Annotated in this window: 102 protein-coding genes and 1 tRNA gene (2 of these 103 only partly in view); 43 read left to right on the top strand and 60 right to left on the bottom strand. The window is 35.6% G+C overall.

The window, feature by feature from the left end; all coding sequences use genetic code 11:
- The 5 genes from UH1x_RS06185 to UH1x_RS06165 form a co-directional block, all read right to left on the bottom strand.
- Positions 1-13, bottom strand: the start of a protein-coding gene (locus tag UH1x_RS06185) for a glycosyltransferase family 2 protein (protein ID WP_482625782.1). The gene continues 677 nt to the left of window position 1, outside the view; 13 of the gene's 690 nt are visible here — the first part of the coding sequence; the start codon lies at positions 11-13; its stop codon lies off the left edge, out of view.
- Positions 13-504: a toxin-antitoxin system YwqK family antitoxin gene (locus UH1x_RS06180; RefSeq protein WP_036156846.1), complete on the bottom strand. Its 492-nt coding sequence runs from the start codon at positions 502-504 to the stop codon at positions 13-15. Before UH1x_RS06180 ends, UH1x_RS06185 begins: the two co-directional genes overlap by 1 nt.
- A gap of 55 nt (positions 505-559) precedes the next feature.
- Entirely contained in the window at positions 560-2,965 is a 2,406-nt protein-coding gene (locus UH1x_RS06175; protein ID WP_482625781.1) for an alpha-L-rhamnosidase-related protein, read from the bottom strand.
- A 153-nt stretch (positions 2,966-3,118) separates the two neighbouring features.
- Positions 3,119-4,702 (bottom strand): 4Fe-4S binding protein, encoded by a 1,584-nt coding sequence (locus UH1x_RS06170; protein WP_482625780.1) that lies wholly within the window; start codon positions 4,700-4,702, stop codon positions 3,119-3,121.
- A 28-nt stretch (positions 4,703-4,730) separates the two neighbouring features.
- Positions 4,731-6,077, bottom strand: coding sequence for an NAD(P)/FAD-dependent oxidoreductase (locus tag UH1x_RS06165; RefSeq protein WP_482625779.1), 1,347 nt, complete (start codon positions 6,075-6,077; stop codon positions 4,731-4,733).
- Positions 6,078-6,352: 275 nt separating this feature from the next.
- Here UH1x_RS06165 and UH1x_RS06160 point away from each other — a divergent pair, with 275 nt between their 5' ends.
- From UH1x_RS06160 to UH1x_RS06145, 4 genes are all read left to right on the top strand, one after another.
- On the top strand, positions 6,353-7,072 hold the full coding sequence (locus UH1x_RS06160; protein ID WP_482625778.1) for a DUF547 domain-containing protein: 720 nt from the start codon (positions 6,353-6,355) through the stop codon (positions 7,070-7,072).
- A gap of 27 nt (positions 7,073-7,099) precedes the next feature.
- A complete protein-coding gene (locus tag UH1x_RS06155; RefSeq protein WP_036156842.1) occupies positions 7,100-7,975 on the top strand; it encodes a hypothetical protein in 876 nt (291 codons plus the stop codon).
- Positions 7,976-8,144: 169 nt separating this feature from the next.
- On the top strand, positions 8,145-9,410 hold the full coding sequence (locus UH1x_RS06150; RefSeq protein ID WP_482625777.1) for a BamA/TamA family outer membrane protein: 1,266 nt from the start codon (positions 8,145-8,147) through the stop codon (positions 9,408-9,410).
- 99 nt (positions 9,411-9,509) lie between these two features.
- Positions 9,510-10,511, top strand: a complete 1,002-nt coding sequence (locus tag UH1x_RS06145) for an N-acetylmuramoyl-L-alanine amidase family protein (RefSeq protein WP_482625776.1) — start codon at positions 9,510-9,512, stop codon at positions 10,509-10,511.
- A gap of 1 nt (position 10,512) precedes the next feature.
- Here the strand turns inward: UH1x_RS06145 and UH1x_RS06140 are convergent, their stop codons facing one another.
- Genes UH1x_RS06140 through UH1x_RS06125 form a run of 4 tightly spaced genes read right to left on the bottom strand, consistent with a single transcriptional unit; the run spans position 10,513 to position 13,288 of the window.
- On the bottom strand, positions 10,513-11,217 hold the full coding sequence (locus UH1x_RS06140) for a TIGR04283 family arsenosugar biosynthesis glycosyltransferase (RefSeq protein ID WP_482625775.1): 705 nt from the start codon (positions 11,215-11,217) through the stop codon (positions 10,513-10,515).
- Positions 11,218-11,261: 44 nt separating this feature from the next.
- The gene (locus tag UH1x_RS06135; RefSeq protein ID WP_036156837.1) at positions 11,262-12,077 is read right to left on the bottom strand and encodes a purine-nucleoside phosphorylase; all 816 of its coding nucleotides are present in this window, start codon (positions 12,075-12,077) and stop codon (positions 11,262-11,264) included.
- Positions 12,074-12,745 carry a TIGR04282 family arsenosugar biosynthesis glycosyltransferase gene (locus tag UH1x_RS06130; RefSeq protein ID WP_482626493.1) on the bottom strand — a complete coding sequence of 224 codons (672 nt, stop codon included), beginning with the start codon at positions 12,743-12,745 and terminating at the stop codon, positions 12,074-12,076. The genes UH1x_RS06135 and UH1x_RS06130 overlap by 4 nt, the downstream gene beginning before the upstream one ends.
- 36 nt (positions 12,746-12,781) lie before the next feature.
- Positions 12,782-13,288 carry a rhodanese-like domain-containing protein gene (locus UH1x_RS06125; protein WP_482625774.1) on the bottom strand — a complete coding sequence of 169 codons (507 nt, stop codon included), beginning with the start codon at positions 13,286-13,288 and terminating at the stop codon, positions 12,782-12,784.
- 85 nt (positions 13,289-13,373) lie between these two features.
- Here UH1x_RS06125 and UH1x_RS06120 point away from each other — a divergent pair, with 85 nt between their 5' ends.
- A complete protein-coding gene (locus UH1x_RS06120; protein ID WP_482625773.1) occupies positions 13,374-14,927 on the top strand; it encodes a glycoside hydrolase family 32 protein in 1,554 nt (517 codons plus the stop codon).
- A 337-nt stretch (positions 14,928-15,264) separates the two neighbouring features.
- On the opposite strand, the gene UH1x_RS06115 is transcribed toward UH1x_RS06120, so the two are convergent.
- A tRNA-Phe gene (locus tag UH1x_RS06115) sits at positions 15,265-15,337 on the bottom strand.
- Between the two features lie 101 nt (positions 15,338-15,438).
- On the opposite strand from UH1x_RS06115, the gene UH1x_RS06110 reads away from it, so the two are divergent.
- The 7 genes from UH1x_RS06110 to UH1x_RS06080 all read left to right on the top strand — a co-directional run bounded on the left by UH1x_RS06110 (position 15,439) and on the right by UH1x_RS06080 (position 23,197).
- Positions 15,439-16,167, top strand: a complete 729-nt coding sequence (locus UH1x_RS06110) for a type III pantothenate kinase (protein ID WP_482625772.1) — start codon at positions 15,439-15,441, stop codon at positions 16,165-16,167.
- Positions 16,168-17,454: a BamG family beta-barrel-assembly machinery protein gene (gene bamG / locus UH1x_RS06105; RefSeq protein WP_482625771.1), complete on the top strand. Its 1,287-nt coding sequence runs from the start codon at positions 16,168-16,170 to the stop codon at positions 17,452-17,454. It abuts the gene before it with no gap.
- Between the two features lie 39 nt (positions 17,455-17,493).
- Positions 17,494-18,867 carry a tetratricopeptide repeat protein gene (locus tag UH1x_RS06100; RefSeq protein ID WP_482625770.1) on the top strand — a complete coding sequence of 458 codons (1,374 nt, stop codon included), beginning with the start codon at positions 17,494-17,496 and terminating at the stop codon, positions 18,865-18,867.
- A gap of 5 nt (positions 18,868-18,872) precedes the next feature.
- A complete protein-coding gene (gene lptC, locus UH1x_RS06095; protein WP_482625769.1) occupies positions 18,873-19,484 on the top strand; it encodes an LPS export ABC transporter periplasmic protein LptC in 612 nt (203 codons plus the stop codon).
- The gene (locus tag UH1x_RS06090; RefSeq protein ID WP_482625768.1) at positions 19,477-19,683 is read left to right on the top strand and encodes a hypothetical protein; all 207 of its coding nucleotides are present in this window, start codon (positions 19,477-19,479) and stop codon (positions 19,681-19,683) included. Before lptC ends, UH1x_RS06090 begins: the two co-directional genes overlap by 8 nt.
- A gap of 59 nt (positions 19,684-19,742) precedes the next feature.
- Positions 19,743-20,969, top strand: a complete 1,227-nt coding sequence (locus UH1x_RS06085; RefSeq protein ID WP_482626492.1) for a hemolysin family protein — start codon at positions 19,743-19,745, stop codon at positions 20,967-20,969.
- 110 nt (positions 20,970-21,079) lie between these two features.
- Positions 21,080-23,197: a peptidylprolyl isomerase gene (locus UH1x_RS06080; protein WP_482625767.1), complete on the top strand. Its 2,118-nt coding sequence runs from the start codon at positions 21,080-21,082 to the stop codon at positions 23,195-23,197.
- Between the two features lie 54 nt (positions 23,198-23,251).
- Here UH1x_RS06080 and UH1x_RS06075 read toward each other — a convergent pair whose 3' ends face one another.
- The gene (locus tag UH1x_RS06075; protein ID WP_482625766.1) at positions 23,252-24,163 is read right to left on the bottom strand and encodes a GYDIA family GHMP kinase; all 912 of its coding nucleotides are present in this window, start codon (positions 24,161-24,163) and stop codon (positions 23,252-23,254) included.
- Positions 24,164-24,174: 11 nt separating this feature from the next.
- Complete coding sequence (locus tag UH1x_RS06070) at positions 24,175-25,491, bottom strand: hydroxymethylglutaryl-CoA reductase, degradative (RefSeq protein WP_482625765.1); 1,317 nt, start codon at positions 25,489-25,491, stop codon at positions 24,175-24,177.
- A gap of 211 nt (positions 25,492-25,702) precedes the next feature.
- Here UH1x_RS06070 and UH1x_RS06065 point away from each other — a divergent pair, with 211 nt between their 5' ends.
- Both UH1x_RS06065 and UH1x_RS06060 read left to right on the top strand, forming a co-directional pair.
- Positions 25,703-27,868 carry a S9 family peptidase gene (locus UH1x_RS06065; RefSeq protein ID WP_482625764.1) on the top strand — a complete coding sequence of 722 codons (2,166 nt, stop codon included), beginning with the start codon at positions 25,703-25,705 and terminating at the stop codon, positions 27,866-27,868.
- A 16-nt stretch (positions 27,869-27,884) separates the two neighbouring features.
- A complete protein-coding gene (locus UH1x_RS06060; protein ID WP_482625763.1) occupies positions 27,885-29,417 on the top strand; it encodes a peptide MFS transporter in 1,533 nt (510 codons plus the stop codon).
- 7 nt (positions 29,418-29,424) lie between these two features.
- Here UH1x_RS06060 and UH1x_RS06055 read toward each other — a convergent pair whose 3' ends face one another.
- From UH1x_RS06055 to surE, 5 genes are all read right to left on the bottom strand, one after another.
- Positions 29,425-31,437, bottom strand: a complete 2,013-nt coding sequence (locus UH1x_RS06055) for a ComEC/Rec2 family competence protein (RefSeq protein WP_482625762.1) — start codon at positions 31,435-31,437, stop codon at positions 29,425-29,427.
- 1 nt (position 31,438) lies between these two features.
- Complete coding sequence (locus tag UH1x_RS06050) at positions 31,439-31,999, bottom strand: C40 family peptidase (RefSeq protein ID WP_482625761.1); 561 nt, start codon at positions 31,997-31,999, stop codon at positions 31,439-31,441.
- Positions 32,000-32,067: 68 nt separating this feature from the next.
- Positions 32,068-33,189, bottom strand: a complete 1,122-nt coding sequence (lpxB, locus tag UH1x_RS06045) for a lipid-A-disaccharide synthase (RefSeq protein ID WP_482625760.1) — start codon at positions 33,187-33,189, stop codon at positions 32,068-32,070.
- Between the two features lies 1 nt (position 33,190).
- Positions 33,191-33,475: a hypothetical protein gene (locus UH1x_RS06040; RefSeq protein ID WP_036156812.1), complete on the bottom strand. Its 285-nt coding sequence runs from the start codon at positions 33,473-33,475 to the stop codon at positions 33,191-33,193.
- Between the two features lie 46 nt (positions 33,476-33,521).
- A complete protein-coding gene (surE, locus tag UH1x_RS06035; RefSeq protein ID WP_339726804.1) occupies positions 33,522-34,295 on the bottom strand; it encodes a 5'/3'-nucleotidase SurE in 774 nt (257 codons plus the stop codon).
- Positions 34,296-34,486: 191 nt separating this feature from the next.
- On the opposite strand from surE, the gene UH1x_RS06030 reads away from it, so the two are divergent.
- The gene (locus tag UH1x_RS06030; RefSeq protein ID WP_482625759.1) at positions 34,487-36,625 is read left to right on the top strand and encodes a carboxy terminal-processing peptidase; all 2,139 of its coding nucleotides are present in this window, start codon (positions 34,487-34,489) and stop codon (positions 36,623-36,625) included.
- A 69-nt stretch (positions 36,626-36,694) separates the two neighbouring features.
- Here UH1x_RS06030 and UH1x_RS06025 read toward each other — a convergent pair whose 3' ends face one another.
- From UH1x_RS06025 to msrB, 3 genes are all read right to left on the bottom strand, one after another.
- Positions 36,695-37,102 (bottom strand): DoxX family protein, encoded by a 408-nt coding sequence (locus UH1x_RS06025; protein ID WP_482625758.1) that lies wholly within the window; start codon positions 37,100-37,102, stop codon positions 36,695-36,697.
- A 129-nt stretch (positions 37,103-37,231) separates the two neighbouring features.
- Complete coding sequence (msrA, locus tag UH1x_RS06020) at positions 37,232-37,774, bottom strand: peptide-methionine (S)-S-oxide reductase MsrA (RefSeq protein WP_482625757.1); 543 nt, start codon at positions 37,772-37,774, stop codon at positions 37,232-37,234.
- Complete coding sequence (msrB, locus tag UH1x_RS06015; RefSeq protein WP_482626491.1) at positions 37,767-38,225, bottom strand: peptide-methionine (R)-S-oxide reductase MsrB; 459 nt, start codon at positions 38,223-38,225, stop codon at positions 37,767-37,769. Before msrB ends, msrA begins: the two co-directional genes overlap by 8 nt.
- A gap of 89 nt (positions 38,226-38,314) precedes the next feature.
- On the opposite strand from msrB, the gene UH1x_RS06010 reads away from it, so the two are divergent.
- Complete coding sequence (locus UH1x_RS06010; protein ID WP_482625756.1) at positions 38,315-39,127, top strand: DNA/RNA non-specific endonuclease; 813 nt, start codon at positions 38,315-38,317, stop codon at positions 39,125-39,127.
- On the opposite strand, the gene rodA is transcribed toward UH1x_RS06010, so the two are convergent.
- From rodA to UH1x_RS05970, 8 genes are all read right to left on the bottom strand, one after another.
- A complete protein-coding gene (gene rodA / locus UH1x_RS06005) occupies positions 39,124-40,413 on the bottom strand; it encodes a rod shape-determining protein RodA (protein WP_482625755.1) in 1,290 nt (429 codons plus the stop codon). The two genes, UH1x_RS06010 and rodA, sit on opposite strands and share 4 nt — an antisense overlap.
- The gene (mrdA, locus tag UH1x_RS06000; RefSeq protein WP_405412741.1) at positions 40,397-42,265 is read right to left on the bottom strand and encodes a penicillin-binding protein 2; all 1,869 of its coding nucleotides are present in this window, start codon (positions 42,263-42,265) and stop codon (positions 40,397-40,399) included. Before mrdA ends, rodA begins: the two co-directional genes overlap by 17 nt.
- Positions 42,262-42,771: a rod shape-determining protein MreD gene (mreD, locus tag UH1x_RS05995; RefSeq protein ID WP_036156798.1), complete on the bottom strand. Its 510-nt coding sequence runs from the start codon at positions 42,769-42,771 to the stop codon at positions 42,262-42,264. The genes mrdA and mreD overlap by 4 nt, the downstream gene beginning before the upstream one ends.
- Complete coding sequence (gene mreC / locus UH1x_RS05990; protein ID WP_482625754.1) at positions 42,764-43,585, bottom strand: rod shape-determining protein MreC; 822 nt, start codon at positions 43,583-43,585, stop codon at positions 42,764-42,766. The genes mreD and mreC overlap by 8 nt, the downstream gene beginning before the upstream one ends.
- Positions 43,586-43,753: 168 nt before the next feature.
- Positions 43,754-44,782 (bottom strand): rod shape-determining protein, encoded by a 1,029-nt coding sequence (locus UH1x_RS05985; RefSeq protein ID WP_027066022.1) that lies wholly within the window; start codon positions 44,780-44,782, stop codon positions 43,754-43,756.
- A gap of 56 nt (positions 44,783-44,838) precedes the next feature.
- On the bottom strand, positions 44,839-46,371 hold the full coding sequence (purH, locus tag UH1x_RS05980; RefSeq protein ID WP_482625753.1) for a bifunctional phosphoribosylaminoimidazolecarboxamide formyltransferase/IMP cyclohydrolase: 1,533 nt from the start codon (positions 46,369-46,371) through the stop codon (positions 44,839-44,841).
- 92 nt (positions 46,372-46,463) lie between these two features.
- The gene (locus UH1x_RS05975) at positions 46,464-46,913 is read right to left on the bottom strand and encodes a GAF domain-containing protein (protein WP_482625752.1); all 450 of its coding nucleotides are present in this window, start codon (positions 46,911-46,913) and stop codon (positions 46,464-46,466) included.
- A 112-nt stretch (positions 46,914-47,025) separates the two neighbouring features.
- Positions 47,026-48,126, bottom strand: coding sequence for a hypothetical protein (locus UH1x_RS05970; RefSeq protein WP_482625751.1), 1,101 nt, complete (start codon positions 48,124-48,126; stop codon positions 47,026-47,028).
- 189 nt (positions 48,127-48,315) lie between these two features.
- Between UH1x_RS05970 and UH1x_RS05965 the strand changes: the two genes are divergently transcribed.
- From UH1x_RS05965 to UH1x_RS05950, 4 genes are all read left to right on the top strand, one after another.
- Complete coding sequence (locus tag UH1x_RS05965) at positions 48,316-48,729, top strand: HYC_CC_PP family protein (protein WP_482625750.1); 414 nt, start codon at positions 48,316-48,318, stop codon at positions 48,727-48,729.
- A 206-nt stretch (positions 48,730-48,935) separates the two neighbouring features.
- A complete protein-coding gene (locus UH1x_RS05960; protein WP_482625749.1) occupies positions 48,936-51,428 on the top strand; it encodes a heavy metal translocating P-type ATPase in 2,493 nt (830 codons plus the stop codon).
- A 21-nt stretch (positions 51,429-51,449) separates the two neighbouring features.
- Positions 51,450-53,711, top strand: a complete 2,262-nt coding sequence (locus UH1x_RS05955) for a TonB-dependent receptor (RefSeq protein WP_482625748.1) — start codon at positions 51,450-51,452, stop codon at positions 53,709-53,711.
- A gap of 21 nt (positions 53,712-53,732) precedes the next feature.
- Complete coding sequence (locus UH1x_RS05950) at positions 53,733-54,098, top strand: heavy-metal-associated domain-containing protein (protein WP_482625747.1); 366 nt, start codon at positions 53,733-53,735, stop codon at positions 54,096-54,098.
- A gap of 418 nt (positions 54,099-54,516) precedes the next feature.
- Here the strand turns inward: UH1x_RS05950 and groL are convergent, their stop codons facing one another.
- The 7 genes from groL to miaB form a co-directional block, all read right to left on the bottom strand.
- Complete coding sequence (gene groL, locus UH1x_RS05945) at positions 54,517-56,151, bottom strand: chaperonin GroEL (RefSeq protein ID WP_482625746.1); 1,635 nt, start codon at positions 56,149-56,151, stop codon at positions 54,517-54,519.
- Positions 56,152-56,269: 118 nt separating this feature from the next.
- Positions 56,270-56,548: a co-chaperone GroES gene (locus UH1x_RS05940; RefSeq protein ID WP_036156781.1), complete on the bottom strand. Its 279-nt coding sequence runs from the start codon at positions 56,546-56,548 to the stop codon at positions 56,270-56,272.
- A 143-nt stretch (positions 56,549-56,691) separates the two neighbouring features.
- Positions 56,692-57,051, bottom strand: coding sequence for a preprotein translocase subunit SecG (gene secG, locus UH1x_RS05935; protein WP_396633280.1), 360 nt, complete (start codon positions 57,049-57,051; stop codon positions 56,692-56,694).
- 6 nt (positions 57,052-57,057) lie between these two features.
- Positions 57,058-58,194: a hypothetical protein gene (locus tag UH1x_RS05930; protein ID WP_482625745.1), complete on the bottom strand. Its 1,137-nt coding sequence runs from the start codon at positions 58,192-58,194 to the stop codon at positions 57,058-57,060.
- Between the two features lie 4 nt (positions 58,195-58,198).
- Positions 58,199-58,720: an LptE family protein gene (locus tag UH1x_RS05925; RefSeq protein ID WP_482625744.1), complete on the bottom strand. Its 522-nt coding sequence runs from the start codon at positions 58,718-58,720 to the stop codon at positions 58,199-58,201.
- A 21-nt stretch (positions 58,721-58,741) separates the two neighbouring features.
- Entirely contained in the window at positions 58,742-60,028 is a 1,287-nt protein-coding gene (locus UH1x_RS05920) for a sigma-54 interaction domain-containing protein (RefSeq protein WP_482625743.1), read from the bottom strand.
- A gap of 21 nt (positions 60,029-60,049) precedes the next feature.
- Positions 60,050-61,495 (bottom strand): tRNA (N6-isopentenyl adenosine(37)-C2)-methylthiotransferase MiaB, encoded by a 1,446-nt coding sequence (gene miaB / locus UH1x_RS05915; RefSeq protein WP_482626490.1) that lies wholly within the window; start codon positions 61,493-61,495, stop codon positions 60,050-60,052.
- 150 nt (positions 61,496-61,645) lie between these two features.
- Here miaB and UH1x_RS05910 point away from each other — a divergent pair, with 150 nt between their 5' ends.
- The 9 genes from UH1x_RS05910 (at position 61,646) to UH1x_RS05870 (ending at position 73,589) form a co-directional block, all read left to right on the top strand.
- A complete protein-coding gene (locus UH1x_RS05910; protein ID WP_482625742.1) occupies positions 61,646-62,392 on the top strand; it encodes a hypothetical protein in 747 nt (248 codons plus the stop codon).
- Positions 62,393-62,447: 55 nt separating this feature from the next.
- Positions 62,448-63,713, top strand: coding sequence for an LVIVD repeat-containing protein (locus tag UH1x_RS05905; protein ID WP_482625741.1), 1,266 nt, complete (start codon positions 62,448-62,450; stop codon positions 63,711-63,713).
- Between the two features lie 212 nt (positions 63,714-63,925).
- Positions 63,926-66,430 carry a type I DNA topoisomerase gene (gene topA, locus UH1x_RS05900; RefSeq protein ID WP_482625740.1) on the top strand — a complete coding sequence of 835 codons (2,505 nt, stop codon included), beginning with the start codon at positions 63,926-63,928 and terminating at the stop codon, positions 66,428-66,430.
- 60 nt (positions 66,431-66,490) lie between these two features.
- Entirely contained in the window at positions 66,491-67,648 is a 1,158-nt protein-coding gene (locus tag UH1x_RS05895; RefSeq protein ID WP_482625739.1) for a formimidoylglutamase, read from the top strand.
- Between the two features lie 121 nt (positions 67,649-67,769).
- Positions 67,770-69,134 (top strand): T9SS ring complex lipoprotein PorK/GldK, encoded by a 1,365-nt coding sequence (porK, locus tag UH1x_RS05890; protein ID WP_482625738.1) that lies wholly within the window; start codon positions 67,770-67,772, stop codon positions 69,132-69,134.
- 86 nt (positions 69,135-69,220) lie between these two features.
- A complete protein-coding gene (porL, locus tag UH1x_RS05885; RefSeq protein WP_036156763.1) occupies positions 69,221-69,877 on the top strand; it encodes a type IX secretion system motor protein PorL/GldL in 657 nt (218 codons plus the stop codon).
- Between the two features lie 55 nt (positions 69,878-69,932).
- The gene (porM, locus tag UH1x_RS05880; RefSeq protein WP_482625737.1) at positions 69,933-71,492 is read left to right on the top strand and encodes a type IX secretion system motor protein PorM/GldM; all 1,560 of its coding nucleotides are present in this window, start codon (positions 69,933-69,935) and stop codon (positions 71,490-71,492) included.
- A gap of 64 nt (positions 71,493-71,556) precedes the next feature.
- A complete protein-coding gene (gene porN / locus UH1x_RS05875) occupies positions 71,557-72,444 on the top strand; it encodes a type IX secretion system ring subunit PorN/GldN (RefSeq protein ID WP_482625736.1) in 888 nt (295 codons plus the stop codon).
- A gap of 101 nt (positions 72,445-72,545) precedes the next feature.
- A complete protein-coding gene (locus tag UH1x_RS05870) occupies positions 72,546-73,589 on the top strand; it encodes an NAD(P)/FAD-dependent oxidoreductase (RefSeq protein ID WP_482625735.1) in 1,044 nt (347 codons plus the stop codon).
- On the opposite strand, the gene UH1x_RS05865 is transcribed toward UH1x_RS05870, so the two are convergent.
- A complete protein-coding gene (locus UH1x_RS05865) occupies positions 73,576-73,974 on the bottom strand; it encodes a DUF983 domain-containing protein (RefSeq protein ID WP_482625734.1) in 399 nt (132 codons plus the stop codon). The genes UH1x_RS05870 and UH1x_RS05865 overlap by 14 nt on opposite strands.
- A gap of 136 nt (positions 73,975-74,110) precedes the next feature.
- Here UH1x_RS05865 and UH1x_RS05860 point away from each other — a divergent pair, with 136 nt between their 5' ends.
- The 8 genes from UH1x_RS05860 (at position 74,111) to UH1x_RS05825 (ending at position 85,298) form a co-directional block, all read left to right on the top strand.
- The gene (locus UH1x_RS05860) at positions 74,111-76,021 is read left to right on the top strand and encodes an ABC-F family ATP-binding cassette domain-containing protein (RefSeq protein WP_482625733.1); all 1,911 of its coding nucleotides are present in this window, start codon (positions 74,111-74,113) and stop codon (positions 76,019-76,021) included.
- Positions 76,022-76,182: 161 nt separating this feature from the next.
- Positions 76,183-77,058 (top strand): leucine-rich repeat domain-containing protein, encoded by an 876-nt coding sequence (locus tag UH1x_RS05855; RefSeq protein ID WP_482625732.1) that lies wholly within the window; start codon positions 76,183-76,185, stop codon positions 77,056-77,058.
- 210 nt (positions 77,059-77,268) lie between these two features.
- Positions 77,269-78,153 carry a leucine-rich repeat domain-containing protein gene (locus tag UH1x_RS05850; protein ID WP_482625731.1) on the top strand — a complete coding sequence of 295 codons (885 nt, stop codon included), beginning with the start codon at positions 77,269-77,271 and terminating at the stop codon, positions 78,151-78,153.
- A gap of 429 nt (positions 78,154-78,582) precedes the next feature.
- On the top strand, positions 78,583-79,713 hold the full coding sequence (locus UH1x_RS05845; RefSeq protein WP_482625730.1) for an efflux RND transporter periplasmic adaptor subunit: 1,131 nt from the start codon (positions 78,583-78,585) through the stop codon (positions 79,711-79,713).
- Positions 79,713-83,000, top strand: coding sequence for an efflux RND transporter permease subunit (locus UH1x_RS05840; RefSeq protein ID WP_482625729.1), 3,288 nt, complete (start codon positions 79,713-79,715; stop codon positions 82,998-83,000). Before UH1x_RS05845 ends, UH1x_RS05840 begins: the two co-directional genes overlap by 1 nt.
- Positions 83,000-84,385, top strand: coding sequence for a TolC family protein (locus UH1x_RS05835; protein ID WP_482625728.1), 1,386 nt, complete (start codon positions 83,000-83,002; stop codon positions 84,383-84,385). The genes UH1x_RS05840 and UH1x_RS05835 overlap by 1 nt, the downstream gene beginning before the upstream one ends.
- Positions 84,386-84,437: 52 nt before the next feature.
- A complete protein-coding gene (locus UH1x_RS05830) occupies positions 84,438-85,106 on the top strand; it encodes a hypothetical protein (protein WP_482625727.1) in 669 nt (222 codons plus the stop codon).
- Positions 85,107-85,115: 9 nt separating this feature from the next.
- Positions 85,116-85,298, top strand: coding sequence for a CPXCG motif-containing cysteine-rich protein (locus tag UH1x_RS05825; protein WP_036156737.1), 183 nt, complete (start codon positions 85,116-85,118; stop codon positions 85,296-85,298).
- Here the strand turns inward: UH1x_RS05825 and UH1x_RS05820 are convergent, their stop codons facing one another.
- Positions 85,299-85,979, bottom strand: a complete 681-nt coding sequence (locus UH1x_RS05820) for a head GIN domain-containing protein (RefSeq protein WP_482625726.1) — start codon at positions 85,977-85,979, stop codon at positions 85,299-85,301.
- A gap of 485 nt (positions 85,980-86,464) precedes the next feature.
- Between UH1x_RS05820 and UH1x_RS05815 the strand changes: the two genes are divergently transcribed.
- The 4 genes from UH1x_RS05815 (at position 86,465) to UH1x_RS05800 (ending at position 91,325) form a co-directional block, all read left to right on the top strand.
- Positions 86,465-88,780, top strand: a complete 2,316-nt coding sequence (locus UH1x_RS05815) for a glycoside hydrolase family 113 (RefSeq protein WP_482625725.1) — start codon at positions 86,465-86,467, stop codon at positions 88,778-88,780.
- A gap of 248 nt (positions 88,781-89,028) precedes the next feature.
- The gene (locus UH1x_RS05810; RefSeq protein ID WP_482625724.1) at positions 89,029-89,412 is read left to right on the top strand and encodes a hypothetical protein; all 384 of its coding nucleotides are present in this window, start codon (positions 89,029-89,031) and stop codon (positions 89,410-89,412) included.
- Positions 89,413-89,532: 120 nt separating this feature from the next.
- A complete protein-coding gene (locus tag UH1x_RS05805) occupies positions 89,533-90,567 on the top strand; it encodes a sensor histidine kinase (RefSeq protein ID WP_482625723.1) in 1,035 nt (344 codons plus the stop codon).
- On the top strand, positions 90,564-91,325 hold the full coding sequence (locus UH1x_RS05800; RefSeq protein WP_482625722.1) for a LytR/AlgR family response regulator transcription factor: 762 nt from the start codon (positions 90,564-90,566) through the stop codon (positions 91,323-91,325). The genes UH1x_RS05805 and UH1x_RS05800 overlap by 4 nt, the downstream gene beginning before the upstream one ends.
- An 11-nt stretch (positions 91,326-91,336) precedes the next feature.
- Here UH1x_RS05800 and UH1x_RS05795 read toward each other — a convergent pair whose 3' ends face one another.
- From UH1x_RS05795 to UH1x_RS05785, 3 genes are all read right to left on the bottom strand, one after another.
- Positions 91,337-91,855 carry a hypothetical protein gene (locus UH1x_RS05795; protein WP_482625721.1) on the bottom strand — a complete coding sequence of 173 codons (519 nt, stop codon included), beginning with the start codon at positions 91,853-91,855 and terminating at the stop codon, positions 91,337-91,339.
- Between the two features lie 4 nt (positions 91,856-91,859).
- Positions 91,860-92,360 (bottom strand): hypothetical protein, encoded by a 501-nt coding sequence (locus tag UH1x_RS05790; RefSeq protein WP_482625720.1) that lies wholly within the window; start codon positions 92,358-92,360, stop codon positions 91,860-91,862.
- 493 nt (positions 92,361-92,853) lie between these two features.
- Positions 92,854-94,092, bottom strand: coding sequence for a DUF2130 domain-containing protein (locus UH1x_RS05785; protein ID WP_036156723.1), 1,239 nt, complete (start codon positions 94,090-94,092; stop codon positions 92,854-92,856).
- 175 nt (positions 94,093-94,267) lie between these two features.
- On the opposite strand from UH1x_RS05785, the gene UH1x_RS05780 reads away from it, so the two are divergent.
- Positions 94,268-94,402, top strand: coding sequence for a hypothetical protein (locus tag UH1x_RS05780; RefSeq protein ID WP_262493322.1), 135 nt, complete (start codon positions 94,268-94,270; stop codon positions 94,400-94,402).
- Between the two features lie 14 nt (positions 94,403-94,416).
- On the opposite strand, the gene UH1x_RS05775 is transcribed toward UH1x_RS05780, so the two are convergent.
- The 20 genes from UH1x_RS05775 to UH1x_RS05680 all read right to left on the bottom strand — a co-directional run bounded on the left by UH1x_RS05775 (position 94,417) and on the right by UH1x_RS05680 (position 113,868).
- Positions 94,417-94,953 (bottom strand): DinB family protein, encoded by a 537-nt coding sequence (locus tag UH1x_RS05775; protein WP_482625719.1) that lies wholly within the window; start codon positions 94,951-94,953, stop codon positions 94,417-94,419.
- A 29-nt stretch (positions 94,954-94,982) separates the two neighbouring features.
- A complete protein-coding gene (locus UH1x_RS05770; protein WP_482625718.1) occupies positions 94,983-95,489 on the bottom strand; it encodes a hypothetical protein in 507 nt (168 codons plus the stop codon).
- Between the two features lie 141 nt (positions 95,490-95,630).
- Positions 95,631-96,872, bottom strand: coding sequence for an alginate lyase family protein (locus tag UH1x_RS05765; protein WP_482625717.1), 1,242 nt, complete (start codon positions 96,870-96,872; stop codon positions 95,631-95,633).
- Positions 96,873-96,999: 127 nt separating this feature from the next.
- A complete protein-coding gene (locus UH1x_RS05760) occupies positions 97,000-97,695 on the bottom strand; it encodes a class I SAM-dependent methyltransferase (RefSeq protein ID WP_482625716.1) in 696 nt (231 codons plus the stop codon).
- A complete protein-coding gene (locus UH1x_RS05755; protein ID WP_482625715.1) occupies positions 97,696-98,283 on the bottom strand; it encodes a hypothetical protein in 588 nt (195 codons plus the stop codon).
- A gap of 173 nt (positions 98,284-98,456) precedes the next feature.
- Positions 98,457-99,302: a hypothetical protein gene (locus UH1x_RS05750; protein WP_482625714.1), complete on the bottom strand. Its 846-nt coding sequence runs from the start codon at positions 99,300-99,302 to the stop codon at positions 98,457-98,459.
- A gap of 682 nt (positions 99,303-99,984) precedes the next feature.
- Positions 99,985-100,683: a hypothetical protein gene (locus tag UH1x_RS05745; RefSeq protein WP_482625713.1), complete on the bottom strand. Its 699-nt coding sequence runs from the start codon at positions 100,681-100,683 to the stop codon at positions 99,985-99,987.
- A 451-nt stretch (positions 100,684-101,134) separates the two neighbouring features.
- Positions 101,135-101,359 (bottom strand): hypothetical protein, encoded by a 225-nt coding sequence (locus tag UH1x_RS05740; protein ID WP_482625712.1) that lies wholly within the window; start codon positions 101,357-101,359, stop codon positions 101,135-101,137.
- A 529-nt stretch (positions 101,360-101,888) separates the two neighbouring features.
- A complete protein-coding gene (locus UH1x_RS05735; protein ID WP_482625711.1) occupies positions 101,889-102,272 on the bottom strand; it encodes an endonuclease domain-containing protein in 384 nt (127 codons plus the stop codon).
- A gap of 183 nt (positions 102,273-102,455) precedes the next feature.
- Positions 102,456-104,216 (bottom strand): serine hydrolase, encoded by a 1,761-nt coding sequence (locus tag UH1x_RS05730; RefSeq protein WP_482625710.1) that lies wholly within the window; start codon positions 104,214-104,216, stop codon positions 102,456-102,458.
- A 139-nt stretch (positions 104,217-104,355) separates the two neighbouring features.
- Positions 104,356-105,630: a metal-dependent hydrolase family protein gene (locus UH1x_RS05725; protein WP_482625709.1), complete on the bottom strand. Its 1,275-nt coding sequence runs from the start codon at positions 105,628-105,630 to the stop codon at positions 104,356-104,358.
- Positions 105,631-106,491: 861 nt separating this feature from the next.
- A complete protein-coding gene (locus UH1x_RS05720; protein WP_036156706.1) occupies positions 106,492-107,004 on the bottom strand; it encodes a membrane protein in 513 nt (170 codons plus the stop codon).
- 165 nt (positions 107,005-107,169) lie between these two features.
- Complete coding sequence (locus UH1x_RS05715) at positions 107,170-108,045, bottom strand: sugar phosphate isomerase/epimerase family protein (RefSeq protein WP_482625708.1); 876 nt, start codon at positions 108,043-108,045, stop codon at positions 107,170-107,172.
- Positions 108,046-108,077: 32 nt separating this feature from the next.
- Positions 108,078-108,776 carry an NUDIX hydrolase gene (locus UH1x_RS05710; RefSeq protein ID WP_482625707.1) on the bottom strand — a complete coding sequence of 233 codons (699 nt, stop codon included), beginning with the start codon at positions 108,774-108,776 and terminating at the stop codon, positions 108,078-108,080.
- Positions 108,777-108,950: 174 nt separating this feature from the next.
- Positions 108,951-109,802 carry a putative beta-lysine N-acetyltransferase gene (gene ablB / locus UH1x_RS05705; protein WP_482625706.1) on the bottom strand — a complete coding sequence of 284 codons (852 nt, stop codon included), beginning with the start codon at positions 109,800-109,802 and terminating at the stop codon, positions 108,951-108,953.
- Positions 109,803-109,835: 33 nt separating this feature from the next.
- The gene (locus tag UH1x_RS05700; protein WP_482625705.1) at positions 109,836-111,035 is read right to left on the bottom strand and encodes a glutamate-5-semialdehyde dehydrogenase; all 1,200 of its coding nucleotides are present in this window, start codon (positions 111,033-111,035) and stop codon (positions 109,836-109,838) included.
- Positions 111,035-111,823 (bottom strand): glutamate 5-kinase, encoded by a 789-nt coding sequence (gene proB / locus UH1x_RS05695; protein ID WP_482625704.1) that lies wholly within the window; start codon positions 111,821-111,823, stop codon positions 111,035-111,037. The genes UH1x_RS05700 and proB overlap by 1 nt, the downstream gene beginning before the upstream one ends.
- Complete coding sequence (proC, locus tag UH1x_RS05690; protein ID WP_482625703.1) at positions 111,816-112,631, bottom strand: pyrroline-5-carboxylate reductase; 816 nt, start codon at positions 112,629-112,631, stop codon at positions 111,816-111,818. The genes proB and proC overlap by 8 nt, the downstream gene beginning before the upstream one ends.
- A 44-nt stretch (positions 112,632-112,675) precedes the next feature.
- A complete protein-coding gene (locus UH1x_RS05685) occupies positions 112,676-112,867 on the bottom strand; it encodes a hypothetical protein (protein WP_482625702.1) in 192 nt (63 codons plus the stop codon).
- Between the two features lie 140 nt (positions 112,868-113,007).
- On the bottom strand, positions 113,008-113,868 hold the full coding sequence (locus UH1x_RS05680; protein ID WP_482625701.1) for a sigma-70 family RNA polymerase sigma factor: 861 nt from the start codon (positions 113,866-113,868) through the stop codon (positions 113,008-113,010).
- A gap of 368 nt (positions 113,869-114,236) precedes the next feature.
- Between UH1x_RS05680 and UH1x_RS05675 the strand changes: the two genes are divergently transcribed.
- Positions 114,237-115,343, top strand: partial view of a PAS domain-containing sensor histidine kinase gene (locus UH1x_RS05675; protein WP_482625700.1) — the 5' portion only. 546 nt of this gene lie beyond the right edge of the window; the window shows 1,107 of its 1,653 coding nt (coding positions 1-1,107); it begins with the start codon at positions 114,237-114,239; its stop codon lies off the right edge, out of view.

The following is a 115,343-nucleotide window of genomic DNA, read 5'->3' as shown; positions in this document are numbered from 1 at the left end:
TAATGTCTGTCATTATTTTAAATCTGATAAACTATTTTCACTGGTAAAGGCACGAAAAGAGGTCCATTCCTTAATTTTTTCACCTTTACTGTATTTCTCTGCGGATATTAATTTTGTGTCCTTGTATTTTAAGCAATACCCGTCTTTTATTCCTTTTGTTAACTGGCACTTGTGGTTAATGCGACCTTTTTTGTCGTAAAAAAGCCACCAGCCAATTTCTTTATTATCGGCAAACTTGCCTTCTTTTATTCTAATACGGTCTTCACTATAAAAAAACCAATACTTTTCTCTTTTGCCATAAGCATAAAAACCTTGTTCAGATTTATGACCGTTAGGGTGGTAGAAAGTCCAATAATCAGTTTTTGTACTATAGCGAATCCAACCTTCACTTTCTAAGGTGCCGTCTTCATAATAGGTACGTTCATAGCGTTTGTCTTCAGGATTGGTAAAAGCTAACAATCCTAAACAAATAAGAGCGGGTAAAAAAAGTTTAAATAGCTTCATTTTTTTAAAATATTAGATTAAAATATAGGTGCTTACCATACCGAAGATTACACCGTTACTTTCTACTTTTTATGGTATAGGTATTTTTTCCTTTTTTAAGAGGAATTACAGTTCCTTGCCAATTTAAGTTGCCTTTCATGGTATCTGGAATTGTTATTTCGGCGGATAATTTATGCTTATTTCTCTTTAGTTCAAATGCAATAGTTCCTTTTGATGTAGGCAGCAAGCCTGCTATTTCATTTAGTTTCCCAAATGCAGGGGCAATTTCCATTTCTTCAAAATCATTTTGTACCGATCGGATGCCTGCCAGATAATTAAAATAAAAATATGCGGGCGAGGCACTCCACGGGTGCACTTCTGATCTTGTTGGTTTCTCAACACTTTCAAATCGTTCTAATGTTGTGGTCATGTTGTCGTTGATCATTTGCTCCCAAGGTTTTTGGGCAACATCAAATAATTCTGGCGCACCTACTTTTTTAATCGCTTCAAAAAGATAGAAGCGGTAGTAGTATGTGGCTTGTAACAAATCTTCTTCGTTTAGAATTTTGTCTAAAAGTGCTCTTTGTTCAGTTTCTGGAATAGCATCTGTCAATATCGCCATGATATTGGTATGCTGATCATAAATAGTTTTGTCAGGGCGCTCCGCAAATAGATTTCTTTCTTGATCATAACAAAGCTCATAAACAGATGTAATGATTTCTTGAGCTCTGTTCTTGTATTTCATTGATGTTTGTTCGTCTCCGATCTCAGTGAATAGGCGAGAGGCATTTTGTAGCGCATGTACATAATGTAAACTGACCACTGCAGAATTGAGTCCGTCATTTTTGGTAGCGGTACCACTACCATTATTAGGTCCGGTATACCAATCTACAAAATAGCGATATGGCGTTTTGTTGACCAAGTTAATGTCGTTCATGTTTTTTTCGAATCCGGCAAGGGTATTTACAATACCATCTTTATAGGTTTCAATAAATGCTTTGTCGTTAGAGGTGTTATAGTAATCTGTAATCATATCTACCCAAACCAAAGAGTAAGTAGGGTAAATAAATGTAGAGCGAAGCGGGTAGGCACCTAAAATATTACCGTCAGAATCTCTGCTGTGGTCAAATTGGCGAATTGCATTTTTGGTATGTGCTGCATTACCGCTTAAAGCTTGCCAGATTAAACCTTGTATTTTAGTATCGCCTACGTACTGCATAGTTTCATAATAGGCATCACTTAAAAAATAATCTTGGGTACAGATATCAATGGTGCGCTTAGAGATATCAAAAATATCATTGTACATGTCATTGTCTGTAGTGAACTTGGCAATAGATGGTATAGTAGTTCTTGATCTATGGTTTACAAATTTTTCAAGAACAAGCTCCTGATCTTTGGTTTCAATTTCAAACTCAATAAAACGGAAGGTGCGCATCCAATTCGGTATAAATTTTTGGGCATCTTCTCCGTTAGAGATTATTTCGTCATAATAACCTAAAAGTTTTTTGTTGTCCAAGTCGTTACGGTCCCCTTTTTCATTGTTTGCACCAAAAAGATTCTCGGCATATTTAATTGCGATAACTGCAGATTTTCCTTTGCTGAATATCAGTTCTGGAAACCCGTTAGTAACGTATTGCTGATCTAGTAAAAAAGTTGTAGTGGTATTAGGTGCTAGCGTTAAAGTGCCTAAAACCGGAAACTCTGTTTCCAGAGGTTTTGAAGAACGGACAATACTTGCAATTCTTTCCTCATCCCAAGAAAGTAAAGGTAAATTACGAGGTTCTAGTAAATAAGCAATAGAGCCGCCCATACTACTGGCGTTTTCAAAAAACGCTACTTTTTTCCAATCGGTATCATCAAAATTTAGGGTTTCCCAATGTGTTGGGTAGTTGTTCATGTCAACCTTATCAGTAGGATTGTTGGCATAGAATCCGCCTACAATAGCCTTTTCTGCATCACCTCTCCAAACGACTTCGTTAGCTTTATAAGATTGATCAATGGTGCTTAGCCATGTATCATTAAAACCGGTAGTATTAATGATTTTGGCATTATCTGTAACACCGTTTATCATTACACTAGTGAATATAGACTGCATGCCCAAAAACCTTCTTTTCCCAAAATTAATGACCTTAACGGCGATAACGTTCTCACCCGTATTCAGGTAATCTTTTAAGTTTAAGGTTTCATATTTATAATGCTGAATATCGCTTAATTGAGGTCCGTGGGTAATAAACTCACCGTTTACATAAAGAAAGTAGTGGTTGTCTGCAGAAATATTGATGATAAAATCTGCCTTTGCATCAGCAACATTAAATATATTACGAAACAAAATCGCTGTGTCTTCACCACCTTTTGTATCTGGGTGACTAACCCAACTGGCACTGATGTTTTCTTTGCCATAAACAACCTCAGGGTAATTAAGTTCTGTCTGAGATTGTGTAGATAGTGATAGTAAAAAAAGTAAGTAAAAAAAGCGATTCATGTACTGTCTAAGTTGTTGTTAATAGGTTGTAAAGATCATGAAAGATTGGTGAATACCAGTCTTTCATGATCTTTTTCCTGTTATAAAGTATAAGTGAACAAGATTAAAATTAGCACCGCGCTTAAAAGCACGGCGTTATTTTAAGAATAATATCTATTTATTATTCACTAAATCCATTAAATCAACATCATTACCTAATAAGACATCTTTAGAATTGATACGCCCTTTTTCAGGTCCGTTTTCTAATTTTAGAACTCCCCTTGGGCATACAGCGGAACAAATACCACAGCCTACACAACTAGAACGTACAATGTTTTCTCCTTTTTGGGCATATGCACGTACATCAATACCCATTTCACAATAAGTAGAACAGTTACCACAAGAAATACATTGACCACCATTGGTCGTAATTCTAAATTTAGAGAACAAACGTTGTTGAAAACCTAACATGGCAGCCATTGGGCAACCAAATCTACACCACACACGGTTTCCTAAAATAGGATAAAAACCTGTTCCTATAACTCCAGAGAAGATACTACCTATTAAAAAGCTATAAGTAGTACGTAGCGTTTCCGCTTTGAATATGAATATATTTCCAGAACCACTAAAAAAGTGCATTCCAATTAATACGGCAATAATAGTAAAGTACCCAATTGCTCCATATTTGGCATCTTTAGCAAGTTCTTCTCTTTTGTAAATCATTACCCAAGAAAAAATAGCGGTTAAAATAACAGCTACACCAGAAATGAACATGGTTTTTGTAAGCCAATATTTGCTAGTGTCATTACCTAAATAAGAATAAATGACAGCTATGGTCATTAGGGTTACGAATACCACAACACTGTGTACTACCCAACGCTCAACCTTCCAGGCAAATTTAGATTTATCACTTAATTGACGAAAAGAATCACCAGCAGTTTCAGCCAATCCACCACAACCACAAACCCATGAGCAATACCAACGCTTACCATATTTGTAGGTTAAAAAAGGAGAGATGACAAAAATAGATATGATACCAAAAAACAGCATGGTCATACCTACACTACCAGAATCTATAAATCCATTAATACGATAGCGTTCAAAGTTGTAATAGTTTAAAGGCCACATATTTTTTAAATCGTAATATGGCAAATCACCATTTAAACGCGCCATGATTTCAGGAATGAAAAATGCGAATGCAGTCTGAAAGAACATAACACTAACCGTCCTCAATTGCTCATATTTATTATGACGATACTTCCAAATAAATTTAGCACCGAAAGCCAAAATAGCAACGGTATACATGGTGCCGTAAACAAACCATTGGCTGGCAGGATTTCCGCTGAGACCTTTACTTAAAGGGTCAAATAAGGCAATTAAACCCGTATTATCACCATCTTTTACTAGACCAAGATATTGCGGATAAAAATAGAGTACAATGTAAAAACCTGTTAAGGCAATACCGGCCATCCAGGCAAGTACACCACGGCTAGATATAGATTTAAACCATACGCCGTCATTCTTAATCCCTTTATGCTTGTTTGCATATGCAGCCTGTGAAAACCAAATGATACCAGCAAATATGGCAACAATAGAAATGGTAAGCCAAAGTGCCGTGTTACCAAGATTTAAGTTGAATAATTGTAGAATGAGAATTCCCAAACCGATCATTCCTGTGACTACTGCCAATTTTTGGCCTGTATTTAATGCTTTAGGCGGTTCTCCCGCAAGAGACATACTTCTGTCAAAATTACCCATAGTAGGTGTTGTTTGTTTTGTTATTTAGTTAGGCGATACTGAAAATACGTTTCCAGCTTTTTTTCTTAGGGCTGATGTTCTTATTGAAATCAGCATTGTATTTGGCGATAATTTCATCCTCATAAAGTTTAAAAAACTCTGGGTCGAAATTGGCATCCTTTAAATAGGTCATTACGTGGTCAATGTCCTTGTTTTCTGTTAACCATTGGTCAAAAATTTCATGTCGCATTCGAATACCAAAGGTGTTCAAACCTAAAAATTGATGGCTGTCTTTATCAAATGCTACGGTTATACATATCTTTTCAGTAGCATGGCGCCAGTGAAAATGATGTTCATTATCTTTTTTGCTACGTTCACTAAAGACCCATCCGTAAGTTTGGTATTCTACATCTAAAAATTTAGCGGAGTTGAACCAATGACCAGGGTTGTATTGTCTTGGTTTGCCACATATAGTTTGTGCTAGAGCCTCGCCCATCATTCGCCCGGTATACCAAACCGCTTCTATTGGTCTTCTGCTGCCTATACCTTCGTGCTGCTCTGCACAGTCGCCTATTGCGTATACATCTTTTACGTTGGTCTCTAAAAAACGATTAACCTTAACCCCTCTGCCTAATTCAATGCCAGAATCTTTTAGGAAATCTATATTTGGAGCAACGCCGGCAGTTAAGCCAACTACATTACATTCAATGGTTTCACCTTTATCTGTTACTACAGCTTTTGCTCGCCCGTTGTCATCAGAAATTATTTTCTCAAGATTGGTGTCAAGTTGCAAATCTATATGGTGTTCTAGAATATGCTCATTGATCATGGCAGATTCGCCTGCAGGTAATACGCCGTTCCAAAAGCTATTTTCTCGAACCAAAAAAGTGACAGGTATTTGGCGAGAGCGTAGCATCTCGGCCATTTCAATACCTATTAATCCACCACCAACAATAACCGCACGATTACATACTTTGTTATTAGGGGCGTTCTTCTCAAGCATTTCTAGATCTTGTTTTGAATAGAGGCCTTGTACACCTTTTAAATCTTGTCCTGGCCAGCCAAACTTATTAGGCTTAGAACCTGTTGCAATAATTAGTTTGTCATAAGAAATAGATGAACCACCTTTTAGAAGGAGCTTTTTAGTATCGGTTTCTACTTTTTCTACAAACCCGTTAACGAGGTCGATTCTGTTTTTCTTCCAAAACCAGTTTTCGTAAGGTTGTGTATGTTCAAATTTCATGTGACCCATGTAAACATACATTAATGCGGTACGGGAGAAGAAATAGTCACTTTCTGCGGAAATAATGGTGATTCTTTTGTCTGATAGCTTACGTATGTGTCTAGCTAAAGTGACTCCGGATATGCCATTACCAATAATTACAATATGATCCATAAAATGCTTTTGTTGATGGTTGTGTCGGTATTAAAGGTAAGAACTTAACAGCTACCTTTTTATTTAGAAAGATTATAAACTTGTTATAACTCTGTGATACTTTTTATCGTAGTTTGCGTTTTAATCTTATTAAAACGGATTTGTAACATACAGTAAATCAGTGTTTAATTCGTTTGAAAATTCTAAAGAAAAAAAATTATTTTTTTTGAGAAGTGTATGTTTTTGTAAATGGTCACGACCTAAACAATCTCAAAAGTGATATTAAATTTAAAATTATGATGAATAGAATTGTTATACAGACTTTGTTTTTCCTTTTAATGGTTACCAGTGTTTCTGCACAAGATGTAGCTACCTTTTTTAGCAAGAGTGATAGTTTTTTTAAGGAGTACGTTGTTGATGGTAAAGTAAAGTACGCAGCTGTTAAAAGTAACCCAGAAGCTTTAAAAGAGGCATTGAATTCTGCTAAGGGTATATCGGTTTCAAAATCAAATGCTGCAACATATCAAGCTTTTTGGATCAATGCATATAACCTTCTGGTTATAGACGGTATCGTTAATAATTATCCGTTAAAATCACCTTTAGACGTAGCTGGATTTTTTGATAAAACAAAACATGAAATAGCAGGTAAGTCTGTAACCTTAAACGGTATTGAGAATGATCTCTTAAGAGCGCAGTTTCCTGCAGAAGCAAGATTTCATTTTGTATTGGTATGCGCAGGCTTAGGATGCCCGCCAATTATAAACACGGCTTACAAGCCTAACACAATAGATGGTCAATTGCAGAAGCAAACCGTTTTGGCTTTGAACAATCCTAATTTTATAAAAGTAAATAAGAATAAAGTACAGATTTCTCAATTATTTGAGTGGTACAAAGGAGACTTTGAACAAAAAGGAAGTACTGTAGATTTTATCAATACCTATAGAAAAGAACAATTACCAGAAAATGCGAAGGTTTCTTACTATCCTTACGACTGGTCTTTGAACGAAATTAAATAATCAACTAAGAATTTTAAAAACCTAAAAATGAAAATTTTAACTAGAAATTTATTTCTTGCAGTGGCTCTTTGTGCTTTTTTTACAGGCTACGGGCAAGATAGTTTGCAACAGAAAAGTAATATACAGCAATATACACCGTCAAAATTGATAGGTAAGGGGCAGTATGATTTAAAGTGGTTCAATAATTTATATACACAAACTGAAAGTACCTTTTCAGAAGGTACGGAGCCTAGACAAACTTTTTTTACATCAACATTAGAGGCATACACTGGGGTTGGAACAAATAAAAGGTGGAATGTTGGCGCTATTTTAGAGTTTAGATCAAATGTTATTGGTGATAGAAGTGCCTTGGATGTATTTAAATTTGACGGAGAAAACAATACGGCTAGATCCGGACTTACCTCAATAGCGCCATCAGTGAAATTTGTGCCTATTGCTTCTGTTAGTAATTTTTCAATTCAAAGTTCATTCTTTATCCCTTTGGTAGATAATGAAACGGAAAACGGTGTTTTTTTAGATCAAAAAGGATACATCTGGCAAAATAGATTCTTTTACGATTACACCTTTCCAGGAGATAAATGGCAACTTTTTAGTGAAATCAATTCAGAGTTAAGTTTTGGAGATAAGGAAGAGAGTTTTGCCAATAATAGTTTGAACCTAACGCCAGGTATTTTTCTTAGCTACTTCCCGTCAAGCAAGTTTACCGTTTTGGCATTGGCACAACATTCTCAACGGTTAGATTTGGGTAATGATTTTGCACAAGATTTTACAGCATTGGGTGGTGGTGCAAAGTATCAACTTACAAGTGCCCTAAATTTAGAGTTATTGTACACAAACTTTGTTCGTGGCAGTAATACAGGGCTAGGACAAACTTTTAATTTAGGATTAAGAGGAATTTTTTAAAAAATAGTTTGAGTGTTCTTAAAAGAGCCTTTTGTTGAAAAACAAATAGGCTCTTTTTTGATGTTTATAGGTATGCTTTTGAACTATAATTGATTACACCCATATTTTGTTCTATATTGGAAACCTTAGAGCAAAATTCATATTGGTCAGGATATGAGTACTTAAAAGAATGAATACAAAAACGCTACCATTTCTATTTATAATACTTGTCAGTTTCATAATGAAAGGGCAAGATGTTACAGTGGCGGAATTACAGTTTTCTGGAACAAAACGCACCAAGGTATCATTCATTGAAAATCTTGTGGATTTAGAGAAAGGTATGGTCTTGGATTCTGTTCTTATGAATAGAGATATGCTTCGTTTAAAAAGATTGCCCTCTATATCTCATGCATATTATAAGGTAAGTGTATTGCAAAATGAAACTTGCAAGGTTGAATATGTCATTGAAGAAAATTTCACTTTAATTCCGTTTGCAAATCTTTTCAGCTCGTCCAATGACAATTTTGCATTTAGGGTGGGACTACAAGAGTTTAATTCTTTTGGTCGTAATATTACGTTAGGAGCTTTTTATCAGTATGATAATTATAGCTCTTTTGGGGTGAGCGTAAGAGCACCTTATCTCTTTTCAAATAAGCTTGGTCTAGCTATTAATTATAACGATTTTACCACATTAGAACCTGTCTTTTTCCAAGATGATACAGCAGATTATAAGTATAGCAACACGGGCTTCGAGCTTTTAGGGCTGTATGAATTCAATTTCAAAAATAGAATGGAGTTGGGCTTTAGTTTTTTTACTGAAGATTATGCATACGTTGAAGGTGCAACCGGTGCAGGTGTGCCATTGAATTTAAATGTAGATAAGCATTTGTTCAAGTTCATATATGATTATAATAGTTTGGATTATTTCTACCACTATCTCGAAGGATTTAGAAGTCAGCTGAATTTTCAATATGTTGGCAGTACAAATACAAGTTTGCCAGAATTTTTAATCGGTTTTAATGATTTCACCTATTTTAAGAGAGTAGGCGATAGGGGTAATTGGGCAAATAGATTGCGTTTAGGTTTAGCCAGTAATGTTGATAGTCCGTTTGCACCGTTTACCGTAGATAATAATTTAAATATTAGAGGTGTTGGTAATACAATAGATAGGGGAACGGGAATGATTGTTTTGAACACGGAATATCGTCAGACCTTTATTGATAAAAACAAATTTGTATTGCAGGGAAATATATTCGTTGATGGAGGTACATGGCGTAACCCTGCAGGCGGATTTGATGACTTATGGAAAAGTGAAAATATAAGAATCTACCCAGGTGTAGGTCTGCGTTTTATGCATAAGCGAATTTTCAATGCTATTTTTAGAATAGATTACGGCTACGGAATCACAAAAGACGGAGACAACGGTATTGTCTTTGGTATTGGTCAATATTTTTAGCAATCTTTGTACTGAATTTAAGGGTGTTAATTGTTTTCTGGCATAGACCTTGTATTTAGTGATAGGATGAAATACAGCAATCTTACAGGTATAATATGTATGTTTTTAAGTGTTTTTTGCTTCGGGCAAGATTCACTGAAGACCGTTACGGCAGAACCTGGTGACGGAATTTTATCGCTGATAAGAAAGCAAGGGGTAGACCCGTACGAAGTATTCGATGAGTTTGTGACATTGAATATGGAAAACTTAAGAGATAGTGTTCATTTAATAGCAGGCAGAACTTATGTAATGCCAGATGTAAAATTAGATACGGTAGCTATTGTTGACTCATTGCAAATTCAGGCAAAAGAAGCAAAAGAGATAGAGAGTGCTTCTTATGCTATTTTCGGAGAAAAATACAAAACCGTAATTGAAAAAAGTGAGCGTTTAAAAGGTAATGTTTACTACTTGGTAAGCGGTCATGGAGGTCCTGATCCCGGTGCAATGGGCATGTATGCTGGCAAGGCAATAGCAGAAGATGAATATGCTTATGATATTACGCTGCGATTGGCAAAAGAATTAATGGCTCATGGTGCTGAGGTATACATCATCATACAAGATGAAAACGATGGCATTAGAGATGAACGAGTTTTAGAAATTGATCATGATGAAGTAGCGTATCCAGATAAAACAATTCCTTTAAATCAGTTGGCGCGGTTAAAACAACGTGTAGATATTATCAATGATTTATATAAAGATAACAGAGGTAAATACCAACGCTTGATCGTTACCCATGTAGATAGTAGAAGCGAAAATCAAAATATAGATGTTTTCTTTTATCACCATGAGAAAAGCAAGAACGGAGAAAAACTAGCAGAAAGTATTCATAAAACGTTTGGAGCCAAGTACAAGAAATATCAGCCTAATAGAACGTACTCAGGTACTTTTGAAGATAGAACTTCGCTGTATTTGGTAAAGAAAACGCACCCAGCAATGGCATATATTGAGATTGGGAATATTAGGAATAAAAAAGATCAGGTCAGGATCTTAGATCCAGATAATCGCCAAGCACTTGCTAAATGGATCAGTGAAGGAGTGTTGTTAGATTTTGAAGGGGAATAGATTAGGCAGCTATATATTTTAAGTAATATTGATGAAGTTCTATTGGGTTAGCGCCTAAATAATATTTTAAATGAATCATACCAAAGTGATATTGTAATTTAACCATGCCTCGTTCTTCATAACGTCGTGCGGAAGTGGTTACGGCAGAAGAAATAATCGTAAAAGGTTTTAGTTTGTAAACTCTTCTAATGAATTCATTGTCTTCGTAAATAACATAACTTTCATTGAAACCCTTAAGTTGTTGAAATAGTTTACTGGTGATGAAAAGCGACTGGTCACCGCCACGACAAATTTGATGATTAATGCGTGTGCACCAACTAAAGAATTTTAAGAAAGGGCTATTACTATTAAAACGCATTTGAAAACAACCTACCTCAAAACCTTGGTCGATTTCGTTTAAAATAGCGCTGTCGAAATCTTTTGGAGGTAGCGTATCTACATGTATAAAATAAAGAATGTCGCCAGTTGCATTTGCAGCGCCAAGGTTCATTTGTGTAGCACGTCCTTTATTACTTTTAATTACCGTTGCTCCATATTTTTGGGCATTGGTTACGGTAAGGTCGGTACTACCACCATCAACCACAAGTATTTCTTTAATTCGGTCAGTGCCCGATTTGTTGGAAATGGCAAAAAGTACATCTTTAATGTACTTTTCTTCATTTAATACCGGAATGATAATACTTATGGTTGGCTGGTGAGTACTCATAATAAAGTATTTGCTTTCTTATGGTAGTCAAATACCAATAAACCTTACAATTGCTTGATTAATTCTTGAAATAACTTCACCATTTTAGGTTCGGTCTTTTCTGCAATAGAAATAATTTCAGCGATATCAACTGGTTTTAGATTGTCTGGGTCGCATTCATCAGTTAAAACAGAAACCGCAACAATGGGTAGCGATAAATGATTGGCAACGATAACTTCTGGTACAGTACTCATACCAACGGCATCCGCACCAATTAATTTAATCATTCTGTATTCTGCCCTGGTTTCTAGTTGAGGTCCAACAACAGAAGCGTATACACCGCTCTTCAATGATATATTTAGGTCTTTGGCAATAGTGGTTAATTTGTTACGCATATCTAAGTCATAAGGCTCTGACATATCTGCAAAACGTTCTCCAAATTCACTAACACCCTTAAATGCCAATGGCGAACCACCTTGTAGATTAATGTGGTCTTCTATCAACATCATGTCACCTTTTTTAAAGTCAAGGTTTACCGCACCAGCTGCGTTAGATATGAAAAGTTTTGAAATGCCCAACATGTGCATAACACGAATTGGGTAGGTAATATCTAAAAAGTCATAACCTTCATACAGGTGAAAACGACCTTGCATGACCACTACTTTCTTTCCAGAAATGGTTCCATAAACCAATTTGCCTGTGTGGAATTCCACGGTTGCCAATGGAAAAAACGGAATGTGATTGTAGTGCGCCTCAATAGGGTCTTCTACACTATCAACTAGTTTTCCTAAACCTGTGCCTAGAACAATACCAATTTCTGGATTGTCAAAACCTTTATTTTTAAGGTATGCTACAGATTCTAAAAGTTCATCTTTCATCATAAATTTATATGTTTTAAAAAGGGTTTAAAGGCATCAATATCCTTTATGTCCTCGTAATAATCTACATCGTTTTTAGATTCTAAAAGTTCGGTGCTTTCATGTTCTAAATCAGCTAAAGTATCTTTTAGAACCGTTTCAGTGCCCCAAGTTTTATTTTTAAAAAGTTCAGGCATAAATTTTTTCATACCCAATAAATAATATCCGCCATCATCAGCCGGACCTACTACAAAATCATTTTTCTCCAGAGCTTTAAAAGCATTTTCTAGATTTTCTTGAGATAAATCAAGCATATCGCTGCCAATAATAATGATCTTTTGATAATCGTTTTGGAACCCTTCTTGAAAAGCATTTGCCATACGATCACCCAAGTCGTCACCTATTTGAATTTTTTTATCAAATTTCTGATTGTCCCAAATATCATTTTCCCAAATTTCTTCAGAATAATACACCTGTTTTTCTGCGTATAGGTTCTTGGTGATGGATACGGTGTGGTTTAATAAGAATTTATATATATCTAATGCAGCCTGATCACCGATGGTAGCGGCTAAACGCCTTTTACCTTTGCCCAATTCTGGGTTTCTAGTGAAAATAAGCAAAAGGTTATTTGAGTTTGCGAGAGTGAAATCTATAATTTTCTCGTCTTTCTCTGTTTTATTGTTCAGTAATATTCCCAATGTAATTTTTTGTTTTTCCTAACTCCTTTATTAATAAACCTTTATACCTTCGTGTAAAAGTTTGCCCCAATGCTTGCTAAAAGCATGAACGCTATCGGTAGCTATTTCTTGGTCGTTAAAAACTTCGCCTCCTTTATTTTTCCAATCAAAAATACCACCATATAAATTGAGAATATTGGTATAGCCTAATTCTTTTAATTGTTCGCCTATATCTTCAGAGCGTACTCCTATAGAGCAGTAAACGATTATGGGTTGATCCTTATCTGTAATGGTTTCAAGCACTACTTGTTCGTTAAATTTTTTATAACCTACCCATAGGGCATTTTCTAGATGGCTAACCTCAAACTCTTCTTTTTCCCTTGTATCCAAAAACGCGATAGAATCGGTCGTAGGCATATGATCAAAATAAACATAAGGTATCGTTCCCTTATTCCAAGATTTTAGAGCCTTGGAAATTTTGTCTTGACTTATCCCTTTTTGCGATAAAGAAAGGAAGGTAAATACACAGAGTAATAATTTATAATTTAGTATTTTCATTATTACAAAGGTACTATAAATACGATTTAAGAAGTGCCGGTATAAAAGTGAATTTATGGTTAAAACTATGCAAAATAATGGCTTAGTGGCATTTATTATAATATGTGTTCTATTTAATTTTAGTTGTAAGCAACATGTAAAACAAGAAGTTGTTACGGAAGATGAGGAGCCTACGGGATATTATATAGAACCATATAGGTCTCAGTATCATTTTTCGCCAGAGAAAAACTGGATGAACGATCCTAACGGATTAGTGTACAAGGATAGCCTGTATCATTTGTTCTATCAATATTATCCTGATAGTACGGTTTGGGGACCTATGCATTGGGGGCATGCGGTAAGTGAAGATATGGTAAAGTGGAAACATAAACCAGTAGCACTTTATCCTGATGAAAACGGATACATATTTTCTGGTAGTGCGGTGGTGGATCATAATAACACTTCAGATTTTGGTACGGTTGATAATCCTGCAATGGTTGCCATATTTACCTATCATAACTCAGTAGCGGAAAAAGCCGGTACCAATGATTATGAAACGCAAGGCATTGCCTATAGTTTAGATAATGGTGAAAGCTGGACCAAGTATGAGGGAAATCCGGTTATAGAAAATCCGGGTAATAAAGATTTTAGAGATCCTAAGGTGTTTTGGAATAAAATAACCGAAAGCTGGACCATGCTTTTGGTTGCAGGAGATCATTTGCAAATCTGGAATTCTCCAAATTTAAAAGAGTGGGAAAAAGTTAGTGAGTTTGGTAAGGAACAAGGAGCACATGGCGGAGTTTGGGAATGCCCAGATATGTTTCCGCTAAAAATAGATGGTACTGATGAAGTTAAATGGGTACTACTGATAAGTGTTAACCCGGGTGCGCCAAACGGAGGTAGTGGAACGCAATATTTTATAGGGGATTTTGATGGTGCAACTTTCACTACCGATCAAGTAAAGCACAAATGGGTAGATTTGGGAAGAGATAATTATGCAGGGGTGACCTATAACGATGTTCCTAATGACCAGCGTGTGTTTATGGGTTGGATGAGTAATTGGGACTATGCAACGGATACGCCTACAGAAAAATGGCGTAGTGCCATGACGGTGCCAAGGTTGTTGAGCTTGCGTAAGGTAGGAGATGAGGTGTCGTTGTTTAATTATCCTTTAAAAAGTTTTGAGAAGCACGTTGCACTAGCATATCCTGAAAGTGTGATAGAGATTCTGCCTACACGTAAAAGAATTCTTCCGCTTAAATATGGAAATCAAAGTAAAATTCAGTTTACGTTATCCGTGCCAAATGCGCAAATGTATTTCAGGAATAAAAATGGGGATAGTTTAAGTATAGCTATTGATAGAGATAAAAAGATAGTGACCCTAGATCGAAGGAAATCAGGGAAAGTGGACTTTAGTGAAAAATTTGCTCCTGGTGTTCAACAAATGAAAATTCCCAATATTCCCAATGGTCCTATTGAGGTGGTTATGCTTTTAGATCATTCTTCGTTAGAGCTATTCATCAATGAGGGTCAGTATGTGATGACCAATCAAATTTTTCCCAATGAGTTTTTTAGGGCTTTGACCATTGTGAATAATTCAAAAGAGAAATTAAAAATAGAAGATTTTACCGAGCATAAGGTAGAACGGGTTTGGGATTAAAACGGAGCGTTCGTTGATCCTTTTTTAGCTAGCGATGTCTATGCTATTTAAATTCTGCCGTCTTTAAAGCAATAGTTTACAATGTTGATTTTTTCTAAGAAGGTGTATTCAAACGTTTACCAGTGTTGTTTCTTTGGTAATAGGTTGTTCTAATGTTTTAGATAAAACTACAGGTATTCTTGACTATCATTGACCGTAGAAGGTCAAAATTCAATTTAGATTTATAGTAGAATAATGAGTTGCAAGTATGCTGCTTAAAAGGTCCTATGTATTTTTGTAGTGCAACAGGTAGGTGTATAAAACAAAAAAATCCTTACCGTTAAGTAAGGATCTATTGTGGTGCCTCCAGGAATCGAACCAGGGACACATGGATTTTCAGTCCATTGCTCTACCAACTGAGCTAAGGCACCATGCTTGCTGTAAGCGGGTGCAAATATAATTTCAATTTTATGATTTCCAAACTAAATCGTAAAAAAAGAAAAATGTTTTTTTAATTTTTAATCTTTGTAACATGAATTTAATAATTGATGCGGGTAATACAAACGTTAAGTTAGCAATCTTTAGAAAGTCGGAAATAATTCATTTAGAGACTGTTGTTGTCGATTTGTTTGTTGAAGCGGTAAAAAAAATATTCAAAGAATTTCCGAAAATTGAATTTTCCATTGTTTCCAGTGTTGGATCACTTTCAAAGGAACAAATGAAGGTTGTGGCCGTTTTTTGTGACTTACATGAGCTTTCAAACACCTCAAAAGTGCCATTTAAGAACTCATATGCCTCACCTCAGACATTAGGTGTTGATCGTTTAGCCTTGGCAACGGCGGCTTATTATTTTAATCCACATCATAATAATTTAATAATTGATGCTGGTAGTTGTGTTACCTATGATATGTTAAATGATTTTGATGAATACCTGGGCGGAGCTATTTCACCAGGAGTACAAATGCGCTATAAAGCCATGCATGAACAGACGGCGAAGTTGCCGTTACTCGAGAAAAAAGAGTTATTGGACTACATAGGTAATACTACTGAAAACTGTCTTCATAGTGGAGTTGTAAATGGAATAACGCTTGAAATAGACGGTGTCATTGATCTTTTCAAAGCTAGATTTGAAAATTTAACAGTTATTTTAACCGGTGGGGACACACAATTTTTGTCTAAACGATTAAAAAATACCATATTTGCGGATTCCAAATTTCTCCTGAAAGGGCTTAATTATTTGCTGGAATACAACAAGCACTAAATGATCAGAAAAATTGTAATTGCAATTGTATACATTACCACTGTTGGTATGTACGCTCAAGATGGTACTGTTTCTCCCTATTCTTTTTTCGGAATAGGTGATTTAAGGAATGAAAGTACGGTAGAAAATCAAATGATGGGGGGTATTGGCGTCTATGCCGATAGTGTTCATATCAATTTAAAAAACCCTGCCGCTTTTGGGAAATTAGGGCTTGAGGTAATGGACCGTGAAGGTTTGGTTACCTATACTGCAGGTGTCTCCAATAAACAATACACACTTAAAAGTTTTACGGAAGAAGAGCAAAGCTCTATAACCAGTTTGGACTACTTGGCATTAGGTTTTAGTGTTGGTAAGGGTCTAGGTATGGGTTTTGGTATTATGCCATATTCATCTGTAGGGTATAATCTAGTGGATGAAAGAACTGTTTCTGGAAATTCTTTGACCAATGTCTATTCTGGTGAAGGTGGTTTAACGCGGGCTTTTTATTCTGTAGGATATGAAGTGTTGAAAGATTTAAGCATAGGTGCAACTGTGAATTTCAATTTTGGTACACTGGAGAGCGAAAGATTACAACAAATAGAAGATGTCCAATTTGGTACTTTCGATAGAAGAAGTTCAAGAGTAAATGGTTTCGATTTTAACTACGCCTTAAATTATTCTCCTATTATTAAGGGTAGAAATAGGCTTCACACATCAATAAGAGTAAATACGCAAGGTAATCTAGTGTCTACAAATGATAGGCAATTGGGTTCTTTTTCTGTATCCACAGGTGGTAATATAGAAGAGTTGGAAGTGGATTTGGTTTCCCAGAATTTGAAAAATACGGAATTAAAAATACCTACAACAACTACATTGGGTATTGGTTATGGAGAGGATTATAAATGGTTTATAGGTGCTGAATATAGTTTTCAGGAGATGAGTTCTTTTGAAAATGTATTCTTAGGTGCAGATAATATAGCGTATGAAGACGCAAGTTCTTTTGCTTTAGGTGCTTTTATTACCCCAGAGCATGGTTCTTTTACAAGTTACTTTAAACGAGTTACTTACCGAGCTGGTTTACGTTTGGATAAGACCGGTATGTTAGTGAATGACGTTGATATAAATAACTTTGGCATAACTTTTGGATTAGGCTTGCCACTGGGACGAAGTTTCTCAAATCTTAACTTAGGTTTTGAATTTGGTAAAAGAGGAACTACAAGAGCTAATTTGATAGAAGAGAGCTATTTTAAATTTAATGTAGGTCTATCGTTAAACGATCGTTGGTTCCAGAAAAGAAAAATCAATTAATAAAAATTTAGTACATTAACCATTTTAAAAAGAGAAAACATGAAATCGAAACTTTACTTCACGGCAATAATGTTCCTAGGGATGATGGGAGTGAGCAATGCGCAGGCGCAAAACCCTGAATGTATGACTAACTTGTCCATTTTTTCTGAGCATTCAAAAGTTAAAAATTATGATGCGGCCTATGAGCCATGGAAAATGGTTTATGAAACTTGTCCACAGTTAAATAACGCTATCTATGTATATGGTGAACGTATACTTAAAGATAAGATGAAAAAGGCTACTGGTGCCGACAAGGAAAAATTTGCTAATGATCTTATGGGTCTTTACGACAATAAGTTAAAGTATTTTGCATCTAAAACTAGTCAAGGTGAAACCGATGTTGATAAGGCAATGGTGATGTACGATAATAAAATGGCAGATGATGCTAAAATGTACAGCATGTTAAATGATGCATTTACTAAGGATAAAGAAAACTTCACAAATCCTAAGGCATTATATATCTATTTCTCTAGTTTGGTTGATGAGCATAAAGCAGGTAGAAAAGATTTGCAAGAAGTTTTTGATGTATACGATGCGGTTACTGAAAAAATAGAAGTTGAAAACGAAAAAATTACAGGAAAAATAGCAAAGTTATTACCTAAAGAAGAAGCTGGCACATTAACTTCAAAAGAAAAGTCTCGTTTAAAGGCTTACAACTCTTACTCTGGAGCTTATGGTAAAATTGCTGGTAGTATTGATTCTAAATTAGGTCCTTTAGCAGACTGTAGTAACCTTATTCCTTTATACGAAAAGAGTTTTGAAGAGAAAAAAGGTGATGTTGTTTGGGTGAAAAGAGCGGTAGGTCTTATGTTCAACAAAGAATGTACGGATGATCCTTTATTCCAAAAATTATTTGAAGCGCAGTTAGCTTTAGACCCATCTGCAGATGCTTATGTATATGGTGGTACTTTGAAAATGAAAAATGGGGATAGCTCAGGTGCACTTGCAGATTTTGATAAAGCATTGTCTTTAGAAACAAATAACGAGAAGAAATCTAAGATTGCTTACAAAGTAGCAGTTATTAATAAAAGAAAAGGTAGTAAGTCTACTGCTCGTAAATATGCTCAGAAAGCTATTGATGCTAACCCATCTAACGGTCGTGCATATTTATTGATCGCTAATTTATATGCAACAAGTGCAAACAGTTGTGGTACGTCTGCTTTCGAGAAAAGAGCTATCTATTGGAAAGCTGCGGATATGGCAAGAAAAGCAGGTAGAGTAGATCCATCATTAAGTGGTTCTTCAAGTCAAGCTGCAAACAGCTATAGTTCAAAAGCACCATCTAAAGAGATGATCTTTAGTTCAGGTATGGCTGGTAAAACTGTTACTTTCAACTGTTGGGTTGGTGGTAGCGTGAAAGTACCTTCTTTATAGAAAAAATGATACAGATTAAAAATTTTAAAGGCATTGCCGTGGTTTATACCATGGCAATGCTTTTTTTATCTTGTCAAGATGAATACAAGAGAGTTGGGGAAGAGGCGCCAAAAAAGGTTTATCCTAGAAGTGTAGCAGAGAATTTTGTGGCTACCTACACGGAATCCCCAGAAAAATTAGGCTCAGAAGATGAGGGTTCTTCTAAAGTTCTAGCAATACTCTCGGGTCCTGTTAGAAATGATTTTGAGCAGTTGTCTTTTCCGTATCAAACATTTCCAGAAGGTCTTTTGGTGGAGATTTTCAACGAAAAAAATGAAAAAACAATTATAGAGGCAGACTACGGAGTGTTGTATTCTAAGACTTCTATCGTAGATTTGCGTGGTAATGTACTTATAAAGAGTGATGATGGTAAGAAATTAGCAACATCTCAATTGTATTACGACCGTGGTAACGAATGGGCATTTACGCAAGAGAAGTTCACATTTACCAATCCTGATGATGGAACGGTAATGGATGGTGAAGGAATGGATATTCAAAAAGACCTTAAATTTTTAAATGCACATAAGACCTACGGACTTATGTTGATTAAAGAAGATAAAGAACAAGAGAATGATTAATATTTTAAGGTATACAGAATACTTATACGTAATAGTAGCTGGATTTTCAATTTTCAGAATATTTACAGATTGGAATACGGATAGAACTACGGCTTATTTCTTCGTGTTCTTTGCCATAGTATCTATAGGTATGTTCTTGTTTAGAAGAAACTACAGAAAAAAATTCGAACAACGTAAACGGGATAATCAAAATAAATAGTGGGTACAGCCGGTATTATCATTATACTTTCCTTGATTTTTTCAGCATTTTTCTCAGGAATGGAAATTGCCTTTATTTCTGCGAACAAAATCCATATTGAAATAGAGAAAAAACAAGAAGGCTTTTTGGCAATGGTATTGACCAGGTTGACCAAAAAACCATCAAAATTTATTGCCACCATGCTTATTGGTAACAATATAGCCTTGGTTATTTATGGTCTTTTCATGGGCGAAGTGCTTATGAATTGGTTTACTGGTATTGCGCCTAACAATACTTTTTTGAAGTTGTTGATCACAGATTTTAGTCTGTTGACCCAAACATTGATTTCTACTTTTGTTATTCTAATAACAGCAGAATTTTTACCTAAAGTACTCTTTCAAATTTATGCGAATAACCTATTGAAGTTATTGGCAATCCCTGCTTTTTTATTCTACATTTTATTTTCGTTTATATCCGATTTTATTATTTGGATTTCTGATTTCATATTAAAATATGTGTTTGGAACATCTGGAGATGAAGTTCAGTTGGCATTCAGTAAATTGGAATTGGGTGATTATATAACAGAGCAGATGGAAACTATTGAAGAAGAGGATGAGGTAGATACCGAGATTCAAATTTTTCAGAATGCATTGGAGTTTGCTGCTGTAAAAGCACGTGAAGTTATGGTGCCCAGAACAGAGATTGTGGCTGTCGAAATGCATGAGACCCCTAAAAATTTGGCAAAATTATTTACCGAGACAGGTTATTCTAAAATATTAGTATATAATGATACTGTAGATGATGTCATAGGTTATGTGCATTCTTATGAACTGTTCAAAAAACCAAAAACGATTAAAAGTATCTTATTACCTGTAGAGTTTGTGCCAGAAACAATGCTTATTCAGGATATGCTTAATGTACTGATTAAAAAACGTAAAAGTATTGCGGTAGTTTTAGATGAATATGGTGGTACATCTGGTTTGGTAACGGTAGAAGATATTGTGGAAGAGCTTTTCGGCGAAATAGAAGATGAGCACGATAGTACAGATTTAAGGGAAGAAGTGGTGGATGAACGTCACTTTTTATTTTCTGCAAGATTAGAAGTAGATGATATTAATGAAAATCACAAATTAAATCTTCCGGTGTCGGATGAATATGAGACCTTAGGCGGTCTTTTAGTGCATACCTTAGGGGAGATTCCAGATAAAGAAGTAGAGCTTACCATAGACTCTTATAAGTTTACCGTGCTAGAAGTTTCCAATACCAAAATAGATTTGATTTCAATAGAAGTTTTGGAAGAGGAATAACAGTGCATCAATCAATAAATTAGGAGTCTTTTTAGTTTTTATTATTTCAATTAAAAATGGTAGTTTTGCCTCCCAATAACCACAAACGATTATTTTAAACGTTAATTAGAATGGCAGTATTAGAAAATATTAGGAAACGTACAACAGTGTTGATCTTGATTATAGGTTTGGCACTTTTTGCATTTGTTATTTCTGGGGTTTTTACCAGTAGCAATTTTGGAGGAGAAAAAGTAGGCTCGTCAGTAGCTGAAATTAATGGAGAAGATATTTCTATTGATGAATTCAGACAAGAAGTTGAAGTAGCTTCTAACAGAGTTGGTCCAACGACATCATCAATGCAAGTGGTAAACCAAGTTTGGGAGAACAAGGTAAGAAAGACCATCTTAGGGGAGCAGTTTGAAGATTTGGGTATTGGTATAGAGCAAGATCAGATTGTTGATTTTCTAAGAACTACCGGTTATGCACAGAATCCTCAGTTTCAAGATCAAAATGGTCAGTTTGATGCAAACATGTTCAGACAAACCGTTGCGGATTGGAAAGTGAACAACCCTGCACAATATGATGCTTGGTTGCAAACAGAAGATGAAATCGTTCAATTGGCAAAAGAGCAAACATATTTTAATATGGTTAAGGCCGGTGTTGGTGCTACATTGAAAGAAGGTGAGCTAGATTATAAATTGGCGAACGAAAAAATGGATATTAAGTATGTAAGAGTACCTTACACTTCTATTCCAGATAGTACAATCAACGTTACTAAAAGTGAAATTGCTGATTATGTAAGCAAGCACAAAGATGAATACAAGCAGGATCCTGCAAGAGATTTGCAGTATGTGTATTTTCAAGAGAAGCCATCAGAGGCGGATCAAACAGCAATTAAAGATGAGATCACTAAACTTTTAGATGATACTATTGAGTACAATTCTCAAACAGATCGTAATGATACTATTAGAGGATTTAGAAATACAACAGATGTTGCTGCATTCTTAGACAGATATTCAGATACTAAATTTGATACAATATACAAGGCGAAGAAAAACTTGCCTTCTAGTGTTGCAGATACCTTAATGAGTTTAAACGTAGGTCAAATCTACGGTCCTTATAAAGATGGAGATTCATACAAGCTTTCTAAAATGATTGCAAGAAAGCCAAACGGTTCTGTAAAAGCGAGTCATATTTTATTGGCTTACACAGGTGCTACAAGAGCTAACCCAGCTGTAACTAGAACAAAAGAAGAAGCAGAAGCTAAAGCAAAAGAATTATTGAGAGAAGCAAGAAAGTCTGGTGTTGTATTTGCTGAATTGGCAAGAGATAACTCAGACGGACCATCTGCACCAAATGGTGGGGATTTAGGATATTTCCAAAGAGGAGTTATGGTGCCTAAATTCAATGATTTTGCATTTAACAATAATGAAGGTTCAATTGGCTTGGTTGAAACTGATTTCGGTTTTCATGTAATTAAAATTGATGACAAAGAAGATGTGGTTCAAATAGCAACTGTATCTAGGGAAATCGTTCCTTCAGAAGAAACAATCAATACATTGTTTACCAATGCTACCAAATTTGAAATGGAAACTACCGAAGACGAAAGTGCCTTTTCTACTATAGCAAAGAAAGATGAATACGTTGTTCGTCCAGTAAATAAGATAAAGGCCTTAGATGAAAATCTTCCAGGGTTAACAAATCAGAGAAATATTGTACAGTGGGCATTCAATGCTGATACTGAAGTTGGTGATGTAAAGAGATTTAATATCAACAACGGTTATGCTGTTGTTCAGTTAACAGGTAGTTATGCGGAAGGTGTAATGAGTGCTGAAGATGCTTCTATACTTGTTCTACCTATAATAAGAAAAGAACGTAAGGCGGCTCAAATCATCGCTGCTAATAAAGGTAAGGATATGAGCGCTATTGCATCTGATAATAGTGTAAGTATTTCTAATGCTTCTGCGCTTACTGTTAAATCACCAACAATTCCTGGTGCAGGTAGTGAGCCGGTAGTAGTAGGTACTGCTTATGGTATGTCTGCTGGAGCAACTTCAGGGTTGATACAAGGAAACACCGGTGTTTTCAAAATTGAGATCATTAAGAAGACGGAAGCTCCTAAATTGGATAACTATAGTGTATATGCCAATGCTTTGAAAACCGGTGCGGCTAGTCGTGCTAACATTGAAGTTTATAATGCGTTGAAAGACGGTTCTGAAATTGAAGATAAAAGAGCTACGTTCTACTAGTAGTAATTTTAAGATTTATATAAAAAAAAGAGCATCCAATTGGATGCTCTTTTTTTATAGTATCATTTTTGAGTAGGGGAGAATAGTATGGTATCCTTTTTTCTTGAAGTAAGACATATCTTTTTCCGTTCCAGTAACTAAAACAAAGTCCCCGCCCCAAGCTCCTAAACTTTTAATAGTTCTAGGGTAATCAGTGAAAAGCGAATCTTTGATAGTAGGAATTTGAAGTGTTTTTGATAAAATAGCCTCGTGCTCGTTCAATAAATCCTCAAACTCGGTTATGTCGGTACACTTTTGAATGTTTTCGGTTATAGCGTCTACCTTAGTTATAAAAGCTTTTTTATCAAAATCTAAACTTCTATAGCTATTAATGGCATCTCTACTGTTCTTTTTCTGGTTTAGATAAACAAAGAACAGCTCGTCTTTAAAAGATGGGTTAAAATGAACTTCATCAACTATTGGCTCAAAATTATTTCTTTGATAGGTAATAGCAGAGTTATGCGTTGCGCATGCAATATCATATCCGCTACCACCAAAAGTGGACTCTAGTAATTGATACGGATTAACGCCTGCCCAAGTTGACATATTGGCTATTAAGGTAGAAGAGGTGCCCAATCCCCAAACCATAGGAAAGGTTACTTTTGTTTCGATAATACTGTTTTCAGTAATCTTGGATAAGAATTCAGGATTAAGCTTGTTGGTTTCGGTCAATATTTGCTTCAATCGATCGGATGTAGCTTGGTCAGTGGTTGTAACGGTTTTAAAATCTAATTTAGAAAATTCGGCATAAAACCACGTATCGTCATTTTCATCAACGCCAAACCAGTGAATTGTCTCCGTATTCTTATTTCTAAGTTTTAAGGACTGTCCAAATTTCGTTGGTAATGCTAATCCTTTTGCACCATCAAGAATGGCATATTCTCCTGTCAATAGTAATTTTCCATTGCTGTAAAATTCCTTCGTCATAGCTTAAAGATTTACTTTCTAATAATACTTAATTGACTTTCCACAGCGTGGTGGCTAACCGGGTTGGTTTTAAAATGTTTCACCAAGGTGGCTTTTTCATTTTCGTTGGCTCCAAGTTGGTTTAAGATATTTAACAGGTGCATTTTCATGTGCCCTTTTTGAATTCCTGTAGTAACCAAAGAGCTTATTGCGGCAAAATTCTGGGCTAATCCCGCAACGGCAACTATTTGCATGAGTTCTTTGGCCGATGGTCGCTGCAACATTTCTAAATTTAGCTTCACAAGAGGATGTAAATTCGTAAGTCCGCCAACGGTTCCTAGTGCTAAAGGCAGCTCTATCCAAAATTTAAAAATTCCGTCTTCAATTTTCGCATGGGTTAAGCTTCTATATTGCCCGTCTTTACAAGCATATGCATGTACACCAGCTTCAACGGCTCTAAAGTCGTTTCCCGTAGCCAGTACTACCGCGTCAATACCGTTCATGATGCCTTTGTTGTGCGTCACCGCACGATACGGTTCCACTTGAGCAATTTTGATGGCTTGTATTATTTTTTCTGCAGTGTGTTGTGGAGTCAATTCTGCCGATAGATTTAAATCTTCTACCGGGCAACTTACTTCTGCGCGAACGGTACAGTTGGGAACATAGTTAGAAAGTATGCTCATTACTATTTCTACATCTTTTTCTTGTGTAGAAAATGCATTAAACTGGGCGGCTTCTTTTTTTAAGGTTGTTGCAAATTGCTCCAAACAACTGTTGATGAAATTAGCGCCCATGGCATCCTTAGTTTCAAAAGTAGCGTGCAATTGAAAATAGTGGTCCAGCTCATCGGTTTTATTCTTTAGAACGATGTCTGTAATGCCACCACCCCTTTTTTCCATGCTAGTAGTCAAAGATGCACTTTCTGCTAGTAAAAGAGGTTTTAAGTACGTAAAAAACGAGTCTAGTTTTTTAGTGTCTCCTTTAAATATGAAATGAACCTGACCTACTTTTTCAGTGCCTAATATTTCTGCTTTGAATCCGCCTCGTTTTAACCAGAATTTAGCAGCTTTACTTGCTGCTGCAATTACAGAACTCTCTTCTATGGCCATAGGTATGGCGTATAGCGTATCGTTGATTAAAAAATTGGGTGCAATGCCTTGTGGTACGTATAAGTTTGTGATGGTGTTTTCAATAAACTCATCATGCAATTGCTGAACACTTGTATCTTGGTTCCAATATGTTTGCAGAATTTTCTTTGATTGGGCTGCGTTTTGCGTGAAATTCTCTGTAACCCAGTCTATTTTTTCCTCTTTCGTTAGTTTGGAAAAACCACTTATCGGTTTGGTCATTTAGGTATAACTTTCTACTAATATTCAATGTTGTGTACATGTGAAGATCATGAAAAATGCAGCACATTGTAACAGCGGTAAAGATACACATATTGGCAATAATCTTTTTTAAATGGTCAAAGCGTTAAAAGCACTTTCTTTTTTACTCTAAAGCGTGTTTTTTTGAGGAAATTGTGGTAAACTTGAGAGATTTAACAAAATTCACTTATATATGCGAAAAACACACTTAATTGCGTTGATTTTACTTTCATTCAGCGTATTTACTTGGGCACAGGACAAACAAATACAAGTTTCAGATATTTATCAAGGAGCTTTTAGAACAGAAGGGATGGATGCCCTTAGGTCCATGAAGAACGGCACCCAGTACACGGTTCTTAATACAAACAGATTCAGCCAAATTACTACGGTTGACAAATACGATTATAAAACATTAGAAAAAGTAGCTACCGTAGTTTCATCTGCAGATTTAGCTGACATTACTTCCTTCTCTTCATATGACTTTAGTTCAGATGAAAAACAGATGCTATTGTCTACGGAAGTAGAGCCAATATTCAGAAGATCGAAACTTGGTATATATTATGTCTACGATATTGCTACAAAAGAGGTAGTGAAAGTTAGTGATGACAAAATTCAAGAACCATTATTATCCCCAGATGGTAGTAAAGTTGCGTATGTGAAAAGTAACAACATTTATATTTTTGATCTTTCTACGGGTAAAACTAAACAGGTTACTGAAGATGGAGTAAATAATAAAATAATCAATGGTGTTACCGATTGGGTGTATGAAGAAGAGTTTGCATTTGTTCGTGCTTTTGAATGGAATGCAGATGGTTCTAAAATAGCTTTTTTACGTTTTGATGAAGCCAATGTTCCAGAATTTTCCATGGACGTATACGGCACAGGGTTGTATCAACAGCCACACGTATTTAAATATCCAAAAGCAGGTGAAAATAATTCTATAGTTACATTGCATTTATTAGACGTTGCAAGTGGGTCAATTACTTCGGTTGATTTGAAAGATGCTTATTACGTACCAAGAATTAAATGGAAAAACCATAAAGATTATTTAAGTGTTCAGACCCTAAACAGACATCAAGATCAATTAACAATGTATACGGTCAATGCTAAAAAGGGCGAAGTTTCTGTATTATTGGTAGAAAAGGATGACGCTTATGTAGACGTTACCGATAATTTGACTTTTTTAGAAGATGATAGCTTTATCTGGACAAGTGAAAAAGATGGCTATAATCATATCTACTTATATGGGGAGGACGGTAGTTTAATGAACCAAATTACTAAAGGAGATTGGGAAGTGACCAAGTACTATGGTTACGACCAAAACGAAGATAAAATATACTACCAGTCTACAGAAAACGGTTCTATTAACCGTGGCGTTTACAATATTAGTAGTGGAGGTGATGATAAAAAAGGTTTGGCAGTAAGTAAAGGAACGAACAACGCTTCTTTTAGCACAGATTTCACCTATTTTATTAATACGTTTTCAAGTGCAGATACTCCGCCGGTATACACGTTGCATCAAGCCATTAGCGGTAAGAAAGTAAAAGATATAAAAGACAATAGTCAATTATTGAAGAGGTTAGAAGGTTATGCTGTTAGCCCTAAAGAATTCTCTACTATTTCTATAAATGGCAATGATCTTAATATGTACATGATCAAGCCAAAAGATTTTGACCCTTCAAAAAAATATCCGTTGTTTATGTATCAGTACAGTGGTCCTGGCTCACAAAATGTGAGCAACAGCTGGATGGGTGCTAACGACTATTGGCATCAAGGTTTAGTAGCTGAAGGCTATATTGTTGCTTGTGTAGATGGTAGAGGAACCGGATTTAAAGGAAGGGATTTCAAGAAAGTTACACAGAAAGAATTAGGTAAATATGAGGTAGAGGACCAAATAGCCGCTGCTAAAAAAATAAGTGAATTACCATATATAGATGCAGATAGAACAGGTATTTGGGGTTGGAGCTATGGAGGCTTTATGTCTACAAACTGTATTTTAAAAGGTAACGATACATTTGAAATGGCCATTGCGGTTGCTCCGGTAACTTCATGGGCTTTTTATGATACTATCTATACGGAACGTTACATGCAAACGCCGCAAGAAAACCCAAGTGGTTATGATGACAACTCGCCATTCAATTATCCGCAGTTATTAGAAGGAGATTATTTGTTGATACATGGTACAGGTGATGATAATGTACATGTACAGAATTCCATGAGAATGATTGAAGCTTTAATTCAAGCGAACAAGCAATTTGATTGGGGAATCTACCCAGATAAAAATCACGGAATTTATGGTGGAAATACAAGAATTCACCTTTTTAACAAAATGACCAATTTCATAAAAGAAAAACTTTAATCAAACTAACATCTATATGACTGAAAGTACTGAATTTTCAGACCAAAAACAGGTTTTTGGACACCCGCAGGGTTTATTTTATTTATTCTTTGCAGAGTTGTGGGAGCGTTTTAGCTTCTACGGTATGCGAGCGTTGCTGACGCTTTATATGATTGACGTAATCTTCAAAGCCTTGGCAGAAAGAGATTATGCCACGGCAGCTGTATACTCCTCTTACGGATCATTAGTTTATGCCTCTACAGTTATCGGAGGTAAATTATCGGATAAGATTTTAGGAATGCGTAATTCCATTTTCTTAGGTGGTATTTTAATGTCTATAGGGCATTTTGTTCTTGCTATTGAAAACAACATGGCCTTCTTTTTGGCCCTATCATTGATTATTGTGGGTAACGGTTTTTTTAAGCCAAATATTTCCACGTTCGTGGGTACCTTATATGAGAAAGGTGATCCTAAAAAAGATTCCGGATTTACCATTTTTTATATGGGTATTAATATTGGTGGTTGGGTAGCTCCTTTGTTGTGTGGATGGCTAGCGGCTACTTATGGATGGCACTATGGCTTTGGCTTAGCAGGTATTGGTATGTTAACCGGTTTGATCGTATTCTGGAGAGGTATTCAAACTAATGTTTTTGGAGATAGGGGATTACCACCTAATGAGCATGTATTGGAGAAAAAAGTACTTGGTGTAAAACAAGGTATTCTTGTGCCTGTACTTGCTGTATTGGCAGCGCCATTAATAGCATTGTTATTATCATCTTATAAAGCTATTGCTACAGATGGGTTGTTCGCAGATCAAAATATCGTTAATGTGATTTTTACAGGTATTGGTATTGCGGTATTGGCATATTTGGCATATGAGATGTTCAAGGCAAATGTTAAGGAGAGAAAAGAACTATTCGTAGCTGTTTTGCTAACTTTTTTCATGACTATATTCTGGGGTTTCCATGAGTTATCCGGTAGCGTTATTACACTGTTTGCAGCTAGAAATATTGACTTGGATGGTATTATGTCTGCGGCACAAACCAATTCACTGAACTCCATGTTCATTATAATATTGGCTATTCCTATCTCAATGATGTGGACGTGGTTGAGCAAGAAAAATTGGAATCCTAGAACTCCGTATAAATTTGGTTTGGGATTACTTTTTGCCGGTGTCAGTTTTTACGTTTTAGCATTAAGTGGTGGTAGCGCCAACGAAAGCGGTTTTGTTCCTTTTACATATCTTTTGTTAATGTATTTCCTATTGTCGGTTGGTGAGTTGTTTATGTCTCCTGTCGGTCTTTCTAAAATGACAGATTTGGCACCAGCTAGATTAATCGCCTTTATAATGGGGGTTTGGTTTTTATCATCTGCATTTGCATTTCAGATAGTTGGTTTTATTGGTAAACAATTAGCTATTGAAAGTACGGATGGCGATGTTAACGGTTTTGCAACTTTAACGGTTTATACAGATGGTTTTATGCTGATTGCAAAATATGCTTTAGGTGCAGGTGCTATTGTTCTTTTAGCATCACCGTTAATTAAAAAGTTAATGGGTAAAGTGCATTAGTATAAAGTCACTCAAAATAATAAGCTCCCTTTTCACCAGTATAGTGAAAAGGGATTTTATTTTTTATGCAGGTAGCTTCCCAGCGTTCAATGTAGCTTTTGTAGTTACTGCCATCTGCAATAATTTCCTTGGGTTGAATACTGTCAATTAGCCTGTCTAAATTGATTTTTGGTGATTGTGTCAATAAGATTTTATGGGATGATGACTTCGGATAAATTCCTGTGCTATCTATGATCAGTACCGATCTATCTTTGAAAGTATAGCTATTTTTTAAGGAATCATAACGAATAGATTTTATACGTTCTGCAGTGATATAATCTGAAATAAGATAATCAGGTGTATTGTCAGGATTTGTTAGGATAGTTAGGTTATTTCCGCTCTTGTTCAAAATAAGGCTCTTTCTCGTTTGATGCATCACTAATACTTCCAACTTGTTATGAGCTTCATATTCTTGAAAGATGGTATAACCTTGAAAACATAGAATACTTAGTAAAAAGAAAACTATTCGTTTGTAATTGAATTTGGTAAAAAGTTCTACGCCCATTATCAGGACAAATACACTTAACAAAAGCTGAATAAAGTCAAAAGAAATAGCACTGAAAATAAAATTTTCTTGTTTTGCTACCCAAGCAATAATGCTGTTCATTGAACTGATGATTTCATTATAAAACCATACTAATTGAGTAGGGAGCCAATTTAATAGCGAGAGTGCAATCACTAAAATACCCGTACCTAGAATTAATCCTAAAGCGGGCACAATTATTAAATTTGAAATAAAGAACAGTCCTGGAAACTGATGAAAATAAAATAAGCTGATTGGCAGAACACCTAATTGTGCGGCGATACTAACACATAGCAATTGCCAAAAATATCGTACAACCTTATTCTTAGGAAACCATAGTTCTTTAAGTAAGGGGAAAATCCAAAGTATGGCAAAAACCGCAGCATAGCTCATCTGAAACCCCACTTGGAACAATAAATTCGGATTGATGAATAACAGAATAAATAATATGGAAAGCGCAAGTATATTGAAGGTGTTGCTGGGTCTGTTTAAATACAATGCATAAGCTACAAAGGTAAACATGGTAGTTGCGCGAATGATACTGGCAGACAAACCTGCAATAAAGGCAAAACCCCATAAAAAGAGAACCGATAGAACTAGAATTAAGGTTCGCCCATTAGAGATGGTTTTTAGCGGACTCAATAAAAACTGAATAACTAAAAGTAGAATACCAATGTGTAAACCGGATACTGCTAAAATATGTACGGCACCCGCTTTCTGATAATTAGTGTATGTTTCTTCTGATATATCTGAACGCTGACCAAGTAATAGCGCTTTTATAACTCCCAATTCATCTGCTCCGAAATTCTCTTTATCAAGTTTTTCAATGATATGATTTCGTGCCCTTGCGGCGATTCCGAAAAGAGTAGTTTGTGAATTTTTAATTTTTACAAGTGGATCATGTTCTATTCGTATACTATGATACACACCTAGATTTTCTAGATATTTTTTATAATCAAATTGATGCGGAATTAATGCATGCGAAATAGCTTTAGCTTTAGTATAGGTGATAAATTTATCATCTATAGCTAAATTTAAACTTGCTGAATCTTTGGGTATGGTGAGAAGTATAGTACCACTTACTTGTTCATTGCCTATACTTTTTACTGTGGCAAAATAGCGGGTAGAAAACTGATTAGGTTTTAGAACCTCTTTAATTTTTAGCGTCCATAATTCGTTATTGCTACTTTGATGCTTACTGAAGTGATTAGTATTGTTTATGGGTTGTGCGGCAGTGTAACTGTAGGTGCCTAACGATATAAATGTAAGTGCGGCAATGGCTCCGAATAAAACCGATTTTGTATTTTTTTCAAAAAAGAAAATTGCGGCAAGTATTAGAAATAGAAATACTGTGAAGAGAAGCGTATGTAATAAGTTAAAGGGGAAATAATAACCTATTAAAATGCCAACAATGAGTAAAAGCGTTAATCTGATAGGAATAAACGCTAAGAGCTTCATGCTATAATATTCTTGTAGCTTTTACGAATGCTTGGTTCCAGAATCCGTCTCTTAATGAGGAAACGGTAACACCACGAGATGTTGATGCGTGAATAAATGTAATTTCGTCATTATCGGTACCTACCACCATGCCAACATGGTTTATTCGTTTAGACCCTCTAGAGGTTTTAAAAAATAGCAAGTCGCCCTTTTCAACATTTTTAACGGTAACCCTGCGACCTTCTTCTGCCATGTTGTAAGATACTCTGGGTAGTTGTACGTCATGTTCACCAAAAGAAACATATAGTAGGCCAGAGCAATCCATTCCTTTCTTGGTTGTTCCACCAAATTTATATCGTGTACCTGAAAATGAAAGGGCTGTGTTAATAATCTCATCGGCCTTAGTATGCGTTGAAGAAACTGTCCTACGTTCTTCAGTTTTTTTAGCACCGGTAACATTACCTGTTCTGGCATTATTTGCAGCAGCAACAGAAATTTTGCGCTCCTTGTCAGAAGTAGTCGTTTTTTTGGCTCCGCAACTGGCTAAAAAGCAAATGATAATAAAGTATGGTAAAATGCGCATAAAATAGAGTGTACCCTGTAGTACGTGTAACTCCAAAATTATAGAATTATTTTTTAAAAAGAATATCCCTATGAAATTTTAGCATTTGCAATGATTAGAGAAGCGGCTTCGGCACTAGCTCCAGATCCACCCAATTTCGCAATTAACTCATCATATTCGATCAATTGTTTACGTCTAGCTTCACCATCTAAAATTAAGGTCAGTTCCTTTTTTAGGTTCTGTTTGGTGAAATCATCCTGTATTAATTCTTTAACTACTTCCTTTTTCATGATAAGGTTGACCAAAGAAATATATTCTAAAGTAATAATACGTTTTGCAATTTGGTAAGAGATCCAATTTGCTTTGTAGCAAACTACCTGAGGTACTTTGAATAAAGCAGTTTCTAAAGTAGCTGTACCGCTGGTAACTAAGGCGGCATTTGATATGGAAAGTAAATCGTAAGTTTTGTTTTGAATGAATTTTACATTCGCATTGGTGAGAAAAGCAGCATAAAATTCTTTATCTAAACTTGGAGCGCCTGCAATAACAAATTCATATTCAGAAAAGTCGTCGGTCAAAGAAAGCATGAGCGATAGCATTTTTTGTACCTCTTGTTTACGACTGCCAGGCAGTAATGCTATAATGGGTTTGTTCGGGTTAATACCATTATCTGATCTGAATAGAGTTTCGTTTAGTTCTGGTCTGTTATCAATGGCGTCTAATAAAGGGTGTCCTACAAAGTTAACTGGGTAATTGTGTTTCTTTTCGTAAAATTCCTTCTCAAAAGGTAGGATCACGTACATATGGTCTACGGTAGCTTTTATCTTAGCTATTCTACCTTCTCTAGATGCCCAAATCTGAGGTGAAATATAATAGTTGGTCAAGAAATTATGTTCTTTGGCCCATTTAGCAATACGTAAATTAAATCCGGAATAATCAATGAAAATAATAGCATCAGGATTAAATGCGGCAATATCTTGCTTGCAAAATTTAATGTTTTTAAAAATGGCATTCAGGTTTAGAATTACTTCTATGAATCCCATGAAAGCCAATTCCTTGTAGTGTTTGGCTAAAGTTCCGCCAGCTTGCTGCATTAAATCGCCACCCCAACATCTAATGTCTGCATTGTTATCCTGTTGCTTCAGAGCCTTAATTAAATTAGAGCCATGAAGATCGCCAGAAGCTTCGCCTGCAATAATGTAGTACTTCATTTTAAAATACTTTGTAGTAAAGAATCACGAATGCGGTTAAAATGGTAGCGATTAAAACGCCTTTAGCTCTGTTGTCTCTTTTAATTTTTAGAAATCCGAAAAAAGCCACAAGGTTAAGAATGGCACCCAATGCCAAAAGACTGCCAACATGTTCTTGTCTAACGGCAGCATCAAAAGTTTCCATAATCCCCAAATCAGAGAATATTAAAATATACAATAATGTGCCAATGGCGTTTGCGATAATGCCTACAATAAAACCGATTAGAATTTCTTTTTTGGTATTCATCTATAATATTTGAGCGAAATAAATTAATCCTTTTTTTGGGAAATAACTAAAGTTCCCAGGTGTTCAATTCTTGAATGACGTGGTGGGCGGTTAAATCGAATTGGGTGGGTACAACAGAGATATATCCATTGGCAAGTGCCCATTCGTCAGTATCTTCACCTTTATCCAATAACTCGAACTCACCAGTTAACCAATAGTAATCTTTTCCCATTGGGTTGGTGCGTTTGTCAAATTTCTCTTTCCAATTGGCTTTAGCTTGTCTACAAATTTTAATTCCTTTAAGCTCTTCTTTTTTAAGCTTAGGTATATTGACATTCAAGACGGTTCCTTTAGGAATTCCATGATTTAAAGCTTGAGTAACAATGTCCAGAATAAAATCTTGAGCTTGGGAAAAATCAGCATTCCAACTATAATCACACAAAGAAAAACCAATGGCTGGTATCCCCTCAATGCCAGCTTCAACAGCAGCACTCATGGTGCCAGAGTAAATAACGTTGATAGATGAGTTAGAACCATGGTTAATACCGCTAACGCAGATATCAGGCCTTTTAGGTAGTATTTCCTGAAGTGCCAGTTTTACACAGTCTGCAGGGGTGCCGCTACAGCTATATTCGTCAATACCGTCTTGGTCAAGGTCAATTTTCATTTTTTTTGAAAAAAGAGCGGTGTCCAATGTAATAGCATGTCCCATACCAGATTGCGGACTATCTGGCGCAACCACTACCACATCGCCAATTTTCTTCATTACGGAGATAAGCATGCGCAAGCCAGGTGCTGTAATACCGTCGTCATTTGTAACTAAAATCAATGGTTTTTCCATAACTTATACTTTCTGTAGTAAAAATACGTTTTTAAATATGATAAGTCCGAAATGCCGTTTAACAAAAAATTAGTTCTAAGCAGATTTAATTGGCATGGTTTTTTCTTTACCTTAGGGGTTTAAGTAGCTTTTAATGCTGCTTTTAACCCTCAAATTCGGAGATATTGAAAAGGAAAGTAAAAGATAATTTTATGAAAAGAAATTTAGCCTACGTACTGTTATTGATGCTCGCGGCCGTAGCATCGTGCAGTTTTACAAATAAGACTTTTGAAAATGACGACAAGGATAAATTGTTGTTAGATTTAATAACCTATGTGTTAGAAAAAGGACATTATGAGCCTAAAGCGCTTAACGATGATTTTTCGGTACATGTGTTCGAAGATTTTATTGACGTTATTGATCCTACCAAAAGATATTTTATAGCATCTGATATTGCTGAATTTGAGAAGTATAAGTATCAGATAGATGATGAAATCAAAAATACAGATATCACTTTCTTTAATGTAGTATATGAAAGATTGATGGAGCGTATGGAAGATGCCAAAGGTATTTATAAAGAAGTGCTTGAAACTCCGTTTGATTATTCAGAGAATGAAAGCATTAGCATTAAGTATGACGAAGAACCTTTTGCTGCAAATCGTAACGAGTTGAAAGAACGTTGGAGAAAGCAGTTGAAATATGCAACTTTAGGTAACTATGATTCTAAGATTTCTCATATGGAGAATAAAGAAATCGAAAGTTCTGAAGATGATGATTATACAGCACATACACCTGAAGAGGCGGAATTAGAGTCTAGAGAATCAACTGAAAAAACATTAGATGAATTCTTTGATTTTGTTCAAGATTTAGAACGTAAAGATTGGTTTGTACAATATATTAATACGATTGTAGATGAGTTTGATCCACATACATTCTATTTTGCTCCAGAAGAAAAAGAAAAGTTTGATACCAGTATGTCAGGTAAATTCGAAGGAATTGGAGCAAGACTTCAGAAAAAATCTGAAGGTGCAAAAATTGTAGAGATTATTTCTGGTGGACCGGTATGGAGAGATCAAAGATTAGAAGTTGGTGATGAAATCATTAAAGTTGGTCAGAATGGAGAAGAGCCGATCAATATTGTAGGTATGCGTTTAGACGATGCCATTAAGTTGATAAAAGGTGCCCAAGGTACTATTGTAGATTTGACTGTTAGAAAAGTAGATGGTTCTTTAGATGTTGTTTCTTTAACAAGAGATGTTGTAGAATTAGAAGAGTCTTACGCTAAATCTGCCAATATAATTAAGGGTGAAGAGAAATTCGGAATTATCAATCTTCCAAAATTTTATGTTGATTTCAATGATTATAGCGAAAGAAATGCAGCAACAGATGTTGCCAAAGAAGTAGAGCGTTTAAAAGAAGAAGGCATGGAAGGTCTTATTTTAGATCTACGTGATAATGGTGGTGGATCTTTGAAGACTGTTGTTGAAATGGCAGGTTTGTTTATTAAAGATGGCCCAATCGTTCAGGTACAATCTAAGGATAAAGGTAAAGATGTATATGATGACAAGGATGAAAGAATTCAGTGGGATGGTCCATTGGTAATTCTTGTAAACGAATTATCTGCTTCTGCTTCTGAAATTTTAGCGGCTGCAATGCAAGATTATAAAAGAGCTATTGTAATAGGTAGCAAGCAAACGTTTGGTAAAGGAACGGTGCAAAACGTTATTCCTTTGAACAATATGTTGCGTAGTAATGAGCATGGAGATTTAGGTGCTATTAAGATTACAACTCAAAAGTTCTATAGAATAAACGGTGGATCTACACAGTTAGAAGGTGTTAAGAGTGATATTGTTGTACCAGACAGATATAGCTATATTGATTTAGGAGAAAGAGACCAATCTAACCCTTTAGGGTGGGATAAAATCACTCCTGCAGATTATAAGCCATGGGAAGGTTATATCAATTATGAGAAGACTATTGCCAATAGTGAAAAGCGAATGGCTGCCAGTCAACAAATAAAATTAATTGAGGAAAATGCAAAGTGGTTAAAGGCTGAACAAGATGAAACTGAAATCTCTTTAAATTTTGATACGTACAAAGAAGAAAAGAATAAAGATAAAGAACAGTCAAATTACTTTAAAACCTTGACAGATTATGATTCTAAGCTTACGTTTAAGTCTTTAGGGTATGAAGAGCAGTTATTTACTAAAGACTCTGTATTACGTGAAAAGCGTAACAGATGGCATAAGAATTTAGCTAAAGATGTTTATGTTGAAGAAGCAGTAAATGTTTTAGAAGACTTAAAAATGAATAACATTAAGCAAGGTAAATTGGCTAGTGTAAAGAACTAGAGTTCTTATATTATAAAATAAAAAAGCCGCTATATAATTTATATAGCGGCTTTTTTGTGTGTAATTTTTTTAAATAAATTTAGCGTGCTTATGTTTTCCAAATTCAGCTAACTCATTGTTTGTGTTGCGTATTTTTTTACTTTGAATATAGGTTACAAATAAAAGTACAGTGCATATTACCGCAGATGCTCCATTACCATCTTTAACAGCTAAATGAGCAATAGCACCCAGTGTATAATTCATAAAGAACCCGGCATAAATCCATTCTAATGACCAGTGAGATTTATTGAATATGATCATTAAAAGACCTATGGATTGGAATACACCAAGAAGATATATGAGGTAAGTAGGATAGCCAAGTTTTTCAAAGGTAATGGCAACTGTATCAAAATTAATAATGGAGTTAATGATTGAACCTGCAACGGCGATAGCGAAAAGCCCTAATGCGATGTAGTAAAAAGATTTTTGAGAATTCATAATAAGTAGGTTTTAATGTTATGATGTCTCAAAAATAAGTTCACCTATAAAAAGTTTTAAGTTTTTATAGGTGAACTGAAAATTGCTATAGATGAATAGGTTTTCCCTTTAGATAAACCGAAATTGTATCTATGATAAAAGTTTGTCAGAATGTAATTGTCTAAGTTTAGCCAACTTTGGGTTGATTACAACTTGGCAATATCCTTGTTCAGAATTGTTCTTGTAATAATCTTGATGATACTCTTCTGCATCGTAGAAAATACCTAAAGGACTTAATTCAGTTACAATTGGCTTCTCATGTACTGCCTGCATTTCATTCAATACTACTTTTGCTTTTTGCTCTTGTTCGTCATTATGAAAATAAATAACAGAACGGTATTGAGTACCAGTATCAGCTCCCTGCCTGTTTAAAGAAGTAGGGTCATGTGTAGTCATGAAAATAATTAATATATCTTCATAGGAAATGATACTAGGGTCAAAAGTAACCTGAACTACTTCTGCATGACCGGTTAAGCCAGAGCAGATTTCTCTGTACGTAGGTCTCCCCGGAGCTTTACCTCCAGTATATCCAGAAACTACTTTGTGTATGCCCTTTACCTCTTGAAATACCGCTTCGGTACACCAAAAGCAACCACCACCAACTGTAGCGATTTCTAAATTTGAATTAGCCATTCGATTCCTCCTTTTCTAATTGCATAGATTCTGAATTAATGCAGTAACGTAATCCACTAGGTTCTGGTCCGTCAGGGAATATATGGCCCAAATGAGCATCGCATGTATTGCACATGACTTCTACTCGTACCATTCCAAAAGAAGTATCTTTATGGTATTTAATAGCATTTTCTTTTATAGGTTGCTTAAAACTTGGCCAGCCAGTACCAGATTCGAATTTTATGGTAGAATCAAAAAGTGGTGTGCCACAACAAATACATTCATATTTACCAGCTTCGTGAGCAGTGCAAAGCGCACCGGAATGTGGGGCTTCAGTACCTTTTTTTCGAGTAACTCTAAACTGTTCAGGTGTTAAGATCTCTTTCCATTCCTGTTCGGTTTTTTCAACTCGTCTATCAGGTTCAGGGTTACCGTTCACTGAAAAATGAATTATATCTTTCCAAGTTAACATCATAATTTTCCTTTCGTTTAGACTTTGTTTGCTAGGTTTATTGGTCGGTAATTTGCCTTATATCTTACAAAATTAGGTAATTTTGGCGTATGGCATACCGCAAAAAAAATGGATCTCTATATAGTATTTTAATTCTTGTCTGTATTATAGGTTTTTGGCTGTTTGAAAATTTTTATACTCCCGCTACATATTCCAATAGCAACGATGAAGTTATTGCCAATGATTTCCCCATAGAGCTCTTGCCATCGTCTACAACGGGAGAGATTGTAAATCATGAATTTTTTACATTATCATATAATGAGCCTTATGAGCAAGCTGAGTGGGTAGCGTATACGTTAAGTAAAAGCCACCTAACTTATGATGATAGAAAGCGACCGTATTTTATAGAGGATCCGTTTGTTTCCTCTAAATCTGCCGATTGGCGAAATTATAAGGGATCCGGTTATGATCGTGGACATTTAGTGCCTGCCGGTGATCGTAGGTTTTCTTTACAAGCGTACAATGAAACATTTTATACAAGTAATATAAGTCCGCAAGACAGAGAGTTTAATGCAGGTATCTGGAACGACTTGGAGCAACAAACAAGGCGCTGGGCGAAGCAATTTGGAACTTTATATATATTTACTGGCGGAGTGTTAGAAAGTGGTCTAGAAGAGATCGGGCAGGAAGATGTTGATGTGCCAGATGCTTTTTATAAGATTATAGCCCGTAAAAAGGGAGATAAGATTTATACTTTATCTTTTTTAATGCCGAATAAACCCCAGTTTACATCTTTACGAAATTTCGTAGTATCAATTGATGAGATAGAAAAAGAAACAGGAATCGACTTTTTTGCCGAGCTACCGGAAAAACAACAAAGGGCTTTTGAAGCAAGTAAGAATACCGTGGGGTGGAAGTTTTAGAAACTCTCCTTTAGTCTATTCGTATCTAACCTTAAAAAAATAAAGAGTAGAATTGTAAAGAATAAGAGTCCAGATCCGCCATAACTAAAGAAGGGCAAGGGAATACCAATAGTAGGTAGGATACCGATTACCATGCCTATGTTAATGAAATAGTGTATTAGAAGTATGGAAATAACTCCGTATCCATACATTCTAGCAAATGCATTTTTCTGTCGTTCTGCTAGCGATATAAGTCTTAGAAACAATACGGTAAATAGAATAATTACTGTTGCCGTTCCTAAAAAGCCCCATTCTTCACCAACGGTACTAAATATATAATCGGTATGCTGTTCTGGCACAAAATCTCCTTTTGTTCGTGTTCCTTCTAAAAATCCTTTTCCGAAGAATCCACCAGATTCAATTGCCTTTTCAGATTGATACGTGTTGTAACCAATCGACTTTCTTATCTGTTCCAGTTTTTTAGGATCTTTCTCTAAACGTAACCATAATCCAAATCGATCCCTATGACGTTGCTCGAATACGTTATTGAAAACGAAATTTACCGAAAGCGAGAACAGAATAACAGCTACACTAATTAGACTAAGCGGTATTACCGGAATTTTTAATGACTTACGTTTTAAAGTATATAATAGAATAATCATTAATGCCAAACCGATTATAAGCCATACGGTACCAAACATTAGGGTAATGACGAATATCAGTATAAGACTTAATAGAATAACCAAATAGTACAATGGTAGGCCTTCTCTAAAAATTACAAAAATCATGGCAAAGAATACTAGTGCACTACCGGGATCGGGTTGAGGTATAATAAGAATGGCAGGTACAAGTATAATTAGAAGCGCGTAGAACTGGTCTTTTCTTCGTTTGATATCTGTTTGAATGTCGCTAAGATATTTAGCAAGTGCAAGAGCAGTAGCTACTTTTGCAAGCTCGGAAGGTTGTAAATTAAAAAAGCCAAGGTCGTACCATGAAGTTGCACCGGCAATTGTTTTACCAAAAACAAAGAGCCCTAATAGCGAAAGCATGGATATGAGGTAAAGTAAACTAGAAAACCGTTCGTAAAAATTTACTTCTAATGCGAGTACTATGACTATGGTAACTAGGCTGACCCCAATAAAAAAGAGTTGTTTGCCGTATAAAGTACTAAAGTCAAAAATAGAGCTATGCTCGTCGGTAAATGTACTTGAGTATATATTGATCCAGCCAATAAGTACAAGTGCGAAATAGATAAAAACACTTAGCCAATCAATTCTTTTTAAAACACTTTTACCAGACACGCTCATTAATTTTGAACTCCTCCCCACTGTAGGGTTTCGCGTATTCTGCTTCTAAAGTTTTTTCAAGCATTCTTTTTTCAAGTGTCTTTAAGGTAATTTCACCTTTCAGGTACTTTTCAATCATAAGTGTAGCTATATGCCCGGCATATCTAGATCCAAAATATCCATTTTCTATATATACCGCAATTGCAATCTTAGGATCGTCAACTGGTGCGAATGCTACAAATACCGAGTGGTCTGTCAATTGCGTACGTACGCCATCAATTTTTGTGAAATTTTCTGCGGTTCCTGTTTTTCCGGCCACTTCAATGCCTGGAATTTGTAACCATCTTGCAGTACCACTTACATAAACATCTGCCATACCTTGTACTACAGGTTCAAAGTGTTTTGGGTCTATTGTAGTATGTTTGGCTTCGGTAAATTTAGGTTCGGTGATATCCTTGCCTTCTATTTTCTTTAAGATATGCGGAGTAAAATAATGACCTCTATTGGCAATAGCTGCCGTCATATTCGCTAACTGCACCGGTGTAGCCAATATTTCGCCTTGTCCGATAGCATTAGAAATAATGTAAGAAGAACTCCATCTATTATCTCCGTACCATTTGTCGTAGTATTCTTTACTAGGTATACGTCCTTTTTGTCCAAATGGTAAATCGTAACCTAAATAATCACCTAGACCAAAGCTTCGCATGTGTTTTTCCCACACATCCATGCCTTCATCTGTAGTTTCAAATTTTTCATATATTTTTCTGAACGCTCCTGCAAAGTAAGCGTTACAGGATTGGGATATTCCTTTGTTCAAGTTTCTTAAGCCACCACCACAGTGACAACCTCTTTTTTTCTTGCCCACGTAAAATCCGTGGTAACATTGTATGGTTGTATTTTCATCTAGAACACCTTCTTGTAAAGCGATTAAAGCATTTAAGGTTTTAAATGGTGATCCAGGTGGTTGTTGTGCGTGAATAGATCGATCCCAAGTTGGGTTTGCTATGGTGTCGTTATATAATTTCGTGTAATTTTTAGAACGTTCACGACCTACAAGTAAAGCTGGGTCGTATGTTGGTCCCGAAATCATGGAAAGAATTTCGCCGGTTGCAGGCTCTATGGCTACGATGCCGCCTCTTTTTCCGTTCATCAATAACTCGCCATATTCCTGTAGCGTTTTATCTATGGTAATACTTATTTGTTTTCCTTGCTCAGGTAAGGTGTCTATGGTTCCATTTTTATATGGTCCAATATCCCTGTTGAATCGATCTTTCTGAATATACTGAACACCTTTTCTGCCTCTTAATAGGTCTTCGTAATAGCGTTCAACTCCCGTTCTTCCTTTTAGTTCCCCTTGAACGTAGTATTTATTTACCGCTAAATCTCCTTCGTTAACTTCGCTGATGTAACCTAGAACATTTGCCGCGCTAGGAGTGTCGTAATAGCGCAAAGATCGCTTTTGAATGTAAAAGCCTTTGTATTTACGCATTTTCTCTTGTAGCTTGGCGTAATCTTGTTTTGATAGTTGAGGTACCAGTACAGAAGGTAGTCTTGGAGAATATACCCTAGCTTTTTTAAGTTTTTTGACGAATTTTTCTTTGTCAATTCCTAATAACCCACAAAACTCTAAAGTATCTAAAGGTTTAACTTCTCTTGGGATTACCATGACATCATAAGCGGGATCATTACCAACTAAAAGATGACCGTTACGATCATAAATATAGCCGCGTTCAGGATAATCATAAATAGCTTTAATTGCCGGATCCTCTAAAACTTGCTCTGCAGAAAAACTAAAAATTTGCAAATAGGACAGCCTTCCCAAAAATGTAATGGCGATGACAATTATAATTGATGATAAAAGAATTTTTCTCATTCTTTTTTACTGCTGAATAATGTACTGAACAACATTCCTAAAATCAATGTGGCAATACCTACTATTATCGTTTTTTGTAAAATTAACAGGCTATTTGAAAAGCTGAAAATTTCTAACGTAAAATATACCAAATGATGTATTATAATCAATAACGCTAAAAACGTGAATTGTTGTGCCTTGGTACTGTTGTTTAACTTAAAACTTTGAAATTCATAATTGACACCAAAGACAAAACGCATAATGGTTGGTCGAAGATAAGCTATGGTAACGGTAGCAGCTGCGTTTATGGCAAGTGTGTCAGAAAAAATATCTACGCATAATCCTAAGAAAAAGCATAGAATTATAAAGGTAGTTCTATTTTGTTTGATAGGATACCAATAAAGGAAAAGAATATAAATCAACGGATTTATATAGCCAAAGAAATTCAGTTTATTGAATACTAACACTTGCAGTAGTACCAATAAAATAAATCGGAGCACAATTAAAAATGAAGTGTTGTTAATCATTGGCTTCTGTTTCTGCTTCTAATTCTAAAACTTCTTTACGATTTAAATTTTTAATGATATAAATAGTACCAATATTGGTCATGTCATTAAAGAGTTCTACATCTATAAAATAAAAACTTTTTGAGTTGTCTAAATCAAATTTTTTAATAGTGCCAATAGGAATGTTTTCAGGGAATATGCTACTCATGGCTCCGGTTACAATGGTGTCACCAATAGTAAGAGGTACTAATCTTGGTATGTCAATTAATTGAACAACATTATAATCTGTGGTGTTTTCCCAAACTAAAGAACCAAAGTGATTAGAGTTTTTGATTTTTGCGTTAATGTTAGACTTATCGCTTAAGATACTTTGTACTGTAGAAAAGTTGTCTGAGGTATTTTCTACGATACCAAGAATACCCTTATCTGTAATAACGCCCATATCTTGAACAATACTATCACTTTCACCTTTGTTGATAGTTATATAGTTACGCTGATCGGCATAGCTGTTATTGATTACACGCCCTCTTATAACTTCGTAGTCTACAGAAGTTGAATCAATAAGAGCCGGTGAAAGTACCAAGTTGTTAAATAACTTATCTCTAAGTCTTTTATTTTCTTCAACAAGCTTATTGTTTTCTTCTCTTAAGCCAAAATAGGAAGTAATATCATCAGAAAAAGTATAGATGCTTCCGGTGATGTAGTTAGATGAATTTAAAAATTTAGATTGGTGGTACGAATGCGACTGAAACGTAAAAATGCAGGAAATCAATAATAGAAAAAGGTAAAGTAAGAATATCTTATACCTAATTAAAAAATTTATGATCTGTTGCATTCACCCCTATATTTTTACTCGATAATAGTGTTTTAAACAAGACTGCCTTTAGATAAATTGTTTCTAGACTAGCCCAGAAGTTCTATCGATAATCATTAATAAATGGCTCTTGAATTTTATCCAAGGCTATCAATATTAAGTAAGAAGCTGTTCGTTAAAACAAGCTTCTTACTTAATTAGTATGCTCTTGTAGCGTTCTAAATTTTTAAGTGCGATACCGGTACCACGTACTACGGCACGTAATGGATCTTCGGCAATGTAAACTGGTAAGTCGGTTTTTTGAGATAACCTTCTGTCCAATCCACGTAGCATAGAGCCACCACCTGCAAGGTAGATACCAGTATTGTAAATATCGGCAGCTAATTCCGGGGGAGTTTGAGATAATGTTTCCATAACCGCATCTTCAACACGCAGAATAGATTTATCTAAAGCCTTCGCTATTTCTCTATAAGATATTTGAACTTGTTTTGGTTTTCCTGTCAGTAGATCACGTCCCTGTACAGATTTCTCATCTGGTGGAGATTGTAAATCCTCTGTTGCAGAACCTATTTCAATCTTAATTGCTTCAGCCGTACTTTCACCAACATATAAGTTGTGCTGTGTACGCATGTAATAAATGATGTCATTTGTAAATACGTCACCTGCAATCTTTACGGATTTGTCACAAACGATACCGCCTAATGCAATAACCGCAATCTCGGTAGTACCACCACCTATATCAACGATCATATTTCCTTTTGGTTGCATAATGTCCAAACCGATACCAATAGCTGCAGCCATTGGTTCATGAATAAGATACACCTCTTTACCGTTTACACGTTCTGCGGATTCTTTTACCGCACGCATTTCAACTTCAGTAATACCAGAAGGAATACAGATTACCAAACGCAATGCTGGCGGAAACCATTTTTTCTTTAATGCAGGAATATTCTTGATGAACATCATCAACATCTTTTCAGATGCGTCAAAATCTGCAATTACACCATCTTTCAATGGTCTAATTGTTTTTATGTTCTCATGGGTTTTACCTTGCATCATGTTGGCTTCTTTACCAACTGCAATGATTTTTCCGCTAATTCTATCTCTGGCAACGATGGATGGGCTATCGACAACTACCTTGTCATTATGAATGATAAGAGTGTTAGCTGTACCTAAATCTATAGCTATTTCCTCGGTCAAGAAATCAAAAAATCCCATATGTGATATTTAAATTTTAGATAAAAGGGTGTATTTCATCGACAAAAGTAATGAAATTAATGCTTGAAATGACGTGTGCCTGTCATCACCATTGAAATTTTGTGTTCGTTGCAATAATCAACACTCAATTGATCTTTTATAGATCCGCCCGGTTGAATAACACTGGTGATACCCGCTTTGTCCGCAATCTCCACACAATCAGGGAAAGGGAAGAAAGCATCACTTGCCATAACCGCTCCTTTAAGGTCAAAATTAAAGGTTTGTGCTTTGTGTATTGCCTGGTTCAAAGCATCGACTCTACTGGTCTGCCCTGTACCACTTGCGCAAAGTTGTTTGTTTTTAGCAAGAACAATTGTGTTAGACTTTGTATGCTTACAAAGTTTAGATGCAAAAATCAAATCTTCTAATTCTTGATCTGTAGGGTTTGTATTGGTCGCATTAGTAAGATCAGCGACTGTATCTGTTTTATGATCTTTTTCTTGAAGAAGCATACCGTTTAAACAAGTTCTAACTTGCATCTCTGGCATCTCAACTTCATTTTGAATAAGGATGATTCTATTTTTCTTTCCTTTTAAAATTTCAAGAGCTTCTGCGTTATAACTAGGTGCTATAACAACTTCGCAGAATAATTTATGTATCTCTTCTGCCGTAGCTTTATCAATTTCTTTATTGCTGATAAGAACTCCGCCAAAAGCAGAAACAGGGTCACCGGCTAAAGCGTCAACATAAGCTTGGTGTAATGTTTCTCTTTGTGCTAATCCGCATGCATTGTTATGTTTTAGAATAGCAAAGGTAGGAGCATCGTTTTTGAATTCCAGCATCAAATTAACGGCGGCATCAACATCTAAAAGGTTGTTGTATGATAATTCTTTACCGTGTAATTTAGAGAACATAGCATCAAAATCCCCAAAGAAGAATCCTTTTTGGTGTGGGTTCTCGCCATAACGTAAAACCTTGCCTTCAGTCTCGCTTACTTTTAATGCTGCGATTTCATGGTTTTTATTGAAATAGTTAAATATAGCAGTATCGTAATTAGAAGAAACATTAAAAGACTTAGCGGCAAAACGCTTTCTGTCTTCAAGGCTAATGTTACCATTGTCAGCAGAAACAACGTCAAGAAACTCTGCATAATCTTCCATAGAAGAAACACAAGTAACATCCTTAAAGTTTTTTGCTGCAGCACGAATTAAAGATATACCGCCTATATCTATCTTTTCAATGATATCTTGTTCAGAAGCACCACTGGCAACCGTTTTTTCAAAAGGATATAAATCAACAATAACAATATCTATTTGTGGAATTTCAAATTCAGCTAATTGGGCAACATCACTTTCGTTGTCCTGTCTGTTTAAAATACCGCCAAATACTTTTGGGTGTAAAGTTTTTACTCTTCCTCCTAGAATAGAAGGGTAACTAGTTACATCTTCTACAGGAACCACGTCGATTCCTAAATCAGTTATGAATTTTTCGGTTCCTCCGGTGGAGTAAATAGTGATTCCTAATTCTTGAAATTTTCTTACTATTGGCTCTAATCCGTCTTTATGAAAAACTGAAATTAAGGCTGAAGACGCTTTTTTTACACTGCTCATTGTATGATGCTTAAATGTTTTTAATAAGCAAGCAAAAGTAATTTTTTTGCAGTTATAAAATGAGCTAGTTTATCAACAAAAAGCCTAAAGTTTTAAAGAATTTTGGCTACTTCAAAATTTACGAATTCTAAAAAGGTCTCATCTGCCTCTGTAAAAGGGTCAGGAGTGTTAGAGTCGATATCTATTTGACCAATGTTTTCACCGTTAACGAATAAGGGAACAACAATCTCTGCTTTCACTGTAATGCTACATGCAATGTAGTTGTCTTGAGCTTGAACATCCGGCACCACAAAATTCTCGTTGCTTTCGGCTACTTGTCCACAAATACCTTTGCCGAAAGGAATTATAGTATGATCTGTTGGAGCACCAGCATAAGAACCTAGTTTCAGTTCGCGCTTATCACCATTCTTAAAATAAAAACCTACCCAGTCATAATGCGGTACGTTAGCTTTTAAAAGCTCACATATATCCTGCATTTTTGTATCTGGGGTTTTATTAGAATCAATAATGGAACTTACTTGACGGCGTAGCGCTTTGAACATAACTTTTTTTTGCAAAAATACATATTGTTGTAATGTAACGGTGAACGCTAAAACAAAAAAAGAGGATGTTTTTAAACATCCTCTTTTTAATACTAAATATTATATGTTGAGATTATGGTTGAATCTTAACATCAAATTCAATAAAGTCATTATTATTAAATCCTGGTTCAATGGCTGTGATTTTAATCAAACCTTTTTTACCATAGTTGTCTACAAACTCTACAACATCGCCTACACTTAAGTTGGTTATGTTTTGAGAACTTGAGCTTGTAATAAAATCTAATTCACTGTTTAGTGCGATTGCGTCAAATGCCGTAGCATCTATAGTAATAGAAGTTGAGAAGAACATTTGATTCAATGTTTCCGTTGCTGAATTCTCTTCGTCTGCACCTGGCTCTAGTCCTTCTACATCAAATCCAAAAGAAGCATCATATTGTTCTGTAGAAGCAAAAGAAGCATTGTCGCCGGCAGAATCACCAGAAGCACCGTAGTAATAGCCAAAATCCCAGAAAGCTCTAAATTCAGGTCCTACATCAATTCTGTAAACAGTCTCGTTCAATAATGAGAAGAAAGATTCTGTTGATCCATCTTGTGCCGGAGCAAATAGTTTAATGTCTGTAAACTCTCTAACTGCTGCTGCAGGGTTGGTACCTGTACCAATAGTTACTGTAATTTGACCTACACCTAATGCCAATCTTTTTTCGCTGTCCCTAAAATCCCCTTTACCTGTAGTAGTCCAAAAAGAGTAAACAATTTCTCCATTTTCAATATCTGGAACTGGAAGAGGAAAAGAAAAATCGATTTCTTTTTTTGTAGCGCCATCTAAATCAATAGAGCCATCAGCTTTTAAGGCTTTTGTTAAATCATCACTTACCAAATCAAAAGAACTAAAAGGCATTTCTCCTTGTCCTAAATAATTTTGGGTAATATACATTCTTCGTTGTGTAGTAGCGTCTGAAGTAAAAATAACTCTACCTGTAACATTAGTACCTGCTTCTCCACTTGCAGATGCTGTTGTAATATTTGAAGAAGGAACAGCTTCGTTGAAAACTATCGTTGCTACTTCCGGCTCATCAGAGTCATCACTACCGTCATCTCCTGTAGTGTCATCTGGTAATGGAGTATCAAAAATTGATCCATCGTCAGAGCTACAACTGCCTATGAATAGAGCAATAGTGCATATTAAGAAGACCTGTTTAATTTGTTTTTTCATAATTTTTAATTTTGATGATTAGTGTTTAATGATCGTTATTTGTTAATGTGTTAACTCTTTTAACTTAAAAATATTCAGAATCGTATATTATTCACTTAGTTTATTTTGTAAGATATTTCTTAAATAAATGTTTTGTTAAAGAAATGCGGTTAAAGCCCTTAGCTATTCAATATTTTGTAATTTTACAGTGTGAAACAATTGCTACATAAACTATTTTCTGTGTTCATGGCAATGCTACTGTTACTGTCAACAATTTCGTGGACAGTAGAAAAGCATTTGTGTATGGGGCGTGTTATGGATATAGCTTTGTTTGATCATGCTGAAGATTGTGGAATGAAAGCCGGTCTCTCTTTATTGGAAGATGCCCCAACGGTAAAAAAGCATTGCTGTAATGATGAAGCTTTTACCATTCAGGGTCAAGATGATTTAACACATGATATTTCTAGTTTTGATTTTTCACAAAAGGTATTCTTAATCTCTTTTACAAGTTCTTATATAGGCTTGTTTGAAGAAACTACAGATGAGAATGTCGATTTTGATTCATATCCACCGCCTATACTGGCTGAAGATTTGAATATTCTACACCAAGTTTTCTTGATTTGATTTCAACTGATGATTAGCGTTAGTTCGCAAATGCAGTGTAATCAAGTGCTATTTTTAATCTAGTCACCTTTTCTTTTATCAAGCTGTAAAGCAAGTCTACCTTAATATGTAGTTGTTTTATATGTAGATTTTAAAAAGGTTAGTGAATGTGATTAGTTGAAATAGTAGAAACAGTTTTAACAACTGAAAGAAATCATAATCTCATTATGAAAAATACATATCAAATTCACGGAATGACTTGCAATGGCTGCAGAGGCCATGTTGAGCAAACCTTGGCAAAAATTAGCGGAGTATCCAATGCTGTGGTGAATCTAGAAAAGGCTGAAGCAGTTTTGGAAATGGATAATGAAATTCCCTTAAAAACTTTGCAGGCGGCTATGGAAGCTGACGGAGGGCATTATTCTATCCATGAACTCGGTGCTCATGTGCATGAGGCTACAAAACCCAAAGCTGTTGAGAATGGTAATGGTGTTTTTTACTGCCCAATGCATTGTGAAGGAGAAAAGACATATACAGAACCGGGTGACTGCCCGGTTTGTGGTATGGATTTGGTAGAGGAGGCAAGTGCTGCATCTAATAACGGTCAAGAGTATACGTGCCCAATGCATCCAGAGGTTGTTAGTGATGAACCTGGCGATTGCCCAATTTGTGGAATGGACTTAGTACCGAAGCAAGCAGATATTTCCGCCGAAGAAAAGAGCTATCAAAAACTACTGAATAAGTTTAAAATAGCAGTAGGGTTTACGTTGCCGATCTTTCTTATTGCAATGTCAGAAATGATACCTAATAATCCGCTTCAGGATATTTTGAGCTTGAAGTATTGGAACTGGGTGCAATTTGCATTATCGATACCTGTGGTGTTTTATGCCACGTGGATGTTTTTTGAACGTGCTTATCGTTCTGTTAAAACATGGAATTTAAACATGTTCACATTAATAGGTATTGGAGCAGGGGTAGCGTGGTTGTTTAGTGTATTCGCTATTTTGGTGCCCGATTTTTTTCCGGCACAATTTAAAACAGATCAAGGTACGGTTCATGTATATTTTGAAGCCGCTACGGTGATTTTGACTTTAGTGTTATTCGGTCAGTTATTAGAAGCTCGCGCACATAGTAAAACGAATTCTGCGGTAAAAGAACTGTTGAAATTAGCACCTAATAAAGCTGTTAAGATAGTTGACGGTAAAGATGAGAGCATTTCTATTGACCAGATTTCAAAAGGAGATTTACTTCGTGTAAAACCAGGTGATAAAATACCTGTAGATGGAAGTATTTATGAAGGTGAAAGTACGGTGGATGAATCTATGATTACGGGTGAACCTGTCCCAATTCAAAAAGTGGTTGGTGATGCAATAAGCTCAGGTACCATAAATGGCAAAGGCTCTTTTGTAATGACTGCAGAGAAAGTAGGGGCAGATACGTTATTGTCGCAAATTATCGATATGGTGAACAAGGCTAGTCGAAGTCAAGCGCCTATCCAGAAATTAGCGGATAAAATATCTAGTTATTTTGTGCCGGCAGTTGTTTTTATTTCCATTGTAACTTTTTTGGTTTGGGTCACTTTTGGTCCAGAACCGGCTTATGTATATGCTTTGGTGAATGCCATTGCGGTGTTGATAATTGCTTGTCCGTGCGCACTAGGTTTGGCTACACCAATGTCCGTAATGGTAGGTGTAGGTAAAGGAGCGCAATCAGGAGTGTTGATTAAAAATGCTGAAGCTTTAGAGCGAATGGATAAAATTGATACTCTGGTGATAGATAAAACCGGAACCATCACGGAAGGTAAACCGTCTGTTGAAGAGATAGGTAGTATTGATGGCGTTGATGAAGATTTGGTGTTGCAATATATTGTCTCCTTAAATCAGTATAGTGAGCACCCATTGGCAGATGCTACGGTGAATTATGGTAAAACAAAAAATGTGTCCATTTTAAAGGTTGAAGATTTCAGTTCTATTACAGGTATGGGAGTTTCTGGTAAAATTGAAGGCATAACTATTCTTTTAGGTAACCGAAAAATGATGTTAGAAGCTAATGTTTCTATCCCAGAAAAGTTATTGGTAATCGTTTCTGCGTATCAAAAGCAGGGTAAAACAGTTTCTTATGTAGCTGCTGCTGGCACGGCAATTGGTTTTGTTGCTATTGGTGATAAAATCAAGGAAACCAGTAAAAAGGCTATTAAAGCGCTTCAGAATTCTGGTATCTCGGTAGTCATGTTAACAGGTGATAATCATGATACGGCAAAGGCTGTAGCGAATCATTTAAGTCTGACAGACTTTAAAGCGAGTATGCTTCCTCAAGATAAGCTTGCAGAAGTGGAGCGTTTGCAGTCAGAGGGTAAAAAAGTTGCTGTTGCCGGCGATGGTATAAATGACGCACCTGCATTGGCAAAAAGTGATGTAGGTATTGCTATGGGTACTGGTACGGATGTTGCTATTGAGAGCGCTACGATTACCCTGGTTAAAGGTGATTTACATGGTATCGTTAAAGCACACAACTTAAGTAAAGCTGTGATGAAAAACATTAAGCAGAATTTATTTTTTGCACTGATTTATAACACGGTCGGTATTCCTATTGCTGCAGGAGTGTTATATCCTTTTTTCGGATTGTTACTTTCTCCTATGATTGCCGCTTTAGCAATGAGTTTCAGTTCTGTTTCCGTGATTGCAAATGCATTAAGATTACGAGCAGCAAAAATTGATTAATAAAATTGAATAAAAAATTAAATGAATAAATATATCATACTAATAATAGCCATGTTGCCCTGGTTTGCTTTTTCTCAAGAAAAGGTAGAAGGTGTAGTGTTAGATTCTGAGGGGTCTAATGCGTTGACACTTTCGGGTGCAAATGTCTATTGGCAAGACTCTCAAACGGGAGTAGTGACAGACTTTGACGGTAAATTTTCAATTCCGTACATAAAGGAATTTAATAGATTAATAATTAGTTATGTAGGTTTTGAGTCGGATACACTGACAATAAACGAACCTAAAACTTTGAGAATAACTTTAAAGCCATCTAATGAATTAGACGAGGTGGTGGTGCAACAAGAACGCGATGCAATACAGAAGACATATTTCAGTCCGCAGAACGTCATCACTGTTAATAGTGCAGAGTTGTTGAAGGCAGCTTGCTGTAATTTGGCGGAGAGTTTCGAAACCAATCCGGCAATTGATGTGAATTTATCCGATGGGTTAACGGGTACCAAACAAATACAAATGTTAGGATTGACGAGTCCGTATTTATTAATCACGCAAGAGAATATTCCTATGGTTCGTGGAGCGTCACAAGCATACGGATTAACATTTACGCCTGGTACATGGATAGAGAGTATTCAAATTACCAAAGGTGCAGGTAGTGTCGTAAATGGCTATGAAAGTATATCTGGTCAGATTAACACAGAGCTGGTAAAACCATTAACTGATAATGCTGTTTTTGTAAACGGGTATGCAAACCAAAACGGGCGCTATGAATTGAACACTCATTTCAATAGAAAGCTGACAGATAAGTGGAGTACAGGTTTATATATACACGGTAATAAACGAGTACAAAAAGAAGATGATAATAATGACGGATTCTTAGATGCACCATTAGGGGAGCAATTGAATGTAATGAACCGTTGGCAGTACCAAGATGCGGAAAAAGGATGGGTCAGTTTTTTTAATGTTCGGTTTTTAAATGATGAAAAGCAAGTGGGGCAAGTTGATTTTGACCCTAATACAGATAGAGTAGACGGAGCCAATAAGGCACTGAGCGGAGCCGAATTGTGGGGAAGTGAAATTAATACACGTAGGTTCGATACATCATTAAAGCTGGGATATGTTTTTCCGGAATTACCTTTTCAGAGTTTAGGTTTTCAAACATCGTATAGTTATCATAAACAAGATTCCTATTTCGGGTTCAGAACATATGATATCAACCATGAGAGCCTTTATAGTAACCTTATATTTAATTCAATAATAGGCGATACTAGAAATAAGTTTAAAACGGGAATCACTTTTGCTTATGATGGTTATGATGAAATGGTGACGGCTACAGATTATTCTCGTGTAGATAATTCTGTTGGCGCCTTTTTTGAATACAGCTATGAAAACTTGGAAAAGGTAAGTCTAACTGCTGGTCTACGAGTAGATAATCATAACAGTTTAGGAACTTTTATTACGCCTAGATTTCATATTAGATATACGCCATGGGAAAAAGGAAGTCTAAGAGGTTCGTTTGGTAGAGGTAAAAGAGCAGCCAATATTTTTGCGGAAAATCAGCAGTTGTTTGCTTCGGCTAGAACAATTAATATTGCTGATACTGGCGGTAGTGTTTACGGTCTTGAACCTGAAGACGCATGGAACTACGGAGTCAGTTTTTTACAGGGATTTAATTTTTTGGGTAAAAAAGGAGATATTACTTTAGACTATTATATCACAGATTTTAAAAACCAAATCGTAGTGGATTGGGAGACTCCTCAAGAAGTTTCGTTTTATAATTTAGACGGAGATAGTAGTGCCAAGAGCTTTCAGGTAGAGGTGAATTATGAATTGCTATCGCGATTAAACCTAAGAACATCTTATAAGTTCTACGATGTATCTACAGATTACAAGAGTGGGGATTTGCAAAAGCCATTACTGGCACAACACCGATTTTTAGCTAATTTGGGGTACGAAACAGAGGTAAAGGAAAATGGTTCTCAGTGGAAGTTTGATTATACGTTACATTCTTTTGGGGATATGAGATTGCCAGATACAAGTACAAATGAACCAGCGTATCAGTTAGGGGAATATTCATCACCATATAATCATATGAACGCACAGATTACTAAGGTGTTTTCTAAAACATTTGAGGTATACATTGGCGGTGAAAATCTGTCTGATGTACAACAAGACACTCCGGTTTTAGGAGCAAATGACCCTTTTGGTCCCAATTTTGATACAACCATAGTATATGCGCCTATAATGGGAAGAATGTTCTATGGCGGATTCAGATTTAAGATTTTATAAATAACAAATACAATAATACCTATGAAAACAACAATTTTATCAGCGGCAATGATGCTGTTTGCAGTATTGACCTATGCCCAAGACAAGAACAAGAAAATGACTTTTGATGTAAATGGTAGATGTGCCATGTGTAAAGAGCGTATAGAAGAAGCTGCTTTAAATGTAAAAGGAGTGAAGTATGCGAATTGGAGTATACCAACGCATCAGTTAGATATTATCATGGATGAACGTAAAACCGATGCAATGAAAGTTAAAATGGCTATCGTTGCGGTAGGTCATGATACCAAAGAATTAAAAGCAACCGATGAAGCTTATAATAGTGTTCACCCTTGTTGTTTGTATAGAGAAGACAATTCTGATGATGGTATGCACCATGGTAATGAGTAGTAGAACTCTATGCTGCAGTACGATTGTGCATTAATATGTTTTGGAGAAATATTATAGTTAATTTTTTGCCAACGCGATAATCACGAATCAAAATCTGGAATACATTAGCTATAGATTTATCTTATAATTCTATAACAATGGCACAAGCAAAATCAGCAGGGAAACCAGCTGCAAAACCTTCTCCGGCAAAAGCTGGAAAAAAGGCTGCTCCAAAAGCTGCTCCTAAAAAGAAGTAGTAAGGTTATCGCCTTTAGAAGGCAATACCGTTTGGACGATAAAACCACCTTCTGTAAATAAAGAAGGTGGTTTTTTGTTGGTATAAGTATAAAAAAAAGCTGCACTTGAGTTTTTCAAGTGCAGCTTTAAATTTTATGTATGTCCGCAAACAAGCTAATGATTGCCTGTCGACGCTGTCAACCTACATCATGCCTGGCATTCCGCCACCGCCACCCATAGGAGGCATAGCCGGAGCATCTTCTTTAATGTCAGTCAAAGCACATTCAGTAGTTAAGATCATACCGGCAACAGAAGCTGCATTTTCCAACGCTACTCTAGTTACTTTCTTAGGATCTATAATACCTGCTTTCATCATTTCAACATACTTTTCAGATTTAGCATCGTATCCGTAATCGCCTTTACCTTCAAGTATTTTAGCGATAACAACAGAACCTTCACCACCAGCGTTAGAAACGATAGTTCTTAAAGGAGCTTCAATAGCACGGGCAACAATCTGTAAACCTGTAGCTTCATCTTCATTTTCAGTAGACACCTTTGCAAGAACAGATTTAGCTCTTACCAAGGCAACACCACCACCAGCAACGATACCTTCTTCAACGGCAGCTCTTGTAGCGTGTAATGCATCGTCAACTCTATCTTTCTTCTCTTTCATTTCAACTTCAGAAGCTGCACCTACATAAAGTACTGCAACACCACCAGCTAATTTAGCCAAGCGCTCTTGTAGTTTCTCTTTATCGTAGTCAGATGTAGTAGTCTCGATTTGAGATTTGATCTGGTTAACTCTAGTTTTAATATCTTTTGCAACACCGCCACCGTTAACGATAGTTGTATTGTCTTTGTCTATCTGTACTTTCTCACAAGTACCTAACATATCTAAAGTAGTGTTATCTAAAGAGAAACCTCTTTCTTCAGAAATAACGGTACCACCAGTTAAGATTGCGATATCTTCTAACATTGCTTTTCTACGGTCACCAAAACCAGGAGCTTTAACAGCAGCGATTTTTAAAGAACCTCTCAATTTGTTTACTACCAATGTAGCTAATGCTTCACCATCAACATCTTCAGCAATAATCAATAAAGGCTTCCCTGACTGAGCAACTGGCTCCAATACTGGAAGTAAATCTTTCATTGAAGATATTTTCTTGTCGAACAACAAGATGTATGGGCTTTCTAGATCAGAAACCATCTTTTCAGAATCGGTAACGAAATATGGAGAAAGGTAACCTCTATCAAACTGCATACCTTCAACAACGTCAACGTATGTATCTGTACCTTTAGCTTCTTCAACAGTAATAACACCTTCTTTACCAACTTTACCGAAAGCTTGAGCGATCAAGTCACCTATAGTTTCGTCGTTGTTTGCAGAAATTGAAGCAACTTGCTTGATTTTTTCAGAAGAATCACCAACTTTTTTAGACTGCTTCGATAAATTATCAACAATGGCTTCAACAGCTTTGTCGATACCTCTTTTAAGATCCATTGGGTTAGCGCCTGCAGCAACGTTTTTCAAACCTTCTTTAACGATAGCTTGAGCTAAAACTGTAGCGGTAGTAGTACCGTCACCTGCTAGGTCATTGGTTTTAGAAGCAACTTCTTTAACCATTTGCGCACCCATGTTTTCTAATGGGTTCTCTAATTCAATTTCTTTTGCAACGGTAACACCATCTTTAGTTACTTGTGGAGCACCAAATGATTTGCTGATGATAACGTTTCTACCTTTTGGTCCTAATGTTACTTTTACAGCGTTTGCCAATGCATCAACACCTCTTTTAAGGCCGTCTCTTGCATCTATATCAAACTTAATATCTTTTGCCATTTTTAATTTTATTTTGATTTATGACTTTTTGCACGGGGCATAAAGTCAAAAAGATTATTAATTTTTTTAATAAAAATATATAGGCTAATGGCTAAGAGCCAGCAGCCGGTTGCTAGTTTTAGATAATAGCAAGAATATCACTTTCTCTCATCATCAAATAATCTGTACCTTCTAGTTTTAGTTCGGTACCAGCATACTTTCCGTAAAGAACCGTATCACCAACTTTAACGGTTACACTGTCATCTTTTGTTCCAGGACCTACGGCAACAACTTTACCTTTCTGAGGTTTCTCTTTTGCGGTATCAGGAATATAAAGTCCAGATGCAGTTTTAGTTTCAGCTGCCATTGGCTCGATAAGAACTCGGTCTGCCAATGGTTTGATATTAACTTTAGCCATAATTATTAATTTTTAAAATTGATTTTTAGTTTCGTGGGTATGCAAAGGCAGAAATTATGCCATTGCCTATTTCCTGACAAATTGTAAACAAAAAATGCCAGCTTATGACAAGCTGGCATTTAAAATATATTGTAGTACTATTTTTATAAACTATCCGACGGTGTAGGCTCATTAGTTACAGGTGGTGTTACTGTTTCTGGCAGTGCTTCTGGCACTACGGTTTCAATATCATCACCTTGTAATAATTTTGAATCTGCATCACCAAAGTTACCTTTAAGGGCAACGTTAGAAGCTAAGATTAAAACTATTAATAGACCTGCTAGAGTCCAAGTACTTTTATCTAAAAAGTCACCTGTTTTTTTAACTCCACCAACAACTTGGTTACCTCCTCCACCAAAAGAAGAAGAAAGTCCGCCACCTTTTGGATTTTGTACCATGATCACTAATACTAGCAATAAGCAAACAACAATGATAAGTATTAGGAAAATTGAAAATGTACTCATTCTAAATTATTTATTATCTTTTCGTAATTTTTCTACCGTCTTAATTCGGTCTGCAAAGAAACTACTTTTTTCTGGATATTTCAAACTTAAAATTTTGTAGGCTTGAATTGCATTTTTATACTTTTTTTGTTCCAGGTAAACCCTCGCTAAAGTCTCTGTCATCAGCTCGTTATGGTCAATTCTGGAAGAACTTGAGATATCTATGACCGCACTCTGTTCTGTAGGTACTATTTTAGGGTTAGAAGCTATAAACTTGTCTATACGGTCGTATTTCTTTTTAATTGCCTCACTTTTGACCTTGGGTTTTCTAATAGGTTTTGGAGTAACTTTTTGTTCCTGTGCCTTAGAAATGGTTTTTTCAATCTTACTTTCTTTTACCTCGGCTTGGGGCTCCATGTTTTCTTCTTGAACATCCACATTAACATCCTCAACAATATTCTCTTCAGATTTTTCTATAGGTTTTTTTGAAGCAAGACTAAGCCATTCAGAAAAAGAATATTTTTCTTTTGCATCGAAAGATAAGGGTTTGCCTATGTCAAGAGCATTTTCATCTTCAGTATTATCAGGGTTTTTAGATTGAAATAATGCTGGGTCTAAAATTTTATCGGCGTCTTCTTCGTTTTGTGGTAATGGTTTGTCATCAGATGGAGCAATTAGTGCGGCAGTAGTGGCTGCGATGATAATATCCGATGCATCGGTTTCTGTAGATTCAATTTCCGTGACTTCTACTTCTTCGGTAGGTTCATCAGGTATATTTACTTCTTCTTGTGTAATTGAAGAATCCTCTTTTTCAACAATTTCAATTTGGTCTACCGCAGATGTTTTTTCGACATCTTCTATTATTTCAACCTCTTTATTTTCTTCTATTTCGGCAATTGTACTTTTTGTAGGGTCGAATTGTAAAAAGTCTTTAGACGTAATAAATTCAAAAAGAACATCTCTGTCCGTAGTATATGCAGCAGTTACCTTAAGGGCTTTATTGTATTTGTAACTATTTAGATTTTTTAGTCCCTTTAAATGTAATGCGCGTGCAGCTTGAAAATAAGGATACTCGTCAATAATATCTTCTAGATGTTTTGTGTGAATAGGTTCTACCACTTTGGTAGGATGTTCTAGAAAATATGTAAAGTCCTTAACGTTCATGTAATTACCAATCTGCTAGTGAGGCGTTGAAAATATCTTGTGTCAACCTTTCAAAAATGATTTCATGAGCTTCACTCTTAATGGTCGCTAATTGTGTATCTGCATCATAATCATAAAAGAAAGAAAAACTTTGGTCAAAAGCAGCATCTTCTTTTAATTGATTGAAAAAACGTACTTTAACTCTAATGGATAGTCTATTCTGTGCCGCTGTTTGCGCTGCTGTTGCAGACATAGGTGAAATTTTATATTCGGTTATTTCACCTTCGTATAATAAATCTGGATTTCCGGTACTTATGAGTTCTAGACTGGTCTGGTTTTGAATTCTGTCCTGTAATGCTAAAGTAAAATCTCTATCAACCCCAGGTTCAAAAGTAGAACCAGGACTCTGTGTGGCATAATTTTGAAAGTAATTTACTTTAAAGGTTTTGGCTTCGCCAACATTACCACCGGTAAAATTATATACACCGCAGCTTAGAAGTAAGATGACGGGCAGTATGAATATCAGAGATTTTTTAAGGTATTTCATTGAAATGAGATTCGTTTTAGTTTAAAGATCGTACTGTTTTATTTTGCGATAAAGTGTTCGTTCAGAAATACCTAATTCTGTTGCTGCAGCCTTTCTTTTTCCGCGGTTACGTTCTAAGGATTTTTTGATTAATTCAACTTCCTTCTCTTGTAAAGATAGGGTTTCTTCTTCTTGAATCTCTTCGGCAAAATGATATTTGTCCTCGTAAGAATCTTGAATTATAGAAGCTTCTTCTTGCTTAGGTTCAGGTAAATGTAAAAGGTTCATAGAAGAATCATCTTGCGAATCGTGTTCTATATCGGCATCTTCTTCATCATCATTACCGTAAATTTTACGAATCAGGTTTTCGTTGTCTTTTTGAACCTTTTCAGAATCGTTGTTTTTTAAAAGCTCCATGGTCAACTTTTTAAGGTCGTTGAGGTCGCCTTTCATATCAAAAAGTACTTTGTACAGTATTTCTCTTTCATTGCTAAAGTCGCTTTCAGATTTAGTATTGGAAACTACTGCAGGTAGATTGCTTGTATTGTTATGCGGCAGGTAACCGTTTAAAGTGGCAGCGGTAATAGCTCTATTTTCTTCTAAGACAGAAACCTGTTCTGCGATATTCCTCAGTTGGCGAATGTTACCAGGCCATCTGTATTTTGTCAATAATGATACGGCATGGTCATCTAGTCTGATAGTAGGCATTTTGTACTTCTGACTAAAATCGGATGCAAATTTTCGGAACAATAAATGAATATCACCTTGACGTTCGCGTAATGGTGGAATGTTAATTTCTACAGTGCTTAAACGATAGTATAAATCTTCGCGAAAACGCTCTTTTTTAATCGCTTCGAACATATTTACATTAGTAGCCGCAACAATACGTACATCTGTTTTTTGCACTTGTGATGAGCCTACTTTTAAAAACTCACCATTTTCAAGTACACGTAATAATCTTACTTGGGTAGTTAATGGTAGTTCGCCAACTTCATCTAAAAATATGGTGCCGCCATCGGCAACTTCAAAATAGCCGCTTCTTGTTTGTGTAGCACCTGTAAAAGCCCCTTTTTCGTGTCCAAAAAGTTCACTGTCAATAGTACCTTCTGGTATGGCACCGCAGTTTACGGCGATATACTTTGCGTGTTTTCTATGGGAAAGCGAATGAATGATTTTTGGAATAGATTCCTTTCCTACACCACTTTCACCTGTAACCAGAACGGAAATGTCAGTTGCGGCAACTTGCATTGCTTTTTCAAGAGCACGATTTAATTTTGGGTCTTGCCCAATAATTTCAAAACGTTGTTTTATGCTTTGTATACTTTCCATATAAAAATGGCTACTATAAAATTAGTTATTGTCAGAATACCCAACTGCAACACCTTTTAAAGTGGCAGAAGTGCAATCGTTAATTTGTACGTTTACAAAGTCGCCCACCTTGTAATTCTCTTTCGGAAAGACCACAACGGTACTTTGGCTATTTCTTCCCATCCATTCCTGTTCAGATTTTTTAGAGGTTCCTTCAATTAAAACCTCTTGTATTTTACCAACATGTTTTTCGGTTCTGTATTGACAGTGGCTTCTCTGTAAGGCAATAATTTCAGAAAGGCGTCTCTTTTTTGTAGTCTCTGGCACATCATCTTCCATTTTTCTACCGGCCATAGTGCCCGGTCTTTCAGAATATGCATACATATAACCGAAATCGTATTTTACGTATTCCAATGCTCTTAACGTGGCAGCATGATCTTCTTCGGTTTCAGTGGGGAAGCCCGTAATAATATCTTGAGAAATAGAACACCCAGGTAAAATTTTTCTAATTTCATCTGTTAGTTCAAAATACTCCTCAATAGTATGTAGCCGATTCATTTCCTTTAAAATGCGATTGCTACCACTTTGTACAGGTAAATGAATATGATTACAAATATTCTTGTGTTTGGCCATGGTTCTAATGACGTCCAAGGTCATGTCTTGCGGGTTGGATGTAGAGAACCGAATGCGCATTTTAGGGTTTGCCAATGCTACCATTTCCAATAATTTAGAAAAGTTGGTGGCAGTTGCTTTTTGCATATCCGTAGCATTAACGAAATTTTTCTTTAGTCCGCCGCCATACCATAAGTAGCTGTCTACATTCTGTCCTAGAAGTGTAATCTCTTTAAATCCTTTTTCAGAAAGCTCGCTGATCTCTGCTAAGATAGATTGTGGGTCTCTGCTACGTTCGCGACCTCTCGTGAAAGGAACTACGCAAAAAGTACACATATTATCACAACCTCTGGTAATAGAAACAAAAGCCGTCACTCCGTTCGTATTTAATCTGACGGGAGCTATATCGCCATAAGTTTCATCTTTGGAAAGAATTACGTTTACAGCATCTCTACCAGAATCAACTTCTTTGATTAAGTTGGGTAAATCTTTATAGGCATCTGGTCCAACGACCATATCCACTATTTTTTCCTCATCTAAAAGCTTGTCTTTCAGGCGTTCTGCCATGCAGCCAAGAACTCCAACTTTTAAGTGTGGCCTAGATTTTTTTACCTTATTATATTCGGTTAATCTTTTACGAATGGTCTGCTCTGCTTTATCTCTAATAGAACACGTGTTTACAAGTACTAAATCCGCATCTTCTAACGTTTGGGTGGTGTTAAAACCTTCGGTCGCTAAGATAGATGCAACAATTTCACTATCGGCAAAGTTCATGGCGCAACCATAACTCTCAATGTAGAGATTACGCTTGTTCATTTCTTTTCCTTCAACTACCAAAGTTGTGCCCTGCACATTTTCGTCTATGGTTTTCTCCATTTTTGTAATACGTTGCAATAAAATATTTTGGATGGCAAAGATACTATTATAATCAAAAATATGACAAGATGACATGATTATTTAGGGTTTGTTTATGCTTTACACTTTAAAATTATTTAGTTTTAACATCAATTATAACCACCAACACATATGAATTTAGAAAACTTGACACAACAAATTAAAACCAAGCCAGATTTAGAATTTGGCACCATATTCAGTAGGTCTATTGAGCTTTTTAAGAAAGTCTGGTTACAGGGATTCATTATTTTGCTTTTGACCTTTGTTGTAATATTGCCCTTTTATATTATTCTCTATATACCTATGATCGCTTTGGGTATAACTGATCCAGAGTCACTTCAGCATGATGCTTTACCACCAATGGCTGCTATTGCGATGGCAATTCTTGCACCTGTGTTTGCAATTGGCGTAACTACTTTTGCCTTGGCTTTGAATGCGGCATTTCTGAAAATATGTAGAGAAAAAGATCTGGGTAAAGAATCTAGTGATGACTACTTCTTTTTCTTTAAGGAAGGGCGTTTAGGTAAGGTGTTCATACTTGCGCTATACACTTTTGGGCTATCGATTGCTGGGGCACTTGCCTGCGGTGTGGGTATGTTCTATGTAATGGTTCCAGTTTCATTGATACCTGCTTTTTTGGCGTTTTCAAATCATTTATCTCCTTTAGAAATGGTGAAGGCAAGTTTTACTTTAGGCAATAAAAACTGGCTGGTTATATTTGGTTTGGTGATTGTTTCTGCATTTGTGGCGCAACTGGGCTTTATTCTGTGTTGTGTAGGAGTATTGTTTACTGCAATGTTAGGTAAGGTGCCAACATATTATATGTATAAAGATGGTGTAGGTTTCAACGAGGTAGGGGCTAATTCAAACTTATTGTAACGCAACTATTACAGGTTTCTTCATCTTATTGTTGCAACCAGTTAATTTATAGACCATGAAGAATTTTCTTTTTCTTGTTTGTGCCATAGTTTTATCTGTATTTGTTTCTTGTGATGATGATGGACCTTATGAAGATTACCAAGTGGCAAGACCAATTTTGCAAGATGCAATTACTTTTAAGGCAGAAGCTGTTTCGGTTACTGAGCCGGTACCAATTGTATCATCAGGTAAAATATATGCCTACGGTAATTATATTTTTGTCAATGATGTGAATAAGGGATTTCATGTAATCGATAATCAAAATCCTTCATCACCAGAAAGCATTGCATTTATCAAGTTAGAAGGCAATAATGATATTTCTATTAAGGATGATAAGATATATGCCGATAGTTATGGCGACTTGGTCATTTTTGATATTTTGGATATTAATAATATTACAATAGATAGCCGCATTGTAAATGCTATCTATAATAATGGTGTTTGGGCTACGGAAATAGCGTATCCACAAGCAGATTTTTATGAATACGGCGATATTGATTATGATAGGGATATTGTTATAGGCTGGGAGGTCGTGACCGAAAGAAGACCGGTAGAGGAGTATGTATCTAGGTATAATTGTGATGGTTGTGTGGTAGATACTCTTGAAAGTTTTAATGATAGTCCGCAGCCAACTACAGGTCAAGGTGGTTCTTTAGCACGATTTAAGATTATTGGAGATTATCTTTATGTTGTCGATTATAGCGACATCAATATTTTCGACATTACAGATGTTGAAAATGTACAGGTATTAGATGATGTGCAAGTTGCCTGGGATATTGAAACTATTTACAGTCAAGGAGAAATTTTATTTATAGGAGGATCTCAAGGCATGTATATTTATGGGATAGAGAATCCTGAAAAACCAGAATTCATCTCAGAGTTTAGACATGGTACGGCTTGTGATCCTGTCGTTGTTGATGGTGATTACGCGTATGTAACTTTAAAAGGAGGTAATTTCTGTGGTAGTACGGAAAGTGGACTTTATGTAGTTGATATATCTAATCTTGAAAATCCTGAATTAAAAGTGATTTATCCAATGGATGGTCCTAACGGATTAGGTATTAAAGAAAATACCCTTTTTGTGTGCGACGGAGATTCGGGCTTAAAAGTCTATGATAAATCAGATGCACCAAATGTCACTTTGATAAATACTTTTGAAGATATTGTAGCTTACGATGTAATACCATTGGCTTCTTCTTTGTTAATGATTGGTGATCAAACATTATATCAATATGAATATGTAGATAATGATATTAGATTGTTAAGTACATTTCAATTGTAAAATTATTATTAGGTTAAAAAAAGGGAAGCTAGTTTAGCTTCCCTTTTTTTATTTGAGCCCCTAATTAGTTTATGTCTTGTGATATAGCGGCTAGAATAAGCATTAATTTCATGATTTAATAGGCTAAACTCTGTTGAAATATGGGGAAAAATAAATTCTTGAAATTCCAAAGTTTAATTTTTAGTATACATTTGTAAGTATAAACAAGGTTGATGGCGAAAAATTTAGTAATTGTTGAGTCTCCTGCAAAGGCCAAAACTATAGAGAAGTTTTTGGGAAAAGATTATAAGGTAGAATCGAGCTTTGGTCACATTGCAGATTTACCTTCAAAGGAGTTGGGAGTAGATGTTGAAGGCGATTTTACACCGAAATATATAGTTGATAAAGACAAGCAAGCTTTAGTGAAAAAGCTTAAGAGTCTGGCGGATAAAGCAGAAACTATATGGCTCGCGAGTGATGAGGATCGCGAGGGAGAGGCTATTTCTTGGCACTTGGCAGAAGAGCTAGGTTTAGACAAGAAGAAGACAAAACGTATTGTTTTTAACTCAGTTACAAAAGCAGCTATTCAAAAAGCGATTGAGAATCCAAGGGAAATCAATTTCAATCTTGTAAATGCACAACAGGCTAGACGAGTATTAGACCGTTTGGTTGGTTATCAACTATCACCCGTACTTTGGAAAAAAATTAAGCCGGGTCTTTCAGCCGGTCGTGTTCAGTCGGTAGCCGTAAGGTTAATCGTTGAGCGAGAAAGAGATATTGAAGGCTTTGAGCCACAAGCATCGTTTAAGATTGCAGCAGAGTTTCAAACCGAAGCAGGTAGTGTGTTTTCGGCAAAACTGAACAAAACGTTCGCTACCGAAGAAGATGCAAAGGCATTTTTAGAGAAAAACAAAGCAGCTGTTTTTTCAGTAAGTAAATTAGATAAGAAACCGGCTAAGAAATCGCCATCTGCGCCGTTTACCACTTCTACATTACAGCAAGAAGCATCAAGAAAATTATATTTTTCTGTAGGTAGAACCATGCAGGTAGCCCAACGTTTGTATGAAGCGGGTTTAATAACCTACATGAGAACGGATAGTGTTAATCTTTCTAACGAAGCATTAGCATCTGCCAAAGAGGCTATTGAAAAAAACTACGGTAAAGAGTATAGCGAAACAAGAAACTTTAAAGGGAAGTCTAAAGGAGCTCAAGAAGCACACGAAGCCATTAGACCTACTGATATGGGGAATCAATCTCCTTCGTTGGAGCGTGATCAATCTAAATTATATGATTTAATATGGAAACGTACCGTTGCATCTCAAATGAGCGATGCGCAATTGGAACGTACCAATGTTAGAATAAAGGCCAATAAACATACAGAAGAGTTCACAGCTAATGGTGAGGTAATAAAGTTTGATGGTTTCTTGAAAGTTTACATGGAAGGTGTAGATGATGAAGATATTGCTGAAGAACAAGAAGGTATGCTGCCGGCAATGAAGCAAGGTGAGCGTTTGTTGAACAACTTTATTTCAGCGACAGAGCGTTTTACAAGAGCACCATATAGATTTACGGAAGCATCTTTGGTTAAGAAGTTAGAAGAGTTGGGTATTGGTAGACCATCTACATATGCACCAACAATATCCACTATTCTTAATAGAGGTTATGTTGAAAAAGGTACTATTGAAGGTAGTGAGCGTAAGTATCAACAATTGATATTGGCTTCAGATAAAATAGAAACAAAGAACCTTACTGAAAATGTTGGTTCTGATAAAGGTAAAATGGTGCCTACGGATATTGGTATGATCGTTACCGATTTCTTGGTAAGTAATTTTGCCAATATATTAGATTACAATTTTACCGCTCAAGTAGAAGAGGATTTTGATGAGATAGCTTCCGGTGATGAAGATTGGAAGAAAATGATGAAAGATTTCTACAAAGATTTTCATCCTAATGTAGTAGATGTAGAAGAAAATGCAGATCGCGCCAGTGGTGAAAGAATATTGGGTAAAGATCCCAAGTCTGGCAAACAGGTATCTGTACGTTTAGGTAGATTTGGGCCAATGGTACAAATAGGTACTGTTGATGATGAAGAGAAACCAACATTCGCAAGTTTATTGCCAGAGCAATCTTTAAACACTATTTCTTATGAAGAGGCAATGGATCTTTTTAAACTACCTAGAAAATTAGGAGTTTATGAAGGAGAAGAAGTATTGGCTAACGTAGGTAGATTTGGACCTTATGTGAAATTTGGCGAGAAATTTATTTCTATGGATAAAGGCGAGAGTGCTTTTGAAATAGAAATGGATAGAGCAATAGAACTTATTGTTGCTAAGCAGAAGGCCGATGCGCCAATTGCTATGTATGAAGATTTAGAAGTTACAAAAGGTACAGGTAGGTTTGGACCGTTCATTAAATGGAACGGTATGTTTATTAACGTAAACAAAAAGTACGATTTTGATAACTTATCTAATGATGACATTATAGAGTTGATCGAAATCAAAAAGCAAAAAGAGATCGATAAGGTTATTCATAACTGGGAAGAAGAAGGCATCCGTATAGAAAAAGCGAGATGGGGCCGTCATAATGTTATAAAAGGCAAGATCAAGGTAGAGTTGGCAAAAACTGTCGATGTTGTTAATATGTCTTTAGAAGAAGCCAAAAAGTTGATTGAGGCGAAGACTCCAAAGAAAAAAGCTCCAAAGAAAAAGGCAAAAGCTAAACCTAAAACAAAAAAGTAATTTAATTTTAGGTCAAAAGATTAGTGTAGTATTTTTATGATTTCTAAAAACCTTTAATAAATGGCCTTTGATTTTCTAGTTCCGGTATCGGATAAAGTTTTAGCTCATAATGAGTTGTTACCTAGTCAGGCCATTGGCAAAAACACCTACATACATACAGAAAAGGATGGTTTGCCGGTTCTGGCAAATGCTACTGTAGCAATTGTAGGGGTAAGGGAGTCAAGAAATGCCTATGAAAAGAAGCATGAAAAGTTAGATGTTTCTGCAATTAGATTACAATTCTACAAACTTCTAATAGGGAACTGGAATGCTACCATAGTAGATTTAGGAGATATAGAAGAAGGCGCTACTGTAAATGACACTTATTTTGTGGTCAAAGAAGTCGTAGCCGGGTTATTGGAAGAAGATATTATACCTATAATTTTAGGGGCAACACAAGATATTACTTATCCTGCTTACCGAGCTTTTGATGGAATTAGGGATATGATCAACCTGGTTGCAATAGATAGTAGGTTTGATTTTGGTATAGAAGATGAGCTCATTTCATCACATTCCTATATGAGTAAAATCATAACCGATAAGCCAAATAATCTATTTAATTTCTCAAATATTGGGTATCAAAGTTATTTTAATGCCCAAGAAGAAATAGATTTAATGGAGCGTTTATTTTTTGACGCCTATAGACTTGGAGAAGTTGCAAACGATATTTCTTTAGCAGAGCCTGTGCTTAGAAATGCGCATATGGTAAGTTTAGACTTGCGATCTGTTAAAGCAAGTGAAATTTCTTTGTCCGCTAATTTTTCACCTAACGGATTTAATGGAAGAGAAATCTGTGCTATTTCTAGATATGCCGGTATTAGTGATAAAGTATCTGTATTCGGCTTGTATGAAATGGAGAACACCGTACAGTCGCAACAGCTGATAGCTCAGATAATATGGTACTTTATAGAAGGTATCAATTTTAGAATCAAAGAATCTCCATATACCAAAACAGATGACTTTGTAAAGTACAATGTACCTAGCGAAGATGAAGAATTGGTATTCTACAAAAGTTTATTAACAGAAAGATGGTGGACAGAAGTCCCATCTATTTTCACTTCACATACTAAAGGCCATACACCTGCGTTATTACCTTGCACCGAGAAGGATTATTTAGATGCATGTAATCAACAAATTCCTGAAAGGTGGTTTAAGGCCTACAAGAAAGGCTTTAATTAACATTATTTTTTTTAAAGCATAAAAAGACTTTGATACAATATTTTATATAAAACCTAGTTTTAGTTGTTAGAATAAATTATTGTATTCTGAGTTTAACCATAATCGAAATTTAACCTAAAGTATGAAGAAGCTATTGTTATCCTCTATAGCGTTTGTTTTTTTACTCACAAGTTGTGGGTCTAAACAGAAAGGTGAGCTAACTGGAGTCCAGGGAAAAAAATGGTATCCGGAAAAACCATATGGAATGGAACTTATCCCAAGGGGTTCTTTCATAATGGGTAAGAGTGAAGAAGACCAAGGAAAATTATTGAATGCACCGACTAAGACAGTTACGGTACGTTCTTTTTACATGGATGATACCGAAATCACGAATAGTGAGTATCGTCAGTTTGTAGAATGGGTAAAGGATTCTATCGTTAGAACCAAACTAGCCATTTTAGCTGATGAATTAGGTATAGGTCCAGAAGAAGGCGGTATTGGTGACTATGCTTTTAAAGATGCAGATACTACAAGAGCATCTGTATACGATAAGTATATGTTGGATAATTACTCAGGTATGGGTGAGACGGGATACGAAGGTAGAGCGTTAAGCAAAGATGAAGACCTAGTTTGGAACACATCAGATTACCCAGATGAGTATTATACCGAAATAATGGATTCTATCTATCTATCTGAAGACGAGTCTTATAACGGTCAACGTACTATTGATGTTAAGACATTAAAGTATAAATATAGCTGGATGGATATTGAGGCAGCTGCTCGTGCTTCTGTAAAAGGAAACCAAAGCCGTAAAGACTTTATCCGTACAGAAGAAGTTGAGATATACCCAGATACAACGGTTTGGATCAGAGATTTCTCTTATTCTTATAATGAACCAATGCATAACGATTATTTCTGGCATGATGCATATAGCGAGTATCCTGTAGTAGGTATCAGCTGGCAACAAGCAAAAGCATTCTGTAACTGGAGAACGAAGTTTAAAAACGATGACAACAAAAGTCGTGGTAGACAGTTCGTTAATCAATTTAGATTACCAACGGAAGCTGAATGGGAATATGCTGCAAGAGGTGGTATTGAAGGTGGTACGTACCCATGGGGTGGACCATATGTAATCAGTGATACTGGTTGTTTTATGGCAAACTTTAAGCCACAACGTGGAGATTATGCTGCAGATGCTGCTTTATATACAGTAGAAGCAAAATCTTACGAGCCTAACGACTTTAATATGTATAACATGGCCGGTAATGTTTCAGAGTGGACAAACTCAAGTTACGATCCAAGTGCATATGATTATGTATCAACAATGAACCCTAACGGAGGTGATCAATCTAATACAAGAAAAGTTATTAGAGGTGGTTCTTGGAAAGATGTAGCTTACTTCTTACAAGTGAGTACAAGAGATTACGAATACGCAGATTCAGCTCGTAGTTACATCGGTTTCAGAACAGTACAAGATTATATGGGTGAGGAAGATTCCACACAATAAATAATAATATTAACAGTTTTATAATAAATTCAAATTCATTTTTTTAACCAAATCTTTATTTTTTAAACCTTAAAATTAAATTAAACATGGCACAGTCAAAATCCACAAAAAAATTATTTAACATGGCCTACGGGCTAGGGGCATCAGTCGTAATTATTGGTGCATTATTTAAAATTCTTCACTGGGAGTTAGGACCATTAAATGGTGGTATTCTTTTAGCGATAGGTCTTATTACAGAAGCATTAATTTTTGCGATCAGTGCATTTGAACCAGTTGATGACGATTTAGATTGGGCATTAGTATACCCAGAATTAGCTGGTGGTGAAAGCAAAGCACCTAAGAAAGCACAAGCTGCAACAGAAGTAAAAGAAGCTGAGGCATCTTTATCTAAGAAATTAGATGATTTATTGAAAGAAGCTGGTGTAGATGCAAGTCTTATGGAAAGCTTAGGTTCAAGCATTAAAAACTTTGAAGGTGCTGCTAAAGGTATCGCTCCAACAGTTGATGCAATGGAATCTACTAAGAAATATTCTAGTGAAATGGTTCAGGCTGCTTCTCAAATGGAGTCTTTGAACAGTCTTTATAAAGTACAATTAGAAAGTGCTAGCAAGCAAGCTTCAGTTAATGAAGAAGTTGTTCAAAATGCAAGTGCACTTAAAGATCAAATGGCATCTTTGTCTACAAACCTTTCTTCATTGAATGGTGTATATGGTGGTATGTTATCTGCAATGAGCAAAAACTAGTTTGGATTTTTACCAACCCGAATCAATTATTAATAAAAATCTAAATTAAAAATCCATGGCAGGAGGAAAACAATCACCACGTCAGAAGATGGTCAACTTAATGTATTTGATCTTCATCGCAATGTTGGCGTTAAACATGAGTAAAGAAGTATTGGCCGCATTCGGTATAATGAATGAAAAGCTAGAGACTTCTAACGAAAAGACAACTGCAAGTAACGATGCGTTCTTGGAAAGTCTTGGAACTAAAGCATCTGAAGATGCTGCAAAGTACGATAAGTTATATAAGAATGCTCAGCAGATCAAAGCAATGTCTCAAGAGTATTATGATTACTTAGAAGGACTAAAAGCAGGTATGATGGAAGGGATCGAAGATCCAAAAGATTATGCTCGTATGGATATGGCTGATTACTTAGATCAGAAATTATTCCAAGGTGAAACTTTATCGGAAGACGGTAAAAAATTCATGAGTAACCTAACAGGTTATAGAGATCAAGTTGCTGCAATAGTACCAGCTGCTTTAAAGCAATCTGTTATCGATCGTTTCCAAACAGGAGATGAAAACGGTAAAGTTGAAAAAAGAGACGGTACAAAGCAAGATTGGATCAACTATCACTACGAAGGGTATCCTTTAGTAGCATCTTTAGCAAAATTAACTCAGTTACAAGCTGATGTTAAGATAACTGAAGAAGCAGCTTTGAAATCTATGTTGGCAGGCGAGTTAACGGAACAAGTTTCTTTAAAGAACTTTGCTACATCTCTTTTAGCTTCTAAATCTGCATACTATGCAGGTGAGAAGTATGATGGTAAGATCATTATCAGCAAAACTGATAACTCTTCTACTCCGGTAAGAGCTGAGTTAACGTTAGATGGTAGAAAATTATCTGAAGGTTCTGATTATAAATTAGAAGCTGGTGGTGTTAAAATGTTGATTGGTTCTGGTTCTGCTGGTGATCATGAAGTAAAAGGTACTATCTACTTTAAGCAAGACGGTGAAGAAATTCCTGTTGAGGTTAAAAATTCTTTCGCAACAATATCTAAGCCTAATGCTGCTTTGATTGCTGCTGATAAAATGAATGTAGTATATAGAGGTGTTGCTAACCCAATGTCTATCTCTATACCAGGTATACCAAATAACAAAGTAAGAGCAAATGCTCCAGGTCTTAGAGCTGTTAGCGGTAGTAAATATGTTATGACTCCAGGAACTGGTAGAAATGTAACTATTACAGCTTCAGGTACTTTGCCAGATGGTCAGTCTGTATCTTCTAAATCTGAATTCAGAATTAAAGATATTCCAAGACCAGAAGGTAGTGTAAGTAGACAAACAGGTAGTATTAAACTTCCTAAAAGGAATGTTGAGATTGCTACTATCGGTGCTGGTTTGGAAGATTTTGATTTTGACTTGAACCTTGCGGTAAGCGGTTTCAAATTCAAAGTACCAGGTCAACCAACAGTTTCTGTAAGAGGAAACAAAATGAATGCTAAGGCTAAACAAGCTTTAAGCCGTGCTAAAAGAGGAGATATCGTTCAAATATTTGATATTGAAGCTTATATCACAAATAACAAGAGTTACAAGTTGAAGAAAGTATCTCCAGTAGTTGTGGAGATTACAAACTAAATAAATAGAATGATACCGGGTAAGCCCATTGGTCTTGCCCGGTTAATTTTAAAGTGAAGCAAACATGAATTGGAAAAATGTTTTAGTAATGGGAGTGGTAACAATGTTACCTTTATCAATGATGGCCCAAGCAAACGTATTGAATGCAAAAAAACCAGATGAGGTTGGTGTTCGTACAGAAGCTCAAAAAGCTGTAGATAATGATGCTCCGTTAGAATACGGGTACGTAGATGATAGGGATATCCTTTGGTCTAAAACCTTATGGGAAACCATTGATTTAGATGAGAGAGTTAATTTCCCATTATATTACCCAACAGATACTATGGATATCGGACCGGATAGAAGGTCTTTATACCATGTACTGGTTAAAAATTTAAAAAGTGGAAAATTAGATACTTATACAGATTCTTATTTTACACAAAAAAGAACTTTTGGCGATTTAAAAGATGCCTTGCAAATGGTTGATACCTTAGATTACGGGTATGAGCAGATGAATGCAGGTGAAGCTGTTTCTGAAGAATATATTACTCGTAGAACTATTTCTGCGGCAGATATTGAAGAGTATCATATTAAAGGAATATGGTATTTTGATAAGAGACAGGGAGAGTTGAAATACCGTCTTTTAGGTATTGCGCCTGTTGCACCAGATGTTAACTTTATGGATGATGATAATCCTGATATGGTTGAACTTTTCTGGGTATGGTATCCAGATGCGCGTGCAATGTTACATGAGGCAAAAGTCTTTAATCAACAAAATTCAGCACAGCCTATCTCTTTTGACATGCTGTTAAATGCAAGAAGATTCGATGCTGTTATCTATAAAGAAGATAACGTACAAGGCGATAGAAAAGTAGATGACTATATTTCTGACAATGCTTTGTTCCAATTATTGGAAGCGAAACGAATTAAAGAAACAATTAGAGATAAGGAACAAGACATGTGGGCTTACTAAAAGCTTACTGAAAATCCAATTCACATAAAAAAGACCCAATCGTAAAGATTGGGTCTTTTGTTTTATATCATGTTTTATGCAATTGTCATTACATTTGTGCTATGGTAGATTTTATAGTGGTAGGGTTAGGTTTGGCGGGTACCGCATTTTGTGAAAACTTACGTAAAAACAATAAGACTTTCGTTGTTTTTAATGACCGATCGCAAACATCGTCCCGTGTTGCGGGTGGTTTATATAATCCTGTAATCTTAAAACGATTTACCCTTTCTTGGCGGGCAGATGAGCAATTACCTGTAGCTACAAAGTTTTATACAGAATTAGAGCAGTTTTTAAATGTCTCGTTTGATGAAAAGCTCAATGTATTACGCAAATTTGCCTCAATAGAAGAGCAGAATCTGTGGTTTGAGGCAGCTGACAAAGACAAGTTAAAGCCGTATTTAGATACTAAACTGGTAAATAACGAGAACGCTTTACTGAAAATTCCTTTTCAATTCGGGAAAGTACTGGAAACTGGTAGGTTAGATACTAAGTTTCTCTTTGATAGCTATGAGGGCTGGTTGCGAAAAGAAAATAGATTATTCACTGATACCTTCAATTATGACGAGTTAATAATTGAACAGGCTTTTGTAAACTATAAAGATATAAAGGCAAAGAACGTGGTTTTTACTGAGGGTTATGGTATGATGCACAATCCCTTTTTCAATTATATGCCAATGCAGGGCTCCAAAGGAGAATATATAGTTATACGGACAAAAGGTTTAAATGAATGTAACATTATAAAATCTTCTATTTTTTTAATACCACTAGGTAATGATTTGTATAAAGTAGGTGCTACATACCATAGAAAAGATAAAGACAATGTAGAAACGAAAGAAGCTAAGAGTGAGCTCATAACTAAACTTGAAACACTTTTGGATTGTTCTTATGAGATAGTTGATCATATGGCAGGTATGCGCCCAACTGTAAAAGATAGAAGACCTTTAGTAGGTCAACACCCAACATATAACAACTTATGGCTATTAAATGGTTTTGGTTCTCATGGTATTACCATTGCACCTTGGGCGGCAACATCGCTTTATAATCTTATAGAAAAAGATATGCCTTTATTGGAAGAAATGGATATTGCCCGTTTTACTGGGAGTTAGTATTATTAAGTATTGCCTTAGGATCGTATTTTACGAACATATTGATCCATATATTACGAGATAACCTCATAATAATCGGCATAAAAACCACTAGGGTTATAATTATAGCTATAAACGTTTCTATAAGGTCAGCACCTATAAATAGATTGGCAATGACAAAGGCAGCTACCGCAAAGGCAATACCTACTCCGTAACTCACATACATAGCACCATAAAAGAAAGATGGTTCTATTTTATATTTTAGGTTACAATGGCTGCATCTTTCGTGCATTTTAAAGATTTTGCCCATATGGTATGGGTTTTTATCCAAATACATGCTTTCTTCGTGACATCTAGGACAACTTCCTGTTAAAATACTGTAGAGTTTGTTTCCTTTTTTTAACATTTGCAAAACTTTACACTAAGGTACGATTTTATGATATTTTATATATCAAATTTATAGGGTAAGAAAGATAATTTAGCTTAAAAATAATCGGTAATTATTGTATCGGGTTTTAAGTAAAAAAGAAGAATTAAAATTTATGTTAAACGTTCACAACCTATCAGTCTCTTTTGGAGGAGAATATCTATTTGAAGAAATATCATTTCGTTTAAATGGAGGAAACAGAGTAGGACTAGTAGGTAAAAATGGAGCGGGAAAATCTACTTTGTTAAAATTATTGAATAAAGATATGCCTTTGGATACCGGAGTAATTGCGGTAGAAAAAGATATTAAAATAGGTTTTCTTAGACAAGATATAGATTTCGTAGAAGGGCGATCGGTTTTAGAAGAGGCCTATCAAGCTTTTGAGGAGATTAAGGCTTTGGAATTAAAACTAGATGAAATTAATCATCAGTTGGCGGAACGAACCGATTATGAATCAGATTCGTACAGTCAGCTTATCGTAGACCTGAGTGATATTACCCACCACTATGAAATTCTAGGGGGTTATAATTATCAGGGCGAAACAGAAAAAATACTACAAGGATTAGGTTTTAGAAGAGAGGACTTTGATAAAAAGACGGAAACCTTCTCAGGTGGGTGGCGAATGCGTATAGAACTTGCGAAATTATTATTGCAAACAAATGACGTATTGCTGCTAGATGAGCCTACCAACCACTTGGATATTGAATCTATCATATGGTTTGAACAATTTTTGAACAATTATACTGGCGGGGTAGTCATTGTATCTCACGATAAAATGTTTTTGGACAATGTTACCAATAGAACCATTGAAATTTCTTTAGGGCGTATTTATGATTACAACAAACCCTACACAGAATATTTGGTACTCAGAAATGAAATAAAACAGCAGCAGGTAAATGCCCAAAAGAACCAAGAAAAAGAAATTCAACAAGCTGAGCGCTTAATTGAGAAATTTAGGGCGAAGTCCACTAAGGCATCAATGGCGCAGTCCTTGATCAAGAAATTAGATAAAATAGAACGTATAGAGGTAGATGAGGATGACAATAGTGTCATGAGCCTTCGTTTCCCAATTTCGGTTACACCGGGTAAGGTAGTAGTAGAAATTGAGGAGCTGTCAAAAGCATATGGGGATAATTTAGTGTTGAACGACATTAACCTGCTTATTGAGAGAGATAGCAAAACAGCTTTCGTTGGTCAAAACGGACAAGGTAAATCTACTTTGGCAAAGATTATTGTAGGCGATCTTAAGCATGAAGGTCATCTAAAACTGGGGCATAATGTACAAATAGGATATTTTGCTCAAAACCAGGCAGAGTACTTAGATGGTAACAAGACCATTTTGGATACCATGATCGATGCGGCAAATGAAAAGAATAGAAGTAAAGTAAGAGATATTCTAGGTTCGTTTTTGTTTAGGGGAGATGAAGTAGATAAGTATGTAAAAGTGCTTTCTGGTGGTGAACGCAACCGTTTGGCCCTGGCTAAAATGTTATTACAGCCCTTCAATGTTTTGGTAATGGATGAGCCTACCAATCACTTAGATATTAAATCTAAAAATGTACTAAAACAAGCATGTTTAAATTTTGAAGGTACATTGATACTTGTTTCTCATGATAGAGACTTTTTACAACGGTTGACCAATAAAGTCTATGAATTCAAAGATCAGAAGATCAGGGAGTATTTGGGTGATGTAGATTACTATTTAGAGCAGAGAAAAGTAGAGGATTTTAGGGCTATCGAAAAAAAGCAGTCAGTAGCTGTAAAAAAAGATAAACCTAAAGTATCTAATTCTTTTCAAGATCAGAAGAAACTAAAAAGTTTAAAAAACCAATTAAGTTCAGTTGAAAGTAAGATCAGTTCACTTGAAAAAGAGATTAAGGAAATTGATCATAACTTGCTAGTAGACTACGATGCCACTATAGCGAAGCCTAATTTCTTTGATGGTTACCAAGCCAAAAAGAAGAAATTAGAAACGTTAATGCAGAACTGGGAAACTCTTACAATTGATATTGACGAGCTAGAGTAATTAGAAAATATCAGACATACGATTTTAAGCGTTTCACAACATTTTCAGCTACTTTCACAACAAACAGGGGTAAATCAACGATAATATTTGAGTTTTCAACGTTATTAGTTCAAATTTGTAGGAGAATTCTTAGATGTACGAATTTATCAAACCACCTTTATATGAAAAAATTACATTATTTAAGTTTCTGTTTATTATTTCTGTCAACTGTTTGTTTTGCAGAAATATCTAAAAAGGAAAAGAAAGCCTTAGTTGATCTTTATAATACCACCAACGGTAAGCATTGGGTGAAGAAATGGGATTTAAAATCTCCGGTTTCTCAATGGCACGGTGTAAAAGTTGAAAATGATGTTGTGGTAGAAATTAATTTGTTCCACAACAACCTAATGGGTTCAATTTCTCCACAAATAGGAGGATTGGAAAATCTTAAAGTATTAAACCTTGCTTTCAACTCTTTAACAGGATCTGTACCCACAGAAATAGCGAACCTTTCTAATTTAAAAGTATTGAAATTAGAAATGAACAGGCTAAATGGTGAAATTCCAGAAGGTATTGGTAGTCTTATAGAGTTAGAAGAGTTTTCAGCTTTCAATAATTTCTTAACGGGAAGAATTCCTGCTACAGTAGGTAACTTAACAAATTTAAAGGTATTGAATCTTTCAAGTAATGAATTTTACGGTGATATTCCAAGTTCATTAGGTGCGTTATCCCAATTAGAAACTTTAGGTCTATTTGAAAATAGATTAGAAGGTGCTATACCAAGAGATATGGGTAACCTTAGTAATTTGAAAGAATTAGTTTTGGCGAACAACAGACTTATAGGTGATATTCCTAACGAGTTTGCAGATTTGGCAAGTTTAGAAGTATTTCAGATTCAGAATAATAACTTTAGTTCATTTAAGGCTTTAGAGTTTTTAGAGACTAAAGAGTACTTAGTTTTTGATTACGATAAAGACGATAGAAAATTAGAGTTTAAAGATATCAACTTCAGTAAAACCAGAATGGCAGATACGAAGTTTGAAGATATAGAAGAGTAAGAGTAGTTTACACTTTTAGTTAGTTTGGTGAAAAAAGAGATGTTATATGACATCTCTTTTTTGTTTTAAGTACATTAATATCAATGGTATATCATAAATGTATTTTTTGCACGTTATAATAAAAGTACTTTTTACACCACTGCTCTATTGTTATAGTGCTGTGTGGTAAATGGTATGAGTAAAGTCCCCCAAAAAATTAATTTTTTCAGTATGAAAAATGTTATAACCTATACCTGTTCAGTTTTTATTCTGCTATGTAGTTATATTGTCAATGCACAAATACCTACAAATGAAAAACAATACCTATTAAAATTTAATGAAAGTACCATTGGTGATCAATGGCAAAATAAATGGGATCTAAAAGCGGACCCATCTACATGGTACGGTGTAGAAATCAAAGATGGTCATGTTACTGCCTTAAAACTTTATCGCAATAATCTTACTGGGGTTATTCCTGATGGGATTTCAACTCTTTCGCATTTAAAATCGTTGAACCTTGCATTTAACGTAATTGAAGGTAATTTACCAAAAGATATATTTCAATTGGAAAAGTTGACATCCATACGTTTAGAGATGAATAAACTAACGGGTAATTTGCCACAAGATTATTCTAAAATGAACCAGCTAGAAGAACTTTCTATGTTTAACAATTTGTTGCAAGGAACTATTCCAGATGGTATAGGAGAAATTTCAAATTTAAAGTCTTTGAATCTTTCAAGTAATTATTTAGAAGGTAGCCTGCCTAAGTCATTAGAGAATTTGAATAAGTTAGAAAGGCTAGAGCTTTTCGGTAATAAACTTGCTGGTGCTATAGAGGTAGATTTAGGGCGTTTAGTCAATTTAAAAGAGCTGATTCTATCTTATAATCAGTTCCAAGGAGATTTGCCTAGCGGTATGGCAACGTTAAGTAATCTTGAGTTTGTACAATTACAGGGTAATGATTTTAAATCTTTAAACTCTTTAATGAGGATGGAAAGTTCTAAGCTTGCCGTTTTTGATAGTGACGATGAATTTTTAAATATGAAATTTGGTACTACAGAAGGTAGCAGAACACGAATAGTAGATACTAAATATGAAGACGTAAAACGAAATTAAAGGAAGAAAAATATATGTAAAAGGGATGCGAAAGCATCCCTTTTTTTGTTTGCAAATGATTGATTGAACACTGTTTTTTATGATTACTTTAACCATTAAGGCATTGAATGCCAGAAGTGTTTTTTTGTAGTTTCGCCAATGATTAATTGATTTCCAAAAGTTTCTAGTTAAAGTCTATTTAAAATTACGGTTCAATTTTAACAATACTTTGATTGTTAAAGTAGATGTGGAGCTGTTATTAGAACGTTAGCATTCATATGATTTTGGAAATAAAGTTCCTTTAGAATAATTGAATATTAAGCTGAAATAGCTTCAAAGTCGTTTCACTTTGAAATTTGGTCGTTTCATTTAATTCTCAAGATTCTAAAGGGTATTAAAAAGTATTTTTGATCCTGTGTTTTTTAAAATGCGCTTATAAATTATAATAAAATGCGAAAAATTATTTTTACCGTTTTAGGTATTTTACTAATTGTAGTATCCTTTTTTTTAGCGGGATATATAATTGATAGTAAGAAAACTTTTAAACCGAAGTCTGAAAAAGTAGTGAAAACTGTTTTTACAGAGGTAGTTAAGAATGGAACGGTTCCAATTATAGTATCGGCAAATGGTAATTTAACTGCCAAACAACGTGTAGAGCTATATGCTGAAGTTCAAGGTGTATTTAAAAAAGGCAGTAAGCTATTTAAAGAAGGTCAGGCATTTCGCCAAGGTGAGACCATTATTAGTATAGATGCAAATGAATATGCAGCAAGTGTTCAATCTGCAAAAAGTGATCTTTTTAATCAGTTAACGGCAGTAATGCCCGATTTAAGATTAGACTACCCGGATATCTATTCAAAGTGGCAAGAGTATCTTTCTAATTTCGATATGTCTAAAAGTACGCCCGCACTTCCGGAAATGACTACAGAAAAAGAAAAGTTTTTTATATCTGGAAGAGGTATTCTTACCAGTTATTATAATGTCAAGAATTTAGAACAAAGATTATCTAAATACCGCATTACAGCACCGTTCTCTGGTGTTCTTACTGAAACGTTGGTTACGGAAGGTACGTTGGTTAGGTCAGGTCAAAAATTAGGGGAGTTCATCAATACCGAAGTTTACGAACTTGAAGTTGCCATTAGTAAAAGGTATACGGATTTATTGAAGGTAGGTGAATCTGTAGAGCTTACCAATTTAGATGATAACACTACCTATAAAGGTAAGGTTACTAGAATTAGCGGTAGTATTGATCAGTTAACACAAACCGTAAATGCCTATATAGAAGTAGACGGCGATAATTTGAGAGAAGGTATGTACCTAGAGGCAGATTTAGATGCTAAAAAAGAAGAAGATGCAATTGAAGTAGATAGAGGTTTGTTATTGGAAGGCAATAAAATATTTGTTGTCAGAGATTCTGTTTTGGATATGATAGATGTGGTACCGGTTTATTTTTCTGATAAACGTGTGGTATTAAAAGATGTGCCTAATGGCGTTACAATTGTATCTAAGCCTATAAGTGGTGCATTTACAGGTATGGCGGTAAAAATATACTCTGAACAACCAGAAAACACAGAAGAATAATGCGTAAACTGATAGAATATTTTATTCGGTATCATGTTGCCGTTAATGTTGTAGTAATCTCTTTTGCACTTTTCGGTATTGTTGGTGCAAAGGCATTGAAATCATCTTATTTTCCTTTGACGGATTCTAAGAATATTGCCATAACAATAACTTATCCTGGTGCCTCTCCACAAGAAGTAGAGGAAGGTATTGTTCTAAAAATCGAAGATAATTTAAAAGGACTTGAAGGTGTTGATCGTGTAACGTCTACCTCTAGGGAGAATAGTGGTACCATAAATGTAGAAATCGAAAAAGGAGAGAATATCGATTTCATGCTTTTAGAAGTTAAAAATGCGGTAGATAGAGTGCCAACTTTCCCAACTGGTATGGAACCTTTAATAGTTTCTATTTTAGAAACTGTTCGTCAAACCATATCGTTTGCTATCAGTGGAGAAAACATTCCGTTAGCGACCCTAAAGAGTGTAGGTAGGGATATTGAAAATGATTTAAGGGCAATGGAAGGAATTTCTCAAATAGAGATTTCTGGTTTTCCTGATGAGGAAATCGAAATAGCCGTAAACGAAAATGATCTTTTGGCTTATGGGCTGTCATTTTCAGAAGTTGCAAGTTCAGTATCAAATGCAAATATTCTTGTAACAGGTGGTAACATCAAAACAGATGCCGAAGAATATTTAATACGTGCAAATAACCGATCGTACTACGGTAGTGAATTGGGTAACCTTGTTGTTCGTGCAGATCAATCAGGAAATGTAATTCGATTAAAGGATGTAGCAATAGTAAGAGATCGTTTTGCCGAGACACCAAATGCAAGCTATTTTAATGGAAATTTATCTGTTAGTACTACTATTACCAGTACCAATAATGAAGATTTAATCGCTGCAGCTGATCAGGTAAATGAATATGTAGATGAGTTTAATCAAAAGTATAATAACATTAAGTTAGATGTTGTTTCCGATCAATCCGTTACATTAAATCAGAGAACACAGTTATTGACTGAAAATGCCATCATGGGTATGGTCTTGGTATTGATATTTTTATCTCTGTTCTTGAATACAAGATTAGCATTTTGGGTTGCCTTTGGTTTACCGGTTGCATTTTTAGGAATGTTTGTATTTGCAGGCTTCTTCGATGTAACCATAAACGTATTATCCTTATTCGGTATGATTATCGTTATCGGTATTTTGGTAGATGATGGTATTGTAATTGCCGAAAACATCTATCAGCATTACGAAAAAGGAAAATCTCCAGTTCAAGCAGCTGTAGATGGTACAATGGAGGTATTGCCTCCAATTATTTCAGCGATTATCACTACAATATTGGCCTTCTCTATTTTCTTGTTCTTAGATAGTAGAATTGGTGAGTTCTTTGGTGAAGTTTCTGTAATTGTTATTCTAACATTGGTAGTTTCATTAGTAGAAGCTTTAGTGATACTACCTGCTCACTTGGCACATTCCAAAGCACTACAACCAATAGACAATAAGCCTAAATCTGGTTTTGCAAATGCTTTTGCCAAACTAAGGGTCATCAATGAATTTGGAGATAGTTTAATGGTTTGGATGCGTGATAACCTATATACGCCTGTGTTACGGTTTTCAATGAATCATAAAATATTTATGTTCGCTGTATTTGCATCAGCCTTTATTTTGACTTTAGGTTCTGTAGGTGGTGGTATCATTAGAACGGCATTCTTTCCAAGAATTGCCAGTGACCGTGTAGGTATTGAATTAGAGATGCCAAATGGTACTAATGAAAAAATAACAGATTCCATTATCTCATTAATTGAGGAGAAAGCCATTATTGTCAATAAAGAATTGACCGATAAATATATGCCAGGCTCAGATAAAATGGTCTTTGAAAACCTTATTAGAAGATTGGGTCCAGGTTCATCTACCGCAGAATTGAGAATTAACCTATTGCCAGGTGAAGAAAGACCAAATGAGATTTCTGCAGATATGGTTACCCGTAGGTTAGAAGAACTTGTAGGTCCTGTAGTTGGTGTTGAAAGTCTTATTTATGGCTCTGGTGGTAACTTTGGTGGGTCGCCCGTTTCGGTATCCCTATTGGGTAATAATATAGAGCAGCTGAAAGCGGCAAAAGATGAGTTGAAAGGTATTTTAACAAAGAACACAAGATTAAAAGATATTTCAGATAATGATCCGGCGGGTATTAAGGAGATAAGATTGACCTTAAAGGAAAATGCTTATTTATTAGGCTTGGATCTTCAAGCATTAATGACTCAAGTTCGTGCTGGTTTCTTTGGGGTACAGGCTCAACGTTTTCAGCGTTCTCAAGATGAGATAAGAGTTTGGGTTCGTTATGATAGGCAAGAGCGCTCCTCTATTTCTAGCTTAGACGATATGCGTATAGTAACCCCATCAGGTGAGCGTGTACCATTAAGTGAAATTGCGGATTATACTATTGAACGTGGAGATGTCGCTATCAATCGATTAGAGGGTAGACGAGAAATACAGATTTCTGCCGATATGAAAGATGTAAAGGATAGTCCAACAGAAATCATGACCGAAATTCAGAATGTTCACATGCCTGAGATACAATCAAAATATCCAACGGTAAGTGCATCTTATGAAGGTCAGAATAGAGAGCTAGAAAAATTGACGGGTTCTTTAAAGTTAGTCGGTTTCACAGTAATATTGTTGATCTATATAACCATCGCATTTACGTTTAGAAGTTTCAGTCAACCATTAATGTTATTGTTATTAGTACCATTTAGCTTTACGGCAGTTGCATGGGGACACTGGATTCATGATTTTCCAATAAACGTACTTTCTATTCTAGGAATTATTGCATTGATTGGTATTATGGTGAATGATGGGCTGGTGCTCATAGGTAAGTTCAATTCTAATTTACGCGAAGGAATGTCTTTTGACAATGCCATTTTTGAAGCGGGTAAATCTAGATTTAGAGCTATTTTCTTAACCTCGATTACCACTATTGCAGGTTTAGCTCCTTTAATGTTAGAGACAAGTAGGCAGGCGCAGTTTTTAAAGCCTATGGCTATTTCAATAGCTTATGGTATTGCAATTGCAACGGTACTTACTTTGTTGATGTTGCCGTTGTTCTTATCGTTTAGTAACAATTTAAAAGCGCAGAATCTATCTTTTGCCTCGGGTCATAAGATTACCAAAGAAGAGGTGGAAAGAGCAATTAAGGAAAGAAAAGAAGCTTCACATTTAGAAGGTCATTCGCATGAAGCTATTGAAGGCGGTGAACATCAAGGACAAATTGAAAGTGGTTCACATCCATATAAGAATATAGATAAGTTATAATGAGTAAATTAAGATTCATCACATTATTAGTATTTTTTCCAATTTGTGGAATTTTTGCACAAGAAAAGACACTTTCAAAGGAAGAAGCCGTAGTAAAGGCTTTGGAGAACAATTTCGGAATTGAGATTGCTCAAGGTCAAGTTGATATTGCAGAGAATAATGCTAGCATATTAAATTCGGGCTATTTACCTACTTTGACAGGTACCGCTGGAGCTAATTATAATAGAGATGATTCAACAATTGAATTTCCTGGTAGAATTTTGACAGAGGATGGTGTAGATGTAATTGATCCAATAACAGGAGAGCCTACTCCATTTCCTGACACCGATATTTATAAAGCTGAAGCTCAACGTTATTCTGCAGCTCTTACTGCTAACTACACATTATTTGATGGAATGGGTAGATTTTACAATTATAAAAAATTAAAAGAACAATATAATTTAAGTACGCTACAGGCTAGAGAGACTATAGAAAATACCATGATTCAAATGTTTACGGTATATTTTGAAATTGCTAGACTTACAGAGAATAAAAATGTACAAAAGCAAGCATTGGAAATTTCTACGGATAGAATTCAGAGAGCTGAATATTCATTTGAATATGGTCAAAATACAAAATTAGATATATTGAATGCTCAGGTAGATATGACTAATGATAGTATTAATCTATTGAATACAGACCAGCAATTGGCAAATGCAAAACGCGATTTAAATGTGGTGTTAAATCAAGATTTAAGTTCTCAGTTTACAGTAGACACAACCATTGTATTTATACCAAAGTTTCAGATTATAGAGTTTATGGATCAGGCAATCACTAATAATGTTGCGGTACTACAAACGGAATCAAATTTAAGTATTAATGAATATGATATTAAAGTAAGCAAATCTGGGTATTTACCAACTGTTGGTCTTTCCGGTTCTTATGGGTGGAATTTAAATCAAAGTGCAGCTTCAGCATTCTTTCCTGGATCAAACAATGAAACTTATAATTTTGCTTTAGGAGCAAGCCTTACATGGAATCTCTTTGATGGTGGTAGCACTACGGTAAGTGTTAAGAATGCCAAGATTACATACGCTAATCAAGAATTACTACGTAAGCAGGTAGAATTAGAGGTGAGCAGAGATATGCAGAATGCAATGGCATTGTATGAGAATCTTTTAAAAATATATCAGATTCAAGAGCAGAATGTATTTACCAACCAAAACAATTTTGAGCGTTCTAAAGAGCAATTTCAGTTGGGTAGTATTACATCGATAGAATTTAGACAGGCGCAAATCAATTTGTTGAATGCGCAGACTAATAAGAACTTGGCAAAGTACGATGCAAAGTTGGCAGAGCTTCAATTATTGCAGCTTACAGGTCAGTTATTGAATATAGAATTGTAAAAGGCTTAGGGACTTTAACCTCGATTGACGAGTAAATTAATTAGGGAATAACATGTATAGCGATAGAACAAATAGCGAGCTTATAGAGATTCTAGATCAACATTCATTACTGACGTTTGAAGCGCAGTTAAGTTTGCGAGACGAGCTTGAAAAACGAGCTGTTGTGGTAGACTTAAGTGGTTTAGAGACAACTATTGCCAACAAACTAGCTGAAATTAACAATCTTGAGTATTTAAAGGATTTCGGATTCCAAGCAAATAAATCTGCAGACGGACTGGTGGTTACTAGAACAAATAAGGCATTGTTAACGGATGTACTTGCCGTAATCGTTGGTCTATTGGTGTTCTTATTAGGTATTTATGGTTGTATTAATTTAGTATATACTTTTATAAATGGCGATGAATTAGATGTTTTTACCCTAGCTTATAAATTTGCCATGGCAGGTTTAATTTTTATAGGAATTAGCTTTTTCAGCGGGCTACAACGGTTATTTGATTTTTACGGATTTGAATTAAGTAAGTACAATGGCTCGGTATCATTGAAAAAACGTTTTGATGTAAAGTTAGAAGAGATCAAGGTAAATCCTTCTGACATTCATTTAGATACTGATGAAGGTGTACTTTCGTTAAAATTGGGTCATGATACTATTTTTACCTCTAATGGCGGTAATTTAATACAGTCATTAACTTTAAAAGAACTTGCTAAAGAATTAAAAGCATAAACTACTGCTATGTTCGAGCATTATTTTCAATGTCCCTATTGTTGGGAAGAGGTGTCAATGCTTCTTGATCCATCTATTTCACAACAAACATATGTAGAAGATTGCGAGGTATGTTGTAATCCTATAGAGGTTACACCGCAGTTTCAAGATAATGAACTTATAGGCTTTGATGTTCAGAGTATAGAACAGTAATTATTCTAGTATTGCAATTTTACCACCAAACGTATCATCTTTATCTACAGACTTAGGTTTGCCGTAAACAGTAATAGCACCACCGGCTTTTACTTTTGCAATGACAGCTTCGTTAGCGTAAACTTCGGCACTGCCTCCAGATAATACGATTACGGTGCTATTTTTTGTCTTTAAACCTTTATTTAAAAGTTTGCCACCGGTATTGATCATTACTTCTTGGTTGCTACTAGTGCCAGAAAGTTTTATTTCGCTACCGCTTGTACTTTTTCCCGATACATTGTTATAGGCAATATTTAAAGTAATGGTACTGGCATCTTGCGCCTCAATGGCTAAATCAGTTCCTATAACCAATCCGGTAGATATAATTCTAGAGTTTTTATTCGCATCAATAACCGAAAGTGCCTCGGTATAGAAAAGTTTAATATTTAAAATGGAGTTCAGCACAGATTCCCCTGAACACATTTTTAATCGTAATCGCCCGTCGTTTTCGGTAATACTTAGATCTTTCTTGTGCTCTGCCGCAATTTCAATTTTATTCTCCTCTCCTTTTACAAGTGTAACACTGATTCTATCATAAACTCGTAGTTCTGTGTATTCTTCTAAAGAAATAGTTGCGACGCCCTGCCCAAAAGTGGTCAATGTATAAAAGCAAATACAAATAAAAAGTAGAATTGATCTCATGTAGCGTTACTATTTAATAGTACAAAGTTAAGGTACAAAAGGGTTCGTGCCACAAAAGAGCAGAAGTGGATTTTACTTGTGATATTTTATTCGATTTTTAAAACTAATTCGTTCAAGCAAAATGTATTGTCAGCTCGAGTGTTTTTGAAAGAAGCGTAGCGTTTTTTAAAAATGTATCGAGAACAGGTCTAGAACATGCGAGTTTATAGATACCCTCCTCAACGGCGGGCAGGCAAATTTCTACGTGCCTTGAAATTCACTCGAAGTGACATTTGAGATAGACAAAGAAGAGTTAATGAATAGGAATCGTATGGTCAGTGCCGGTCTTTTAGTAAAAGAGTGCCGCATGTTTTCAAATGAGTATTTAGAAGAGGTTTGGTTCACGCTTTTACACAAACCCTTTTTAAAAGTTAAATAACGTATGAAACAGATGTAGGTTTTACAGTTTTGCTATCTTAAACAATAGTTTTCCCATTGTTGTATTTATGAAGAAGAAATATCTCTTAGTAGCTTTATTTGTTGTCGTTGGTATTGTTGGTTTTGCCGGTGTAGAATACTTTCCGGTAGCTGAAAATAATGACATTTCTACTACTTTAGATTCAGTTGCTACGCGTAGGGATCTGCGCAGAAGTTTTTTTGATAAAAGAGAGATTTTAGTGGTCTATGGAGCAAAGGATGAGGCATTGCAAGAGCAGTATAAGAATATACTTCATGAGCTCTCTTTGTTAGATGTTACTAGGTCTAGACGCAGTGCTAAGGTAAAGTACATAAGTGCAGAAGAGGTAACTGAAGAATCACTGAACAATAGTATCGTGTTTTTAGTAGGTGCTGTTGAAGAAAATTCGTTAATAAAAAAGTACATGAGCGATACGCCTTTTCAAGTATCGGACTCAGAAATTAAAATAGGTGAAAGACAAGTTCCCAATAATAATTCAATATTGGGGGTTTGTTTTTATCCAAGTCCCACGGACCCAAAAATTCCTTTCAGCTTTTTGACCGGTACAGATGCCCAAGAAGTTTTTATGGTATTTGCTGAAAAAGTAGCTGAACGAGGTTTGTCTTTCTACCGTCAGAATTTGGAGTATGAAGTATATGAGAATAATGAGCGCTTGGTCATGGGAGATTTCAATGCAGATTGGGGAATAGAGTGGTCTACATTTTTTAATTTCGCAACAGGTACCAGGGTTTTATTAGACACCGACGATTTTAAATTTATTGACCACCAAAAAGCTATTAAGGCAGATGATGTAGCTCATTGGGTAGCTAATGTAACAGCAACTAAAGCAAAAGTCGTTAATTTTGTAAACGGAAAAAATACACCTAAAATCACTTATAACTTCTATACCTGTACGGAAGAAAAAGGTTTAATGACGGGTAACACCGATCACTCTACTTTTGATACGATTACAAATTCCGTACATACCATAGTCAATAAGATATACACAAATAATAATATAGGTAGAGACAATGCCCTATTGCTGCACCATTTAATTGGAGAGAGTGCAAAGGACATTATTACTTATGGGCTCCCTATTTATTTTACTGATACTTGGCAAATGAGGGGTTACAAGTATTGGGCTGCACGCTTGGTAGAATCTGAGAATACATTTACCATATCAGAACTACTTGATAATTCTTTTATGGACATGGAATCTTCACTTATTAGAGATTGCATGGCAGGTGCTTTTACAGATTTTTTAATAAAAACCTGGGGTAAAGACACCTACCTAAAACGATACAAAAATCTTTCACTTTCAGATCGTGAAGAAAAATCTTTAGAAATAAAGTGGAAAGATTACCTAAGGGAGTTACCAAAAGCACACCCTAAGAAAAAAACGGAAAAGAAAAAATTACCTTACTTAAAAGGCTTCAATTTTGCACATGAAGGGTATAGCATTTATAATGGCTACGGCTCACAAAAGGCAACAGAATCTTTATTGAAGCAAAAGAACATGGGTAGTAATGCCATGGCAATTGTGCCGTATACAGGTATTAACGATATAAATACACCTACACCTCTACATTTTAGTGATAATGCCGGTAGTGAAAATGATGATGCCGTTGTGCATGCTGTTTCTATGGCAAGGGATATGGGCATGTATACCTTGTTGAAACCTCAGATTTATGTGGGTGGTAGCTGGCCAGGCGGAATAGATATGCCTACAGATGCCCAATGGGACAAATTTCATGATTACTATTATCGCTGGATTCGCCACTACGCCTTCTTGGCGGAAATTCATGAAATGGACGCGCTGTGTATTGGCGTAGAGTTTACCAAAGCAACATTATCCCAACCAGATGCTTGGCGTGAGATGATTAAGAAAACGAGGGCATTATATTCTGGACAACTGACGTATGCCGCTAATTGGGGAGCTGAATTTGAGCAAATAGAATTTTGGGACGATTTAGATTTTATTGGTTTAAACTCTTATTATCCGTTGAGTAAAAAGGACAATCCTACCGATGAGGAATTGCGACTTCAGTTTGATACGGTAAAGACGAAGATCAAAAAAGTATATGATCAATTTAAAAAGCCTATTGTTTTTACTGAAATTGGATTTAGAAGTGTAGATACCCCATGGAAGAACCCGCATGCAGAGGCAGACGATACCATTAATGAAGAAGCGCAAAGTAGATCTTACGAAGTTATCTTTGAAGGCATAAAAGATGAGCCATGGTGCCAAGGTATACTTTGGTGGAAATTCCCTAGCTACATCGAATACCGTGGTGAGCATAACAATGCCTTTACGCCCAATAATAAATTGGCAGAAGAAACTGTGCGAGATTGGTTTACTAAATAGTAATCTCTAGCGTTAAAGATGTTTATACAATTAGTTTGTATGTGCCTGATTAGGTGAAATTAGCATCCCGCTCATTCTTATTTTTTTCGTTTTTCAATACATTTTCATTTTATGGGAAAACTTCATTATGCGCTATGGTTGTTTTATGTGGCAATATAGACGGTTGGGTTACTAATCTCAACTGCGAGCTATATTCCGCAATATCTTTGGGGTATAGAAACAATTCTAAAAACTTAAAAACATACATAATGAAAAACATTAAAATTTTATCTGCAGTGGTCGTCGTGGCCTTCACCTTTATGTCATTTAAAGGAATTCAAAAACATAAAGAAACCGAGAAGGCGGAAATCGCTGCCATTTTCGATGATTGTGTTATCGATTTAGAAGCGCAGTTAGAAGCTTCTTTAGAGATGGATAAATTGAATGCTAACGATATTCAAGTATTGGAAATTAACGAAGAAATAGATTTAGGCTTTGATGCATTTGAATATTTGCCTTTAGATTTTGATGCCTATGCTGGTACAGATTTAACAGGAGAGGATTTTGAAATATTTGACAACGAAGAAGTAGTGGATTTAGGTTTTGATGCTGAGGCATATTTGCCAACAGATTTCAATGCTTATGCACTTTAAAAAGTTAGTGTAGTTTAAATGAAGTTGGTCTTTGCTTAGGGTGAAGACCAACTTTTTGTGCACTACGGTTACAAACGTTTATTAGGTATATTTGAGATATACCATTAGAAAAGAAGTTACATGACATTGACAAAAGTTAAACAGGGCGAGGTTATTAAAACGGCCCTGTTATTAGGTATTCTGGTTTCGCTCCCTAAAACTATCTATTTATATAATGGTATTATGGAGGGGAATTTAGATTTCTCTATGTCTTGGGTAACAGATTTTTTATACCGTTACCTATTTTTTTATTGCTTTTCTTGGTTGGTCATTCAGCTGAACGCCAATATTGATTATGACAGTTTTAAATGGTCTCCCATTCTAAAATGGATCGTCATATTGGTCATTAATGTAGTGTTGCTTTTTGCGGTCATAAAAGTGATAAAGGCATTTTATCCATTGATAAATGGTAGAGAATTAAAACCGAATGAAGAGGGCTGGATCAATTTTACGTTTATCAATCTGTCCATTGTTTTATTTTTTATCGCTCGCTTGTTACGTGTAAGTACAGATAAGCAGGAAAGCAGAATAGAGAACGAGCAATTAAAACAGCAGAATTTAGAGAATGAATTGGCAGCCTTAAAAAACCAGATCGACCCTCACTTTTTATTCAATTCTTTGAACTCTCTGTCGTCTTTGATTAGAGATAATGAAAATGCTACCAAATTTGTAAACAAGCTGTCTTACATGTATCGCTATATATTGCAGAGTAGCGAAACTAATTTGGTGCCTGCAAAAGAAGAACTCAAATTTTTAGATTGCTATACCTTTTTAATGAAAACCAGGTATAGAGACCGTATTGAGATAGACGTAAATATCGATGAAGAATTTATGGACATGAAAATTCCGCCATTGGCATTGCAATCATTGGTAGAAAACTCAGTTAAGCATAATGAAATATCATCGACAAACCCATTAACGGTAAAAGTATATTCTAACGGAGAATCTTTAGTGGTTGAAAACCCTATTCGTAGCCGAAGTACTATGGCAGAAGGTATGGGTACCGGACTCTATAATCTTAAAAAGCGGTATTCCCTTTTATTGAAAAAAGAAGTGTTGGTCAGTACCGATAATGATATCTTTAAAGTAGAACTGCCTTTAAAGCAACCTGAATGAAAGTAATATTAGTAGAAGACGAGCTTGCCGCTAGCGATAACCTAGCATATCTATTGACGAAAATCAATCCTGACATAGAGGTTATTGAGGTTTTAGATACCGTAAAGGCAACTGTTGCTTATTTCTCAAAACCGCATGAAGGTGTTTTGGTATTTATGGATATTCATTTGGCAGACGGTATCTCGTTCGAAGTTTTCGATCAAGTAGAAATCAATATTCCCATCATATTCACTACGGCTTATGACCAATATGCATTAAAGGCATTTAAAGTAAATAGCATTGATTATTTATTAAAGCCCATAGACCAAGAAGAACTGTCAGACGCATTAGATAGATTCCAAGCTCAAAATCATAATAATGGAATCGATGAAAATCAAATGCAAAGCTTAATGCACTTAATACAGCATAAATCGGTCAATTTTAAACAGACGTTCTTAGTAGGTTTGGGAGACCAATTAATACCCGTAAAAACTGCAGATATTGCCTATTTCTTTATAGATACAGGTCTTGTAAAAGCCGTAACGGTACAAGAACGTTCTTATGTAATAGATGATAAATTAGAAGATATAGAAGAAGCTTTGGATCCAGAAGTATTCTATAGGGCTAATAGACAATTTATTTTACGTAGACAAGCCATAACCGCCATTAAATTCCATTTCAACAGTAAGTTGTTGGTAGATGTTCATCCCGTATGTCATGAACCTATAGTAGTCAGCAAGGCAAAAGCATCGGAATTTAAGAATTGGGTAGGAAAATAACTTTTAGTGTATTAGGGTATAGTGCTAATTTTATAAAATTTCCAATCGCCATCGGTTGTTTTTTCAAATGAAAACATATGTTGCCCACCTTCAAAAAATGCAGTAGGTGGGGTAGTGGTAACCAGTATATAGGTGTATACTATTCCGTTTGTTTCTTCCCTGGAAATAACCGTTTCATTTTCCTGAAGGATGTTTATAAATTTAGGATTGAATAGAATGTCATAATCATTGGCGATAAAACTATCTATGGGAATATAGATGAGGTCATCATAAATTTTATCGTACCAAAGCGAATCATTTTCTCGTAAGAAGTTCATTTGTTGTGCTTCGGATGGCGTATTCTCCAAACAATCATAACAACGAATAGTCTCCCCAGATATATTCTTAAAAGCTTCTTTATCCTCAGCTGCTAAATTAGATAAAAAGGATGTCCACATAACCGTTACATCATCACCTGATGCATTCTTTTCTTGTTGGCATGATACGGAAGTGATAGTGAGTAGTAAAAAAAGTGATAGACTTATTTTCATAGTATTATTCTGAAGAATCTTCAACTGGCTTTTTACCGTTCTGTTTTGGAATAATTTCTACTGTAAGTTGATTGTTTTCAATAGAAATGACTTTAAATTTTAGTTTCTCAAACTTTTCAGGTGATCCCCAGCTGGCATATTCATCAGGGTCAAGTTTCTTTAACTCTTTCAACCATTCATGACCAGAATATAAACTTGCTATTCTTGAGTTTTCATCAAATTCCCAAGTACCTTTTTCTGTAAATGTAGTAAAGCATGCTAGAGGACCAGTACTTTCATGTTCACTCTCATTAAATGCGAGGAGAGAAATTTTAGACCCAAATTTTACATTTTCATGGGCTACGTCATCACAAGATTTATATACTACAATATGGTTAGAAGGTCTTATTTTCTTTTCCAGCACCCAACATCCATATAAATCAAATTCAGAAATTGATGATTCTTGGGCATTGCTGCTTATCACTGAAAGTATAAAAATTATACTAAGAAATATAGATTTCTTCATACTTATTCATGCATCAAAAATTACACCACAAAATGATATGTTGTTTGGGTACCTGAAATGTATTTATTTTATTTTTTCATCAAAATACGTAACAATTCGAGTGAAAATGCTACATATAGGTGTAAATAACTATCAATTTGGTCCAAAAGTGCCAAAACACCTTAAAACATAAACAATGAAATTCTTAAAATATTTTATACTTGCGGTCGGTATTTTAGGCCTGGTAGCAACCCTATTAAATGTGTTTTATTTTAAAGATACATCAAGTAGTAATTTCGGGAGTTTTATTAGCTGCATATATCTAATTTTCATCTCTTTTAGATTTGAGAAAATGATTACTTGGCTAAATTCCAAACTAAATAAAGCTTAGCGCCTAACGCTAAACTCAATGCGCGGCACGCTTAGTGCATAATTTATTAAGGGATTTGTGCATAGCGCAAAGTGAAATACATTATTTTACCAACAACCAACAACCAACAACCAACAACTAAAACTAATCGTCTATCTCCGCATCCGGCAAATCAAGGATGGTAGAGGTAGATAGTGAGTTTCCGGCAATTCCTTTAATAGAACCAAAGAGCACGTTTATATTTTCTTGAACACCCCAAATTTGCTTCTCTCGCACGGCAAAATTCTTGTATGCCGCTTTCTTTTCGTAGTTCAATTGTTTAATCATAGAATCATAGTTTTCTATAATTCTATTAATGTTCTGCACAAACTCGTTACTGGTCAAATAAGAATACAGCAGTTCCATCTTATCACCTTTGTTTTCATCCGAAGATTTTATGGACTGTGTTTTTAAAAGTAGCTCACGCAATACGAGCGATACACTCTTTACTTCATTGAATCCGCAGATCCAAACACCGTTTTTCTCACCAAAACGGTCCATATCCGGCGGAAAGGTTTCTGTAACAATTACCGCAATATCTGCCTTGCAATTAATTTGATCTTGTTTTAACTTATTAATCCAGTCGTTACTGAAATTTTTGGTACGCTTACTTTCATAGACAATAGAACCACAGGTCTGTTGCAGCGAGTTGATGACGGTCTGTATACAATCTGCACCACGAATACCTTTACCTACTTCATCTATATTATCAAAAGGGTAGGTGCTGCGCAATAATTCTTCTAATGCCAGTTCTTGTATTTCGCCTTGCATTTGCATAGAACCTTGCTCTGCCTTGCGCTTCATTTCATCAATAAGCTTCTTTTGGTCGTCTAGCTGTTTCTGGTATTCTTTCTCTTTTAGCGCCATGGCTTCGCGCTCTTTTGCCTTTGCCTTTTCTTCAATGACCGATTGTTTCTCCAGCAATTCTTTCTGCACGTTCATCTTAAGCTCTTCGGCTTTTTCCTTTAATTCGTTCTCACGTTTTAAAAGGTCGATCTCTTGTGCACGTAGCGCTCTGTTCTCTTCTTTCTTTTTTTCGTTCTCTTGTTGCAGGGCTTTTAACTTTTGCTCAAAAGACTCATTGGTCTGTAGCTGTATTTTTTCAGATTCTTTAGCAAGGCGTTGTGCCAGCTTCTCTTTAAAAAGCTCGTTTTCCTTCTCTTTCTTTTTCTCGAATTCTTCTACTTCAATTTCAAGCTTTCTACGTTCTTTATTGAATTTTTCTGCCTGCTCCGCAACTTTACGTTCGTATTCAGCCTTAAAATGAGCCTGCATTTTGCCGGAAAGCGCCTCTTCAACATCAAACTCATGCCCACAATTGGGACATTTAATTTTATCTACCATTTTCTAAAAACCATTTTCAACTATAAAAATACAGAACCCATACCAAGCCTACAACGTTTGGCGGCACTCAAATGAAATGAAAATTTATTTGTTGCGTAGTATTTTGATTTCCTGACAATTGTCATAGAACATCTTGCAACTACATTCTATTTTTGTGTTAATAAAATTACCGACTATGACCTCATTACATCTACCCTTGGTAAACTGGAGCAACGGCGTTATTATGATCGCTGTATTTGCAGCCGTGTGTTTAACCCTTGTTGGCATTGTACTAATGCTAATGAACGGTGATAAGAAAAAAGAAGAATAACTTCTCTTACACTGCTATTGATATAATACGTACCGTGGCGGCGTAAGTCCGTTTAGGCGCATGTAAACCAACATTTGCCCTCTGTGGTGTGTAATATGGTCTGCCAGCAGCATATAAATTTGTCGTTTAGAGCGTGTAAGTCCAAAATAATCCAATTCGGTATCTAACTGTTCAGGAGACACATCTTTTAAAAGCGCAATGGCTTCGGTAAACGTTTGGTCTATACGAGCCATCATTTCAGCCTTTGTTTTGTTGGCAGGTTTAAAAACGGTGTCCGTTTGGTATACGCGTGCTTCTCGGTCGCCAATGAGTGACTGACTATGCCAATCTAGCGCAAAACCAATATGCATTAAATTTTCGGCAAAGGTCAAGGACTCCTCTGTTGCTTTATACCCATATTTCTCTTCGGGCATCATATCGGCTACCAATAACAAGTACTTACGTGAGTTCTCTAATCTTTCTATGGCGTCCTCAATGAATTTGTCTTGTTGGGCTATAAGACAAGTTGTTGTAAATAAGAGGAAGGTGATAAGTGTGATTGTTTTTTTCATGATGATTGATGATGAGGTGAACAACTAATTTACTTCATTTGGGACAATGCACAGCCATTTTCACGTTCTTCTTGAGTTAATGTCCAAATATTGATGACTTTTTCAGTTAAGTTATTTTCATTATTTGGGGCTACCAGTTCAACTTCTGCAATACTTTCTGTAGCAATGGTATACGTGTCATGTTCCAATAAATAACCATTTACATATACAGGGTTATTTTCATTTAAATCCAGAAAGGTGTTCAGCTCAGCTTGTGTTTTATATGAAGGATTATTTTTTAAAGTGAGTAATAAAATACCACCTGCAGTTAGATTATAATGTTCCTGTTTTTCTCTGCTAGGTTTTTCTATTAGCACACGTACATCGGTAATGTCTTCCTTTGAATTGATGATATTTTTATTGGCAATGATATGCTCGTCAATCAATAGCATTGGGCAGTTGATTTTTGCTGCCTGTGGGAGTTTATTGAAACTGTCTTGGGCATAAGCGCTTAAATAGAATAGGGTAAATACTAAGAAGATATAGTTTCTTTTCATAACGAAATTGGATTGGGATGCTCCACTAATGTATTCTATTTTTCAAATGCGACTGTTCGTTAAACTAATTCAATGTATATGCTCTGTAATTTACAATATCTATAAAAAAGAGGCCGCCTAACTATTTAAAAAGAACAAGATTTACCACCCTTCAGGCAATGGGTCTAATAACTGTACTATGGGCGATGGTAATTGGTCTCCCGGTAATTTATGCAGAATATGGGCAAATTCACGCTCCTGAAATCCAAGGGCTGCATTCCAATATAACTCGTTGGCTCTTCCGGTACGCAGCGGTCTAATTTGACTGCCAGGCCATTCTTCTTCACCCAGAATAAAAGGTGTAATGTAATCTATGGCAAGTCGTATACTTCTGCCTTCGGTACTGCGATAGGCAAAAAGGTCAAAATCAAGATGGCGACCAAGGCGGGCAACACCTACTAGCGCACGTGCACCGTAAATACTATAGCTTAATGCATTTGTACGAATAAGTTCTTGCGGTTGGCGACCATCTATAAAAACCTGTCCAAAAATACGTGCAGGCATGCGTTCAAGAAAAGCACGTGCAATATCAGGTTTTTCACCGTAGAGCGAAAAGAGAATAAGATGTTGATTATACCAGGCACCATGGTTATTAGGTTGCATAGCTTCTTCAATACCTTCCGGACTTTCCACCATCCAGGTGGCTAATTCGCCAAACCATTTACGCAGTTCGGTTTGGTCTTTAGCTGTCCATCCAGAAAAGTCCTCTAGCAAAATGGCGCAATCAACCACCCAATCCATTCGGTTAGATTCTAGTATACCACCACTACTGTTATAGTCGTGACCACGGCGTTTTTGACCAAATCGAAAATTAGGGTTCATCTTAGTTTCAGAATCTAAATACCAAGCACGAATTTGTTCTACGGCACGTTCGGCATATTTTTCTTCGCCCGTGAAATACCAAGCAGGAACAAGAGATGTTACCGCCTTGTTCATTGCCTCAAGCCTAGAGACATCAGAAGTGCGGCGGTCTGGGTTAGTAACTCCGTCGCGCCAAATGTAAGGTCCATCAGGGTTTTCAGCATCTGGCCACCAATATGGGCTGTAGCTGAAGTAATCATGAGCGTCGCCACTTGGTGGCAAAGCACCTTCTGCTACTACATTTACAATAGGTTGCTCAAGCGCGGCATCTGCTTCTGTAACAATTTTTTTCAAAGCTGCCACCAAAACAGCATTACCCGCTGCAAGTTCTTTTTTTATTCTTGGAAGCTGATCACCTTGACCCAGTAATAAAGAGGGTGTTGTACTAGGTTCGCTGTTTTGGGCGAAAGCGAATGTTGTCAATAGCATGCATACTAATGAAAGAAAAGGGTAACGCAACCGTTGCTTTTGCAGAATATTCATGATGTAATTTTAATAACAAGTTTAAAATGAAAACTTAGCTTTGTTAGGGCTGACTATTTAAATTAATAGCTTTTACGGAAAGATTTAAATTTTGATTCTAAATCTAATATCTATTCGTGCAGCATTACTATTTCTCAATTTCAAAATATAAAAAACGAGGGTACCACATTTTGTCAACAGGGTTTCTTAATTCTTGCATTATATTTATTTTCATATTGTTTTTAGAAAATAAATCTATATAGAAATTTATTGGTCGATGGAAATGTGTTGTTTTAAAGCCTGAAAATATTGTGTTTGTGGTTTTATATGTTTTTGTTATTTTTTGCTCTTCAAAATAGTTAAAATCTGAATCATTATAATAACTCCAATATATAGGCCAAAAACAAGGATGAGTTATTGTTATTAAGATTTTTCCTCCGATTTTTAGATTTTTGCATATCATTTTAAAGTTTTCATGAATATTTTCAGTATCCATTAAGGACATATTGGCAACAATTAAGTCAAAATCTTTCTCAAATTTTATGGTTTTTAATGCTTTATCTATAAAACTTAAAAAATCATTTTTGAAGTATTCTCTTGCTAATTGAATAGAATATTGACTTATGTCAAGTCCTATTGTAGAGATTTGTAGTTTTGAAATTTCATTAGTCAACTCACCAGTCCCACAACCGAAATCTAAAATTGACGATACCTCTTTAGTTTTTGATTTAATGTTATTAATTATAATTGGTAGTAGAACCTTATTATAGCTTATGTCATTACCTGCCATACGGTCTAAAAGCCTTTTTTTAGCTATATTGTTCCATTCTTCTGTTGTATTCATTTAATTCAAAGATTTTATAATATTAACTAAATCTTCTGCCAAATAATATTCAATAGTTTGCTTGGTTGTATATTCCGTAATTATATGATTGTGTTTATCATCTTTTCTTCCAATAGCCACTCTGGAGCTATTACTTGAATAATTAATAAAAGTAAATCTAGATTTCGGTACATATTCTAATTTTTCATAAGTATAAACTTCAGCTCCTTCTTGTTTTAATATCGTAGTTAATTCATTCATTTTTGGTTGACAAATGATTAGTTCACCTTTCTTCGCTTTTTTAAGAAGTTCAATTTTCATTTTACTGTTATCCACCCAACTCATATCTCTTGTAAAGATTACAGTCCTTCCAGTTTTTTTAATCCATTTCTCCATAAATCTATTAATTTCTTCATCATTTTTGTATTTTTTAGGTCCAGAAAACAATTCGATTAAAAAGTAAACTATAAGTATTAATATACTTATAGATATAAATATTATTTGTGTAGGTGTTGGTTCAAAATACTGAAGGTTAGATAGTTGATATAAGAATACTAAAATCCCAACTAAAGCGGATAAATTTCCAATAATTCTAAATGTTTTGTTCATTGTAATTTTTGAGTTACTATTGTTTTTCAAATTGGATACAAACGTCTCGACTAATTCAGTTGTATAAGGGGGATTTTAATTTTATAAATATCCTTTTTACAATAATTCCATAAGTTTTGAAAATCAGGTTTGGTTTTAAATACTAAACTTATATAGTTCAATTAACTGATGATTTATACTAATTCTTTATCAATTGTTATAACCATTAATCCTTCTAAAGTGTATCTTCTGTAGAATTTCATAAATGCCATAAACGCTAAGTATGAAAGTCCGGAAAGTAGAAGGAGAATAGAAACATTGATAAAATTGAACTTTAAATACATATAAACCCTTATGAAAAAATATATTGCTGTAAAATTAAAAATTAAACAAAGCGCCCTTAAAAATCCATACAATGCAACATAATTACTCATTTTTTGTTGATGGTTTTTACTGTTTTCATAAGCATAGTGCGTAGCTATTCTATGAAAATCAAAATTATTTCCTTTTCCATCATTATATTCTTCGTATCCTTTTATTTGATCAAAGCCAAGCTTTGCAACTAAACGATTCAATTTGAAAATTATAAAAGTTCTAAGAAATTCATCTAATGAAGATGTATAGAATTTCTTAAAACCTAATATTTGACCAAATAAAAAATCAAAAAATACACATGGAAATAGTAGAATTAGCATAACAATTCTCCAGACTATATCTTTCCAGTTTTTCGAGGATTTCCAAAATCCTTGGTGTTCCATGTTTAATAAATATTTGGAAGGATAACTATATCTCCAATTTGCATACTTTTCTATTGTTATAGAGGATGCAAAACTTATTAGATGCCCTAGCGTGTAAGACAAAATGATAAAAAAGAAAATTCCTTCAAATTTAAAACTTGAAAAATTATCAATAAAAGCACTTAGATTTATGGTTTCAGTATTTTTTAAATAGTCAATTATTAGGTAAGCATATATTAATATGGAACCAGGAATCAAATAACCTAAGAAGTCATAAACTGAAAATGGATTTTGTTTTATCATATTAGGATTTTCTTAAATAATCGTCACAAATGACTTTTAGTATTGTTTCTAGTATTTAGATTAACCAAGATTTATGACAATAGTTTATTTAAAACTGTATTCAGCTTTTATAAGTTTGTGCAAGGGTATTAGGGGGAGTATACTTTTCTTGGAACTGCAATATAAAGAAGTTTGCGGTACATTTTCTTACGGGTTTCCGTAAAACTGTCAGAAAAATAAAAGAGGTGTAAAGAGAATATAACGAGCTGCGTTTGTAATTGAAGTTAGTACACCGTAGCACCCACCCCTCAATCCCCTCCCAAGAGGGGAGGTTTTCGTTTTTGGTTGCGGGTTTGTTGGTGGTTGGGAGTTATGTTTTTATAGGGGTTACTTCGTCTGTTTTATCTAAAAAAGTTTATTGAAAGTCAGAAACTGTTCCCCTCCTTGGAGGGGCTAGGGGTGGGTTCTTTTGAGTTAGAATGTTCAATGCAATCTTCGTTACCGTAGCACCCACCCCTCAATCCCCTCCCAAGAGGGGAGGTTTTTGTTTTTGTTTGCGAGTTTGTTGGTTGTTTGTGAGTTGCGTTTTTATAAGAGTTACTTCGTCTGTTTTATCTACAAGGTTTATTAAAAGTCAGAAACTGTTCCCCTCTTGGGAGGGGCTAGGGGTGGGTGTTTTGGGTTAGGGCAGCGTTTCAGCTATTTAATTTCTCATTTCTGTTACTAATTGTTTTGTGGCATTTTTAATAAAAACTTCTAATTCGTTTCTTTCAACTCCTTCGTAACCTTTTTTATCATCATTTGCTTTCTTCTCCCTCTCTCTTCGTAATTCGCTCATAGATTTCGAGATTACACATCCGTTAGTGCATGGGGTATAATTGAATTTATAAACACCCGCGAATTCATTCGAATTTATCATAACTACTTTGAATTCAACCGATGCACCATATTTCTGGTAGGAGTATGACATTTCAATTCTTTCTCGATTTTTTTGGTCATAATATTTATTAGTTTCATACATGATTTGAGGGTTTAATTTGGTCAATTCAATAATCAAGTCGGTATCAGATTTTTCTTTAAGTTGTTTATAATCAATGTTATTTTCGTCATTTTCTATAATCTGGTTGAATAATTGCCTATCTCTAACTATAAATCCACTTGACAAAAGTTGATTTTCAATTGCATTAAAAAGGTAATCGTTATTGTCTCCTTCGGTAACGTTCATTGAAGATTCATTAACTCTTAAAACAACTTTCGGGTTTTTGTTCTCATTCAAAAAATCTTTTAATGATTCTGTTCGTACAATATCGTCTTCTTTTTGAGAGAACTTAAGTGTTTTGGTAACCGCGCAATTTGTAAGGAGCAAACAGGAAAGAGCTAATAAATAATAGTGTTTTTTCATTTTAATTTTTGTTTACATTTTTTAATAGTGTCAAATATGTACCGAAATAGATTTCAGTGTTAATTAAACATTTTACGATAAAGTCAGTAAAAGGAGTTAATCTCTTTTGGTGCTACAAAATAAAGACCTTCGCTTTGCATTTGCTTACGGGTTCCCGTATTCTTAAAATAAAAAGTATCTTTTTTTAAAAGAGATTATGACGAGCTGCGTTTGTAGTTGAAATTAGTACACCGTAGCACCCACCCCTCAATCCCCCTCCAAGAGGGGAGGTTTTCGTTTTTGGTTGCGGGTTTATAAGTGGTTGGGGAGTTATGTTTTTATAATTCCAGCGCTCGCCCCAACCCTAAAGGGTGCCCATGCGCAGTTTGGTATTGATAAATAGTCTTTATCTAAAAAGATGAATAATAATTATAAGCTGTTCCACTCCTTGGAGGGGCTAGGGGTGGGTATTTTATTCTACAATTTCATAATCAATACTAAGCTTTCGCAAAGCACGTAATGCAGAACCGGTATTTTTATCATCCAATTCAATGTCAACGGCATCACCTTCTAAAAGTATATCGGTAAGTTCATTTGCTAACGATGCACTACAGTTAGTTGATATCTCTACAATACAATTGGCAATAGCCCTTCTGTCTGGTCTTGGGGCATCACAAGACAATAAATTGATTTTCATAATTGTAATTTATACATGCAAGATACCAGTGTTGGGTGAGGTAATGGGTATTGGTATGCAATTATTCAATTTTAGTCATAAGCTGTTCCCCTTCTCGGAGGGGCTTGGGGTGGGTCCTATTTAGTTAGTATGTTTAATGAAATCTTCATCACCCGATCACCCATCCCTCAATCCCCTCCCGAGAGGGGAGGTTTTCGTTTTTGGATGGGGGTTTGTTGGTTACATTGGGGAATTGCGTTTTTATAATACCAGCCGCTCGCCCCAACCCTAAAGGGTGCCCACGTGCAGTTTGTTATTGATATGGTCTTAATCTTAGAAGCTTAGTCACAGTCACTATCTGTTCCCTTCTTGGGAGGGGAGGTTTTCGTTTTTGGATGGGGGTTTGTTGGTTACATTGGGGAGTTGCGTTTTTACAATTCCAGCGCTCGCCCCAACCCTAAAGGGTGTCCGCGTGCAATTTGGTGTAGTTATGTGGTCTTAATCTAAGAAGCTTAGTCACAGTCACTATCTATTCCCCTCTTGGGAGGGGCTAGGGGTGGGTTCTTATTTGTTCTAATTTCTCAATTATTACTTTAATCTCTTCTAAAACAAAACCCAAATTATTCTTCACATCAGTATCTGAAAACCTGAGCATATGTACACCTAAAGATTCTAAGCGAGCTTGCCGTTTCTTATCTTTTTCTTCATGTCCTTCTTCAAAATGAATACTGCCATCTACTTCTATTGCGAGCTGAAGATCTTTGCAATAAAAATCAACTATATATTGATCGATAGGAATTTGTCTGCTAAATTTTTGACCTAGCTTTTTACCTTTTATCTCTCGCCATAGCGCGATTTCACCTAGGGTCATGTTGTTTCTTAATGTTTTAGCGAGTTCAACTAAATTTGGGTTATATGGAATTATCTTTCTCATCGTAAGACCCACCCCTTAATCCCCTCCCAAGAGGGGAGAAGTACGTTATTGATTGCGAAATTAGAGTTAGTTGAAACTTCTGTTTTCATAAAATTATTCTTAGAATATATTTTAATTAAAGACGCTAGCTGTTCCCCTCTTGGGAGGGGCTAGGGGTGGGTGATAAAACTAAATAATCTCACACTACTCCACCTTCTTGCCATTTAATTCTTGTCCGCTTTGAAATATGGTCAAACTTTCGATTGCTCCGTTTTCATCTTTTATGAACTGAATTTCAGCGACAACCACTTTATAATAAAAAACTTCGTTCGACTTTGGATAAATTTCTACAGCAGGCTGCCCTGTTGCCTGTGCTTTTAATTGTTTGCCTTCTTTGGTTATGGTGATTTTAAAAGTGGGCATTAATTCATAGACACCTATGTAGCTTTCTAATAGCGCCTCTGGTACTTCGAACTCTTTTGTTAAGTTACTGGTATCGACACCTAATTTTGTAAGCATATCTATGGCATTTTCATTACCAGGATTCATTTCTACCGCTTTAGTGTAGTTCTCTATTGCACCTTTATTATCGCCAGATATCATTAGCGCTTCGGCATAACTATCATATACATTGGCAGATTTTGGATACGCGTCTACGTTCAGTTTAAAAACTTGAATTGCCTCTTTTGTTTTGTCAGATCCTAATAGTTGATATCCTGCTTGGTTCATCTCATTTTCATTGACATCGAAATCTTTGTTGTCCTTATTCTTGTTAAAATACGCAACCCCTGCATCAATGCCTTTCGTTTCTATAACCTCTAAAAGTTTAGATGCTAAAGGAGTTTTAGGGAGGTCATAAGTTTTATCGTTTATAATGCCAAGAATCGATTGTGTGATTTTACCTAATGGGGCACCACCTGTATTATTTAAAAGCACAATCAATGACTTGTCTGAAAGCTGTCTTGAAATTTGCGTGTTGAATCCGTTAATACCGCCACCATGGGTAATTACTGCGATACTATCGGTTGTGTTACCTAGGGCTTCATTGCCAACCATCCATCCGTAGGCATAATAAAAACTGCCAAAAGCGGGTATATGTGGTTTAAAATACATATCCATATATTTTTGGGATAACAATTTGTTGGTATACAATGCCTGGTCCCACAGGTATAAATCTTCTACGGTAGCGTATAGCGAGCCTGCAGCATATGGAATAGACATATCTAGGTAAGGTGAATTGATAAATCCGTTTCCATTATTCTCGTAACCTGTTGCTCTATTTTTTAGGATTTCTGAATGATGATCGAATCCGGATTCCTTCATACCTAATGGAAAAAATATCTTCTCGTCTAGCATTTCTTCATACGTTTTACCGGATAGTTTTTCAATAAGCACTCCCAATAAAAAATAACCGGAATTACTGTAATTGAACTTTTCGCCGGGAGTAAACTCTAGCTCCATATCTTGAAACTTTGTAGTAAACTCTTCTGGGGCGTATGGGTCTCTACTTACGTCTTTGAAAAAGTCGGGAAATGACGTGTAGTTCGGTATTCCAGAGGTATGGGTTAATAAATGGTGGGTGGTAATTTTGTCTCCGTTTTCTTTTGGGTACTTTGGTAAGTAGGTAGTAATAGGTGCCTGTAAATCTATTTTGCCTTCTGCTGCCAATTGTAAAATAAGCATGGCGGTAAATTGCTTGGTTACGGAACCTAGGCGATGTTTGGTATTGGGGCTGTTGGCAATATCCCATTCCATATTCGCCATTCCATATCCCTTTTTAAAAATGACCTTTCCGTCTTTGGCAACTAGGGCAGAACCATTGAATTTATTATAGGCTAGATATTCCTTTAAAAGCTCATCTATCTGTTCGGCGTTCGTTTGGCCAAATGCCATGGTGCCCGTAAATAATAATACTAAAAAGCATAAAAGAAGTGTCTTGATTGATTTGTGATGCGATGATTTCATGATGTTCGTTTTTTAATTGATTGACTATAGTACCAACAAGTATCTTATACTGGATGATTGAGATTCAAATACCGCGACAATTAGGTCGAAATATTATTTATTTTTCAATTCAATATATCGCGGGCTTTCCCGAGATTATTTACTTTTCATTCTTATAAATGATTCCGTCTTTCATAACAAATTTTACATTCTCTAAAGTGGAGATGTCATTTATGGGGTTGGCATCTACGGCAATAATATCTGCCAGTAAACCTTCTTTTACTTCACCACGATCAGTAAGCCCTAGCATTTCTGCACTATTAGTAGTAGCGGTTTTAATTGCTTCTTTAGTACTCATGCCACAGTCAATCAATGCTGCGAATTCAATGGTATTTTTTCCATGAGGGATTATAGGGGTATCTGTACCAAAGGCAATTTTTACATCTGCTTTAATAGCTTTTGTAAGGTTCTGTTTAGCAATTGGCATTACATAGTTTGCTTTGCCGGCCATAACAGGATCCATTTTGTCGATCATAGGCTCGATTATGGTAGCGAGCCCTCTCGTTGGTACTAGGTAAACACCATTTTCTTTCATTAACTGAATACCTTCATCATCAATAATAGATCCGTGCTCAATAGAATACACACCAGCTTTAATAGCTTCTTTGATACCTTCGGTACCATGTGCGTGGGCAGCAACTTTTATATGGTGTCTTGCAGCTTCATCCACAATGGTCTTCATTTCTTCATTACTTAGCTGTTGTGCGCCAATGGCATCTTCCATAGAAAGTACGCCTGCTGTAGCATGCATTTTAATGAATTTTGCCCCATGCTTAATTTGATAGCGTACTGCTTCGATGGCATCATATTTCCCGTTGATGATACCGTCATTTGGACCAACGGTAACTAAACCTTCAGCTAGCCCCAAAGAAATATCTCCGTGTCCGCCACTTATAGAAATCATATGTCCCGATGGGATAATTCTAGGTGCGGCGATCAACCCTTTATCAGAAGCTTCAGAAACGGCAACATCAATAAGCTCTGGTGTTATGTGTAATTGCCCTATACTTCTTATGGTAGTGAAACCGGCCATTAAAGTTTTTTCTGCGTTGACCACAGCCCTTACAGTACCTTGACTAGCACTTTCCTTATAGACATAGTCCCAGCTACCTCTAAAATCGCCATCTAAATGCACGTGCATATCCATTAGTCCCGGTAATAGTATTTTACCCGGTAGGTTTATGGTTTCTAAACCTTCAGGCAATACCTTCGGATTAATAGATTTTATGGTTCCATTTTCGATAAGCAGATTAGCGGGAGAAATTAATTTTCCGGTTCTGACATCTAAATACGAATCTGCTTTAATCAGTTTAGATTGGGCAATTGCGGATAATGTCGCTGTTAAAAGGAGAAGGAGAGATAACAATTGTTTCATATAGAGTTTGGTTTTATATAGTTTTTTTCAAAGAATACAATAACCGTAATTCTTTGATGAAAATAATACTATAAAGTATTAGGGGAGTGGACTTTATTTGCTATAGCAAGATACCAAAGTTTGACTTAAAAAGTTTAATATAAGTCACTGATTATTCCCCTCCTTGGAGGGGCTAGGGGTGGGTTCTTTTTAGTTAGAATGTTCAATGCAATCTTCATCACCCGATCACCCACCCCTCAATCCCCTCCCGAGAGGGGAATTTTTCGTTTTTGGTTGTGGGTTTGTTGGTTGTTTGGGAGTTGCGTTTTTATAATGACGGCGCTCGCCCTGACCCTAAAGGGTGCCCACGCGCAGTTTGGTGTAGTTATGTGGTCTTAATCTAAAAAAAGTTAATTACAAGTCAGAAACTGTTCCCTCCTAGGAGGGGCTAGGGGTGGGTTCTTTTTAGTTAGAATGTTCAATGAAATCTTTGTCATCCGATTACCCACCCCTCAATCCCCTCCCGAGAGGGGAGGTTTTCGTTTTTGGTTGTGGGTTTGTTGGTTGTTTGGGAGTTGGGTTTTTAGAAGAGTTACTTCGTCTGTTTTATCTACAAAGTATGTTTCAAGTCAGAAACTGTTCCCCTCCCGAGAGGGGAGGTTTTCGTTTTTGGTTGTGGGTTTGTTGGTGGTTGGGGAGTTGGGTTTTTAGAAGAGTTATTTTGTCTGTTTTATCTACAAAGTTTGTTTTAAGTCAGAAATTATTCCCCTCCTGGGAGGGGCTAGGGGTGGGTTCTTGATGGTTACAATTTTATCAAAACCAAAAAATCCGCTTTAAAGACCTTTCTTTAAAGCGGATTAAATATCAATTTATCTTATGCTCTTACACGAACAGCAAAATAATGGTTAGAACGATTCCACCAAGTGAAAAGTATAGTCCTTTTTTAAATACAGTAGTTTTAGGCATGAACATCCAAAAGGACGACACTACGAAAAATAGCAATGAGAGTCCGAAAAATATATTCAGAAAATATACAGGGCTATTTGTGGTTGCTTTATGTAAGTGTTCCATCTTATCCAAAATAAAAGGAAGCTCCATTTTTTTAATGGTTGCCATACCTGTTGCGGTATTGTATTCGCCTTGCTTAAAGTAAACAACATCGCCTTCAGTTTTTTGAGGTTTTACACCGCCTTTAATTCGCAATGCACCACTAAGTTCAGCAGTTTTTAAATTAGGTTTTAATTGTTTTTCTATAATCTTTTCACTTTTTAGAAAGTCTGTATTTCTATAGATCATTATAATTCCGCTAATAGAGTACATTGCCATGATACCGGCTAAAAAGAAGCCTAGGTATCTGTGTATAATTCTCATGCGTAAACTTGTGGTCATTTTCATTCTGTACTTTTTTAAAGTTGGTGTTGCGAGTGCAAAAATAGGCACATAAGTTTAAAAGTGATTAAGACAATGTTAAAGATGAAAGGTTTAGTGGGTATGTATAAAAAAGAAAACCCCAAAGAGAAAAATCTCTTCGGGGCAATCTCCGTTGTTTGATAATACTAATTATTTGAAACCTATTTCTTTAATACCTTCATGACTTATTTTAATAGCCTCTAAGGGTTTTAACCCGTCGAAAGTCATATCTTGTTCAACCATATAATATTTCATTCCAGAAAGCTCTTTGTTAGCTAGGATATTTTTAAAGCCTATAGAACCTGTACCCACTGGTGCAAATCTACCTTGCTCATCCATATCTTTAACGTGCCATATTTTAAAACGACCTGGATATTTGTTGAAATAAGCAATAGGGTTGGCACCTGCTTTGGTAACCCAAAATAAATCCATCTGAAAGTTCAATAATTTAGGATCTATATTTTCTAACAAGTAATCTATTGGAACGATACCCGCATCATTTTTCTTGAATTCAAAATCATGATTATGGTACAATAACTTTAATCCTGCTTTATTGGCTTTTTCACCTAAAGTGGTTAAAATTTTAGCTAAATCTTCTACCGTACCTGTCATGCCCATTGTTCTATCTTCTTCATTGAAGGTGAACATACCCATTGGTGGAATAGGCACAACAAAGTATTTAAAACCAGCAGATTTTGCGTCTGCCATCATTTTATCAGCATTGTCAAGAGTAACTGCACTTTGATGCGTGCTAATTGGCTTTAGTTTTAAGGATTTTAATAAACCCTTGAAATCAGCCGGAGTCATACCATAATACTTGCCATCTTCATAACCGGCAGCTTCAATATTTTTATAACCGGCATCAGATACTGCTTGTAAAGTTGCCTTTGCATCTGTACCCATATCATCTCTAACGGTATAAAGAGCAAGACCGCCAAATTTCTTTTGGGCGTAGGTAGTAACCGTTCCCAGCATAAAAAGGGCAATTACGGAGCATTTAAAAAAGTTGTTAGTTGAAATTTTCATTGTTGTTGTATTAATTGAAATGTTAGTTGTTATTATTTAAAGCTATAGAGGTAAGGAGCTTTGTGCGCCTTGCCTTCAAAAAGTTTTTCATGCCGTTCTAAAATGTCTAGCGATAACATTTTTCGTTGAAAACTAGTGCGCCTTAGTGTTTGATCTAAAATAGCCTCAAAGACTTGTTGCAATTGCTTCATCGTAAATTTCGAAGGAAGCAGGTTCATTCCTATTATCTTCTCGCTTATATTATTACGCAGCACCTCAAGAGCGGCATCTACGATCTCGTTATGATCCATCATTAGTTTTGGTACGCTATTGATATCGTACCAATCAATACTATCAGAAAGATGATCGGGTTTAGGATTCACATCTTCATAGTTAATAAGCGCATAATGACCAACTGTTATAAAGCGGTCCATCATCCATTCGTTCTTCTCTATATTTTTATTATTTGCTTCTAAAATTCGACGCGTAGCTGCGGGATCCGTTCTGTCTAATTTCCCGAAAATTTGAAATTGGTCCAAGAATACATTTTTTAATCCTGTACGTTCTTCTACTCCCTTATTTACCGCATCTTGTACGCTCTGGTTTTTTTTGATATAACCCCCCGGAAGTGCAAATAAACCAGTGTTGTGATATTCTAGAATAAGAATTTTTAAGTTAATGCCATTAAACCCAAAGATTACACAATCGTAAGAAAGGTTGGGAATGAATTTCTTATTTTTGGCACCTTTCATTAACGAATTTGATAAAATTTAGTTGTGTTTTTCAAATAAAGCACAAAATATGGTGTAATCAAAGGATTATTGTAATTAAATGAGACAATAGTTAACATGGGCTGAAACTGAATAGTTTACTATCCATTTTCAGCCCATTTATGTAATTGAATATTTTACTAAGTTACATTTAATCTAAACCTCTTTTTGAACGTACCACACATTCATACTTTCCATAGTATCTAAAACCATACAATTATTGGTCAATGTACCCGCAAGAAGAAATCCGTGCTTGCTAAAAGTTATATTTAACCCGTAGGAAGTAGCTCTAACCATGGTGTAGAGTGTTTTACATTTATAGTCATTCATTTTCTTTATGATTTCTTGTACTAAGAAATATGAAAGATTTTGACCTCTGTAATTTGGATGGGTAATAAAATCAACTATTTCCATATTAGATTCCTCTTCATTTATGGATAAAATAGTAGAAACTAGCAGCTCTCCGTTTTTAAACAATCCATAAAATTGATGATTCAGCTCTTTAAGTTTGGAGAAATATGCAGCATCTTTAATTTGATGTGGGAAATATTTATATGCTTTTTGATATAAATCTTCTAAGTTTTTAAAATCTGATGCGGTTAGCTTTTTAATATTGAAATCGACCGGCATTTCAAAATGCGCGTCTAAATGCGAATTGTTAGCTGCCTTGGCTATCGTTTTTACCGTAGCGATGGTTTTTAAACTTTTCTCGTTATTAGTAAAACGTTTCTTGTTTGGGTACTCCGCTAAAAAATATCCATCTGTTTTACCATTGTAGAGCCCCGGAATTTTGGCTTCTACAGTAAAGCCTTTTGATTTTAAAATATTGACTTCTTGTTCAGAGGCTTTTCCTAAAATCTTCTCATATTTTTGTTGCTTGGCAAGTTCATGCATCTTTGGCAACAAAATATCTAAATTGATATGGTCAGTTTCAGCAAAATAAATACGCTTATGCATATTGCCGTGATGAACCAATGCGCCGTCTATTTTTTCAATTGTTTCGAACATAGGTTTCGATTTTCTGGTAATGAATTCCGTTAACTATTCGCGAATTTGACCATCACCAAAAACATAGTATTTGTTGGTGACCAATTGTTTTAAGCCTAGTGGACCACGGTGGTGCAATTTATCTGTACTAATTGCCAATTCTGCACCAACGCCCATTTGACCACCATCGGTAAAACGGGTAGATGCATTTTGATATACTGCGGCACAGTCCACCTCTTCCATAAACTGCATTGCGGTTTCTTTATTCCCTGTCATGATAGTAGCAGAATGCCCACCAGAATTAGCATTGATTTTATCAACAGCTTGGTCAAGAGATTCAACAGAGCCTAAACAACATTTCATAGCAAGAAATTCTTCCTTCCAAATAGCATCATCTTCTATACGCTGAGCATTTTTAAGAACTGAATTTACATTATCATCAACCAATGTTTCTACGCCTTTTGAGTTCAGGAGTTGATGTAAATCTTCTAATTTCTGTTCATAATTTTCAATAGCCGAACTAATCAAGATTTTATCTAACGCATTACAAGCCGATATTTTTTCGGTTTTTGCATTCATGATGACCTTTACGCTTTTGTCCCAATCTGCTTCCTTGTCTACAAATAAAAAGTTATTACCTCTACCACTAACAAGAACCGCACATTTGGCATGTTCTTTTACAAAATTGATCAATCGTTCACCACCTCTAGGTACAATAAGATCGAGTTTCTCGGTAGGATTTCTTAAGAAGTCTTGCGTTTCTTCTCTATTCATGGTCAATTGCTGAATGTACTCTTTTGATAGTCCGTTTTCTTCAAGAGCTTTGTGCCAAAGATCAACAAGAACGGTATTGCTGTGCAATGCCTCTTTACCGCCTTTTAAAAGAATTTTATTATTCGCTTTAAAGGCAAGAACAGCTGCTTCAATAGTAACATCTGGTCTGGACTCATAAATAATCATGATAGTACCAAATGGAGCTGTTTTATTGGTGATTTCTAATCCATTTTCTAATTCTTGCATAGAAATGGTTTTGCCTACTGGATCTTCTTGTGACATAACCTCTTTAATAGAACCGATCATACCATCAATTTTATTGTTGGTTACAATTAACCGATCATACATTGCTTGATCATCTTTCTTAAAAAGATTTAAGTCTTTCTTATTGGCTTCAAGGATGCCACTTCGGTTCTCCTCCAAAAGTCGCATCATACTATCTAAAACCTTATTCTTTATATCTGTTGAAATTATCTTCATTATGCTTCTGCTTTTTCTTCCATGGTTACTTTCGTACCCACATTTTTTCCTTCTATAATATCAATTATCGTTCGGTCTTTTTTACCGTTAGCAATGTATGTAGGTATGTTTTTTGCTGCTGCTTGTTGGGCGTAATCTAATTTAGATCCCATACCACCACGACCTTCGCCTGCTTTTTTAGTATTGTCCTGAATAAATTTATCTAGGTTTTCTTCAGGATTTACATGTGTTATAAGATTACTGCTCTCAGCATTTGGATGACCAGTGTAAAGACCATCAATATCTGTTAATATGATCATCTTGTCGGCATCTATAAGTTGAGCAATTAAACTGGCTAGCTCATCATTATCTGAGAACATGCTCATGGTCACCGAAACGGCATCATCTTCATTTGCTATGGGAATTACTCCTTCAGATAACAATCCTTCTACACAATCAATCATATTTTGCCTATGCACACCTGGGGTGAAATCTCGCTTTGTAGGTAGTACCTGTGCGCATTTCATTCCATAATCGTGAAAAATATTGTAATATAAACGCATCATACGTGGTTGCCCAATAGCTGAATATACTTGCCTACGCTGTGTATCATCTTCAATAGATGATGCACCCAAAACTTCACGCCCCGCAATAACGGAGCCAGAGGAAACTAGTACGGTTACAATATCTCTTTCATATAATTCTGCAATCTGTTGTACCAAATTTCGCAATACCGGTCTCACAATACGATTGTCCTTATTGGTCATTACGTTTGTGCCTACCTTAATTACAATTTTCTGTTTATACATTTGCCTTTTCTTTTCCAAGTTCAACTGCACGTTCAAAAGCTGCGAAAGCTGCTTCCTTAATCAATTCTCCTACATTGTTATTTTCCATTGAATCTAGTGCTGCACGGGTAGTACCACCTTTACTTGCAACCTTGTCCATCCAAGAATTTGGTGAAAGCTCATTCTGATTAAAAAGTTCAATAGCACCTGTAAATGTTTGTGCTACCAATACCTTTGATACATTGGGTGTAAAGCCCATTTTCAAAGCGGCCTCCATCATACTTTGCATAAAGTAAAAAACGTAAGCCGGTCCACTACCGGAAATACCGGTAGAAGCATCGATAAAGTTCTCATTGCTTACTTGAATTGATTTACCTGTGGTGTCTAGCAAGCTTTCAATGGTCAATAATTCAATTCTAGTTACTTCATTTGACGCCACAAACGATGTAAGCCCTCTACCGATTGATGCTGGTAGATTTGGCATTGCCCGTACTATTTTTGTAAGCCCTGTTAAGTTTTGAATGGTTTCTATAGTTACCCCGGCCATAATAGATATTACAATTTGACCTGGTTTTACGAGCGGATTTAATTTTAGGAATACACTCTCTGCGTGATATGGTTTTACCGCTATAAAAATAATATCTGCCTGTGGGGCACAATTCTTTAAATCATCAAAAGCATCGAATTGCGGATTCTCGCGCAGTTCCTCCAACTTCTCTTCAGAAGTGTCAAGCACCATTATATTTCTCTTCTTAAGTAATTTTGATTTGGACATTCCTTCAGCATACGTCAACCCCATGTTGCCGGCTCCTATTACTAATATTTTCATGAATTCAATTTAAATTATTGGATAATATATGTGTGATTGTATAATTATATAAATAACATTTTTTCAATAGCGTTGTTCTTGCGCCTATAGTAAATTTGTCTGTAGGTGTGTAAGGTTTTTATGGGTATGCCCATGAAGTATTTTGTAATGGACGTTACCTTTGCTTTTTTGAGTCCGTTGCGTGTTCTGTATAATTCTTTAATATCGCTTTCTCTTTTGATGTAAATAAATTTCATGTAATGGTGTTTCAAATAGTAACATAACATATGCATAGCCAACTCCAAATTAGAGGTGTTAAGCTTGTGTTATACTATTTTTAAATGTTGTTAATAATGAGCTCTATATGAGTGTTTTAGATTTTGAAATAATTGAAATTTTATAGGTAAGCTCTTAAAATTTCTGTGTTGGAAGTACGTCGTAAAGATTTAAGGCCCTTGTCCTTAATTTGGCGAACACGCTCTCTGGTAACGTCAAAAATTTCACCAATTTCCACTAAGCTCATAGCGGGTTGTTTGCCTAGACCAAAATATAGGCGCAGGACATCACCTTGTCTTTCTGGTATTTTATTCAAAACCTGATTAATATCTGTCTCCAAAGATTCCGCCATTACTTCCTTGTCCGGGCTATTTAATGTCGTTGATTCAAGAACATTGTAAAGAGAAGAAGATTCCCCTTCTTTAAAAGGCGCATCTAGTGAAATTGATTTACCAGAATTTTTCATAGAGCTATTTACTTTAGAAACACTCATGTCTAATTCTTTGGCAATTTCAGCAGGACTTGGTGGGCGTTCATTTTCTTGTTCTAAAGTGGAATACACTTGGTATATTTTAGAATTAACGGCTATTTTGTTCTGAGGTATACGTATCATTCTTGAAGAGTTGGATAATGCCTGAAGAATAGATTGACGTATCCACCAAACAGCATATGATATAAACTTGAATCCTCTAGTTTCATCAAAACGTTTGGCAGCTTTTACCAAACCTAAATTACCTTCGTTGATTAGATCGGTAAGGCGTAAGCCTCTATTTTGATATTGCTTAGCTGCAGATACTACGAATCTTAAATTGGCACTTACCAATTTATCTAATGCCTGCTGATCACCCTCACGAATTTTTCGAGCCAATTCTACTTCTTCGTCGGCAGTAATTAAATCTATTTTACTGATTTCTTGAAAGTATTTTTCTAATGATTTGGCATCTCTGTTCGTTATTTGTTTGGTGATCTTCAGTTGTCGCATAGAATAATTTTAGATTAAATTATAACATAGCATAATTTTATGAAAATGCAAGAAAATGAATCATTTTATGATTTATTTGACTGTTTTTGAAGATTTTTGACTTGTTTTGAATCTAAATTGAGTGTTTTTTGGAAATATTGATTTTGTTAAATTTATTTGAGAAATACTTGTCTAGGTTTTTAAATCCTCCACTTAATTAATTAAAACGCAATTCTATTTTATAGAGCTAAATATTCCGCTTCTAAATCGTTTAATTTGTTAAGTAGTATTTAAAAGTGTAATTCAAAATAGTTCTACATGTATTACATAGTAGAAACGTGTATTCCATGTTTAAATCGTTAATTTAGAGACTTCAATTTTGCATCCTTATGAATAAAAAATTTCATTTTCTTGATGATGGTGGTGAGATGGGCAAGCTCATGAGAGAGAAAGATTGGTCTCTCACTCCATTAGATACACCAGACCATTGGCCGCAAAGCCTGCGCACGACATTGAACATTATGTTGAATTCTCCGTTTCCTATGTTTTTATTTTGGGGAGACACGCTTAAAAGTTTCTATAACGATGCATATAGGCCAATTTTAGGTATTGATGGAAAGCACCCAACAATATTGGGATTGAACGGTGAAGAAGCCTGGAACGAGATTTGGGAAGATATTTACCCTATGCTTAAAATAGTAAAGGTAAAAGGAGAGTCTATTTGGCGAGAGAATCTGATGATTCCTATTTTTAGAAATGGTAGAATGGAAGATGTTTACTGGACATTTAGCTACAGTCCCGTAAAAAATGAAATAGGAGAGGTATCTGGAGTTTTGGTCATAGTTACAGATGCAACAGAGGCTGTGTTGGCAGAAAGGCGTTTAAGAGAAAGCGAGCGCAGGTTTAGAGAGGTGGCAAACCTATCGCCAGTATGGATTTGGATTACAGATAATGAAATCAATATACAATATTCCAATCGTGCCCTATTGGATTATGTAGGTGTAGAAAATGAGGCTGATTTTACTGGTCAGGTTTGGGTAGACGTAGTTCACCCAGATGATCTTGACGTCGTTTTCAAAGGTTTTGGTAAAGCGGTTAAAGATAAATCAGATTTTACGCTAGAATATCGGGTTAAAAGAAAGAAAACCGGTAATTATGAATGGTTTAAGGTTTTAGGTGTCCCCAAATTCGAAGAAGGTGAAATGGTCGGTTTTATTGGAACGGGTATGAATATCGATAAGCAAAAATCATTTGCCGATGATCTAAAAAGAGAAGTGGATATTCGTACTAAAGAACTTGCGGATAGTAATGATAAGCTAGAGGCAATGAATAAAGAGCTTCAGTCCTTCGCCTATATTTCTAGTCATGATTTGCAAGAGCCGTTGCGTAAAATTCAGATGTTCGCAGAGGTATTGATGGATAATGAGTTTGATAAGCTATCAACATCTGGTAAGGTAAAATTTGAAAAAATACAATCTGCTGCCAATAGAATGCAG

The organism is Maribacter sp. UH1 (assembly GCF_056839145.1).
Note: the sequence above shows the minus strand (reverse complement) of the source record. Positions and strands in the feature narration are given on the sequence as shown.

What these genes read in the sequence shown, in the direction of transcription:
- UH1x_RS05910 (WP_482625742.1), top strand. Translation starts at nt 61,646, where the DNA reads ATGAATTTAGAAAACTTGACACAACAAATTAAAACCAAGCCAGATTTA.
- UH1x_RS05835 (WP_482625728.1), top strand. Translation starts at nt 83,000, where the DNA reads ATGAGTAAATTAAGATTCATCACATTATTAGTATTTTTTCCAATTTGT.
- proB (WP_482625704.1), bottom strand. Translation starts at nt 111,823, where the DNA reads ATGTATAAACAGAAAATTGTAATTAAGGTAGGCACAAACGTAATGACC.
- ablB (WP_482625706.1), bottom strand. Translation starts at nt 109,802, where the DNA reads ATGTTCGAAACAATTGAAAAAATAGACGGCGCATTGGTTCATCACGGC.
- UH1x_RS06140 (WP_482625775.1), bottom strand. Translation starts at nt 11,217, where the DNA reads ATGAGTACTCACCAGCCAACCATAAGTATTATCATTCCGGTATTAAAT.
- UH1x_RS06165 (WP_482625779.1), bottom strand. Translation starts at nt 6,077, where the DNA reads ATGGATCATATTGTAATTATTGGTAATGGCATATCCGGAGTCACTTTA.
- UH1x_RS05905 (WP_482625741.1), top strand. Translation starts at nt 62,448, where the DNA reads ATGAAGAATTTTCTTTTTCTTGTTTGTGCCATAGTTTTATCTGTATTT.
- UH1x_RS06150 (WP_482625777.1), top strand. Translation starts at nt 8,145, where the DNA reads ATGAATACAAAAACGCTACCATTTCTATTTATAATACTTGTCAGTTTC.
- UH1x_RS06180 (WP_036156846.1), bottom strand. Translation starts at nt 504, where the DNA reads ATGAAGCTATTTAAACTTTTTTTACCCGCTCTTATTTGTTTAGGATTG.
- UH1x_RS05940 (WP_036156781.1), bottom strand. Translation starts at nt 56,548, where the DNA reads ATGGCTAAAGTTAATATCAAACCATTGGCAGACCGAGTTCTTATCGAG.
- lpxB (WP_482625760.1), bottom strand. Translation starts at nt 33,189, where the DNA reads ATGAAGTACTACATTATTGCAGGCGAAGCTTCTGGCGATCTTCATGGC.
- UH1x_RS05860 (WP_482625733.1), top strand. Translation starts at nt 74,111, where the DNA reads ATGTTAAACGTTCACAACCTATCAGTCTCTTTTGGAGGAGAATATCTA.
- UH1x_RS06075 (WP_482625766.1), bottom strand. Translation starts at nt 24,163, where the DNA reads ATGACGAAGGAATTTTACAGCAATGGAAAATTACTATTGACAGGAGAA.
- UH1x_RS05985 (WP_027066022.1), bottom strand. Translation starts at nt 44,782, where the DNA reads ATGGGATTTTTTGATTTCTTGACCGAGGAAATAGCTATAGATTTAGGT.
- UH1x_RS05930 (WP_482625745.1), bottom strand. Translation starts at nt 58,194, where the DNA reads ATGAACGTTAAGGACTTTACATATTTTCTAGAACATCCTACCAAAGTG.
- UH1x_RS06090 (WP_482625768.1), top strand. Translation starts at nt 19,477, where the DNA reads ATGATTAATATTTTAAGGTATACAGAATACTTATACGTAATAGTAGCT.
- proC (WP_482625703.1), bottom strand. Translation starts at nt 112,631, where the DNA reads ATGAAAATATTAGTAATAGGAGCCGGCAACATGGGGTTGACGTATGCT.
- UH1x_RS06110 (WP_482625772.1), top strand. Translation starts at nt 15,439, where the DNA reads ATGAATTTAATAATTGATGCGGGTAATACAAACGTTAAGTTAGCAATC.
- UH1x_RS06065 (WP_482625764.1), top strand. Translation starts at nt 25,703, where the DNA reads ATGCGAAAAACACACTTAATTGCGTTGATTTTACTTTCATTCAGCGTA.
- UH1x_RS05720 (WP_036156706.1), bottom strand. Translation starts at nt 107,004, where the DNA reads ATGAAAATGACCACAAGTTTACGCATGAGAATTATACACAGATACCTA.
- UH1x_RS05710 (WP_482625707.1), bottom strand. Translation starts at nt 108,776, where the DNA reads ATGAAAGGTGCCAAAAATAAGAAATTCATTCCCAACCTTTCTTACGAT.
- UH1x_RS05775 (WP_482625719.1), bottom strand. Translation starts at nt 94,953, where the DNA reads ATGAAAAAAACAATCACACTTATCACCTTCCTCTTATTTACAACAACT.
- UH1x_RS05700 (WP_482625705.1), bottom strand. Translation starts at nt 111,035, where the DNA reads ATGAAGATAATTTCAACAGATATAAAGAATAAGGTTTTAGATAGTATG.
- UH1x_RS05800 (WP_482625722.1), top strand. Translation starts at nt 90,564, where the DNA reads ATGAAAGTAATATTAGTAGAAGACGAGCTTGCCGCTAGCGATAACCTA.
- UH1x_RS05850 (WP_482625731.1), top strand. Translation starts at nt 77,269, where the DNA reads ATGAAAAATGTTATAACCTATACCTGTTCAGTTTTTATTCTGCTATGT.
- UH1x_RS05975 (WP_482625752.1), bottom strand. Translation starts at nt 46,913, where the DNA reads ATGTTCAAAGCGCTACGCCGTCAAGTAAGTTCCATTATTGATTCTAAT.
- UH1x_RS05780 (WP_262493322.1), top strand. Translation starts at nt 94,268, where the DNA reads ATGACCTCATTACATCTACCCTTGGTAAACTGGAGCAACGGCGTTATT.
- UH1x_RS05925 (WP_482625744.1), bottom strand. Translation starts at nt 58,720, where the DNA reads ATGAAATACCTTAAAAAATCTCTGATATTCATACTGCCCGTCATCTTA.
- mrdA (WP_405412741.1), bottom strand. Translation starts at nt 42,265, where the DNA reads ATGAGAAAAATTCTTTTATCATCAATTATAATTGTCATCGCCATTACA.
- UH1x_RS05855 (WP_482625732.1), top strand. Translation starts at nt 76,183, where the DNA reads ATGAAAAAATTACATTATTTAAGTTTCTGTTTATTATTTCTGTCAACT.
- UH1x_RS05795 (WP_482625721.1), bottom strand. Translation starts at nt 91,855, where the DNA reads ATGAAAATAAGTCTATCACTTTTTTTACTACTCACTATCACTTCCGTA.
- UH1x_RS05820 (WP_482625726.1), bottom strand. Translation starts at nt 85,979, where the DNA reads ATGAGATCAATTCTACTTTTTATTTGTATTTGCTTTTATACATTGACC.
- UH1x_RS06145 (WP_482625776.1), top strand. Translation starts at nt 9,510, where the DNA reads ATGTTTTTAAGTGTTTTTTGCTTCGGGCAAGATTCACTGAAGACCGTT.
- UH1x_RS05735 (WP_482625711.1), bottom strand. Translation starts at nt 102,272, where the DNA reads ATGAGAAAGATAATTCCATATAACCCAAATTTAGTTGAACTCGCTAAA.
- surE (WP_339726804.1), bottom strand. Translation starts at nt 34,295, where the DNA reads ATGGAAAAACCATTGATTTTAGTTACAAATGACGACGGTATTACAGCA.
- UH1x_RS06175 (WP_482625781.1), bottom strand. Translation starts at nt 2,965, where the DNA reads ATGAATCGCTTTTTTTACTTACTTTTTTTACTATCACTATCTACACAA.
- UH1x_RS06040 (WP_036156812.1), bottom strand. Translation starts at nt 33,475, where the DNA reads ATGAATACCAAAAAAGAAATTCTAATCGGTTTTATTGTAGGCATTATC.
- UH1x_RS05680 (WP_482625701.1), bottom strand. Translation starts at nt 113,868, where the DNA reads ATGCGACAACTGAAGATCACCAAACAAATAACGAACAGAGATGCCAAA.
- UH1x_RS06085 (WP_482626492.1), top strand. Translation starts at nt 19,743, where the DNA reads ATGGAAATTGCCTTTATTTCTGCGAACAAAATCCATATTGAAATAGAG.
- UH1x_RS06170 (WP_482625780.1), bottom strand. Translation starts at nt 4,702, where the DNA reads ATGGGTAATTTTGACAGAAGTATGTCTCTTGCGGGAGAACCGCCTAAA.
- UH1x_RS05865 (WP_482625734.1), bottom strand. Translation starts at nt 73,974, where the DNA reads ATGTTAAAAAAAGGAAACAAACTCTACAGTATTTTAACAGGAAGTTGT.
- porK (WP_482625738.1), top strand. Translation starts at nt 67,770, where the DNA reads ATGAAGAAGCTATTGTTATCCTCTATAGCGTTTGTTTTTTTACTCACA.
- UH1x_RS05685 (WP_482625702.1), bottom strand. Translation starts at nt 112,867, where the DNA reads ATGAAATTTATTTACATCAAAAGAGAAAGCGATATTAAAGAATTATAC.
- miaB (WP_482626490.1), bottom strand. Translation starts at nt 61,495, where the DNA reads ATGGAGAAAACCATAGACGAAAATGTGCAGGGCACAACTTTGGTAGTT.
- rodA (WP_482625755.1), bottom strand. Translation starts at nt 40,413, where the DNA reads ATGAGCGTGTCTGGTAAAAGTGTTTTAAAAAGAATTGATTGGCTAAGT.
- secG (WP_396633280.1), bottom strand. Translation starts at nt 57,051, where the DNA reads ATGAGTACATTTTCAATTTTCCTAATACTTATCATTGTTGTTTGCTTA.
- UH1x_RS05895 (WP_482625739.1), top strand. Translation starts at nt 66,491, where the DNA reads ATGGCCTTTGATTTTCTAGTTCCGGTATCGGATAAAGTTTTAGCTCAT.
- UH1x_RS05760 (WP_482625716.1), bottom strand. Translation starts at nt 97,695, where the DNA reads ATGAATACAACAGAAGAATGGAACAATATAGCTAAAAAAAGGCTTTTA.
- UH1x_RS05960 (WP_482625749.1), top strand. Translation starts at nt 48,936, where the DNA reads ATGAAAAATACATATCAAATTCACGGAATGACTTGCAATGGCTGCAGA.
- UH1x_RS05755 (WP_482625715.1), bottom strand. Translation starts at nt 98,283, where the DNA reads ATGAACAAAACATTTAGAATTATTGGAAATTTATCCGCTTTAGTTGGG.
- UH1x_RS05840 (WP_482625729.1), top strand. Translation starts at nt 79,713, where the DNA reads ATGCGTAAACTGATAGAATATTTTATTCGGTATCATGTTGCCGTTAAT.
- UH1x_RS05715 (WP_482625708.1), bottom strand. Translation starts at nt 108,045, where the DNA reads ATGAAAATTTCAACTAACAACTTTTTTAAATGCTCCGTAATTGCCCTT.
- msrB (WP_482626491.1), bottom strand. Translation starts at nt 38,225, where the DNA reads ATGTTAACTTGGAAAGATATAATTCATTTTTCAGTGAACGGTAACCCT.
- UH1x_RS05920 (WP_482625743.1), bottom strand. Translation starts at nt 60,028, where the DNA reads ATGGAAAGTATACAAAGCATAAAACAACGTTTTGAAATTATTGGGCAA.
- UH1x_RS05765 (WP_482625717.1), bottom strand. Translation starts at nt 96,872, where the DNA reads ATGAATATTCTGCAAAAGCAACGGTTGCGTTACCCTTTTCTTTCATTA.
- topA (WP_482625740.1), top strand. Translation starts at nt 63,926, where the DNA reads ATGGCGAAAAATTTAGTAATTGTTGAGTCTCCTGCAAAGGCCAAAACT.
- UH1x_RS05740 (WP_482625712.1), bottom strand. Translation starts at nt 101,359, where the DNA reads ATGAAAATCAATTTATTGTCTTGTGATGCCCCAAGACCAGACAGAAGG.
- UH1x_RS06030 (WP_482625759.1), top strand. Translation starts at nt 34,487, where the DNA reads ATGAAAAGAAATTTAGCCTACGTACTGTTATTGATGCTCGCGGCCGTA.
- UH1x_RS06100 (WP_482625770.1), top strand. Translation starts at nt 17,494, where the DNA reads ATGAAATCGAAACTTTACTTCACGGCAATAATGTTCCTAGGGATGATG.
- UH1x_RS05955 (WP_482625748.1), top strand. Translation starts at nt 51,450, where the DNA reads ATGAATAAATATATCATACTAATAATAGCCATGTTGCCCTGGTTTGCT.
- UH1x_RS06070 (WP_482625765.1), bottom strand. Translation starts at nt 25,491, where the DNA reads ATGACCAAACCGATAAGTGGTTTTTCCAAACTAACGAAAGAGGAAAAA.
- porL (WP_036156763.1), top strand. Translation starts at nt 69,221, where the DNA reads ATGGCACAGTCAAAATCCACAAAAAAATTATTTAACATGGCCTACGGG.
- porN (WP_482625736.1), top strand. Translation starts at nt 71,557, where the DNA reads ATGAATTGGAAAAATGTTTTAGTAATGGGAGTGGTAACAATGTTACCT.
- UH1x_RS06160 (WP_482625778.1), top strand. Translation starts at nt 6,353, where the DNA reads ATGATGAATAGAATTGTTATACAGACTTTGTTTTTCCTTTTAATGGTT.
- UH1x_RS05770 (WP_482625718.1), bottom strand. Translation starts at nt 95,489, where the DNA reads ATGAAAAGAAACTATATCTTCTTAGTATTTACCCTATTCTATTTAAGC.
- purH (WP_482625753.1), bottom strand. Translation starts at nt 46,371, where the DNA reads ATGAGCAGTGTAAAAAAAGCGTCTTCAGCCTTAATTTCAGTTTTTCAT.
- UH1x_RS06060 (WP_482625763.1), top strand. Translation starts at nt 27,885, where the DNA reads ATGACTGAAAGTACTGAATTTTCAGACCAAAAACAGGTTTTTGGACAC.
- mreC (WP_482625754.1), bottom strand. Translation starts at nt 43,585, where the DNA reads ATGCAACAGATCATAAATTTTTTAATTAGGTATAAGATATTCTTACTT.
- UH1x_RS05970 (WP_482625751.1), bottom strand. Translation starts at nt 48,126, where the DNA reads ATGAAAAAACAAATTAAACAGGTCTTCTTAATATGCACTATTGCTCTA.
- UH1x_RS05725 (WP_482625709.1), bottom strand. Translation starts at nt 105,630, where the DNA reads ATGAAACAATTGTTATCTCTCCTTCTCCTTTTAACAGCGACATTATCC.
- mreD (WP_036156798.1), bottom strand. Translation starts at nt 42,771, where the DNA reads ATGATTAACAACACTTCATTTTTAATTGTGCTCCGATTTATTTTATTG.
- lptC (WP_482625769.1), top strand. Translation starts at nt 18,873, where the DNA reads ATGATACAGATTAAAAATTTTAAAGGCATTGCCGTGGTTTATACCATG.
- UH1x_RS06155 (WP_036156842.1), top strand. Translation starts at nt 7,100, where the DNA reads ATGAAAATTTTAACTAGAAATTTATTTCTTGCAGTGGCTCTTTGTGCT.
- UH1x_RS05830 (WP_482625727.1), top strand. Translation starts at nt 84,438, where the DNA reads ATGTATAGCGATAGAACAAATAGCGAGCTTATAGAGATTCTAGATCAA.
- UH1x_RS06135 (WP_036156837.1), bottom strand. Translation starts at nt 12,077, where the DNA reads ATGATGAAAGATGAACTTTTAGAATCTGTAGCATACCTTAAAAATAAA.
- UH1x_RS05845 (WP_482625730.1), top strand. Translation starts at nt 78,583, where the DNA reads ATGCGAAAAATTATTTTTACCGTTTTAGGTATTTTACTAATTGTAGTA.
- UH1x_RS05785 (WP_036156723.1), bottom strand. Translation starts at nt 94,092, where the DNA reads ATGGTAGATAAAATTAAATGTCCCAATTGTGGGCATGAGTTTGATGTT.
- UH1x_RS06080 (WP_482625767.1), top strand. Translation starts at nt 21,080, where the DNA reads ATGGCAGTATTAGAAAATATTAGGAAACGTACAACAGTGTTGATCTTG.
- UH1x_RS05745 (WP_482625713.1), bottom strand. Translation starts at nt 100,683, where the DNA reads ATGAAAAAACACTATTATTTATTAGCTCTTTCCTGTTTGCTCCTTACA.
- UH1x_RS06055 (WP_482625762.1), bottom strand. Translation starts at nt 31,437, where the DNA reads ATGAAGCTCTTAGCGTTTATTCCTATCAGATTAACGCTTTTACTCATT.
- bamG (WP_482625771.1), top strand. Translation starts at nt 16,168, where the DNA reads ATGATCAGAAAAATTGTAATTGCAATTGTATACATTACCACTGTTGGT.
- UH1x_RS06125 (WP_482625774.1), bottom strand. Translation starts at nt 13,288, where the DNA reads ATGAAAATACTAAATTATAAATTATTACTCTGTGTATTTACCTTCCTT.
- UH1x_RS06010 (WP_482625756.1), top strand. Translation starts at nt 38,315, where the DNA reads ATGGCATACCGCAAAAAAAATGGATCTCTATATAGTATTTTAATTCTT.
- UH1x_RS05790 (WP_482625720.1), bottom strand. Translation starts at nt 92,360, where the DNA reads ATGAAGAAATCTATATTTCTTAGTATAATTTTTATACTTTCAGTGATA.
- UH1x_RS05870 (WP_482625735.1), top strand. Translation starts at nt 72,546, where the DNA reads ATGGTAGATTTTATAGTGGTAGGGTTAGGTTTGGCGGGTACCGCATTT.
- UH1x_RS06050 (WP_482625761.1), bottom strand. Translation starts at nt 31,999, where the DNA reads ATGCGCATTTTACCATACTTTATTATCATTTGCTTTTTAGCCAGTTGC.
- UH1x_RS05805 (WP_482625723.1), top strand. Translation starts at nt 89,533, where the DNA reads ATGACATTGACAAAAGTTAAACAGGGCGAGGTTATTAAAACGGCCCTG.
- UH1x_RS05950 (WP_482625747.1), top strand. Translation starts at nt 53,733, where the DNA reads ATGAAAACAACAATTTTATCAGCGGCAATGATGCTGTTTGCAGTATTG.
- UH1x_RS05810 (WP_482625724.1), top strand. Translation starts at nt 89,029, where the DNA reads ATGAAAAACATTAAAATTTTATCTGCAGTGGTCGTCGTGGCCTTCACC.
- UH1x_RS05825 (WP_036156737.1), top strand. Translation starts at nt 85,116, where the DNA reads ATGTTCGAGCATTATTTTCAATGTCCCTATTGTTGGGAAGAGGTGTCA.
- groL (WP_482625746.1), bottom strand. Translation starts at nt 56,151, where the DNA reads ATGGCAAAAGATATTAAGTTTGATATAGATGCAAGAGACGGCCTTAAA.
- UH1x_RS05750 (WP_482625714.1), bottom strand. Translation starts at nt 99,302, where the DNA reads ATGATAAAACAAAATCCATTTTCAGTTTATGACTTCTTAGGTTATTTG.
- porM (WP_482625737.1), top strand. Translation starts at nt 69,933, where the DNA reads ATGGCAGGAGGAAAACAATCACCACGTCAGAAGATGGTCAACTTAATG.
- UH1x_RS05730 (WP_482625710.1), bottom strand. Translation starts at nt 104,216, where the DNA reads ATGAAATCATCGCATCACAAATCAATCAAGACACTTCTTTTATGCTTT.
- UH1x_RS05815 (WP_482625725.1), top strand. Translation starts at nt 86,465, where the DNA reads ATGAAGAAGAAATATCTCTTAGTAGCTTTATTTGTTGTCGTTGGTATT.
- UH1x_RS06025 (WP_482625758.1), bottom strand. Translation starts at nt 37,102, where the DNA reads ATGAATTCTCAAAAATCTTTTTACTACATCGCATTAGGGCTTTTCGCT.
- msrA (WP_482625757.1), bottom strand. Translation starts at nt 37,774, where the DNA reads ATGGCTAATTCAAATTTAGAAATCGCTACAGTTGGTGGTGGTTGCTTT.